This window comes from Rhizobium sp. M1, from assembly GCF_002531805.1.
In the GTDB taxonomy this organism is placed as follows: domain Bacteria; phylum Pseudomonadota; class Alphaproteobacteria; order Rhizobiales; family Rhizobiaceae; genus Rhizobium; species Rhizobium etli_C.
Genome location: NZ_NWSW01000020.1, coordinates 1 through 110162 on the forward strand (window position 1 = coordinate 1; position 110162 = coordinate 110162).

The 110162-nt window shown below is 63.1% G+C and carries 117 protein-coding genes and 3 pseudogenes (1 of these 120 running past the window's edge); 65 read left to right on the top strand and 55 right to left on the bottom strand.

Annotated elements, in window-relative coordinates:
• Positions 1 to 142 precede the first annotated feature (142 nt).
• The 3 genes from CO655_RS20025 to CO655_RS20040 all read right to left on the bottom strand — a co-directional run bounded on the left by CO655_RS20025 (position 143) and on the right by CO655_RS20040 (position 4432).
• Positions 143 to 1738 (bottom strand): ABC-F family ATP-binding cassette domain-containing protein, encoded by a 1596-nt coding sequence (locus tag CO655_RS20025; RefSeq protein ID WP_097666126.1) that lies wholly within the window; start codon positions 1736 to 1738, stop codon positions 143 to 145.
• Positions 1739 to 1921: 183 nt separating this feature from the next.
• Complete coding sequence (locus CO655_RS20035; RefSeq protein WP_097666129.1) at positions 1922 to 2692, bottom strand: NYN domain-containing protein; 771 nt, start codon at positions 2690 to 2692, stop codon at positions 1922 to 1924.
• Between the two features lie 183 nt (positions 2693 to 2875).
• Positions 2876 to 4432: a helicase HerA-like C-terminal domain-containing protein gene (locus tag CO655_RS20040; protein ID WP_097666131.1), complete on the bottom strand. Its 1557-nt coding sequence runs from the start codon at positions 4430 to 4432 to the stop codon at positions 2876 to 2878.
• 212 nt (positions 4433 to 4644) lie between these two features.
• Here CO655_RS20040 and CO655_RS20045 point away from each other — a divergent pair, with 212 nt between their 5' ends.
• Entirely contained in the window at positions 4645 to 5037 is a 393-nt protein-coding gene (locus CO655_RS20045; protein WP_097582829.1) for a hypothetical protein, read from the top strand.
• 66 nt (positions 5038 to 5103) lie between these two features.
• Here CO655_RS20045 and CO655_RS20050 read toward each other — a convergent pair whose 3' ends face one another.
• The gene (locus tag CO655_RS20050) at positions 5104 to 5370 is read right to left on the bottom strand and encodes a type II toxin-antitoxin system ParD family antitoxin (RefSeq protein ID WP_097666133.1); all 267 of its coding nucleotides are present in this window, start codon (positions 5368 to 5370) and stop codon (positions 5104 to 5106) included.
• Between the two features lie 155 nt (positions 5371 to 5525).
• Between CO655_RS20050 and CO655_RS20055 the strand changes: the two genes are divergently transcribed.
• Entirely contained in the window at positions 5526 to 5981 is a 456-nt protein-coding gene (locus CO655_RS20055; RefSeq protein WP_097666135.1) for an NUDIX domain-containing protein, read from the top strand.
• A 198-nt stretch (positions 5982 to 6179) separates the two neighbouring features.
• Positions 6180 to 6497: a hypothetical protein gene (locus tag CO655_RS20060; protein ID WP_097666137.1), complete on the top strand. Its 318-nt coding sequence runs from the start codon at positions 6180 to 6182 to the stop codon at positions 6495 to 6497.
• Between the two features lie 12 nt (positions 6498 to 6509).
• Here the strand turns inward: CO655_RS20060 and zwf are convergent, their stop codons facing one another.
• The 5 genes from zwf to CO655_RS20085 all read right to left on the bottom strand — a co-directional run bounded on the left by zwf (position 6510) and on the right by CO655_RS20085 (position 12685).
• Complete coding sequence (gene zwf / locus CO655_RS20065; RefSeq protein WP_010031227.1) at positions 6510 to 8027, bottom strand: glucose-6-phosphate dehydrogenase; 1518 nt, start codon at positions 8025 to 8027, stop codon at positions 6510 to 6512.
• A 278-nt stretch (positions 8028 to 8305) separates the two neighbouring features.
• Entirely contained in the window at positions 8306 to 9076 is a 771-nt protein-coding gene (gene tam / locus CO655_RS20070; protein ID WP_097666139.1) for a trans-aconitate 2-methyltransferase, read from the bottom strand.
• Positions 9077 to 9162: 86 nt separating this feature from the next.
• Entirely contained in the window at positions 9163 to 10437 is a 1275-nt protein-coding gene (locus CO655_RS20075) for a hemolysin family protein (protein ID WP_097666141.1), read from the bottom strand.
• A 166-nt stretch (positions 10438 to 10603) separates the two neighbouring features.
• Entirely contained in the window at positions 10604 to 11071 is a 468-nt protein-coding gene (locus tag CO655_RS20080; RefSeq protein ID WP_097666143.1) for a cupin domain-containing protein, read from the bottom strand.
• Between the two features lie 570 nt (positions 11072 to 11641).
• A complete protein-coding gene (locus CO655_RS20085; RefSeq protein WP_097666145.1) occupies positions 11642 to 12685 on the bottom strand; it encodes a zinc-dependent alcohol dehydrogenase family protein in 1044 nt (347 codons plus the stop codon).
• Between the two features lie 248 nt (positions 12686 to 12933).
• Between CO655_RS20085 and CO655_RS20090 the strand changes: the two genes are divergently transcribed.
• A complete protein-coding gene (locus CO655_RS20090) occupies positions 12934 to 13821 on the top strand; it encodes a branched-chain amino acid aminotransferase (RefSeq protein WP_097608523.1) in 888 nt (295 codons plus the stop codon).
• A 296-nt stretch (positions 13822 to 14117) separates the two neighbouring features.
• Here the strand turns inward: CO655_RS20090 and CO655_RS20095 are convergent, their stop codons facing one another.
• The gene (locus tag CO655_RS20095) at positions 14118 to 15020 is read right to left on the bottom strand and encodes a LysR family transcriptional regulator (RefSeq protein WP_097666147.1); all 903 of its coding nucleotides are present in this window, start codon (positions 15018 to 15020) and stop codon (positions 14118 to 14120) included.
• Between the two features lie 137 nt (positions 15021 to 15157).
• On the opposite strand from CO655_RS20095, the gene CO655_RS20100 reads away from it, so the two are divergent.
• The 4 genes from CO655_RS20100 (at position 15158) to nadE (ending at position 20383) form a co-directional block, all read left to right on the top strand.
• Positions 15158 to 16354, top strand: a complete 1197-nt coding sequence (locus CO655_RS20100) for an HlyD family secretion protein (protein WP_097608542.1) — start codon at positions 15158 to 15160, stop codon at positions 16352 to 16354.
• Between the two features lie 72 nt (positions 16355 to 16426).
• On the top strand, positions 16427 to 18046 hold the full coding sequence (locus tag CO655_RS20105; RefSeq protein WP_097666149.1) for an MDR family MFS transporter: 1620 nt from the start codon (positions 16427 to 16429) through the stop codon (positions 18044 to 18046).
• 22 nt (positions 18047 to 18068) lie between these two features.
• On the top strand, positions 18069 to 19274 hold the full coding sequence (locus tag CO655_RS20110; protein WP_097666150.1) for an adenylate/guanylate cyclase domain-containing protein: 1206 nt from the start codon (positions 18069 to 18071) through the stop codon (positions 19272 to 19274).
• A gap of 275 nt (positions 19275 to 19549) precedes the next feature.
• Positions 19550 to 20383, top strand: a complete 834-nt coding sequence (gene nadE, locus CO655_RS20115; RefSeq protein WP_097666152.1) for an ammonia-dependent NAD(+) synthetase — start codon at positions 19550 to 19552, stop codon at positions 20381 to 20383.
• Between the two features lie 7 nt (positions 20384 to 20390).
• Here nadE and CO655_RS20120 read toward each other — a convergent pair whose 3' ends face one another.
• Positions 20391 to 21074, bottom strand: coding sequence for a glutathione binding-like protein (locus CO655_RS20120; RefSeq protein ID WP_097666154.1), 684 nt, complete (start codon positions 21072 to 21074; stop codon positions 20391 to 20393).
• Positions 21075 to 21191: 117 nt separating this feature from the next.
• Here CO655_RS20120 and CO655_RS20125 point away from each other — a divergent pair, with 117 nt between their 5' ends.
• Positions 21192 to 21809, top strand: a complete 618-nt coding sequence (locus tag CO655_RS20125) for a TetR/AcrR family transcriptional regulator (RefSeq protein WP_097608517.1) — start codon at positions 21192 to 21194, stop codon at positions 21807 to 21809.
• On the opposite strand, the gene CO655_RS20130 is transcribed toward CO655_RS20125, so the two are convergent.
• Positions 21771 to 23045: a multidrug efflux MFS transporter gene (locus CO655_RS20130; RefSeq protein WP_097666156.1), complete on the bottom strand. Its 1275-nt coding sequence runs from the start codon at positions 23043 to 23045 to the stop codon at positions 21771 to 21773. The genes CO655_RS20125 and CO655_RS20130 overlap by 39 nt on opposite strands.
• A gap of 117 nt (positions 23046 to 23162) precedes the next feature.
• Between CO655_RS20130 and CO655_RS20135 the strand changes: the two genes are divergently transcribed.
• Complete coding sequence (locus tag CO655_RS20135; RefSeq protein ID WP_097666158.1) at positions 23163 to 23504, top strand: nuclear transport factor 2 family protein; 342 nt, start codon at positions 23163 to 23165, stop codon at positions 23502 to 23504.
• A gap of 15 nt (positions 23505 to 23519) precedes the next feature.
• Here the strand turns inward: CO655_RS20135 and CO655_RS20140 are convergent, their stop codons facing one another.
• From CO655_RS20140 to CO655_RS20150, 3 genes are all read right to left on the bottom strand, one after another.
• Positions 23520 to 24251, bottom strand: coding sequence for a sulfite exporter TauE/SafE family protein (locus CO655_RS20140; RefSeq protein WP_097608514.1), 732 nt, complete (start codon positions 24249 to 24251; stop codon positions 23520 to 23522).
• A 57-nt stretch (positions 24252 to 24308) separates the two neighbouring features.
• On the bottom strand, positions 24309 to 24962 hold the full coding sequence (locus CO655_RS20145; RefSeq protein WP_097608513.1) for a class I SAM-dependent methyltransferase: 654 nt from the start codon (positions 24960 to 24962) through the stop codon (positions 24309 to 24311).
• A 196-nt stretch (positions 24963 to 25158) separates the two neighbouring features.
• Positions 25159 to 25485, bottom strand: a complete 327-nt coding sequence (locus CO655_RS20150; RefSeq protein ID WP_097666160.1) for a hypothetical protein — start codon at positions 25483 to 25485, stop codon at positions 25159 to 25161.
• A 213-nt stretch (positions 25486 to 25698) separates the two neighbouring features.
• Here CO655_RS20150 and CO655_RS20155 point away from each other — a divergent pair, with 213 nt between their 5' ends.
• Both CO655_RS20155 and CO655_RS20160 read left to right on the top strand, forming a co-directional pair.
• A complete protein-coding gene (locus CO655_RS20155; protein WP_003569477.1) occupies positions 25699 to 26301 on the top strand; it encodes a superoxide dismutase in 603 nt (200 codons plus the stop codon).
• A gap of 129 nt (positions 26302 to 26430) precedes the next feature.
• The gene (locus CO655_RS20160; RefSeq protein WP_097666162.1) at positions 26431 to 27276 is read left to right on the top strand and encodes a metallophosphoesterase; all 846 of its coding nucleotides are present in this window, start codon (positions 26431 to 26433) and stop codon (positions 27274 to 27276) included.
• A gap of 404 nt (positions 27277 to 27680) precedes the next feature.
• On the opposite strand, the gene CO655_RS20165 is transcribed toward CO655_RS20160, so the two are convergent.
• On the bottom strand, positions 27681 to 28373 hold the full coding sequence (locus CO655_RS20165; RefSeq protein ID WP_097608510.1) for a YafY family protein: 693 nt from the start codon (positions 28371 to 28373) through the stop codon (positions 27681 to 27683).
• A 130-nt stretch (positions 28374 to 28503) separates the two neighbouring features.
• Here CO655_RS20165 and CO655_RS20170 point away from each other — a divergent pair, with 130 nt between their 5' ends.
• Complete coding sequence (locus CO655_RS20170) at positions 28504 to 29139, top strand: LysE family translocator (RefSeq protein WP_097608509.1); 636 nt, start codon at positions 28504 to 28506, stop codon at positions 29137 to 29139.
• 92 nt (positions 29140 to 29231) lie between these two features.
• On the opposite strand, the gene CO655_RS20175 is transcribed toward CO655_RS20170, so the two are convergent.
• The 6 genes from CO655_RS20175 to CO655_RS20200 form a co-directional block, all read right to left on the bottom strand.
• Entirely contained in the window at positions 29232 to 29519 is a 288-nt protein-coding gene (locus CO655_RS20175) for a MurR/RpiR family transcriptional regulator (RefSeq protein WP_097608508.1), read from the bottom strand.
• Positions 29520 to 29622: 103 nt separating this feature from the next.
• A complete protein-coding gene (locus CO655_RS20180; protein WP_097666164.1) occupies positions 29623 to 30582 on the bottom strand; it encodes a sugar phosphate isomerase/epimerase in 960 nt (319 codons plus the stop codon).
• Positions 30579 to 31583, bottom strand: a complete 1005-nt coding sequence (locus CO655_RS20185) for a Gfo/Idh/MocA family oxidoreductase (protein WP_097666166.1) — start codon at positions 31581 to 31583, stop codon at positions 30579 to 30581. The genes CO655_RS20180 and CO655_RS20185 overlap by 4 nt, the downstream gene beginning before the upstream one ends.
• A 110-nt stretch (positions 31584 to 31693) precedes the next feature.
• Positions 31694 to 32617, bottom strand: coding sequence for a sugar ABC transporter substrate-binding protein (locus CO655_RS20190; RefSeq protein ID WP_097666168.1), 924 nt, complete (start codon positions 32615 to 32617; stop codon positions 31694 to 31696).
• 100 nt (positions 32618 to 32717) lie between these two features.
• Positions 32718 to 33728, bottom strand: coding sequence for an ABC transporter permease (locus CO655_RS20195; protein ID WP_097608504.1), 1011 nt, complete (start codon positions 33726 to 33728; stop codon positions 32718 to 32720).
• Positions 33728 to 35302, bottom strand: coding sequence for a sugar ABC transporter ATP-binding protein (locus CO655_RS20200; RefSeq protein WP_097666170.1), 1575 nt, complete (start codon positions 35300 to 35302; stop codon positions 33728 to 33730). Before CO655_RS20200 ends, CO655_RS20195 begins: the two co-directional genes overlap by 1 nt.
• A gap of 160 nt (positions 35303 to 35462) precedes the next feature.
• Here CO655_RS20200 and CO655_RS20205 point away from each other — a divergent pair, with 160 nt between their 5' ends.
• Positions 35463 to 36497, top strand: coding sequence for a LacI family DNA-binding transcriptional regulator (locus tag CO655_RS20205; RefSeq protein ID WP_097666172.1), 1035 nt, complete (start codon positions 35463 to 35465; stop codon positions 36495 to 36497).
• 84 nt (positions 36498 to 36581) lie between these two features.
• On the opposite strand, the gene CO655_RS20210 is transcribed toward CO655_RS20205, so the two are convergent.
• From CO655_RS20210 to CO655_RS20220, 3 genes are all read right to left on the bottom strand, one after another.
• Positions 36582 to 37487, bottom strand: a complete 906-nt coding sequence (locus tag CO655_RS20210) for an MBL fold metallo-hydrolase (protein ID WP_097666174.1) — start codon at positions 37485 to 37487, stop codon at positions 36582 to 36584.
• A 123-nt stretch (positions 37488 to 37610) separates the two neighbouring features.
• Complete coding sequence (locus CO655_RS20215) at positions 37611 to 38219, bottom strand: NAD(P)-dependent oxidoreductase (RefSeq protein ID WP_097608500.1); 609 nt, start codon at positions 38217 to 38219, stop codon at positions 37611 to 37613.
• A 28-nt stretch (positions 38220 to 38247) separates the two neighbouring features.
• Positions 38248 to 38916 (bottom strand): DsbA family protein, encoded by a 669-nt coding sequence (locus CO655_RS20220; RefSeq protein WP_097666176.1) that lies wholly within the window; start codon positions 38914 to 38916, stop codon positions 38248 to 38250.
• A 96-nt stretch (positions 38917 to 39012) separates the two neighbouring features.
• On the opposite strand from CO655_RS20220, the gene CO655_RS20225 reads away from it, so the two are divergent.
• From CO655_RS20225 to CO655_RS20235, 3 genes are all read left to right on the top strand, one after another.
• The gene (locus CO655_RS20225) at positions 39013 to 39894 is read left to right on the top strand and encodes a LysR family transcriptional regulator (protein WP_097608498.1); all 882 of its coding nucleotides are present in this window, start codon (positions 39013 to 39015) and stop codon (positions 39892 to 39894) included.
• 171 nt (positions 39895 to 40065) lie between these two features.
• Positions 40066 to 40506 (top strand): cytochrome c, encoded by a 441-nt coding sequence (locus CO655_RS20230; protein ID WP_010034533.1) that lies wholly within the window; start codon positions 40066 to 40068, stop codon positions 40504 to 40506.
• A 113-nt stretch (positions 40507 to 40619) separates the two neighbouring features.
• Complete coding sequence (locus CO655_RS20235; protein ID WP_097666178.1) at positions 40620 to 41534, top strand: cytochrome c; 915 nt, start codon at positions 40620 to 40622, stop codon at positions 41532 to 41534.
• 25 nt (positions 41535 to 41559) lie between these two features.
• On the opposite strand, the gene CO655_RS20240 is transcribed toward CO655_RS20235, so the two are convergent.
• Both CO655_RS20240 and CO655_RS20245 read right to left on the bottom strand, forming a co-directional pair.
• Positions 41560 to 42189, bottom strand: coding sequence for a glutathione S-transferase (locus tag CO655_RS20240; RefSeq protein WP_097666180.1), 630 nt, complete (start codon positions 42187 to 42189; stop codon positions 41560 to 41562).
• A 167-nt stretch (positions 42190 to 42356) separates the two neighbouring features.
• A complete protein-coding gene (locus tag CO655_RS20245; protein WP_097666182.1) occupies positions 42357 to 42851 on the bottom strand; it encodes a GNAT family N-acetyltransferase in 495 nt (164 codons plus the stop codon).
• A gap of 281 nt (positions 42852 to 43132) precedes the next feature.
• Between CO655_RS20245 and dmeR the strand changes: the two genes are divergently transcribed.
• The 3 genes from dmeR (at position 43133) to bla (ending at position 45425) form a co-directional block, all read left to right on the top strand.
• Entirely contained in the window at positions 43133 to 43405 is a 273-nt protein-coding gene (gene dmeR / locus CO655_RS20250; RefSeq protein ID WP_097608495.1) for a Ni(II)/Co(II)-sensing transcriptional repressor DmeR, read from the top strand.
• Positions 43406 to 43427: 22 nt separating this feature from the next.
• On the top strand, positions 43428 to 44426 hold the full coding sequence (dmeF, locus tag CO655_RS20255; RefSeq protein ID WP_097666184.1) for a CDF family Co(II)/Ni(II) efflux transporter DmeF: 999 nt from the start codon (positions 43428 to 43430) through the stop codon (positions 44424 to 44426).
• 108 nt (positions 44427 to 44534) lie between these two features.
• Complete coding sequence (gene bla, locus CO655_RS20260; protein ID WP_097666186.1) at positions 44535 to 45425, top strand: class A beta-lactamase; 891 nt, start codon at positions 44535 to 44537, stop codon at positions 45423 to 45425.
• Between the two features lie 199 nt (positions 45426 to 45624).
• Here bla and CO655_RS20265 read toward each other — a convergent pair whose 3' ends face one another.
• A complete protein-coding gene (locus CO655_RS20265) occupies positions 45625 to 47964 on the bottom strand; it encodes a glucose/quinate/shikimate family membrane-bound PQQ-dependent dehydrogenase (protein ID WP_097666188.1) in 2340 nt (779 codons plus the stop codon).
• 140 nt (positions 47965 to 48104) lie between these two features.
• The gene (locus tag CO655_RS20270) at positions 48105 to 49607 is read right to left on the bottom strand and encodes a protein adenylyltransferase SelO (protein ID WP_097666283.1); all 1503 of its coding nucleotides are present in this window, start codon (positions 49605 to 49607) and stop codon (positions 48105 to 48107) included.
• Between the two features lie 237 nt (positions 49608 to 49844).
• Here CO655_RS20270 and CO655_RS20275 point away from each other — a divergent pair, with 237 nt between their 5' ends.
• Positions 49845 to 51296 carry an MFS transporter gene (locus CO655_RS20275; protein WP_097666190.1) on the top strand — a complete coding sequence of 484 codons (1452 nt, stop codon included), beginning with the start codon at positions 49845 to 49847 and terminating at the stop codon, positions 51294 to 51296.
• An 88-nt stretch (positions 51297 to 51384) separates the two neighbouring features.
• Here CO655_RS20275 and CO655_RS20280 read toward each other — a convergent pair whose 3' ends face one another.
• Positions 51385 to 52332 (bottom strand): homocysteine S-methyltransferase family protein, encoded by a 948-nt coding sequence (locus tag CO655_RS20280; RefSeq protein ID WP_097666192.1) that lies wholly within the window; start codon positions 52330 to 52332, stop codon positions 51385 to 51387.
• Positions 52333 to 52552: 220 nt separating this feature from the next.
• On the opposite strand from CO655_RS20280, the gene CO655_RS20285 reads away from it, so the two are divergent.
• On the top strand, positions 52553 to 53182 hold the full coding sequence (locus tag CO655_RS20285; protein WP_097608488.1) for a TetR/AcrR family transcriptional regulator: 630 nt from the start codon (positions 52553 to 52555) through the stop codon (positions 53180 to 53182).
• 6 nt (positions 53183 to 53188) lie between these two features.
• Here CO655_RS20285 and CO655_RS20290 read toward each other — a convergent pair whose 3' ends face one another.
• Both CO655_RS20290 and CO655_RS20295 read right to left on the bottom strand, forming a co-directional pair.
• Entirely contained in the window at positions 53189 to 53707 is a 519-nt protein-coding gene (locus tag CO655_RS20290) for a DUF1697 domain-containing protein (protein ID WP_097666194.1), read from the bottom strand.
• Positions 53708 to 53825: 118 nt separating this feature from the next.
• Complete coding sequence (locus CO655_RS20295; protein WP_097608486.1) at positions 53826 to 55934, bottom strand: S9 family peptidase; 2109 nt, start codon at positions 55932 to 55934, stop codon at positions 53826 to 53828.
• Between the two features lie 241 nt (positions 55935 to 56175).
• Here CO655_RS20295 and CO655_RS20300 point away from each other — a divergent pair, with 241 nt between their 5' ends.
• Together CO655_RS20300 and CO655_RS20305 are read left to right on the top strand one after the other, a co-directional pair.
• Entirely contained in the window at positions 56176 to 56565 is a 390-nt protein-coding gene (locus CO655_RS20300; RefSeq protein ID WP_097608485.1) for a DUF930 domain-containing protein, read from the top strand.
• A 91-nt stretch (positions 56566 to 56656) separates the two neighbouring features.
• Positions 56657 to 57442 (top strand): polysaccharide deacetylase family protein, encoded by a 786-nt coding sequence (locus tag CO655_RS20305; RefSeq protein ID WP_097666196.1) that lies wholly within the window; start codon positions 56657 to 56659, stop codon positions 57440 to 57442.
• Positions 57443 to 57482: 40 nt separating this feature from the next.
• Here CO655_RS20305 and CO655_RS20310 read toward each other — a convergent pair whose 3' ends face one another.
• Together CO655_RS20310 and CO655_RS20315 are read right to left on the bottom strand one after the other, a co-directional pair.
• Entirely contained in the window at positions 57483 to 58781 is a 1299-nt protein-coding gene (locus CO655_RS20310; protein WP_097666198.1) for an FAD-dependent oxidoreductase, read from the bottom strand.
• An 18-nt stretch (positions 58782 to 58799) separates the two neighbouring features.
• A complete protein-coding gene (locus CO655_RS20315) occupies positions 58800 to 59966 on the bottom strand; it encodes an AI-2E family transporter (RefSeq protein WP_097608482.1) in 1167 nt (388 codons plus the stop codon).
• Between the two features lie 218 nt (positions 59967 to 60184).
• On the opposite strand from CO655_RS20315, the gene CO655_RS20320 reads away from it, so the two are divergent.
• The gene (locus CO655_RS20320) at positions 60185 to 60568 is read left to right on the top strand and encodes a hypothetical protein (RefSeq protein ID WP_097666200.1); all 384 of its coding nucleotides are present in this window, start codon (positions 60185 to 60187) and stop codon (positions 60566 to 60568) included.
• 25 nt (positions 60569 to 60593) lie between these two features.
• Here CO655_RS20320 and CO655_RS20325 read toward each other — a convergent pair whose 3' ends face one another.
• Positions 60594 to 61454: a VOC family protein gene (locus tag CO655_RS20325; RefSeq protein ID WP_097608541.1), complete on the bottom strand. Its 861-nt coding sequence runs from the start codon at positions 61452 to 61454 to the stop codon at positions 60594 to 60596.
• 307 nt (positions 61455 to 61761) lie between these two features.
• Here CO655_RS20325 and CO655_RS20330 point away from each other — a divergent pair, with 307 nt between their 5' ends.
• The 4 genes from CO655_RS20330 (at position 61762) to CO655_RS20345 (ending at position 64495) form a co-directional block, all read left to right on the top strand.
• Positions 61762 to 62181, top strand: a complete 420-nt coding sequence (locus CO655_RS20330; RefSeq protein WP_097666202.1) for a universal stress protein — start codon at positions 61762 to 61764, stop codon at positions 62179 to 62181.
• Positions 62182 to 62337: 156 nt separating this feature from the next.
• Positions 62338 to 63006 (top strand): hemolysin III family protein, encoded by a 669-nt coding sequence (locus CO655_RS20335; protein ID WP_097666204.1) that lies wholly within the window; start codon positions 62338 to 62340, stop codon positions 63004 to 63006.
• 111 nt (positions 63007 to 63117) lie between these two features.
• Positions 63118 to 63633, top strand: a complete 516-nt coding sequence (locus CO655_RS20340) for a GNAT family N-acetyltransferase (RefSeq protein ID WP_097666206.1) — start codon at positions 63118 to 63120, stop codon at positions 63631 to 63633.
• A gap of 160 nt (positions 63634 to 63793) precedes the next feature.
• On the top strand, positions 63794 to 64495 hold the full coding sequence (locus CO655_RS20345) for a pentapeptide repeat-containing protein (protein WP_097608478.1): 702 nt from the start codon (positions 63794 to 63796) through the stop codon (positions 64493 to 64495).
• Between the two features lie 78 nt (positions 64496 to 64573).
• Here the strand turns inward: CO655_RS20345 and CO655_RS20350 are convergent, their stop codons facing one another.
• Positions 64574 to 64795 carry a hypothetical protein gene (locus CO655_RS20350; RefSeq protein ID WP_097608477.1) on the bottom strand — a complete coding sequence of 74 codons (222 nt, stop codon included), beginning with the start codon at positions 64793 to 64795 and terminating at the stop codon, positions 64574 to 64576.
• A gap of 215 nt (positions 64796 to 65010) precedes the next feature.
• Here CO655_RS20350 and CO655_RS20355 point away from each other — a divergent pair, with 215 nt between their 5' ends.
• Entirely contained in the window at positions 65011 to 65484 is a 474-nt protein-coding gene (locus tag CO655_RS20355; RefSeq protein ID WP_097666208.1) for an Hsp20 family protein, read from the top strand.
• Positions 65485 to 65574: 90 nt separating this feature from the next.
• Positions 65575 to 66084, top strand: coding sequence for an Hsp20/alpha crystallin family protein (locus CO655_RS20360; RefSeq protein WP_010030372.1), 510 nt, complete (start codon positions 65575 to 65577; stop codon positions 66082 to 66084).
• Positions 66085 to 66230: 146 nt separating this feature from the next.
• Here the strand turns inward: CO655_RS20360 and CO655_RS20365 are convergent.
• Together CO655_RS20365 and msrB are read right to left on the bottom strand one after the other, a co-directional pair.
• Positions 66231 to 66522 (bottom strand): annotated as a pseudogene (locus tag CO655_RS20365) (DUF982 domain-containing protein); the annotation flags it as partial.
• 309 nt (positions 66523 to 66831) lie between these two features.
• The gene (gene msrB, locus CO655_RS20370) at positions 66832 to 67245 is read right to left on the bottom strand and encodes a peptide-methionine (R)-S-oxide reductase MsrB (protein ID WP_010030811.1); all 414 of its coding nucleotides are present in this window, start codon (positions 67243 to 67245) and stop codon (positions 66832 to 66834) included.
• Between the two features lie 189 nt (positions 67246 to 67434).
• Here msrB and CO655_RS20375 point away from each other — a divergent pair, with 189 nt between their 5' ends.
• From CO655_RS20375 to CO655_RS20415, 9 genes are all read left to right on the top strand, one after another.
• A complete protein-coding gene (locus tag CO655_RS20375; RefSeq protein ID WP_097666285.1) occupies positions 67435 to 67650 on the top strand; it encodes a hypothetical protein in 216 nt (71 codons plus the stop codon).
• 127 nt (positions 67651 to 67777) lie between these two features.
• Positions 67778 to 70144 (top strand): putative monovalent cation/H+ antiporter subunit A, encoded by a 2367-nt coding sequence (locus tag CO655_RS20380; protein WP_097666212.1) that lies wholly within the window; start codon positions 67778 to 67780, stop codon positions 70142 to 70144.
• A 4-nt stretch (positions 70145 to 70148) separates the two neighbouring features.
• Positions 70149 to 70568: a Na+/H+ antiporter subunit B gene (locus CO655_RS20385; protein WP_097666214.1), complete on the top strand. Its 420-nt coding sequence runs from the start codon at positions 70149 to 70151 to the stop codon at positions 70566 to 70568.
• On the top strand, positions 70568 to 70945 hold the full coding sequence (locus CO655_RS20390; protein WP_097608471.1) for a Na+/H+ antiporter subunit C: 378 nt from the start codon (positions 70568 to 70570) through the stop codon (positions 70943 to 70945). The genes CO655_RS20385 and CO655_RS20390 overlap by 1 nt, the downstream gene beginning before the upstream one ends.
• A gap of 64 nt (positions 70946 to 71009) precedes the next feature.
• A complete protein-coding gene (locus CO655_RS20395; protein ID WP_097666216.1) occupies positions 71010 to 72563 on the top strand; it encodes a Na+/H+ antiporter subunit D in 1554 nt (517 codons plus the stop codon).
• Positions 72560 to 73033, top strand: a complete 474-nt coding sequence (locus CO655_RS20400; RefSeq protein ID WP_097666218.1) for a Na+/H+ antiporter subunit E — start codon at positions 72560 to 72562, stop codon at positions 73031 to 73033. Before CO655_RS20395 ends, CO655_RS20400 begins: the two co-directional genes overlap by 4 nt.
• Positions 73030 to 73383: a cation:proton antiporter gene (locus CO655_RS20405; protein ID WP_097666220.1), complete on the top strand. Its 354-nt coding sequence runs from the start codon at positions 73030 to 73032 to the stop codon at positions 73381 to 73383. The genes CO655_RS20400 and CO655_RS20405 overlap by 4 nt, the downstream gene beginning before the upstream one ends.
• Positions 73380 to 73712 (top strand): monovalent cation/H(+) antiporter subunit G, encoded by a 333-nt coding sequence (gene mnhG, locus CO655_RS20410; RefSeq protein ID WP_097608467.1) that lies wholly within the window; start codon positions 73380 to 73382, stop codon positions 73710 to 73712. Before CO655_RS20405 ends, mnhG begins: the two co-directional genes overlap by 4 nt.
• 441 nt (positions 73713 to 74153) lie before the next feature.
• A complete protein-coding gene (locus CO655_RS20415) occupies positions 74154 to 74585 on the top strand; it encodes a MucR family transcriptional regulator (protein ID WP_010060045.1) in 432 nt (143 codons plus the stop codon).
• 368 nt (positions 74586 to 74953) lie between these two features.
• On the opposite strand, the gene CO655_RS20420 is transcribed toward CO655_RS20415, so the two are convergent.
• Both CO655_RS20420 and CO655_RS20425 read right to left on the bottom strand, forming a co-directional pair.
• Complete coding sequence (locus CO655_RS20420; RefSeq protein ID WP_097666222.1) at positions 74954 to 75376, bottom strand: SufE family protein; 423 nt, start codon at positions 75374 to 75376, stop codon at positions 74954 to 74956.
• Positions 75377 to 75799: 423 nt separating this feature from the next.
• Positions 75800 to 76294, bottom strand: coding sequence for a DUF5330 domain-containing protein (locus CO655_RS20425; protein ID WP_097608465.1), 495 nt, complete (start codon positions 76292 to 76294; stop codon positions 75800 to 75802).
• A 453-nt stretch (positions 76295 to 76747) separates the two neighbouring features.
• Between CO655_RS20425 and CO655_RS20430 the strand changes: the two genes are divergently transcribed.
• From CO655_RS20430 to CO655_RS20445, 4 genes are all read left to right on the top strand, one after another.
• Entirely contained in the window at positions 76748 to 78289 is a 1542-nt protein-coding gene (locus tag CO655_RS20430) for a HAMP domain-containing sensor histidine kinase (protein WP_097666224.1), read from the top strand.
• Positions 78261 to 79217: a peptidoglycan-binding domain-containing protein gene (locus CO655_RS20435; RefSeq protein ID WP_097666226.1), complete on the top strand. Its 957-nt coding sequence runs from the start codon at positions 78261 to 78263 to the stop codon at positions 79215 to 79217. Before CO655_RS20430 ends, CO655_RS20435 begins: the two co-directional genes overlap by 29 nt.
• Positions 79218 to 79350: 133 nt before the next feature.
• Positions 79351 to 80799, top strand: a complete 1449-nt coding sequence (locus CO655_RS20440) for a methyl-accepting chemotaxis protein (protein WP_097666228.1) — start codon at positions 79351 to 79353, stop codon at positions 80797 to 80799.
• 60 nt (positions 80800 to 80859) lie between these two features.
• On the top strand, positions 80860 to 81210 hold the full coding sequence (locus CO655_RS20445; RefSeq protein WP_010033104.1) for a DUF1491 family protein: 351 nt from the start codon (positions 80860 to 80862) through the stop codon (positions 81208 to 81210).
• On the opposite strand, the gene CO655_RS20450 is transcribed toward CO655_RS20445, so the two are convergent.
• Positions 81202 to 82248, bottom strand: coding sequence for a DUF2336 domain-containing protein (locus CO655_RS20450; protein ID WP_176539279.1), 1047 nt, complete (start codon positions 82246 to 82248; stop codon positions 81202 to 81204). The two genes, CO655_RS20445 and CO655_RS20450, sit on opposite strands and share 9 nt — an antisense overlap.
• A gap of 171 nt (positions 82249 to 82419) precedes the next feature.
• Complete coding sequence (locus CO655_RS20455; protein ID WP_097666232.1) at positions 82420 to 82668, bottom strand: hypothetical protein; 249 nt, start codon at positions 82666 to 82668, stop codon at positions 82420 to 82422.
• A 564-nt stretch (positions 82669 to 83232) separates the two neighbouring features.
• Here CO655_RS20455 and CO655_RS33900 point away from each other — a divergent pair.
• Complete coding sequence (locus CO655_RS33900; protein ID WP_176539278.1) at positions 83233 to 83400, top strand: hypothetical protein; 168 nt, start codon at positions 83233 to 83235, stop codon at positions 83398 to 83400.
• A gap of 13 nt (positions 83401 to 83413) precedes the next feature.
• Here CO655_RS33900 and CO655_RS20460 read toward each other — a convergent pair whose 3' ends face one another.
• The 3 genes from CO655_RS20460 to CO655_RS20475 form a co-directional block, all read right to left on the bottom strand.
• A complete protein-coding gene (locus CO655_RS20460) occupies positions 83414 to 83962 on the bottom strand; it encodes a DUF1254 domain-containing protein (RefSeq protein WP_097608459.1) in 549 nt (182 codons plus the stop codon).
• Positions 83955 to 84542 (bottom strand): DUF1214 domain-containing protein, encoded by a 588-nt coding sequence (locus CO655_RS20465; RefSeq protein ID WP_064706643.1) that lies wholly within the window; start codon positions 84540 to 84542, stop codon positions 83955 to 83957. Before CO655_RS20465 ends, CO655_RS20460 begins: the two co-directional genes overlap by 8 nt.
• A 339-nt stretch (positions 84543 to 84881) precedes the next feature.
• A complete protein-coding gene (locus CO655_RS20475) occupies positions 84882 to 87065 on the bottom strand; it encodes a transglycosylase domain-containing protein (protein WP_097666234.1) in 2184 nt (727 codons plus the stop codon).
• Positions 87066 to 87301: 236 nt separating this feature from the next.
• On the opposite strand from CO655_RS20475, the gene CO655_RS20480 reads away from it, so the two are divergent.
• The 4 genes from CO655_RS20480 to CO655_RS20495 all read left to right on the top strand — a co-directional run bounded on the left by CO655_RS20480 (position 87302) and on the right by CO655_RS20495 (position 89985).
• On the top strand, positions 87302 to 87778 hold the full coding sequence (locus CO655_RS20480) for a YcgN family cysteine cluster protein (RefSeq protein WP_097608457.1): 477 nt from the start codon (positions 87302 to 87304) through the stop codon (positions 87776 to 87778).
• Between the two features lie 226 nt (positions 87779 to 88004).
• On the top strand, positions 88005 to 88988 hold the full coding sequence (locus CO655_RS20485) for a TerC family protein (RefSeq protein ID WP_097608456.1): 984 nt from the start codon (positions 88005 to 88007) through the stop codon (positions 88986 to 88988).
• Between the two features lie 42 nt (positions 88989 to 89030).
• Complete coding sequence (locus tag CO655_RS20490) at positions 89031 to 89333, top strand: hypothetical protein (RefSeq protein ID WP_097608455.1); 303 nt, start codon at positions 89031 to 89033, stop codon at positions 89331 to 89333.
• Between the two features lie 25 nt (positions 89334 to 89358).
• The gene (locus CO655_RS20495) at positions 89359 to 89985 is read left to right on the top strand and encodes an exopolysaccharide biosynthesis protein (protein ID WP_097608539.1); all 627 of its coding nucleotides are present in this window, start codon (positions 89359 to 89361) and stop codon (positions 89983 to 89985) included.
• Here CO655_RS20495 and CO655_RS20500 read toward each other — a convergent pair.
• A complete protein-coding gene (locus CO655_RS20500) occupies positions 89972 to 90550 on the bottom strand; it encodes a TetR family transcriptional regulator (RefSeq protein ID WP_097608538.1) in 579 nt (192 codons plus the stop codon). The two genes, CO655_RS20495 and CO655_RS20500, sit on opposite strands and share 14 nt — an antisense overlap.
• Positions 90551 to 90638: 88 nt before the next feature.
• Between CO655_RS20500 and CO655_RS20505 the strand changes: the two genes are divergently transcribed.
• On the top strand, positions 90639 to 91553 hold the full coding sequence (locus CO655_RS20505) for an SDR family oxidoreductase (protein WP_097608454.1): 915 nt from the start codon (positions 90639 to 90641) through the stop codon (positions 91551 to 91553).
• A gap of 9 nt (positions 91554 to 91562) precedes the next feature.
• Here CO655_RS20505 and CO655_RS20510 read toward each other — a convergent pair whose 3' ends face one another.
• The 6 genes and pseudogenes from CO655_RS20510 to CO655_RS20530 form a co-directional block, all read right to left on the bottom strand.
• Positions 91563 to 92615 carry a fatty acid desaturase gene (locus CO655_RS20510; RefSeq protein ID WP_170965061.1) on the bottom strand — a complete coding sequence of 351 codons (1053 nt, stop codon included), beginning with the start codon at positions 92613 to 92615 and terminating at the stop codon, positions 91563 to 91565.
• A 291-nt stretch (positions 92616 to 92906) separates the two neighbouring features.
• Complete coding sequence (locus tag CO655_RS33905) at positions 92907 to 93053, bottom strand: hypothetical protein (protein WP_170965057.1); 147 nt, start codon at positions 93051 to 93053, stop codon at positions 92907 to 92909.
• Positions 93054 to 93091: 38 nt separating this feature from the next.
• Positions 93092 to 93490: a hypothetical protein gene (locus CO655_RS20515; RefSeq protein WP_097608452.1), complete on the bottom strand. Its 399-nt coding sequence runs from the start codon at positions 93488 to 93490 to the stop codon at positions 93092 to 93094.
• Between the two features lie 95 nt (positions 93491 to 93585).
• Positions 93586 to 94338 (bottom strand): annotated as a pseudogene (locus tag CO655_RS20520) (MFS transporter); the annotation flags it as partial.
• 33 nt (positions 94339 to 94371) lie between these two features.
• Positions 94372 to 94752, bottom strand: a complete 381-nt coding sequence (locus CO655_RS20525) for a VOC family protein (protein WP_097608451.1) — start codon at positions 94750 to 94752, stop codon at positions 94372 to 94374.
• A gap of 137 nt (positions 94753 to 94889) precedes the next feature.
• The gene (locus CO655_RS20530) at positions 94890 to 95795 is read right to left on the bottom strand and encodes a S1C family serine protease (RefSeq protein WP_097608450.1); all 906 of its coding nucleotides are present in this window, start codon (positions 95793 to 95795) and stop codon (positions 94890 to 94892) included.
• A 221-nt stretch (positions 95796 to 96016) separates the two neighbouring features.
• Between CO655_RS20530 and CO655_RS20535 the strand changes: the two genes are divergently transcribed.
• Complete coding sequence (locus CO655_RS20535; RefSeq protein WP_097666236.1) at positions 96017 to 97420, top strand: PLP-dependent aminotransferase family protein; 1404 nt, start codon at positions 96017 to 96019, stop codon at positions 97418 to 97420.
• Positions 97421 to 97613: 193 nt separating this feature from the next.
• Positions 97614 to 97982 carry a DUF983 domain-containing protein gene (locus CO655_RS20540; RefSeq protein WP_097608448.1) on the top strand — a complete coding sequence of 123 codons (369 nt, stop codon included), beginning with the start codon at positions 97614 to 97616 and terminating at the stop codon, positions 97980 to 97982.
• Positions 97983 to 97985: 3 nt separating this feature from the next.
• Here the strand turns inward: CO655_RS20540 and CO655_RS20545 are convergent, their stop codons facing one another.
• Entirely contained in the window at positions 97986 to 98879 is an 894-nt protein-coding gene (locus CO655_RS20545) for a LysR family transcriptional regulator (protein ID WP_097608447.1), read from the bottom strand.
• 152 nt (positions 98880 to 99031) lie between these two features.
• On the opposite strand from CO655_RS20545, the gene CO655_RS20550 reads away from it, so the two are divergent.
• From CO655_RS20550 to CO655_RS20565, 4 genes are all read left to right on the top strand, one after another.
• Entirely contained in the window at positions 99032 to 99643 is a 612-nt protein-coding gene (locus CO655_RS20550; RefSeq protein ID WP_097608446.1) for a glutathione S-transferase, read from the top strand.
• 43 nt (positions 99644 to 99686) lie between these two features.
• Positions 99687 to 100619 (top strand): pyridoxamine 5'-phosphate oxidase family protein, encoded by a 933-nt coding sequence (locus CO655_RS20555; RefSeq protein ID WP_097608537.1) that lies wholly within the window; start codon positions 99687 to 99689, stop codon positions 100617 to 100619.
• Positions 100620 to 100697: 78 nt separating this feature from the next.
• Complete coding sequence (locus CO655_RS20560) at positions 100698 to 101159, top strand: nuclear transport factor 2 family protein (protein WP_097666238.1); 462 nt, start codon at positions 100698 to 100700, stop codon at positions 101157 to 101159.
• A 20-nt stretch (positions 101160 to 101179) separates the two neighbouring features.
• Complete coding sequence (locus CO655_RS20565) at positions 101180 to 101740, top strand: TetR/AcrR family transcriptional regulator (protein WP_097608444.1); 561 nt, start codon at positions 101180 to 101182, stop codon at positions 101738 to 101740.
• Positions 101741 to 101778: 38 nt separating this feature from the next.
• On the opposite strand, the gene CO655_RS34680 is transcribed toward CO655_RS20565, so the two are convergent.
• Positions 101779 to 101910: a hypothetical protein gene (locus CO655_RS34680; protein WP_275593071.1), complete on the bottom strand. Its 132-nt coding sequence runs from the start codon at positions 101908 to 101910 to the stop codon at positions 101779 to 101781.
• Between the two features lie 156 nt (positions 101911 to 102066).
• Here CO655_RS34680 and CO655_RS20570 point away from each other — a divergent pair.
• Positions 102067 to 102752: pseudogene (locus tag CO655_RS20570) on the top strand (hypothetical protein).
• A gap of 20 nt (positions 102753 to 102772) precedes the next feature.
• On the top strand, positions 102773 to 103078 hold the full coding sequence (locus tag CO655_RS20575) for a Dabb family protein (RefSeq protein WP_010028887.1): 306 nt from the start codon (positions 102773 to 102775) through the stop codon (positions 103076 to 103078).
• A 205-nt stretch (positions 103079 to 103283) separates the two neighbouring features.
• On the opposite strand, the gene CO655_RS20580 is transcribed toward CO655_RS20575, so the two are convergent.
• Entirely contained in the window at positions 103284 to 104504 is a 1221-nt protein-coding gene (locus CO655_RS20580) for an MFS transporter (protein WP_097666240.1), read from the bottom strand.
• Between the two features lie 338 nt (positions 104505 to 104842).
• Between CO655_RS20580 and CO655_RS20585 the strand changes: the two genes are divergently transcribed.
• The 7 genes from CO655_RS20585 to CO655_RS20615 form a co-directional block, all read left to right on the top strand.
• A complete protein-coding gene (locus CO655_RS20585) occupies positions 104843 to 105091 on the top strand; it encodes a hypothetical protein (protein WP_010029158.1) in 249 nt (82 codons plus the stop codon).
• Positions 105092 to 105145: 54 nt separating this feature from the next.
• Positions 105146 to 105817, top strand: a complete 672-nt coding sequence (locus CO655_RS20590; protein ID WP_097608442.1) for a response regulator transcription factor — start codon at positions 105146 to 105148, stop codon at positions 105815 to 105817.
• Positions 105807 to 107210 carry a HAMP domain-containing sensor histidine kinase gene (locus CO655_RS20595; protein WP_097608441.1) on the top strand — a complete coding sequence of 468 codons (1404 nt, stop codon included), beginning with the start codon at positions 105807 to 105809 and terminating at the stop codon, positions 107208 to 107210. The genes CO655_RS20590 and CO655_RS20595 overlap by 11 nt, the downstream gene beginning before the upstream one ends.
• A gap of 118 nt (positions 107211 to 107328) precedes the next feature.
• A complete protein-coding gene (locus CO655_RS20600) occupies positions 107329 to 107754 on the top strand; it encodes a hypothetical protein (protein WP_097608440.1) in 426 nt (141 codons plus the stop codon).
• A gap of 201 nt (positions 107755 to 107955) precedes the next feature.
• Entirely contained in the window at positions 107956 to 109086 is a 1131-nt protein-coding gene (gene ccmI, locus CO655_RS20605; protein WP_097666242.1) for a c-type cytochrome biogenesis protein CcmI, read from the top strand.
• Entirely contained in the window at positions 109083 to 109565 is a 483-nt protein-coding gene (gene ccmE, locus CO655_RS20610; protein WP_097666244.1) for a cytochrome c maturation protein CcmE, read from the top strand. The genes ccmI and ccmE overlap by 4 nt, the downstream gene beginning before the upstream one ends.
• Positions 109562 to 110162 carry the start of a heme lyase CcmF/NrfE family subunit gene (locus tag CO655_RS20615; RefSeq protein WP_097666246.1) on the top strand. It continues 1394 nt past the right edge of the window, so 601 of the gene's 1995 nt are visible here — the first part of the coding sequence; the start codon lies at positions 109562 to 109564; its stop codon lies off the right edge, out of view. The genes ccmE and CO655_RS20615 overlap by 4 nt, the downstream gene beginning before the upstream one ends.

Genomic DNA, 110162 nt, shown 5'->3' on the forward strand with positions numbered 1-110162 from the left:
CTGAGGTGCCCCGCAGGGGCCTCGAAGGGCGAGGCGGGTGCGTTGACGCCGATGGCTGCAAGGAGCAGCGTTGGAGCGTGTCCTTCGAGGCTCCGGCCTTTGGCCTACGCGCCTCAGGATGAGGGAGGTTTGAGGGTGCCACCTAACTCACTGCATCACCGCCAGCCAGTTCCAGCCGCCGCTCTATCCCGATGCTCTCAAGAAACCTTTCGTCATGGCTGACGACCAGCAGAGCCCCGTCATAGGCGCTGAGCCCGGCCTCGACCGCCGATATCGAGTCGATGTCGAGGTGGTTGGTCGGCTCGTCGAGGATCAGGAGCGGCGGCGGCGCGGCGCCGAGCGTGCAGGCAAGGCCGGCGCGCAGCAATTGCCCGCCGCTCAGCGTCGAGACCGTCTGCAGCGCCGCATCGGCCCGGAACATGAAGCGGGCAAGCGCGGCGCGGCAGGTGTTTTCATCGGAAAGCGGATTGATCCGGCGAAAATTATCGCGGATCGAGGCCGACGGATCGAGAAGGCTGACCTTCTGATCGAGCATTGCAAAGCCGGTCATCACGGCGACCGTGCCGGCCCAGGGTTTCAACGCACCGGTTACAAGCGCCAGCAGCGTCGTCTTGCCTGAACCGTTGCGGCCGGTGAGGGCGATCCGTTCCGGCCCCGTCACATCGAAGGAGAGATCGCGGATGACGGGATCTCCCGGCCGATAGCCCACCGTCACGGCCTCCATCTTCAGCACGACCTTGCTGGCGGGCAGCCCGGTCGGCGGCAGGTTGACCGACAGGGGCTGGAGGATCTCGATCTTCTCGCGCGCCGCCTTTGCCTCGTCCAGCGCCTCAGTGCGCCGGCGTTCGGCGAGCCGGGCATTGTCGCCGCCGGTCGTCTCGCTTCTCTCCTTCATGCCGCCGAGCAGGATGCGGGGAATGCCGCCCTTGGCCGCCTTCTTCCGCCCGGCGCTGTCCCGGTGCGCCTGGCGCTCCACCGTCGCCTGCGTCTTCCTTGCGACCTCGGCCATGCGTTTTTCGGCCTCGGCGAGGTCATGTTCGGCTGCGGCAAGCTCCAGTGCCTTGCGCTCGCGATAATGGCTCCAGCTGCCGCCATAGCGGGTGGCGCCGAGCGAGGTCAGTTCGACGATCTGATCGACGCTTTCGAGCAGTTCCCGGTCGTGGCTGACGATGATCGCGCCGGCCCGCCAGCCTGACATCAGCGCGATCACCGCCGCGCGGCCGTCGCGATCGAGATTATTGGTGGGTTCGTCGAGCAGCAGGAAATCCGGCTCGGTGAATACAAGCGCGGCAAGCCCGGCCCGCGTGCGCTGGCCGCCGGAGAGTGCGGCAAGCGGCGTCTGCGGTTCTGCGTCGAGCCCGGTGCGGCCGAGCGCTGCGGCGATGCGCGCCTCGAGCATCCAGTCGGCCGAGGCAAGCTCGTCGGCCGTTGCCTCGCCGGCTTCGGCACGGTGGAGAACCGCAAGCGCCTCGGTGACACCGAACAGGTCGGCGATAGTCTCCTCGGGCGCGATCTGCACGTTCTGGCGCAGAATGCCGAGGCTGCCGCTGACCGAGATCGTCCCGGCCTGCGGCCGGATCTCACCGGAGACGAGCTTCAGCAACGTCGTCTTGCCGACGCCGTTGCGGCCGACGAGACCGGTGCGCTCCGGCCCGAAGCTCAGGTCAAGATCGGAAAAAAGCGGCCGCCCGTCAGGTGCGGACCACGAAATCTGGGAGAGGGTGATGGATGCAGGCATGGATCTGGATGTCCCCGTTGGCAAGGCGAACTGGCGTTGCGATCGGGTTGAAATCCATTGCGGCACACATCCTGTTGAAATGATCGATGGCGGGTAATTTAGCGGCATTGTGGAGCGAATGCCACCCCGGACCACTCCGACCGGCCGGCAAGCTCATCATCTCTTGCATTTTGTATCGCCGGCTTATGCCTTCTTGAGGCGAACTAGGATTATTTTCGGATTATCTGGTGCTCGCTCGACATCAGCGATGCCGGAAGACCTCACGAGATCGCTTAGCCTGGGGAAGCCGTAGTTGCGTGCATCAAAGTCGGGTGCCTGCTTGGCCAGATGCCCTCCCACTTGAGCCAGATTAGCTCTGCCGTCTTCATCAGCGGTTGCGATAATCGCTTTGGTCAACATGTCTCGTGCCGCTCTATTTAAAGTCGCCTTTTTAGGCGTCGCCTTCGCAGCTGCAGGCTTAACCTGGACTGGGGCTTGGGCGGGGAGCGCTGCTTCTTCGACCTCCGCAGCCTGAGCATTAAGCACGTCGAAATAGACGAACTTATCGCAGGCAGTGATGAACGGGCGAGGAGTCTTCCGCTCCCCGAACCCATAGACGGTAACACCTTGTTCCCGGATTCTCGCCGCCAGCCGCGCAAAATCGCTGTCACTTGAAATAATGCAGAAGCCCGAGAAACGACCCGTATACAACAAATCCATGGCGTCGATGATCATTGCGCCATCTGTCGCGTTCTTTCCGGTGGTGTAGGCGAATTGTTGAATTGGCTGGATGGAATGTTCGAGCAGGCATTCCTTCCAGCCCCTTAGGTTGGGACCGGTCCAGTCACCGTAGATGCGTTTGACGCTGGCGGTTCCATAGTTGGCAATCTCAGCCATAAGACCGACAACGATTTTTGGCGAAGCGTTGTCGCCATCGATCAGCAACGCCAACTTTCCGGAATTTTCTGTTGCCATGTGTCCCTCCACGATGCCGCAAAACTATACGTTGTGCAGCCTATTGCAACTGCGTGCGATCAGGATGCTGAAGGCATCAAAAGGGGGGGGCGGCTTTGTTGATCAGCTGGGCGTTCACCGGCTCTGCCGGTGCCAGCAATTGCACCTTTGTCTGGCTCTCTTCTCAGCGAGAAGAGAGCGAAGCTACCGCTTCAAGCTCCCCAGGATCCCGCGCACCAGCGCCCGTCCGACCTGGGTCGCCACCGTGCGGGCCACACTTTTCATCGCCGCTTCCACCACGGTTTCGCGCTGGTAGCCGGACGACCGGCCGCGGGATTGGCCGCGGTCCTTGTTGTCGTCGCCGCCGAAGCCCGGCAGGCTCCAGCCGGAGGTGCTGCCCGGCTGCTGTTCGGCCGCTTCTTCCTGCGCCCGCTTGGCGGCCTCGGCATCAGCCGCCTTCCTGGCGCGGGCGGCCAGCATCTCGAAGGCGGATTCGCGGTCGAGATCCTCGTCATAGACGCCGAGGACCGGGCTCTTGTCCATCACCTGCTGGCGCTCGCCGTCGGTCAGCGGACCGACGCGGCCGGAGGGCGGGCGGATCAGCGTGCGCTCGACGATCGATGGCGCGCCCTTGGCCTCCAGCGTCGAGACCAGCGCCTCGCCGGTGCCGAGATTGGTGATGACGGTGGCGCAGTCGAAGGCCGGGTTGGCGCGGAAGGTTTCGGCCGCCGTCTTCACCGCCTTCTGCTCGCGGGGCGAATAGGCGCGCAACGCGTGCTGGGCGCGGTTGCCGAGCTGGGCGAGCACGGTTTCCGGCACGTCGAGCGGGTTCTGCGTCACGAAATAGACGCCGACACCCTTGGAGCGGATCAGCCGCACCACCTGCTCGACGCGTTCGACCAGCACTTTCGGCGCGTCGTTGAAGAGCAGATGCGCCTCGTCGAAGAAGAAGACCAGCTTCGGCTTGTCGGGGTCGCCGACCTCCGGCAGTTCCTCGAACAGCTCCGACAGCAGCCAGAGCAGGAAGGTGGCGTAAAGGCGCGGGTTCATCATCAGCTTGTCGGCGGCAAGCACGGAGATCTGGCCATAGCCGCTATTGCTGGTGCGCATGATGTCGGTGATCTTCAGCGCCGGCTCGCCGAAGAAATGCTCCGCACCCTGCTGTTCGAGAACGAGCAGCGCCCGTTGGATCGAGCCGACCGAGGCCTTGGAGATCAGCCCGTACTGGTTGGAAAGCGCGCTGGCGTTCTCGCCCATATAGTTGAGCAGCGAGGTGAAGTCCTTGAGGTCGAGCAGCGGCAGCCCGGCCTCGTCGGCGATCTTGAAGGCGATGTTGATGACGCCTTCCTGCGGTTCGGAAGCGTCCATCAGCCGGGCGAGCAGCAGCGGCCCCATCTCGGCGACGGTAGTGCGCACCCTGTGACCCTTCTGGCCGAACAGATCCCAGAAGATCACCGGAAACAGGTCGAATTCATAATCGGCAAAGCCGATCTGCTCGGCCCGCTTGGTGAGGAAATCCTTGGGCTCGCCCCTGGCGGCGATGCCGGAAAGATCGCCCTTGATGTCGGCCGCAAACACCGGCACGCCGGCCCGCGAAAAACCTTCGGCCAGCACCTGCAGCGTCACCGTCTTGCCGGTGCCGGTGGCGCCGGTGACCAAGCCGTGGCGGTTGCCGAATTTCAGGTCGAGATATTCCGGCTTGTTGATGCTGTCGTCGGGATTGCGGCTCGCGCCGATGAAAATCTTGCCGTCCTCGATCATCCGCAACTCTCCCTTCGGCGCCGCCGCCATTTGTTGAGAAGGCTTGGGCTTGCGCCGCCTTCATCGAACCATCGTTTCCCTGTTATAAGCAGGCGGAAGGATGCGGACAACTGTTTGCATGGAAAGCAAAACCGCCGTTTGAAAGCGCAGCTTGAGTTGCGATCGAACTTCGAATAACGTTGACGTTAACGTCAAAATAACAGGAGGCTGACATGAATGAAATTGTAACCCAGATCGCCGATCGCGTGGGTATTGCGCCGGATCTGGCCGAAAAGGCGCTCGGCATGATGCTCGGCTTCCTGCAGCGCGAGGCGGCCGACGGCCCTGTCGCGCGGATGATCGAAGCGATCCCCGGCGGCGCTGATCTCGTCGCCCAGTTCAACGGCGCCGGTGCCGGCGGTGGCGGCCTGCTCGGCGGGCTGATGAGCTCGCTCGGCGGCGGCGGCATCATGGGCCTCGGCCAGCAGCTGATGAGCGAGGGCCTCGGCATGGGCGAGATCACTTCGCTCGCCAAGGAAACCATCGCCATCGCCAAGCAATATGCCGGCGAAGAGGTCGTCGACGAGGTCGTCGCCTCCGTCCCCGGCCTCAGCCAGTTCGTCTGAGACGAGAGAGCGGCAGGAGCCCCGCCCGGTGGCGGGGTTCGTCCGGCTGCGGTTTCCAGGCCATCCCTACTTGGCTTTTGCCGCATCATTTCGGCGCTTGGTATTAAAGCGAGCGCGGACGGCCCCGGCCGGAATTCCAAGCCCCGGATTGTCCATCAACTCGTCGTAGCGCGCCGGGATTTCCTCATTGAGCCAGCGCTCGCGGGCCGCTTCATGATCCTCTAACAGCCGCAGGCCCGCCCGCACGACCTCGCTGGCATTGTTGTAGCGGCCGGATTCCAGTTGCACCAGGACAAACTCCTCATAATGGCTTCCAAGCGCAACGTTGGGCATGGCTTTCCTTTCGCTATCGTCAAAATGATGAAGTCACGTCGCGATGGCAATAGATGTCAATCTTTGGCCAGGCGCGGCGTGGTGGCTTCTGCTCGCCCTTGCAATGCAGCCTCTTCCGGCTAGTTAAGGATTTCCGTCAAAAAAAGGAGAGCCGCATGACTGTCTGGCGTCCGCCGCAGCAGATCAGGGTGAAGGTGATCGGCCTTGCCTGGAGGCAAGATCGGCTGCTCGCCGCGGAAGTGGAGGATGACGGCGGCCGCATCAAGGGCATTCGCCCGCTCGGCGGCTCGATCGAATTCGGTGAGACGCGCGAACAGGCCCTGCAGCGCGAATTCCGGGAGGAGCTCGAAACGGCGATCCGCATCGTCGGCCCCTGGCATCTGCTCGAAAACATCTTCGAGCATCATGGCGCGACCGGTCACGAATATATCTTCGCCGCCGATATCGAACTCGCCGATGCATCGCTCTATGCGCGTGACGAAATCCGCTATGCCGAGCTCGACGAGACGGCGGCGACGGCGCGCTGGTTCGGCCGCGACACGGTGCGCGATGCCGGCATCGATCTCTATCCGACAGGGCTGGAGAAAATGCTGTCACGCTGGCGCGATTGAGCCTTAATGCATGTCGCCCGGAGGTGTGCAGCGGTTCCGGGACAGCGACCTGCATAAAAACAAAGAGCTTTAGAAAGCGTTTCCACGCGGCCGATAGTCTGCTCGCCAAACTTTGATCGCCGGCGCTCGTTCCATAGGGAACAAGCAAAGCCGGCTCGCTGTTTCTGTCGCATCGCCGACACCAGAAGGAACAGCATCATGCGCAGGTTTATTGCAGCAACGTCGATCGCTCTCCTCAGCCTCTCCGCGCCGGTCCTCGCCCAGTCGAACATGGGCATGGATGCCAGCGGCCGGATCGACGGCACGCCGCCGCTCGGCACGTCGCCGGGCGCCGAGACACAAAGGGGACTGGTCATCCCGCTCGATTCGATCGAAACCGGCAGCATCGACAACGGCGCCCCGAGCGGCCGCGTCGACTGGGCGCGTTGCCCGCCGCCCAAGGCCCGCGGCGCGCTGGCCACCGAAGGCGGCAATAGCGGCGCCTCCGTCAGCCCCGCATGCCGTGAAGGTCGATAAAGGGGAAGGGCGCTATTTGCCGTTCTTCGCCTGGCTGTGCAGGATGACGCCGAGTTCATGCCATTTGCGTCCGTCGCGCTCGATGAGGCGGTCGGCGCAGGCCGGCCCCATGCTGCCCGGGGCGTAGGTCTCGGGCATGCTCTCATCCTTTGCCCAGATGTCGAGGAAGGGCTGTACCGCCGCCCAGCCGGCCTCGATGCCGTCGGCGCGCTGGAACAGCGTCTGGTCGCCGATGAAGAGGTCGTAGAGCAGCGATTCATAGCCTGTGGTCTTGCCGATATCGAACTTGTCGGCGTAGCGGAAGTCGAGGGAAACAGGGGTGGTATCGACCGAAAGCCCCGGCGACTTGATCGAGATCTCCATGCTCATGCCTTCGTTCGGCTGCACCTGGATCACCAGCCGGTTCGGCGGCAGGCGGCGATTGACCTCGGTCTCGCGGAACTGCGCGAAGGGCACCGGCTGGAAGGTGATGACGATCTCGGTGTCGCGCGCCGTCAGCGCCTTGCCGGTTCTTAAGTAGAAGGGTACGCCCGCCCAGCGCCAGGTATCGGCATAGAGCTTCAGCGCCACATAGGTCTCGGTCCGGCTGTCCGGCAAGACGTCATTCGTGTCGCGATAGGCAGGAAGCTCGGCGCCGTTCAGCGGCCCGGCCGTATAGGCGCCGCGCACGCCATGCGTTTTTGCCTCCTCGGGCGTATAGATGCGCAGCGCCTTCAGCACCTTGCTTTTCTCGTTGCGGATCGCTTCGGCGTCGAAGCTGTTCGGCGGCTCCATGGCGATCATCGCCAGCAGCTGGAAAAGATGGTTCGGCACCATGTCGCGCAGCGCGCCTGTGGCATCGTAGAATTTGCCGCGGCTGCCGACATCGACGATCTCGGCGGCGGTGATCTGCACATGATCGATGTAGCGGCTGTTCCACAGCGACTCGATGATCATATTGGCAAATCGCGCCGTCATCAGGTTCTGCACCGTCTCCTTGCCGAGGAAATGGTCGAGCCGATAGACTTGGCTTTCCTCGATCTGGGCGAGGATCTGGGCATTGAGCGCCCGTGCCGAGGCAAGGTCGGTGCCGAACGGCTTCTCGATGGCGACACGGCGGAAGGTGCCGTCCTTTTCGTCGGTCAGGCCATGGGCGGCAAGCTTCTCGACGATCGAGCCGAAGAAGGATGGCGGCACGGCAAGATAGAAGGCGGCATTGGCATCCGGCCCCAGCCGCTTGCCGATCTCGAGGAAAATATCGTCTTTGGTGAAATCACCCGATGTGTAGCTTATGCGCCGGCGCAGGCTCTCCCAGGCTTCGTCCTTGACCGTCTGCTCCTCGCCGTTGAGGTGGTTGAGGAATGCGTCGAGCCGGCCGCGCAGGAATTCGTCGTCGCCCGGCTCGATGCCGATGCCCAAAATATTGAGATCCTCGCCGACGAGGCGCTGGCGCGTCAGGTTGATGATCGCCGGCACCAGCAGCCGGCGCGTCAGATCGCCGGTGGCGCCGAAGATGACGAGGGTGACCGGCGGGGTAGGGGCAGCGTCCATAGGTGTCATCTCCCTGAGATTGTCCGGCCGACTATAATGCCCGCCGGTTTTGCCGCAACATATGAGGGTGAGGGATAACAGGCATTTGACAGCATATGGGGGCTGCCCCTCATCCGGCTGCCGCCACCTTCTCCCCGCTCGCGGGGAGAAGGGGATATGCCGCGACCTCTCGGTCCCTCTCCAACGTCTCTCATGGCACGTCCCCTCTCCCCGTTTACGGGGAGAGGGTTAGGGTGAGGGGCAATCCTGGGTCCGAACGAGGCATCGCCGACAGCCGGCTACCCCTTCACCGCCACCATAAAAATCCTCGGAAACCGCAGCAGCACCCGCCCATCCGACATCTTCGGATAGGCCCTTTCAATGCGTTCCAGATAATCCACCAGAAATGCCTCGCGATGCTCGTCACCGGCCTGCGCGAGATAAGGCATCAGCCCGGTGCCTTTCACCCATTCGACGATTGCCACCGCATCCGCCATCGGGTGGTTGTAGATGGTGTGCCAGATATCGACGCGCGAAGCCTTGGCGATCAGCCTGGAATAATAAGCGGAGGGCGGAGCCAAAGCCTGGCGGCGCACGCTCTTTTCCTCGAAGGCGGCCTTCCACGGGCCGGCATGGGCGCTCTCCTCCATCGCCAGATGCGAGGGTTCGCCGAGATTGTCGGGCATCTGCACGGCCAGCACGCCGCCCGTGGAAAGCCCGTCCATCAGCCGGTCGAAAATGTCGAGATGATCGGGCAGCCATTGGAAGACGGCATTGGCAAAGAGCAGGTCGGCGGGCTCGGTCGGCTGCCAGCTGCCGAGATCGGCCTCGACGAAGGTAGTGCCGGCAAGCCGCTTGCGGGCCGCCTCCAGCATATTGACGTCGCTGTCGAGGCCGGAGACGCCTTCGGCGCCATAGCGCTCGATGATGAGTTCGGTCGAATTGCCCGGCCCGCAGCCGAGGTCGACGGCGCGGCCGATGCTCCGCAGCGGCACCTGCGCCAGGAGATCACGCGCCGGTCGCGTGCGCTCGTCCTCGAATTTCACATATTGGCTGGCGGACCATGCCATGGCGTACCTCCTGATGTCAGGCCACATTTCCCGTGGCGGATGCCGATCTTGTCGATGGGGCTCGACGATCTCAAAGGCGCCGGCTTTCACGCCGCAGACACAAGTATCTTGTCCACGCGCCTGCCGTCGAGATCGATGACTTCAAAGCGCCATCCGTCTCGCGTGAAGCTCTCACCCAGTTCCGGCAGATGTTTCAGTTCTTCCAGCACCAGGCCGGCCACGGTCTGATATTCGAGATCGTCATCGAGCTTAAGATTGAGGAATTCGGCGAATTCGTCGATCGGCGTCCAGCCGGACACCAGGTAGGAGCCGTCGTCGCGGCGCGCGATGGCCTGTTCGTCGACCGGCCCCTCCTGCAGAGCGCCCATGATCGCTTCCAGAATGTCGCCCGACGAAACAATTCCCTCGAAATGGCCGTATTCGTCAAAAACCAGCACCATGTGCACCGGCGATTTCCGGATCGCCTCGATCACATGAATGGCGGTTGAAAGGTCTGAAACCACAGGAACGTCCTGCGTCAGGGCCTTGATATCGACGCTGCCGTGTTCGGACATCGAATCGTAGAAATCCTTGACCGGAAGAATGCCGATCACCTCGTCCGAACTGCCTTTTCGAACGGGCAGCCGCGACCGTTTCGTCCGGTGCAGCTGCGCGCGAATTTCGTCAAGGCTGTCGTCGATATCGATGATTTCGACGTCGCGCCGGGGCGTCATCAGCGCTCGGGCGGTGCGATCCGCCAGCCGCATGACGCCTGAAATCATCGCCGACTCTTCGCTTTCGATCACGCCGGCCGACTGCGCCTCGGCCAGAACTGTTTTGATCTCCTCGTCGGAGACGTTATCGCCGCTTTTTCCTGTCTGGCCCAGCAGCTTGAGAACCAGGTTTCCGGAGGCGTTCAGAAGCCACACGAGGGGCAGGGCGATTTTTGAAAGCACCGCCATGGCGGGTGCGACCTTCGCCGCGACTGCTTCGGGTTCCCGCAACGCGATCTGCTTCGGAACAAGTTCGCCGACGATGAGGGAAAGATAGGTGATGGCGACGACGACCGAACCGACGCCGACAGCGTCGGCAGCCGCCGACGACATGCCCTGTGCTTCCAGCCATCCGGACAGACGGCCGCCGAGCGTGGCCCCTGAGAAGGCGCCTGAGAGAACGCCGACCAGAGTGATGCCGATCTGAACCGTGGAGAGAAAGCGGCCGGGGTGTTCGGCAAGTTTGATGGCCTGGGCCGCACCCTTGCTGCCATTGTCGGAGAGAACCTTCAGGCGGGCTGTTCGAGAAGACACGACAGCCAGCTCAGACATGGCGAGCACACCATTGAGAATGGTGAGAAACGCCACAATTCCAATTTCCAGAAACACAGGGACCCTATTCGTTATTGATCAGGCGACGCGGCGAGGCGTTCGACGAAAGGCTATATATACGCATCGCCGATCGTCTTCCATCGTCGTGTTAAGGTCGATGTCGGTTCCCTCAGTCTCTGGAAATGCCTGAGACGGCAAGCGCGATCCAGGCCGGAAGGTCTCGTCACGCCGCCAGGATCGTAATCCCATAGGCATTGGCGGCCGCCGTCATGCGGGCGATGGTTTCCGCCGAAGGGCTGGTCTGCGGTGGCTCGCTTGCGCCCTCCGCTTCGATGAATTCGGCCATGTCGCGATCGACGACGGCGGAAAAGACCGCCGGAACGCTTCCGCGGTTGGCATAGCCGTGCACCATGAAGGGCGCGATGGTGACGATGTCGCCGGCGCCGGCCTCGATCTCTTCAGGGCCGTTGTCGGTCACCCGCCAGATCGTCAGGCGTCCCTCGAGGATGCGGAACACCTCAGGGCTTGCATGCGCATGTCTAGGCGTCCGGCTGCCGGGCGGCACGGTGACGTCGAAGATGTTGAGCCAGGTTCCGCGGATGCGGACCTGTCTTTCGATCCGGTCGCCGAGGACGAAAAAGCGTCCTGCCTCCTTGCTGGCAGGCATTGTCACACATGAGTTGGACATCATGTCTCTTTCTTCTTCTTGGTTTTTGTTTGCGGGGGCAGCCGTTAAAGCTTGCCGCCGCTTTTGACAACAGCCCTGTCGTCGTGGCTGGCGACGATCTCCGTCGGCAAGCCGGTGACGGCGATATCGGTGCGGCCGGCCATTTTCGCAAGGCCCGCCGGCTGCGACAAATATGCGGAGGCCAGCAGTCCCGGCCGCCCGCGCCTGTAATACCGGCGACACAGAAGAGGCGCATAGAACGCGGCGGCTGTTCCGGCCTCGATTGGGGTGGCGGAATAAGGTCTGTTGCAAAGGTCGCAGTTTGGCTCCCTCTTCTCCCCAGCGGGGGTCCGAAGGACGGGTTGAGACCCGCGGCTCAACCCAGGTAAAGGTGGCCCGCAGGGTCGGATGAGGGGGCGGCACGGCACACCATTCATGATTGCCCTTCGCTTGCGCTCAGCGCATTCGCGGCTTCGCCGTCCACCCCCTCATCCGCCTGCCGGCACCTTCTCCCCGCTGGGGAGAAGAGACGTGTGGCGGTTGGACGAAGTTTTTCTTTCCTCTGCTTGCCACAGACGAGAGGCCGGACTTCCCTCACGAAAACCGCGTAATCACGCTGATTCCCGTCCCCTCCGCCTTGTCGAGCACCATCAGCGCCGGCACGGCCTCCGTAAGGCTGATGCGCCGTCCGATCAGCTTCTGCGGCGCGATCTTGCCGGCCGCCAGCATCGACAGCATGGCGTCGTAGCGCCAGGCCTGCATGCCGTGGCTGCCGTAGATCTCCAGCTCGTTGCTGATCACTTGAGCCATCGGGATTTGCGGTGTCGCGTGCTCGGCGAGCATCAGCCCCACCTGCACGTGCCGGCCGCGGCGGCGCAGGTTCTTGATCGAGTTGAAGCAGGTGACGGGATGGCCGAGCGCGTCGATCGAGACATGCGCGCCGCCCTTGGTGATCTCGCGCACCGCCTCGGCCACATCGGCAACGCTTGAGGCATTGACCGTCGCCACCGCGCCGCACTCTCTGGCGAAGGCGAGTTTCTCCTCCGATATGTCGATGCCGATCGCATTGGCGCCGAGGGCGGTGGCGATCATGATCGCCGACAGGCCGACGCCCCCGCAGCCATGCACGGCGATCCATTCGCCGGGTCCGGTGCGCGCATGGTCGGCGACGGCGCGAAACGAGGTGGCGAAGCGGCAGCCGAGGCTTGCCGCCGTCGCATCGTCGATCGTATCGGGCAGGTGCACCAGATTGGTGTCGGCATAATCGATCGCCACATATTCGGCAAAGGAGCCCCAATGGGTGAAGCCCGGCTGGAACTGGTTCGGGCAGATCTGCTGGTTGCCGGAATGGCATTCACTGCAATGGCCGCAGCCGGAAACGAAGGGCACGGTCACCCGGTCGCCCACCTTGAAGCGCATCACGCCGCGGCCGGTGGCGACGACTTTTCCGGCAAGTTCGTGCCCCGGCACATGCGGCAGGCGGATATCGGGATCGTGCCCCATCCAGCCGTGCCAGTCGCTGCGGCAGAGCCCGCTGGCGCCGACCGCTATGACGACGCCGTCTTCGGTCGGCGCCGGATCGGGCAGGGTGCGGATTTCGGGCGCCTGCTCGAAGGCTTCGTAATACATGGCTTTCATCGGCGTCCTCCTTCATGTCTGTCCGCTCGAGCGTCCATGATGCCATGTGGCAGGCACCCGTTCCAACAGAGATTCCATCATTTTTGCTGATGCACCCATCGCCGACGCCACGGCTGTCGCGCACGAATATTGCGGCCGGACGCTGTCCCCCGGCATTTTCTTGCTTCCGTATTTCCGGCCGGGATTTGTCCTTGACCCGGCTTGCCGCCGGGGCTTTTGCTTTCCCGGATTCTGAAGGGAGAGCAGCAATGGCCGTCGATACATCACCGCGTTCCACCACCTGGACTCACGTCGATGGGGAATGGCTTCCCGGCAATCCGCCGCTGATCGGGCCGACCTCGCATGCCATGTGGCTCGGCTCCACGGTCTTCGACGGCGCCCGCTGGTTCGACGGCATCGCCCCGGATCTCGATCTGCACTGCCAGCGCGTCAACCGCTCGGCGCTTGCCATGGGCCTGAAGCCGGTGAAGTCGGCCGAGGAGATCGCCGCGCTCGCTTGGGAAGGCGTTGGCAAATTCGACGGCGCGACGGCGATCTACATCAAGCCGATGTATTGGGGCGAACACGGTTCGCCCGGCAGCATCGTCTCCGTCGACGCGGCATCGACCCGCTTCGCGCTCTGCCTGTTCGAGGCGCCGATGGGCGGCCATGCCGGCACCAGCCTCACCGTTTCGCCCTATCGCCGTCCGTCGCCGGAAACGGCGATGACCGAGGCGAAGACCGGCTCGCTCTATCCCAATAGCGGCCGCATGATCGCCGAAGCCCGCAGCCGCGGCTTCGACAATGCGCTGGTGCGCGACCTCAACGGCAATGTCGTCGAGACCGCTTCTTCGAATGTGTTCATGGTCCGCGACGGCGTGGTGATGACGCCGGCCGCCAACCGCACCTTCCTCGCCGGCATCACCCGCGCCCGCGTCATCGGCCTGCTCCGCAAGGCCGGTTTCGACGTCGTGGAAGCAACCCTCTCCGTCGAGGATTTCCTCGCCGCCGACGAAATCTTCACCACCGGCAACTATTCCAAAGTCGTCGGCGTCACCCGCCTCGACGACCGCGATTTCCAGGAGGGCCCCGTCACCCGCAAGGCGCTGGAGCTCTACATGGACTGGGCCCACGGAAGAAGCGAGAGCGAGGAGTGAGCAGCGGTTCGGCGCAGCCGAAGCAATCGATCCAGTGAATCGATTGCAGCTGCGAACGCCCGGAGCGCAAGCGCAGGGCTGCAGCGATCCTGTCGGCAGAATCGAGATCCGCATCCACCCCTTTGCCCTGCCGGGCATCTCCCCCACAAGGGGGGAGATCGGCAAGAAGCGATGCCTCGCCCTAAGTTCACGATTCATGTGACGGCCAGTTGTTTGGGGAAGCCGTCGCGCCCAGCCAATCTCCCCCCTTGTGGGGGAGATGCCCGGCAGGGCAGAGGGGGTGCCATCCGCATCCCTCACGTCATCCACTTCCGATGCTCCGCAAATCTCTCCGCCAAGAGATCGATGAATAGCCGCACTTTCGTCGGCAGGTGGCTGCGGTTGGGATAGACGGCGTTGATGTTGAATTCCACCGGCCGGTAGTCCGGCATGATCTTCATCAGCCGCCCTTCGGCGATGTCGTCGAACACCACGAAGCTCGGGGCCAGGAAGATGCCGTTGCCGTTCAGCGTCAGGAAACGCAGCATCTCCGCGCTGTTGGAGACGACGTTGCCGCCGATCTTGACGCTCTCCTTGTTGCCGTCGCCATCCTCGAAGCGCCATTCGTCGCCATAGGGGTAATAGGCATATTGCAGGCAATTGTGATCGGCGACCTCGGCCGGCGTCTTCGGCATCGGGTGGCTCTCGAAATAGCCCGGCGAGCAGACGAGCATATGGCGCCAGGGCGTCAGCTTGCGGGCGATGAGCGAGGAGTCCGGCGGCGGTAGGGTGCGCATCACCAGGTCGTAGCCATCCTCGATCATGTCGACCATCCCTTCGCCGACGCTGAAATCGAGCGCGATCGACGGATAAAGCTCCATGAATTCGCTGACCACGGGCAGCAGGAAACGCACGATGGCGCTGCTGGTATAGACCTTCAGCGTGCCGCGCGGCGTCGTGCTCAACGCGCCGGCCGTCCTGTCCGCCTCATCGAGCTCGGCGAGGATCTGCGACGAGCGCTCATAATAATATTTGCCGGTTTCGGTGAGGCTGACCTTGCGCGTCGTGCGGTTGAGCAGCCTGACACCGAGCCGCTCCTCCAGCGATTGCACATGATTGCCGACCATGGTGACGGACATGTTGAGCCGGCGCGCGGCGGCGGAAAACCCGCCGCATTCCACCACCCGGCCAAAGACTGCAAGGCTTGTCAGCCGATCCATATTGCCCTCGGATTATCCGCTGAGAGTTGATGATCCTTCCCGATATAAGCAGATTATCAAAATGAATGGCAGAGCGCATTTTCCTCCGCATCGAACAGGGCCTCGCGGAAACGGGGCGGCAGACGAAGGAAGAGACGATGGTCGAACTACCCCGCAAGCAGGATTTCGAAAGTGCCGGTGAGGCCGAGCGGATTTTGGCCGAGGCGCCGGCCGCCGAGGCGCCTGCGATGCCCGCTGCCGAAACCCCGGCTGTCGCAGCGCCTGAAAAGACCGGCCGCAGCATTGTCAAGCGCGCCGTCATTGCCGCCGCACTGCTTGCCGGCGTCGCTTTCGCGGGTGATTACGGCTACCGCTACTGGACCGTCGGCCGCTTCATCGAAACCACCGACGACGCCTATGTGAAGGCCGATTACACCACCGTCGCCCCGAAGGTCGCCGGCTATGTCAGGCAGGTGCTGGTCAACGACAATGACGTGGTCAAATCAGGCCAGGTGCTGGCCCGCATCGACGACCGCGACTTCCAGGCTGCACTCTCGCAGGCGAGAGCCGATCTGAAGGCGGCCGAGGCCGCCATCGCCAATATCGATGCCCAGATCGCCCTGCAGCAGTCGGTCATCGGGCAGGCCAGGGCGACGATCGACGCCTCGCAGGCCTCGCTCGATTTTGCCGTCTCCGACGCCGCCCGCTCGGCCCGCCTCATCACCAGCGGAGCCGGCACCCAGTCGCGCGCCGAACAGACCCAGTCGGCCCGCGACCAGGCGGCTGCCGCCGTCGAGCGTGACCGGGCGGCCCTCGTTGCGGCTGAGAACAAGGTGCCGGTGCTCCGGAGCCAGCGCGAACAGGCGGTTGCCGAGCGCGACCGGGCGGCCGCGGCCACGCACCAGGCCGAACTCAACCTGTCCTATACCGACATCGTCGCCGCCGTCGACGGCACGGTCGGCGCCCGCTCGATCCGCGTCGGCCAGTATGTCACCTCGGGCACCCAGCTGATGGCCGTCGTGCCGCTGCACGCGGTCTATATCGTTGCCAATTTCAAGGAAACGCAGCTGACCTATGTCCGTCCCGGCCAGTCGGTCGAGATCAAGATCGACAGTTTTCCCGATATGTCGATCAAGGGTCATGTCGACAGCGTTTCGCCGGCAAGCGGTCTCGAATTCTCGCTGCTGCCGCCGGATAACGCCACCGGCAACTTCACCAAGATCGTCCAGCGCATCCCCGTCAAGATCGTCATCGACGACGAGGCTCTGAGCGGACTGCTGCGCTCGGGCATGTCGGTCGAGCCCGAAGTCGATACCAAGGCTGCCCAGAGCGAGGCTTCCCGGGCCGCCGGATAATCCTTGTCCTCCCGAAATATCGCCGAACCCCATCATCGGAAAGTTTCCGCAACAGCCGGAAGGAGACAGGTCATGGCCACTCTTCAGACCGCCGCAAACGGCAATTCGCTTGCGCGCCCCGCCGCTGCAGGGCCCGCCACACCTGCCGCCATGAGCCCGCTTCGCATGTGGTCGGCCGTCGTCGGCTCGACGCTCGGCGCCTTCATGGCGGTCCTCAACATCCAGATCGTCAATGCCTCGCTTGCCGATATTCAGGGCGCCATCGGCGCCGGCACCGATGACGGCGGCTGGATCTCGACCTCCTATCTGATCGCCGAGATCGTCGTCATCCCCTTGAGCGCCTGGCTGGCGCGGGTCTTCTCGCTGCGCAACTATCTGCTGGTCAACGCCATCCTCTTCCTGATCTTCTCCGTCGCCTGCGCCTTCGCGGCCAACCTGCAGCAGATGATCATCCTGCGCGCCATCCAGGGGTTTGCCGGCGGCGTGCTGATCCCGATGGCCTTCACCATCATCATCACGCTGCTGCCCAAGGCCAAGCAGCCGATCGGCCTGGCGCTCTTTGCCCTGTCGGCCACCTTCGCGCCGGCCATCGGCCCGACGATCGGCGGTTATCTCACCGAAAACTGGGGCTGGGAACATATCTTCTACGTCAATCTGGTGCCGGGTGCGCTGATGGTCGGCCTGCTCTGGGTCTCGCTCGATCGGGCGCCGATGAACCTGAAGCTGCTGTCCAAGGGCGACTGGCCGGGGATCATCACCATGGCGATCGGGCTGGCGGCCCTGCAGACCGTGCTGGAAGAGGGCAACAAGGAAGACTGGTTCGGCTCCGATTTCATCCTGCGCCTATCGGTCGTCGCCGCCGTCTCGCTGAGCCTGTTCATCGTCATCGAGCTGAGAACGGCCCAGCCGCTGTTGAACCTGCGCCTGCTGCTGCGCCGCAATTTCGGTTTCGGCATCGTCGCCAACTTCCTGCTCGGCATTGCGCTTTACGGTTCGGTCTTCGTGCTGCCGATCTATCTCACCCGAATCCAGGGCTATAATTCCGAGCAGATCGGCATGGTTCTCGCCTGGACCGGCATTCCGCAGCTGCTGCTGATCCCGCTGGTGCCGCGCCTGATGAAGCGGTTCGACGTCCGCCTGCTGATCGTTATCGGCTTTGCCCTCTTCGCCGCCTCCAATTTCATGAACGTGCACATGACCGGCGATTATGCGAGCGACCAGCTTTTCTGGCCGAACATCGTCCGTGCCGTCGGCCAGGCGCTCGTCTTCACGCCGCTTTCGGCGATCGCCACATCAGGCATCGAGAAGGAGAATGCCGGTTCGGCCTCGGCGCTCTTCAACATGATGCGCAATCTCGGCGGCGCGGTCGGCATCGCCTCGCTGCAGACCTTCCTGTCGAAGCGCGAACAGTTCCACTCGAACATCCTGACCCATTCGGTCTCGGTCTTCGAGGAGGCCACCCGCGATCGCATCGCCAGGCTGACCGGCTACTTCATGAGCCACGGCGTCAGCGATCAGGCGCTCGCCAGCCACAAGGCCGTCGTCGCCATCGCGCTCAATATACGCAAGCAGGCCAATATCATGGCCTTCAGCGACACCTTCTTCCTGCTTGGGGTCGCCCTGGTCGTCGCCCTGCTGGCAAGCCTGCTGCTGAAAAAGCCCGGTCAGCTCGCCGGCGGCGGCGCCCACTAACCCGTCTCCTGAGGAGAACACCATGACGACAGCAATCCATGCTCCCGATCTCGACCGGTTTCAGCCAAAGGCCACTGGTCATGCCGTCAGCACAGGCGCGCTGCTCTCGATCATCGAGTGGCTTTCCGGCGACGAATGCCACGCGCTCGATGAAGCCGGCCTCGTCTCCGGCCTCGGCCGCCGGCTTCAGGCGCTCGGCCTGCCGGTCGATCGGCTGACTCTGCATCTGATGACGCTGCATCCGGAGTTTATCGGCCGCACCATTGCCTGGGCACCGGGCGAGCCGGTCGAGATCCATGACCGTGAACATGGCGCGCGGGTCGCTATATCAAACACGCCGCTGCGCAAGGTCATGGAAACCCGGGAGCCGCTGATCGTCGATACCGGCGAAAGCGTCCATGGCCGCTGGCAGCATATCGATGTCTTTGCCGATCGCAGCCTGATGCAGCTTGTTATCGCGCCGCTCTGCAATGTCGACGGCCCGGTCAGCGCCGCCGTCTTCGGCACCAGGCGGCCGGGCGGTTTCACCGCCTCGGAGCGCCAGGTGATCGAGCGCATCCTGCCGGCGCTGCGCAACACCAGCGAGCTGCGCATTCTTCGCCAGGTCGAGCTCAGCCTGCTCGATACCTATATCGGTCCGCTGACGGCAAGCCGGATTCTGGCCGGCTGCATCCGCCAGGGCGAGATCGAATCGATGGAGGCAGCCCTGCTGCTCTGCGATCTCAGGGGCTTTACCGAGCTGTCGAACCGGCTGCCCGGCAGCACCGTGCTCGGCTTGCTCAACGCCTATTTCGACAGGATCGTGCCGGCCATCACCCGCGAGGGCGGCGAACTGCTGAAATTCATGGGCGACGCCGTGCTCGCCTTCTTCCCCGGCTATGACGCGGCCCATTCCTGCGGCGCCGCTCTTGCCGCGGCCCGCGCCATGCTCGATGAGATCGACCATTTCCAATATCAAGGCATCGGCGTGAAGGCCGGCATCGCCCTGCATTACGGCGAAGTCAGCTACGGCAATATCGGTTCCGGCCGCCGCCTCGACTTCACCCTGATCGGCCGCGACGTCAACCTGGTCAGCCGCATCCAGACCGCCTGCGGCGAGTTGGGAGAGGCTTTGCTGATGTCGGCGCCGTTCCGCCGGGACGCCGGGGCAGGGGATGTGGTGTCGGTCGGAGCGCATGGGTTGAAGGGATTTGCCGAGCCGGTGGAGCTGTTTACGATTGTGAGGTAGGTGTGCGGTGGCCCCCTCATCCGCCCTACGGGCACCTTCTCCCCGAGGGGAGAAGAGGGATTCGAGACGTTGCGGCATATCTCTTCTCCCCTCGGGGAGAAGGTGCCGGCAGGCGGATGAGGGGGCCGGCGACACCGGTCCATCCGTCTTGACCTATTCGAGCCTCGCCGCCCACTTGCACGGAACGCATAGCAGGTCTGCCCGAAACGGCTTCGTCTTCCCCCATCTTTTCGCCATAGTGGCGCCGGAATTCCGTAAGCGGGGAGGAAGAGCTTATGACGGTGCTGTTCGACGAACAAGGCGAGATCATCCGCGAGCTGGGCGTTGCCGCCGATATCGACCCCGAGCGGGAGATCGAACGGCGAACCGCTTTCCTCAAGGATTATCTCGTCGGTTCGGGCATGCGCGGCTACGTCCTCGGCATCAGCGGCGGCGTCGATTCGCTGACGGCGGCTTTGCTAGCTCAGAAGGCCGTGCGCGAATTGCGTGACGGCGGCCATGCGGCCGAATTCATCGCCGTACGCCTTCCCTATGGCGTCCAGGCGGATGAGGCCGATGCGGAGAGGGCGCTTACAACGATCGACCCCGACCGCTCGATGGTGGTCAACATCAAGGCCGCGGCGGATGCGATGCTGGCCGCCGCGCAAAAGGGCGGCCTTGCCTTCGCCGATGCCGGCCGGCAGGATTTCATTCTCGGCAACATCAAGGCCCGCCAACGGATGATCGCCCAGTTCGCTTTGGCCGGCGCGCTCGGCGGCCTCGTCATCGGCACTGATCATGCGGCCGAAGCGGTCATGGGCTTCTTCACCAAATTCGGCGATGGTGCCGCCGATATCCTGCCGCTTGCCGGCCTCAACAAACGCCGCGTCCGACTCTTGGCGAAGCGGCTCGGCGCCCCCGACGAGCTGATCTTCAAGGTGCCGACCGCCGATCTGGAGGACCAGCGGCCGCTGCGCCCCGATGAGGAGGCCTATGGCGTCAGTTATGACGAGATCGACGATTTTCTCGAAGGCCGGCCGGTCGGCGAGATCGCCCGGCGCCGCATTCTCGCCGCCTATCGCGCCACCGCCCATAAGCGCGCGCTGCCGGTAGCCGTCAACGCGCTCTGAGGAGCGTTTAAGGCTGCACCGGCACGCCCGTCCAGTCCGACGAGGCGAGATAGACATTCGGCGCAAAATAGACGCCGTCGGCATCGAAGGCCTCGAGATCTTCGGCCCGCAATGCTTCGCGCACCTTCGGGCGTGCCGCCACACGGGCCATGAAGCCGTGCAACGCCGGCCATTGCTTGAGATTGATGCCCGTCCAGGGCGACCAGTTCAGGCAGACGAAGAGATAGACGTCCGCCACCGTGAAGGCCTCGCCGGTCAGATAGGGTCCGGCAAAACGGCCGCTCAGCCAGGAAAGCCGCTTTGCAACCTGGGCGCGGATCTGCGCATGCACGCTGGCATAGGCCGGGTCGAACAGCAGTACCATCGGCTTGTGCAGTTCGGCGGATATGAAATTCAGATAGGATTGCACCTCGTTGCGTCTGAGGTTGCCGACTTCGGGCAGCATGGCGGCGCCCTCCGGCACGCTGTCGGCGAGGAACTGCGCGATTGCCGGTCCCTCGGTCAGCACCTTGCCGTCGTCGAGCATCAGCGCCGGCACATAGCCGTTGCCGTTGATGGCGAGATAGTCCTTGCCGTCGCTCGTCCGGTGGGTTCCCCGGTCGACCTCGACGAGCTCGATATCAAGCCCCAGCTCCCGGAAGACGATATGCGGCGAAAGCGAGCAGGCAGCGGCGTTCATATAGAGTTTCATGGCGATTTCCTCTCTCATGCAGGCGGTCGGCGCCCGCCTGTTCGATATCATTGAACATCTGTACTGTTTCGCATAAAATAACTTTCGTCAAGAATTTAATGCGAAGCGGTACAAAATATGAAGGATGAGAAGAAGCGCGGCCGCCCGAGGGCCTTCGACGCCAAGGCAACGCTCGCCAAGGCGCGGGACGTCTTCTGGGACAGAGGCTTTGCCGCCGCCTCGCTCGACAATCTGAGTGCGGCGACCAACCTCAACCGCCCGAGCCTCTACGGCGCCTTCGGCGACAAGGAGGATCTCTATCTCGATACTCTGGAGGGTTATCGGCAGGACGGCATGGATGCGCTGGTCCAGGCGCTCGACCCGTCGCTGCCGCTGCGCGACAATCTCGCCCGCGTCTATGAAGGCGCGCTGGCGGTCTATCTGCACGGTGAAACGGCCGCGCGCGGCTGTCTGCTGATCGGCACGGCAACGGTCGAGGCGGTCGAGCGTGAACGGGTCCGCGAGGTGCTTGGCCGCAGCCTCAGCGATTTCGACGGCGAGATCGAAAAGCGCATGCGCCTTGCCGTCGAACGCGGCGAGCTTCCCGAGAGCGCTGATCCGCAGATGCTGGCAAGGCTCGCCTCCGCCGTCATGCATTCGCTCGCCGTGCGCGCCCGCGCCGGCGACAGCCGCGAGACGCTGGAGGCAATCGCCCGCTCAGGCGTCGAGCTGATCTGCGGCAGCGCGCGCAGCTGATCCCGATCCGGCCTCGATCATTCTGGGCCGCACCATCCAGGCATAGGCCGCACCGGCGACAAGCAGCACCGCGGTGCCGAGGAAGACCGCGCGCATGCCGATATGGCCGCCGACGAAGCCGCCGAGAACGGGGCCGGCCACCTGGCCGACATATTGCGAGGAGATCGACAGCCCGAGGATGCTCCCGGCCGCGCTATCGGGCACGCTGTGGCGGATGACGGCAGCGATGCAGGGCAGCAGCCCGCCGAGGGCGGCGCCCATCAGGAAGCGCAGGACGATCAGTTGCCAGGAACTGGTGACGAAGGCCTGCGGGATCAGCAGCAGCCCGGCGACGGCGAGCGCCCCTGCAATGACCGGCCAGTGGCCGATCCTGTCGGCAAGCCTGCCGAGCCAGGAGGCCGAGAGAATGCTGCCGAGCGCAGCCGCCGACATCACGAGGCCTGAGATCATCGTCACCTCAGTTGCATCAGGCACGATCTGCGCGACATAGACGGTGATGATCGGCTCGATCGACATATTGGCGAACATCAACAGCAGGCCGGTCGCCAGCATGGCGATGACTGGCCGCTTGTCGCTGATGGATTTCCAGCCGCCGCTCGCCTTGGCCGCCTGTTTGCGGGCCGGCGACTTCTCCTCCTTGATCAGCAGGATGGTGGCGAGAAAGGCGAGGAAGATCATGGCTCCGGCGGCCAGAAACGTGCCGCGAATGCCGATGACGGGCGGCAGCGCCCCGCCGATCAGCGGTCCGACGAGATTGCCGGCCATGATGCCGGAAGACAGCACGCCGAGCGCCCAGGCCGAGCGGTCCTTCGGCGTCTGCGTCGCCACCAGCACCATCGAGCCGGAGGCATAGCCGCCGGCCAGGCCGACGAAGAGGCGCAGCGCCACCAGCTGCCAGACATTGCCGGCCATGCCCATCAGCGAGATCGCCACCGTCATGCCGAGGCTCGCGCGCACCAGCATCAGCTTGCGGCCATAAATGTCGCCGAGCCGACCCCAGAGCGGTGCGACGAGGGCGGCGGCCAGGAAGGTGGCGCCATAGGCGATACCCGACCATTGCACGATCGCCGCATGGTCGGCCACACCGAGTTCCTCGACATAGAGCGGCAGGAAAGGCAAGAGCAGCGTCATCGCCACGATTGTCGTGAAGGAGCCGATCAGCGAGACGGCGAGGTTGCGCTTCCAGTGGATCGAGCCCGTTCCAGCGCTGGCCGCGTCCCATTGCGTATCGGTCATTCCGTGCCTCGGCATCGATCCTGCTGCGCATTTGCGCCGCAATCTGGATCATCTCAGGTAAAAGTGCTAGAAGATAACTGATTGCGTGATGCAATCGGTTAATCGGAGGACATTGCCATGAACGAGATGCGCACGCGGCAGCAGACCGTCCGTGATCTCTACGCCGCCTATCTCGAAGACCGCAAGGATAAAGTCGGCGCCATGCTGACGGAGGATTTTACCTTCTCCAGCCCGCGTGACGACCATATCGACCGGGCGACCTATTTCGAGCGCTGCTGGCCGAAGGAGCCGTTCTTCCGCGCTATCCACATCGAATTCCTCGCGGTCGACGGCGACGAGGCGGTTGTTCGCTACCGTGCCGAAAAACTCGACGGCGGCAGCTTCGGCAATATGGAAAGCCTGCGCTTCCGTGGCGACAAAATCGCCTCCGTGGAGGTCTATTTCGGCCGCAATCTCTAGGCCCGGCAGTGCCGTTTACAGGATCCGTATCGCCGACGTCGCGATGATGATCATCGAGACCGCCACCATCAGCGCCCGCACCGGCAGCCGCTTGACGAGGATGGCCCCGAACGGGGCGGCGATGACGCCGCCGATGATTAGGCCGATCGCCGAATTGAGCTCCGACCAGCCGAGCGTCAGGATGAAGGTCAGTGAAATCGTCAGCGTCACTGCGAATTCGGTGAAATTGGTCGAGCCGATCACCCGTTTGAGATCATGGCCGCGCCCGACGAGCGTGCTGGTGACAACAGGTCCCCATCCGCCGCCGCCGATCGCATCGAGCATGCCGCCGCAAAACCCGACGGGCGGCACGGCCCAGTCGCGCACCTCGCGCCTGCCCGGCGGCCGAAAGGCTTTGTAGAGAATCAACAGGCCGATCGCGATCAGATAGGCCGACACGAAGGGCTCGATCACCTTGCCGTCGACATTGGCAAGCAGATAGGCGCCGATCGCGCCGCCGATCATGCCGGCCGGAGCCAGCCGCGCCACCAGCCGCCAGTCAATATTGCGGTGATAGGCATGCGACAGGCCGGATGCTGCCGTCGTGAACATTTCGGTCACATGCGTCATGGCGCTGGCATTGGCCGCCGGCACCCCGAAAGCCAGCAGGCTCGTGGTCGACAGCACGCCGAAGGCCATGCCGAGCGCGCCGTCGACGATCTGTGCGCAGAAGCCGACGGCGATGAAAAAGAAGATATCCGATGTCATGCAGTCCCCTCTGGCGAACGGTAGCATCAGAATCCACGATGCGGGAATTTTTTTTGTTCAGGCGGAAAGTCCGCGCTGCTTCAGCCGGACGATCTTGAAAAAACCATTCGGAAAGACCGGCAGAATATCGGCCGCGGAAAAATCACCGCGACGCTCGGCCCAGGCGACGATGCGATGGATGCGGAAGGCGGAGGACCAGCCGATGTGACGCACCAGCGGCGCCACCGCCGCTTCGATTGCGCCCTGCAGGCCGGCGCCGTCGCCGAGCTTGCTCGCCAGGATGATCTCGCCGCCCGGCCTGAGCACCCGGGCGCATTCGTCCAGCGCCCGCTCGGGCTCGGGAATGAGCGTGATGACGAAGGGCAGGCAGACCACGTCGAAAGACTGGTCGGCAAAGGCAAGCGCATGCGCATCCATCACCTCGAGCGCCTGGACATGCTGCAGCTTTTCGCGCCGTACCTTTTCGCGCGCCCGGGCGATCATATGTTCGGAAATGTCGATGCCGGTCACCCGGCAGCGGCTGGGATAGTGCCCGAGCGTCAGGCCGGTGCCGACGCCGATTTCCAGAATATCGGTGCCGGCCGCAGCGGCAAGGGCGGCAAGCTTGCGATGGCCGTCGCGCAGGATGCCGCGGTAGACGCGGTCATAGACCGGTGCCCAGCGCTGATAGATTTTCTGCTGATCTTCCGCCCGGTTGCGAAGTTCCGACATGCCTAAGCCTCCCTGCGCACAACCCCAAGATCGGAATCAATTTTTGAAAAGGATCATGCATTTATCACAAACATAGAGCGCCTCGGCGCCTCTCACAGACGCGCGGCGCTCTAAAAACCCGGAACGTCAACTCCTAAGGGTGGGCTTGGGTTCCGCTCGGAATGCAACTGGAGTCGCAAACCGTGACGGCGGCCGGCTATTTGGGCGGCGCCAGCCCAAGCTTCTTGGCATCCATCGCGCTGCCGATCTCGACCGACTTCTCCTGCTTGTCATAGACGCAGATCTGGGCGACGAGCCCCTTGGCGCCTTTCGGCTTTCCCGTCACCAAAGCGAGCCCGTAATGGGCGGTGCCGAAAGGATCGACACTGACGGCAGGCTTCTCCAGCGCGACCGCCGCCTTCCTGCATTTGGCCTCCACATCGGCCGCGAACTGCTGCCAGGCCTCGTCGGAGGAGGCATGGGCCGCGCCTGCGAGACAAGCAAGCGCGGCTGCGGCCGAAAGCTGGATTATATTCCTGTTCATATCGGATCTCCCTTGTTGTGCATTGCGCTCGAAGCGGTTTTCCGGGCGGGTATGTCAGGCGATTTGCGCGTGCGATTCCAGCTCTGAAACTGAGGCAAATTTTCCTCCGGCCGGTCGTTTTTTGATATTTCGCCGGTTGCCTCTCCCCCGTTCCCCTCCTATGTTCCGCCTCACCTGCCGATGACGCAATCTATTGCCAAGAGGAGATCTGACATGGCTTTCGAATTGCCTGAACTTCCCTATGATTACGAAGCCCTTGCCCCCTTCATGTCGAAGGAAACGCTGGAATTTCACCACGACAAGCACCATAAGGCCTATGTCGACAACGGCAACAAGCTCGCCGCCGAAGCCGGCCTTTCGGATCTGTCGCTCGAAGACGTCGTGAAGAAGTCCTTCGGCACCAATGCCGGCCTCTTCAACAACGCCGCGCAGCACTACAACCACATCCATTTCTGGAAGTGGATGAAGAAGGGCGGCGGCGGCAACAAGCTGCCGGGCAAGCTCGAAGCGGCTTTCGCCTCCGATCTCGGCGGCTACGACAAGTTCAAGGCCGATTTCGCCAATGCCGGCGCCACCCAGTTCGGCTCCGGCTGGGCCTGGGTTTCCGTCAAGAACGGCAAGCTCGAAATCTCCAAGACCCCGAACGGCGAAAACCCGCTCGTCCACGGCGCCACCCCGATCCTCGGCGTCGACGTCTGGGAACACTCCTATTACATCGACTATCGCAACGCCCGCCCGAAATACCTCGAAGCCTTCGTCGATAGCCTGATCAACTGGGACTACGTCCTGGAACGCTACGAAGAAGCCACGAAGTAAGCGGCCCGGGCTCGCCGCCATCCGCGGCGATCTCTAGATTTCGCACCCGGCGTTCTCCGAACGTCGGGTGTTTGTTTTCACGACGCGAGCCGTCACATCCCTGTCACTGGCCGATTCTAATCACGCCCGATGTCCTCGTCCGCTCTTCCCCTGTTCCGCTTCGGCATAATCGCCGATCCGCAATATGCGGCCATCCCCCCGCATGCGGCCATGGACCGCTACTACGCCAACAGCCTCGCCAAGGTCGCCGAGGCGATCGAGGTCTTCAACGGCGAAGATTTGAGCTTCGTGATGACGCTCGGCGATGTCATCGACCGCAGCTTTTCAAGCTTCGACGATATCCTGCCGGTCTATGAAAAGCTCAGGCACGAGGCGCTCTTCCTGCTCGGCAACCACGATTTCTCGGTCTCCGCGGGGCATCTCTCGGCAGTCGCCACCCGTCTCGGCATGCCGTCGCCCTATTACAGCTTCTCCCGTCATGGCTGGCGCTTCATCGTGCTCGACGGCAACGAGGTCAGCACCTTCGCGCCGCCGGAAGGCCATCCGCATCGCGCGCTCGCCGCGCAAATGCTGGCCGAGCTTGAGGAGAACGGCGCCAGCAATGCGCATCGCTGGAATGCCGCGCTGAGCGACGCGCAGTTCGCCTGGCTGGCCGATGAAATCGCCAAAGCGGGCGAGGCCGGCGAAAAGGTGATCGTCATGAATCACTATCCCGTGCATCCGCCGAGTGCGCACGGCATGTGGGACAGCGAGCGCATCGTCGCGCTGCTCGCCGCGCAGGGCAACGTCGTCGCCTACCTCAACGGCCACGACCACGTCGGCAATTACGGCAAGGCCGGCGCCTGCCACTTCGTCAATTTCAAGGGCGTGGTCGACACCGAGAGCGAAAACGCCTTCGCGATTGTCGAGGTCTATACAGACCGCATCGAAATCCGCGGATTCGGTCGGGAAGAGAGCCGGACGCTGGTTTTTTAGGCTGCGACAGGTTGCCGACGAAGTCAGCCGCCACCTCGTTATGCTCGGGCTTGTTCTACGGATCCCCACTTGCGGGAAAGGGGCGCGCGTCTCGCAAGAGGGCGCGAGGAACGGAGAGGTCGCGGCATGTCCTCTTCTCCCCTCGGGGCGAAGGTGCCGGCAGGCGGATGAGGGGGCCACACGGCACATCCTTCACGTAAAATCTATTCCGCCACGCCGACGGTAACGCCGTTCCCCGCGCCCTTGAGACGATGTCAGCGCGGTCGAAATCCGCATGGGCGTTGTTGGAAAGACCGGCTTCGCCGGCCCCCTCATCCGCCCTACGGGCATCTTCTCCCCGCTGGGGAGAAGAGGGAGTCGAGACGTTGCGATGTTCTCCGGATAGCTGTGCTGCAAACCACGTATCACCCCGCCACAGCCTTCTCCGCCCATCCACTCGTCCAAAGCTCCCGCAGCCTGTCGCCGTCGCCTTTGAAGAAATCGTCACTCGCCGCGCAGCGCTCCACCCGGTCGCTGCGGAAATTGCGGATCGCCTGGCGCAACTCGCACCAGGCGACGATATTGGCGGTCTGCGAATAATAGATCAGCGCGATTGGCTGGATCGTCCGCTCGCTTCCGCGGCCGAGTTCGTCGCGGTAGGCGAGCATCAGCTTGCGTTCGTCGCGGATCGCCCGGCGCACGATCGCAAGGTCGAAGCCGGCCGGCTGCGCGGTCGAGCCCCAGGCATATAGCGCCTTGGTGTCCATCGCCTGGCGCAGCGGCGCCGGCACGGCCCCGGCGATCTTCTGGTTGACCCGGCGCGCCGCCTGTTTCAGCTCCTCGTCGGCCGTGCGTTCGAGCAGCGCCAGCGACAGCACGATCGCCTCCATCTCCTCGATCGAAAACATCAGCGGCGGCAGGTCGAAGCCCGGCCGCATGATATAGCCGATGCCGCGCCCGCCCTCGATCGGCACCCGCATCGCCTGGAGGGCGGCGATATCGCGATAGATCGAGCGCACCGTCACTTCGAGCGTCTCGGCCATGACAGCCGCCGTCATCGGTTTTCTGGCGAGCCGCAGGATCTGAATGATCTCGAAAAGCCGCGAGGCCTTGCGCATTTTGCCTCTCCAATCCCTTACGCTCCTGACAATACACTGTCAGTTGGGTTTGCGTATAGAGCCGCCTATCGGATTGAAATCAATTAGGGTCTTTCAAAACGACCCATGCAGCGACAAGGCGGTAACTGACATGAATTACCATGAAAACCTCTGGCTCTTCTTCACCCTTCTCTTCGGCATCATCATCGTGCCGGGCATGGACATGCTCTTCGTGCTCGCCAATGCGCTGACCGGCGGCATCAGGCGGGGAATGGCGGCGACCGGCGGCATCATGGCCGGCGGCGCCGTGCATTCGGCCTATGGTGCGGCCGGCGTCGGTCTGCTCGTTACCATGCTGCCGCAGTTGTTCAATGTTCTGCTCTTTGCCGGCGTTGCCTATATGATCTGGATCGGCATTTCGCTGATGCGCAGCTCGATCACCGTCGAGGCGGTCGGGCCGGCGACGGCGCGCTCCGGCTGGCGCGCCTTCCGCCAGGGCGCCGTCACCTGTCTGGTCAATCCCAAGGCCTACATCTTCATGTTCGCCGTCTACCCGCAGTTCCTGAAACCCGAATATGGTCCGGTCTGGATGCAGGGCCTGATCATGGGCGCCATGACTGTTGCCACCCAGTTCGCCATTTACGGCACGCTGGCGATGACCGCCGGCCGCAGCCGCGATCTTCTCGTCGCAAATCCCGATGCGACGGCCTTTGTCGGCCGCTGCGCCGGACTGCTCCTGGTCGCGGTATCAGCGCTCAGCCTCTGGCAGGGTTGGAAAAGCGCCTGAGCCTCGAAGTCCTGCCACTTCAGTCTGATCGTCGAGCACCGCTGCCGCATCTGCCGATTGAGGCCGATGCGGCAGCGGAAGTCGCTGCATCTTCAGCGATGACTTGCGGCGGTGCTGCAGAGATGGTGTCTTATCATCGCGCGAAACTCACCGAATGTCTGGAACCCAATGTGCCGGACAAGCCGATGGACCGTTGCTGGAGAAACGCGGCACCTGCGCGCAACCGCGGCAGCACCTTCAAAGGCCGTGATGTCAGGTTTTTCCAGGATCTCCCTTGCGACCCGCTCGAGCCTGACGGGAAATACCAGCTGCCGGCTGGCGATCAGGTGCTTCAGTTCTTGCAGCGTTGAGGGAGGAGGAGAGTTCCGATCCTTTAGCATTGCACGCACTTTCAAAAGAGCCGCCTTCACGCAATCTCGGTCGAAGCCTGCACAGAGGCGGCGCCTCCCATGAGATGCGCGAAGTGGACGCGTTTCGCTCCGACTAAATCGCCTGCGGCTTGAAATCGCTGGCTGCGACCGGCATCACGCCCTGCAGCAGAGCGACGGACTTCTCCAGCCCTTCGAGGCTGTTCAGAAGCACATCCTCATGCTCTATCGAGAGCCAGCCATCGTAACCGGCCATCTTCAGCCTGTAGCAGAACTGTCGCCACCATTCTTCGCCATGGCCGAAGCCGAGCGTGATGTAGGACCAACTGCGCGCCGGGATGTCCATCAGGCTGCCATTCTCCAGAAGGCTTGTGACGGCTTGCTTCGGTTCGTTGAGGAAGGTGTCCTTGGCATGCACATGGTAGACGGCCTCGCCGAGCGCTTCTGCGGCGACAAGAGGATCGGCACCCATCCAGAAGAGGTGCGACGGGTCCAGGTTGGCACCGACGACCGGGCCAACGGCTTCGCGCAGCTTCAACAACGAGGGGACGTTATAGACGCACTGATTGCCATGCAGTTCCAGCGCGATGCGTTCCACACCGTGATCCCTGGCCAGCGCCACGATCTTGGTCCAGTACGGGAGGAGCTTCTCCTCCCACTGGTAGCGAAGGATCGCCTGCGTCTCCGGCGGCCACGAGGAAACCACCCAGTTCGGCATCGTATCGGTGGCATTCCCGGCTGGAAGTCCCGACATCGCGCAGACCGTCTTGATCCCTAGCGCACCCGCTGCGCGGATCGTATCCTCAAGGCCCTGTCCCTGGGCAAGATCGGTCGGGTGCAGGGGATTTCCGTTGGCGTTCAGGCTTATCACTTCCAGTTCGCGATCGGCGAAAGCTCCGAGGAATGATTTCTGCGCGTTCTTGTCCCGGAGGATCGTCGACAGATCGAAATGCTGCGCCGTCGACCAGCCGCAGGTATTGACCTCGACGCCGGAGACGCCCAATCTTTGAGCGTGATCCAGCATCGCCTCGAAGGGCAGGCCGCCGAGGCTGTCTGATACGAATCCAAGCTTCATGCGTAAAACTCCGGTTTGGCAATCATTTCGACGGGGATCTTGCGGCCGTCGCTCAAGGCTCTGACGCCGGCTTCGGCGACCTTTGCGGCGCAATATCCATCCCAACTGCTCGACGCGATGTGCGGGAACACTCCGGTCTCGACGAACCGAACGAAAGCGCGGTTCTGGCGGCGATAGGCTTCGGCGTAGCGGCCGCGCCAATCCGCCTCGTAGCTTGTGCTCTGTCCGAGTTCCCGGTCGACGCGGGTGTAGTTGACAGCGTTCATGGCGATGGTCGCCTTCTCGCCCACCAGTTCCGCGCGGACGTCGTATCCGTAGGCTGCGTTATTGTTGATCTCGATATTGACGAGTTGATCATCCGCCGTTTCGAGCACCATATAAACCGGTGCGACCAGCGCGTCGGACCGCTTCGGCTGGAAGGCGGAGATCGAGACGTATTCAGTGTCGAGGACGTGTCGGACGACATCGAATTCGTGCGGGGCGGAATTCGTGATCGCCATCGCTCCGGTGAAGTCCGACGCGGGCGTCGCGACATTGCGATGAAAGTTGTGCATCATCAGGGGGCGGCCAATGGCGCCATGCGCCAGAGCCCGCTTCATTTCGACATAGGATTGATCGAAGCGGCGCATGAAGCCGAGCATTATAAACTTCGATCCCGCGGCTTCTTCCGCCTGCATGATCTCCAGGCATTCGTTCGAGGACTGCGACAGCGGCTTCTCACAAAGAGCCCGTTTGCCGGCTCTTATGCAGGACAGCGTCAGGGGTGCATGCGTGAAATCGGGGCTTGCGATGACCACTGCGTCCACATCAGGACGAGCGGCGACCCGGTCGGGGTCGGAGTCGACATCGTGAGCGCTGTAGGCGTCCGCCACCTTGCGGGCGCGGTCCGCATCCATGTCGCAAACGACCTGGAGGCTCGCCCCTGGCAGATCTTCCGCGATGATTTTCGCATGATCGGCTCCCATCAGTCCTGCCCCGATGACGGCGATCCTTGTTGTCATTTCGATATTTTCCTGTCGTTAGAGAATCAGCGATTTGCGGCAAGCATTGCGCCTTCCTCGTGCGAAATGCGTGCCGGGAACCCCATCCCGGCACGCACCCTTGGGAGGGCTTACTTCTTTGCGTATTGATCAACGTTGTCCTTGGTGATCGAAGCGAACGGCACCAGCTTTTCGGCCGGAGCATCCTCCCCCTTCTTCAGGCCTTCCACGACCTCGAAGGCGGCCTTCGCCTGGCCTGCGGCGTCCTGGAAGATGGTCTGCGACATGGTGCCTGCTTTGATCGCGTTCAGAGCATCGGCCGTGCCATCGACGCCCGAAATCATCACGCCCTTGAGACGGTCAGCGCCCTGAAGTGCTTCCAGCGCGCCGAGCGCCATCTGGTCGTTGGCTGCGACGATCGCATCGAACTTCGGAAAGCTCTGGATCCAGTCCTCCGTGACCTTCATGCCTTCCGCGCGGTCGTAATTGGCCGAGAGGCTGGCGAGAGTGGCCACGTCGGAACGGCCGAGCGCATCCTCAAAGCCCGTCTTGCGCTCCTGCGTGTGCGAGAGCCCCGGCGTGCCTTCGAGGTAGAGGATCTTGGCGTCCTTCGGCAGGTGCTCCTTCATGTACTCGCCCTGAAGGCGGCCGGCGTCGATGTTCTTCGAGCCGACGAACGTGTACTTGCCGCCTGCCGATTGGATGCCGAGTGCAATGACCGGAATGCCGGCCTGGTTCGCCTTCTCGACGCCCGGTACGATGCCTTGGTAGTCGACCGGCACGACGACGATCGCGTTGACTTTCTGCGCGATGAAGTTGTCGATCTGATCGAGTTGCTTGCTGACGTCGTTGTTGGCGTCGGAGAAGTTCACTTCGACTGCAGGATCGGTTTTCGCCGCTTCGATGAAGGCGTTTTTGCGCGCCATGACGAAGACGTCCGTATCCGCCATGTTGGCGTAACCGACGACGAACTTGTCTGCGGCAAATGCGGCGCCGGTGGAAATCGCGGCAAGGGATATGGCGCACGCGAGAGCGAGTTTGGAAATGCTTTTCATAGGGTCCTCCCATAGAGTTTCAGATCATTCCGGATGCGGGAAATCCCCGCCGACAAAGAGGTGGTTCCGCAGCAGGCGCTGGCCCGCTGAAGAACGTCTGTCATGCCTTCTTTTTGCTGCGGGCAGACTTGGTCCAGACATCGAGGATCACGGCGATCGCGATGATCAGACCCTTGATGATCTGCTGCCAGTACGAGCTGACATTCATGAGATTGAGCATGTTGTTGATGACGCCGATGATCATCGAGCCGATGATCGTGCCGGTGATGGTTCCGGTGCCGCCCATCAGGCTGGTGCCGCCGACGACCACCGCGGTGATCGCATCGAACTCGTAGCCGACGCCGCCGGCCGGCTGGCCGGAATTGATGCGAGACATGAGGACGATGCCTGCGACGGCGCACAGGATGCCGTTGAAGATGAAGGCCTTCACGACGATGCTGTCCGGATTGATGCCGGAAGCGCGAGCGGCACGCTCATTACCGCCGACCGCATAGACGTATCGGCCGAACTTGGTCTTGTTGAGAAGAATCCAGGATAAGACGACAACGACCGCGAGAACGATCACGGAAATCGGTACCGGGCCGAGTGAGCCCTGGCCGATCACTTTGAAGTCGCCCAGTCCTGTCACCGGCGAACCGCCCGTGTAAAGCAGCACGGTGCCGCGTGCCACCGTCGTCATGGCCAATGTCATGATGAATGACGGGATGCGGAAGAAAGTGACGACGAAGCCGTTGATGATGCCGGTGACGATCCCGACTGCAACGCCCGCGGCGACAGCCAGAATGACGCTTCCGGTCATGGCCATCACGCTGGCCGCCAAGACGCCGCAGAGCGCCAGGACAGATCCCAGTGAGACGTCGATGTGTCCCAGAATGATAATGAAAGTAACGCCGCAGGCAAGGAGGCTCACCACGACGACCTGACGCAGGACGTTGGTGAGGTTGGCTTCTGTCAGAAATGTAGGGCTCAGGATCGAGGCAAGGACGCAGATACCGACGAAGATCAGGATTGTACCGTATTTGCGGTAGATCTGGGAAAAGCTCATGGTCCGAGAGCCTGAAATCACCTGGCCCTCTCGTTTCACGGCCGCGTCTGCGCGTTCAATACTCATCAGTGTCCTCCCGTGGCGAGGCGCATGATGTTTTCCTGCGTGGCCTCGGCTCTTGTTAGTTCGCCGGTGACCCGGCCTTCGCCCATCACCACCACGCGGTCACTCATGCCGAGGATCTCGGGCAGTTCGGATGAGATCATGACGATCGCGAGCCCCTGACGAGCGAACTCGGTCATCAGTCTGTGAATTTCGGATTTCGACCCGACGTCGATGCCTCGTGTGGGTTCGTCGAGAATGAGCAGCTTCAGATCACCCAGCAGCCACTTGGCGAGAACGATTTTCTGTTGATTGCCGCCGCTGAGATTCTCCACGATCATTGCCGTGTCGGGCGTCTTGATCTGGAGCATCTTGATCATGCGCTGGGAAGCTGTCTCTTCCTGCCGCTCGCTGATGAAAAGGCCGGAAGCGAACTTCTTGAGGTTCGCGAGCGAAATGTTCTCGCCGACGGACCGGCAAAGCACCAGACCTTCCGCCTTGCGATCTTCCGAGACCATGGCGATGCCGTCGGCAATTGCATCCTTCGGCGACGTCAGCTTTAGCGGTTTGCCGTTCAGGCGGATGACGCCCGCGTCCGCCGCGTCCAGGCCGAAGATCACCCGGGCGACCTCCGTTCGCCCGGCGCCGATCAGGCCGGAAAGGCCAACGATCTCGCCGGCACGCACCTCGAAGCTGACATTTTCGAAAACGCCGTCACGAGAGAGGTTCTCGACGGAAAGGACGACATCGCCGATCGGCACGTCCTCTTTCGGAAAGATGCTGGAGATCGTGCGGCCAACCATCTGCGAAATCAGCTTTGCCGGCTCGTATTCGCTCGCCGGGGCGGCAGCGACGAACTGGCCGTCACGCATCACCGTGATGTCGTCGGCGATCTGGAAGATCTCGTCCATCTTGTGGGTGATGTAGATGATCGCGACGCCTGCCGCTTTCAGGTCTGCGATCTGCCTGAAGAGCATCGCGACTTCCGTGTCGCTGATCGCCGACGTCGGTTCGTCCATGATCACCAGAGAGGCCTCGCGCGAAATCGCCTTGACGATCTCGATGAGTTGCATCGTCGCGATGGACAGGTCTCGCATCTTGGTTTGGGGGCTGTATTTCAGGCCCAGACGATCGAGCAGCGTCTGGGTGTCCGAATTCATGCGATCGAAATCGACGAACCGGGACAAAACACCCGTCCTGCTATAAGTGGGTTCTCGGCCGAGAAAGATGTTTTCGGCGATGGTCATGTCGAGCACCGGGCTGAGTTCCTGATGGATCATCGAGATCCCTCGGTCCAGCGCGGCTGCGGCGCTCTGATGGTCGAGCTTTTCGCCTCTGAAAAGAATCTCTCCGCCGTCGATCGCGTAGATGCCGCTTAGAATCTTCATGAGCGTCGACTTGCCCGCGCCATTCTCCCCGACGAGGACATGGACGGTGCCGGCACGAACCTTCAGGCTCATGCCATCGAGCGCGAGAACACCGGGGAAGGCCTTGGTGATTGAGCGCATTTCAAGAACGAAGCCGGCTCCGCCATCTATAGGCGTGCGATGGCCTTCGCCGCCCGAAAGCGGCGCCACCCTTTGCAAGGTCGCAGACATGAGAGTATTTCCTCCAGATGAGAGAGCTCTCCCAAGCTCTCCCGCCAAACTGGCTTTTGCTGGAAGATGAAATTGCGAAAATTCCGCAAAGTGTCAACGAACCGGTGGATTTTTCTCCCAAAAACTCTCATAAATAACATCAAGATTTGAAAGGTTCGATATGTCTCGCCCAACGATCCCCGACTTGGCAAAGGCCGCGAATGTGAGCATTTCAACGGTCGATCGCGTGCTGAACGGTCGCGATCCGGTGCGCCCGCAGACGGCGGAGCGGGTTCTGAACGCCGCCCGGCAGATCGGCTTTCACGGGGTGACGGCCATCGCTCGCCGACTCGAGCACGACAAGCCGGTGATCAAATTCGGTTTTCTTCTCAAGCAGTCTCACCGCAAGCTTTATCAAATGTGGAGCGACATTCTGGTCGCGGCGACCGAAGCATTTCCCGATGCCCATGGAAGGGCCATCGTCAGATTCATGGACGATCTTGCGCCCGATAAGGCTGCCGAGGCGATCTACGCTCTCAGTCGCGAAGCTGACGTCATCGGAATGATCACCTCCGACCACCCGCAGGTGAACCACGCCGTCGATGGTCTTGCAGCAGAGAACATTCCTGTTGTGACCATGATTTCCGATATTTCCACGGCCTCCCGCGCAGCCTATGTCGGCAACGACTGCATCAAAAAGGGCCGCACGGCCGCATGGTTCATCGCCGGGCTGAATGGCAATGGCGGCAAGGTTTCCGTCTTCGTCGGGAGTCACCGATATCTCGCCCAAGAGCTGAACGAAATGGGGTTTCGATCGTATTTCCGGGAGAGTGCGCCGGGCTTCCAGATGCTGGAGACGGTTGCCACACTTGAAGAGCCCGAAATCGCCTATGAAGCGACGCGACGCCTTCTGCAGACCGAGCCGAATTGGGTCGGACTCTACGTTGCCGGTGGCGGCATCACCGGTGTGATGCGAGCCCTGCGGGAGGATGGTGGGCCGGCAGCCAAACGCCTGGTGGTCATAGCACACGAGCTCACCAATGAAACGAGAGCCGGTCTTGCTGAGGGGCTGATCAGGGTCGTCCTGTCTCATCCGGCAAAGCTGCTGGGAGAGACCCTGGTGCGGGCAATGGTGGAAGCTCTCGATGCCGGCCGATCGCCAACCGTGTCGCAGCACATTGTCCCGTTTGAATTTTACACAGCCACCAATATTTGAAGGTCCGACGAAAATAGGAGTTAAAGCGCGTCGAACGAACCAGATTCGATACGACGCGCTTTAACCGCGAGTTCTCCGCTGTGGTCACTGACCCCAGGTCATTTCGCCCTTGGCGACTTTCGCTCCTAATTCCAGCGAAATCGGCATGGCCGCGTTGGGGTAGAGTTTCTGCATCGCTGCGATCAATGCCTTGGAGTCTGCGGCCTTGGCTGCCTCGGCGTCAAATGCGATCAGGTAATCGCGCGTGTAGCTGACGGCGGACGCATCCATCGGCCAGGTGGAGGTGCCGTGACCTGGTACGACGATCTCGGGTCTGCGGGCAAGGATGTCGTCAAGTGCTGCGCGCCAGGCCTTCCGTTCCTCGACTGTCGGAAGATCGGCGACCCAGGGATACATGCCGCCGAACACAGGGACGCCGCCGAATACGGCGCGGAGCGATGGAACCCAGATATAGCGGCCGCGATCCTTGAGCCCTGGCGCGGTGACAATTTCGAGCTTCTCGCCATCGACTGACAGCGTGTCAATGTCGCTCGCTTCCGGGAAAATGAGATCGGAGACCGACTTGGGACCGTTGTCGCCCAGAACAGGCGACCAAGCCTTGATCTTGCCTTCGGCCTTCTTCCGCATCAGTGCAACGGTGTCGTGAGCGGCGAGGATGCGGGCCTCCGGGAAGGCCTGATGGACGGGTGCAAGGCCGAAATAGTAGTCGGGATCGTTGGTGGTGACATAGATCGTGGTCAGGTTTTTGCCGCTGGCCTTGATCGCATCGGCGACGACCTTGCCGTCCGAATAGCTGAAACTCGAGTCGATGAGTACGGCCTCCGTCTTCCCGGTGACAAGGACCGGAGCGCGCAGAAAGCCCGCTTCGGTGGCCCTGAAGGCCGTCCATGATAGGGGAGACTTCTCCTGCGCGACACCGGATGTAGCGAGCGGGATCATGAGAGCCGCGGCTGCGGCGATCGTCTTGAGGGTGGTGCGTCTGTTCATCATGTTCTCTTCACGTGGTTGTGGGGCGAACCGTCCTGCCCCCAAGGCAGGAGGGTCCGGCGGCGGTCGACACCCTGACGATGTCGGCCACGCTGCAGTGGGCGATTGAGATTTGGAGGGATCGGGTTAGTAGCCGACGGTGAACCGTTGCCTGACGTGGGCCGGGGCTTCGATCTCGTCAACGAGTGCAACGGCGAAGTCCTCGAAGGAAATGCTGCTGCCGTTTTCGTTCGTCAGCAGTTCGTCCTTGCCGAGGCGGAAGCTGCCGGTCCGCTCGCCGGGGACGAATGCGGCCGAAGGCGACAGGAAGGTCCAGTCGAGGTCGTTTTCAGCCCTGAGCTTGGTGAGGTAGTCGACGCCGCCCTGCGCTTCAGATTTGTAGATATCAGGGAATTCGGGCGTGTTCACCAGGAGAACGCCCGGAGCGACTTCGAGGCTGCCCGCGCCGCCCACCACATAGTAGCGACGAACGCCGGAGGCCTTGACCGCGCCAATCAGCTTGTCCGGATCGCTGGCGGAGAAATGCACCGAGCTGATGACGGCTTCATGCCCCTCCAACACCTTTGCCAACGCTTCAGGTGCGGCGATGTCGCCAGAGGCGGCGGCGACGTTCGGCAGAGATGTGACCTTGGAGGGATCTCGGGCAATCGCGGTGACGTTATGACCGCGAGCCGACAACTCCGACAGGATGCGGGAGCCGGCCTGGCCGGAGGCTCCGATAAGAGCGATTTTCATGATGGTACTCCTGGTTGGGATTGGGGTTTCATGCGTCTGCAGAGAGCTCATCGAGCGCCGCAACGAGCCGAGCCGGACCTTGATAGAGCGCCTCGCTGTTGAGCACGTGGGCCTCGCCGTTGATGCGGGCGACGAGCTGCGGAACGCCGCGAATGCCGAGCCTGTCCATCTGGCGCTGCGCATCCTCCACCCGCTCCAGCGCGCGCTCACGAAGATCGGAGTCGTTCCGGAGCCTCTCGGCGAAGATCTCGGCAGTCAGTTCGATGCCATGCTCGGCAGCCACCTGAACGGCGACCGTCGCCACCTCCTGAACGTTGGAAGTATCGCGTCCGTCGACATAGCGGGCGATCTGGATGGCATGCAGGAAACGCGGCTCAAGCTTCGCGGCGTGCTCTCCAAGCGCGGTGAGCGCAAGCGTCGCGGGGCCTGAGTCGAAGATGCCGTTCGGTGCCAGCAGGACGTTCTGATGGTATTCCTTTGAGAAGCGCTGCCCGGTGAGAGCCTGGATCCTCTGGTCGTTGCGCCATGCGTGATCGGCGATCGACGAGATCGGCCTTCCTCCGACGAAAAGGCCGGAGGGAAGCATCCTGAGACGATCTGAAAATTGCTCGGCAAGACCCGCCAGCGTCGGAGCGCTCGCGTAACACCAGCCGCAGAAAGGGTCGAAGAAATATTGAAGTTCGATGTCGGTGGTCACTGCGATCTCCCTGTGTTCGAGAGAGATATAATGTTGCGCATATCAAAGATAAACGTCACTATGATCGACAGAATGTTGCATAAATCGAGCGAATAGATGGATCGGATCATTGCGGCGAAAGTGCTCTTGAAGACTGTCGAGCGCGGCAGCGCTTCGGCAGCAGCCGAAGAATTGGGCATGTCCCGCGCGATGGCGTCGCGCTACATCGCGGCCATGGAAGACTGGTCGGGAACGCGGCTTCTCCACCGCACGACGCGACAGCTCAGCCTGACATCGGCGGGCGAACGCGTTCTCGACATGTGTCGGGAAATCGTCCGTGTTGCCGACGCAGTGACTGAGGTCGCAAGCCCCGCAGACACTCCGCACGGTCTTCTCAGGGTGACGGCACCCAGTATCCTCGCAGAAGCGCAGCTCATTCCGCTTCTCTCAGATTTTGCCGACGCCTATCCGCGCATCAAGGTCGATTTACAGATTTCCGATCGGACGATCGACCTCGTGCAGGACCGCATCGATCTGGCGATAAGGATCGCCAATCGCCTGGACCCATCCTTGATCGCGAAACGGCTGGGACAGTGCTCGTCGCTGCTCTACGCCTCGCCGCGCTATCTCCAGGAATACGGAATTCCCTCAACACCAGCGGATCTCGACGACCACAGGTGCCTCACTTACACCCACCTTGGCGGGACGGAATGGTCGCTGAAGAATTTCGAATCTCAGATCGTCATGTCGGTGGAAGGCACCTTCCAGACCAATGACGCTGTCGCCCTGCGCCGTGCCGCTCTGTCCGGTCTCGGCATCGCAATGCTGCCGTGTTTTGCCGCCGATCAGGAGGTTAAGACAGGTCAGCTGGTTGTCGTCTTGCCGGAGTGGAAGCCAAGCACACTGGGCATCCATGCTCTTTATGTTTCGCGAAAGCACCTGCCGATGGCCGCACGAGTCCTCATCGACTTTCTGGCAACAAGGCTGGTGGATGTATAGGGCAGTCAGGTCTGGGAAGCACCGGCTCGCCATAGGTTTGTTCGCCGTTTATCACATTGTTTTTATGATCATCCGGCAAAACGTGACTGCCTTGCGCCATGGATTTTGTCATGCTGCCGGTGCAGATTGGCCATCGGCCGCCTTGGCCTTCAGAAAATTGGAGAGGAACATATGAATTGGAAAGCACTAGCTGCCGCCGCAGCGATGGCAGGAATAGCCTTCGGTTCGGTGACCGCCGCCGACGGCACCCATGACTCGCGCGTTGCCTTGATGAAGAAGATCGGCGGTTCGGCGGGCGCGCTGGCCGGCATCGCCAAGGGCGAGAAGCCCTATGACGCCGAGACGGTGAAGGCGGCATTGACGACGATCGCCACCACGTCCAAGGTCTTTCCCGACCAGTTCAAGCCGGGCACGGAGACGGGCGACGAAGCGGCGAGCCCGAAGATCTGGGAAAACATGGATGACTTCAAGGCGCGTGCCGCCAAGCTCTCCACCGATGCCGAAACCGCGCTCGCTCAGCTTCCGGCCGATCCTGCCGCCGTCGGCGCCACGATGAACACCCTCGGCGCCAATTGCGGCGGCTGTCACAAGGCCTATCGCCTCGGCAAGTGAGCGATAGGCCGTTTTGATCCGGATCTTTATATGCGATCCGCGCCGGCCTTGCCGCCGACGCGGGTCGTCTTGATATCCGCCCGAGGAAATCTCGGCGAAAGGGGAGGCGGGGCATGGTCCGCAGGTTCATCCGGTTACTGCTCTGTCTGATCGGCGTCGCCGTCCTCGGCGGTGCCGCCTTCTATCTTGTCACCGCGCCCGATCCGCTGCCGGAAAGCCATTGGGCCGGTCTCGGCGCGCCGGATCCGGCCAACGGTGAGATGGTCTTCTGGGCCGGCGGCTGCGTCAGCTGTCATTCGGCCCCCGGTTCCGAAGGCGATGCGAAACTGACGCTCTCAGGCGGCCTGGCGCTGAAGAGCCCTTTCGGCACCTTCCACGTGCCGAATATCTCACCCGATGAAAAGGCCGGCATCGGCGGCTGGACGCTCGCCCAGTTCGGCAATGCGATGAAGCGCGGCGTCGGGCCGAACGGGCAGCATCTCTATCCGTCCTTTCCCTATGCTTCCTATTCCAGGATGAGCGACAAGGACGTCAACGATCTCTTCGCCTTCCTGAAGACGCTGCCGAAGAGCGCCAACGTCACGCCCCCGCATGAGCTGCCGTTCCCCTACAATATCCGGCTGGCGCTCGGCGGCTGGAAATTCCTCTATTTCAACGATCAGCCGCGCGTCGCACTCGCCAAGGACGACGACAAGGTGAAGCGCGGGCAATATCTCGTCGAGGGCCCCGGTCATTGCGGCGAATGCCATACGCCACGCGATGCGCTCGGCGGCTTTAAGGCCGATCAGTGGCTTGCCGGTGCGCCCAATCCGGAAGGCAAGGGGCGCATACCCGACATCACGCCTGCCTCCAAGAGCATCGGCGGCTGGAGCGAGGCCGATATCGCCAGCTACCTCGAAACCGGCTTCACCCCCGATTTCGATAGCGTCGGCGGCTCGATGGTCGATGTGCAGCAGAATATCGCCCGCCTGCCGGCGGCCGACCGCGAAGCTATCGCCGCCTATCTGAAGGCCGTGCCGGGGCGCTAGAACCTGCGCAGCGACCTCGATCCTGTTATAGGGAAGTGGGACCAGGCATGAGATCATAGGGGTGGCGCCAGCCGGGCATGCTGCTGATACGATCCTTCCAGGCTGCGATAGCCGGAAAAGCGCTGTGATCGATTCCGGTATCCTCCGGCATGAAGACGTAGCCCGCCAAGGAGAGATCTGCGATCGTCAGCCGGTCGCCGACCATGAAGGCCCGGTGGGCCAGGTGTTCGTCAACAATCGCATAGGCAGCTTTAGCCCTCAGCCTCAAGAACTCGACGACCGGCGTCTCGCCGCTCTTCTGGAGGCCATAGATGAACCGCAGCGTCGCGTAATAGCTGGTGAATTTATGATTGTCGAAGAGGATCCAGCGCATGATGTCGCGTCGTTCTTCGGCCGTCTGCGCCCCAAAATGCCCTGTCACCTCTGACAGGTAGTCCAGGATAACCCCCGATTGGCTGATCTTCGTTTGCCCATGCTCGAGCACCGGCGCTTCGCCCTGTTCGTTGATCGTCTTTCGCCATTCTTCAGTACGCGTTTCGCCGCCCAGATAATCAACGAAAATGCTTTCCCATTCGATGCCGGCAAGCGCCAAGAACAGTGCGACCTTGTAAGAGTTCCCGGAGAGAGCGAAGCAATGAAGTTTGAAATCAGCCATGAATGCTCCTAACGCGATTCGATAAAGTATCCGCAGTACTGAAGCGGGCACGTCCGACTCGATCCGAACCCCACCCTGCGTCTGAATAGATGCGCGCCGCTCTAGCTGGCAAGCTTAACTCGCTCCCGCCCACCGAGCCAGGAATCTAGACCTTCGATCCGGCCACCCTAAGCGATCGACTGCATGTAGCGCATGCCGGTGACCGGCCGCGGGGTGAAATCAAGCTGTTCGTAGAAGCGGTGCGCCAGCACGTTGCCGGTCGCGGCGCTGACGGAGAGGTAGCCGCAGCCGGCATTGCGTGCGGTTTCGCGGGCCCGGTCGACCAGCAGCTGGCCGGTGCCGTGGCCGCGATGGCCGTCGCGCACGAAAAGATGGTGCAGGTCCATGCCGCGTTTTCCCTCCTGCGCCCTGTAGAGCGGCACGAGGATGGCGTAACCGATCAGCCCTTCGCCGGTCTCGGCAACGAGTGCATGGATCCAGGGCAGGGGGCCGAACAGATCGCGCTCGAGCTGCTCCGGCGTTGTAACAGACGCGTCGCCGTGATGGGCGGCAAGCAGGGCGATCATCGCGTTGAGCTCGGGCAGGTCGCGCGGCTTGGCGGCGCGGATCGTCACCACCGATGGGCGCATCAGTGAAATTTCGCTGTCTTCGATTTCGGTCATGGTCTTCGCGTCCTTTGATAGTCTGCCGTCAGGACGCTGCCGATACAACAAAGCCGCCTGACGGCGGCTTGTTGACAATATGATCTGTCCAGCCGCCCTTTACAGGTACAGCCAAAAATACGAGCGGCTCTGGTGCGCGTTTTTGATCATGGAGCATCCATCGCCGCAAACGCGGCATTTGTCAATGGCGCTGCAGCATGACGCTCACGCGTGGCACGGCCATTGATATCGGCCGGCATATGCTGATAGTATACCCCCCTATATTAATTCGTGAGTCCGTCATGTCCCACACCTCCCTGCAGAAAAAGAAGCTCGTCGCCCGCATCAGCCGTCTGAAGGGACAGATGGAAGCAGTCGAGCGGGCGCTCGAGGCCGAACGCCCCTGCGGCGAAATCCTGCAGCTGCTCGCCTCGATCCGCGGCGCCCTGACCGGACTGACCGGCGAGGTGCTGGACGATCACCTGCGCGAGCATGTGCTGAATGCCGCCGATGACGCGGCAAGGGCCGAGGCGGTCGAGGAAATATCGGAAGTGCTGAGAACGTATCTCCGCTGAGCGCTTGTAGAAGGAGCCTGGAATGACTGCCGGGATTGGGAAAACCCAAATGAACAGCCTCGAACATGATCATGTTTTCCTCGGCGCCGATCATGCGGTGAACGAGCGGCGCGTCTGGCTGGTGATCGCGCTGACGGCGGTGATGATGGTGGCGGAGATAACGGCCGGCACCGCCTATGGCTCCATGGCGCTGGTGGCCGATGGCTGGCATATGTCGACCCATGCCAGCGCTCTTCTGATCTCGGCGCTCGCCTATCTCTTCGCCCGCCGGCAGGCACGCAATCCGCGCTTCACCTTCGGCACCGGCAAGCTCGGTGATCTCGCCGGTTTTGCCAGCGCCATCATCCTTGCGCTGATCGCCCTGCTGATGGCCTGGGAAAGCTGGCTGCGCCTTGCAAATCCGGTGCCGATCGGCTTTGCCCAGGCGATCGCCGTGGCGGTGGTCGGTCTTGCCGTCAACCTCGCCAGCGCCTGGCTGCTTGCCGGCGGCGGCCACCATGCACACGGCCATCACGCGCATTATCATCACCACCATGGCCATCACGATCATGGCGATCACACCCACGATCACCACGCTCACGATAGTCACGCAAAGCACGGCGACAACAATATCCGCGCCGCCTATCTGCATGTCATCGCCGACGCGCTGACCTCCGTGCTTGCCATCGTGGCGCTGACGCTCGGCAGCCTCTATGGCTGGCTCTGGCTCGATCCGATCATGGGCATCGTCGGCGGCCTGGTCATCGCCAACTGGTCCTGGAGCCTGATGAAATCCTCGGGCGGCGTCCTTCTCGACGTCGTCCCGCACGGCGAGACGCTGCCGGTTGACATTCGCGAGGCGATCGAGACGGAGGAAGACCGGATCACGGATCTGCATGTCTGGCAGGTCGGCCCCGGCCATCACGCCGCCATCGTCGCCGTCCTCACCTCCGCGCCGCGCGATCCTGCCTTCTACAAGGCCCGGCTTTCGGCGCTCTCGGAATTGTCGCATGTGACAGTCGAGGTGACGCGCGCCGCATGATTCCGGTGCGGGCAACTTCGGCGCCGCGGGACGACTTCGTCGCCGCGATGACGAGATGCCGCCGCAATCGCGCCTTAGCTCTGTCCTCCTCACCGCCGGAGGATTTTCATGGATCTCAGTCTTACCCGCCGCATGCTGATAGGCTCGGCTTTGTGCCTGCCTGCGCTCACGCTTCCCGTCAGCGCCGAGGAGCAGAGCGAAGAGGGCGACGACAATGTCGAGCGCCGCCTGGCCGAGCTGGAAAAACGCACCGGCGGGCGCCTCGGCGTCTCGGTGCTCGACACCCAGACCAGCATCTCCTTCGGCTATCGCGGCAGCGAAGCCTTTCCGATGTGCAGCACTTTCAAGGCGCTGGCCGCCGGCTTCGTGCTGGCCCGCGTCGACAAGGGCGACGAGAGCCTCGATCGGCGGGTGACCTACGGCAAGGACAAGCTTGTCGACTATTCGCCGATCAGCGAAAAACACGCCGGCGCCGACGGCATGACGATCGCCGAACTCTGCGATGCGGCGGTGACGGTCAGCGACAATACCGCCGGCAACCTGCTGCTCGAAAGCTTCGGCGGGCCTGCGGGGCTGACCGATTGGCTGCGCTCGATCGGCGACGGCACGACGCGTCTCGACCGCACCGAACCGACGCTGAACGAGGGCCGGAAGGGCGATCCGCGCGACACGACGACCCCGGCTGCGATGCTCGACACGCTCGGCAATCTGACCCTCGGCTCGGTGCTGACGGAAGCCTCCTGCAACAGGCTGATCGCCTGGCTGGTCGCCAGCACGACCGGCAAGGAGCGGCTGAGGGCCGGCCTGCCGGCCGATTGGAAGGTCGGCGACAAGACCGGCACCGGCCCGAACGGCTCCCTCGGCGACATCGCCGTCATCTGGCCCCCGGACCGCGGCCCGATCGTCGCTGCAGTCTATATCGCCGAGGCGACCGTGCCGGCGAAGGAGCTCAATCCGGTCTTTGCCGAGGTTGGGCGGATGATTGTGGAGATGGTGTGAGTGGTGAAGATGCGACAGCTGCCCGGTGTGCAAGTGAAAACCCCTCCCCACAAGGGGGAGGGACTAACCCGGAGCACCGCCTCGCCCTTCCCGAAACGTCAGATACCTGGAAAGCGGGTGCGGCAAGTTAAGCCCCTCCCCCTTGTGGGGAGGGGTTGGGGAGGGGTTTTCCTTCCGCAACGAGGGCGCAACCTCCCCATCACGGCAGCGTATAGGCAATCACATAATCGCCCGGCTTGGTGCCGACCGAGCCGTGGCCGCCGGCGACCATGACGACATATTGTTTGTTGTCTCCAGTCGTATAGGTCATCGGCGTCGCCTGGCCGCCGGCCGGAAGCCGTGCCCGCCAGAGTTCCCGGCCGCTCGTCACGTCATAGGCGCGCAGGTAGTTGTCGACTGCGGCCCCGAGGAAGGCGACGCCGCCCTTGGTCAGCATCGGCCCGCCGATGCCGGGCACGCCGACCTTGAAGGGCAGGGGCAGCGGCGTCATGTCGTGCACGGTGCCGTTCTTGTGCATATAGGCGATCTTGCCGGTGCGCAGGTCGACGCCGGCGACATAGCCCCATGGCGGCGCCTGGCAGGGGATCTGCAGCGGTCCGAGGAAGGGCCCCATGAACACGCCGTAGGGCGCCCCGTCATTGCGGTTGAGCCCCTGTTCGCTGCCCTTCTCGTCCTGGCCGCGCGGCGGAATGTCGGCGGCCGGCACCAGGCGTGAGGTGAAGGCGAGATAGGTCGGCATGCCGAACATGATCTGCCGCTCGGGATCGACCGCGACGCTGCCCCAGTTGAACGTGCCGAAATTGCCGGGATAGACGATCGTCCCTGCGAGCGAGGGCGGGGTGTAACGGCCCTCGTAGCGGTAGCGGTGGAAATCGATGCGGCAGACGAGCTGGTCGAACAGCGACACGCCCCACATGTCCTTTTCCTTCAGCGGCTCGGGCGAGAAGGTGAGGTCGGAGATCGGCTGCGTGGGCGAGGTATGATCGCCGGAGATCGCTCCATCAGGCGCCGGGATCTCCTTGATGGGGATGATCGGCTCGCCGCTGCGCCTATCGAGCACATAGAGGTCGCCCTGCTTGGTCGGGCCGACCAGGGCGGGAACGACGCTGCCGTCTTCTTTCGTCAGGTCGATCAGCGCCGGCTGGGCCGGCACGTCCATATCCCAGAGATCGTGATGGACGGTCTGGCGCACCCAGCGCAGCTGGCCGGTGGCGATATCGAGCGCGACGATCGAGGAGGAGAATTTCTCGACATTGTCGCTGCGGTTGATGCCGAGCTGATCGGGCACCTGATTGCCGAGCGGGATGTAGACCATGCCGAGCGCCTCGTCGACGCTGAAGACCGACCAGCTGTTCGGCGAATTGGTCGTGTAGGTCTGGCCGGCGGCGATTGGCGTCGTCACATCGGGATTGCCGGAATCCCAGTTCCACACCAGCGCGCCGGTCTTGATGTCGAAGGCGCGGATGACGCCGGACTGCGCCTCGGTCGAATAATTGTCGTTGACCGCCCCGCCGATGATGATCTTGCCGGCCACCGCGACCGGCGGCGAGGTGGAATAATAATAGCCGGCCGGGTTGAAGCGCATGCCGGTTTCGAGATGCAGCACGCCCTGATCGGCAAAGCCGGTGCAGACCTTGCCGTCCGCCGCGTCGAGCGCGATCAGCCGGGCATCGGAGGTCGGCAGGTAGACGCGCTCGGCGCAGGGCTGGCCGGCGGCGACATCGGGGTCGGCATAATAGGTGACGCCGCGGCAGGTCTGATGCTGCCGGTTGGGGTTCATGCCGGAATTGGAGTCATATTTCCATTTCTCCTTGCCGGTCTTGGCGTCGAGCGCGATCGCCCAGTTATGCGGCGTGCACAGATAGAGCGTGTCCTTCACCTTGAGCGGCGTCACCTGATAGGTCGTCTCGCTGATGTCGTCCGGCCGCTTGACGTCGCCGGTCTGGTATCGCCACGCCTCCTTGAGGGTGGAGACGTTGTCGACGGTGATCTGGTCGAGCGGTGAATAACGCTGGCCGAAGGGCGTGCGGCCGTACTGATGCCATTCTCCATCCGGCACGCTGCCGCCGAAAGCGGGGCTGGCGGCGACCTGATCTTTCGGCAGATCGCCGGCAAGATCGTGCGGATCAGTGGTCATCGAATAGAGGGCGACGAGGATGGCGAGAACGACCGGCACGGCAAGCGGCCAGGGATTGGCGCCATAGGTGATGCCGGTCGGGCTGCGAAAGCCGAGCGGCCGGCGGATCCAGGGCGTCAGCAGCCAGAGCCCGAGCAGGATGATCAGGCCGCCGCGCGGCCCGAGCTGCCACCAGTCGAAGCCGACCTCCCAGACCGCCCAGGCGAGTGCGGCGATGACGAGCGCCGCATAGACCCAGAGCGCCACCGCCTTGCGCATCAGAAGCAGCCCGGCGGTGATCAGGAACATCAGCCCGGCGAACAGATAGAAGACGCTGCCGCCGAGCGTGACGAGCCAGAGCCCGCCGCCGCCGAGCGCAAGGCCGATGATGATGAAGAGGATGGAGGTGAGGACGATCGCCATAAGGCTGTCTCCCGCTGAGGTTCGCCGGGTGAAGAAGGGCGGAAAAGCCCCGCCGATCAGCCAGATAGCGCGAGGGACATGCCTTTCAACGGCTGCATTTGCCGCAGGCGGATGTCACGGTACGGTTGTATTGGAGCCGCTCACGTCCCGCAGAAGGTCGCAAGCACCCGCTCATGCGGCTTCGGCGGCTCGCTATAGCCGGCAAGATCCGGCTGGTCGTTATAGGGCCTGGCGAGCACCGTCAGCAGCGCCTCGAACAGCGAGAAATCGCCGTTTTCGACCGCCGCCTCGATCGCCTGTTCGACGCGGTGATTGCGCGGAATGAAGGCCGGATTGACGCCGCGCATGGCGGTGGCGCGCTCGCTGGCTGTCTGCGGATCGCGCGACAACCGCTCGCGCCATCGCGTGAGCCAGGGACGGCCGGCCTCCGCCTCGCGGAAACTTGCGGCAAAGGCGGGCTCTGCCGCCTCGTCGCCGGCAAGGCCCGACAGTCGGCGGAAGGTCAGGGTGAAATCGGCGCCCTGCGCCTGCATCAGCGATAGCAGCGCCTGCACCAGATCGAGATCACCTTCCTCTTCGCCGGCAAGGCCGATCTTTTTCCGCATACCGGCCAGCCAATGCGCCTGGAACCGCTCGCCGTAAGCCCGGATCACCACATTCGCCTTATCGACTGCGCCGTCGAGCTCGGCGTCGATCAGCGGCAGCAGCGTTTCGCCGAGCCGCGCGAGGTTCCATTGGCCGATGGCCGGCTGGTTGGCATAGGCATAACGGCCGTGCTGGTCGATCGACGAGAAGACGGTCGCCGGATCATAGGCATCCATGAAGGCGCAGGGGCCGAAATCGATCGTCTCGCCGGAGATCGTCATATTGTCGGTGTTCATCACGCCATGGATGAAGCCGACATGCAGCCAGCGGGCGATTAGCGCCGCCTGGCGCTCGGAGACTGACTCGAACAGCGCGAGATAGGGATTGTCGGCTTCTTTCAGCGCGGGATAATGCCGGTCGATGACATAATCGGCAAGCGCCCGCACACCGTCTGTGTCGCCGCGCGCGGCAAAAAACTGGAAGGTGCCGACCCTGATGTGGCTGGCCGCGACCCGGGTGAAGACGGCGCCCGGCAGCACCTCTTCCCGGTAGACCGGCTCGCCCGTCGTCACCGCCGCCAGCGCCCGTGTCGCCGGAATGCCGAGCGCAAACATCGCCTCGCTGATGAGATATTCGCGCAGCACCGGCCCGAGGGCTGCCCGCCCGTCGCCGCGCCGCGAGAAAGGCGTCGGCCCGGCGCCCTTCAGCTGGATATCGAAACGCCTGCCGCTGCGGTCGATCACCTCGCCGAGCAGGATCGCCCGGCCGTCGCCGAGCTGCGGCGAGAAGCCGCCGAACTGGTGGCCGGCATAGGCCATCGCCAGCGGTTGTGCCCCTTCGGGAACGAGATTGCCGGAAAAGATCGCCGCGCCGTCGCGCCGCAGCGCCTCGACGTCGAGCCCGAGCTCGGCGGCCAGCGGCTCGTTGAGCTTGATCAGCCAGGGCTCCGCCACCGCGGTCGGCATCTGCGCCGCAAAGAAGCGCTGCGGCAGGCCGGCATAGCTGTTGTCGAAGGCGAAGGCCGCACCGGGCCGGTTTTTCTCGAGGGCGGAGGTCATAATCGATAGGTAGGGCCGGGCGGCCCGTGGCGCAAGCTCTTCACGAAGCATGAGGCCGATGCAAGCAAACGTGATCTGCTTTACCCGCTCGTCAAAGCTGCTGTGCCATAAAGGACATAGCGCCGCCATGATTGCAGGCGTATAGCAGATCGTCTCCCCTTGGCATTACGCCATGTCATCCCCCGCGGCCTTGCTGCCTCCTGTGCTCCGCCGCGCCACCGCGAGTGATCCCGGACGATGTCGGATCAGATTTACCAGGCGCCGATGGTTCGGCGCGCCGCGCCCAATTTCCGGGTGATCGCGATGATCGTCGCGAGTGCGATGCTGATGGAAAATATCGATGCGACCGTGCTGGCGACGGCGCTGCCGACCATGGCGCGCGATTTCGCCGTCAGCGCCCCGGCCATGTCGATCGCGCTCACTTCCTATCTCCTCAGCCTGGCGATCTTCATTCCGGCCAGCGGCCGCATGGCCGACAGTTTCGGCTCCCGCACCGTCTTCCGCGCGGCAATCGCCGTCTTCGTGATCGGCTCCATCCTTTGTGCGCTGGCGCCGACGCTGTCGTTCCTGGTGCTGGCGCGACTGCTGCAGGGCCTCGGCGGCGCGATGATGATGCCGGTCGGGCGCCTGGTGCTGATGCGCAGCGTCGCCCGCAAGGATATGGTCAGCGCCATGTCCTGGCTGCTGGTACCGGCGCTGATCGGCCCGATCGTCGGCCCGCCGCTCGGCGGCTTCTTCGTCACCTATCTCGACTGGCGCTGGATCTTCTACATCAACGTGCCGATCGGCATCATCGGCATGATCTTCGTCTCGATCTATATCGACGAGGTGAAGGGCAAGGCGAGCGGCCCGTTCGATACGATCGGCTTCGTGCTCTCCGGCCTCTCGCTCGGCTCGCTGCTTTTCGGCTTCGAAATGTCGAGCCACGAAGGCGAGGGCGCCTTCTCGCTCTTCCTGATCGCCGTCGGCCTCATCTTCGGCATCGCCTATCTCAGGCATGCCCGCAGGCATCCGTCGCCGATCATGGATTTTTCGCTGATGAAGGTGCCGAGCTTCGGCACCTCGGTCATATCAGGTTCGTTGACGCGCATCACCCAGGGCGCACAGCCCTTCCTGCTGCCGCTGCTCTTCCAGATCGGCTTCGGCCTGTCGGCCGCCGCCGCCGGCCAGATCGTCATTGCCACCGCACTTGGCGCGCTCGCCATGAAGCCGATGGCGAAGTTCGTCTTCAGCCGGCTCGGTTTCCGCCGCAGCCTTGTCCTCAACGGCATCCTCGGCACGGTCGGCTACGGCCTCTGCGCCGCCTTCCGGCCGGATTGGCCGATGCCGCTCATCTTCATCGTGCTGATACTCAGCGCCTTCTTCCTGTCGTTCCAGTTCACCGCCTACAACACCATCGCCTATGACGAGATCGACAGGGAGCGGATGAGCTCGGCCACCAGCTTCTACACCACCTTCCAGCAGCTGATGCTGTCGCTCGGCATCTGCATCGGCGCCTTGGCGCTGCACGGTTCCATGGCCTTCAACGACGTCGAAACGCCGACGCTCGGCGATTTCTCCACCGCCTTCATCGTCGTCACGCTCATCTCGATCACCGCCACCGTCTGGAACCTGCGCTTCTCGCCGACGGCCGGCGAAGAGATCAGCGGCTATAAGGCGAAGCGGACGAAAGGCGCCGTCGGGGACTGACGCCTTCAGCCTTCTTGACGCCGATCGGCAATGAACTGGTCTCGCTGGCACGGCACGCCGTAGCCGGATACAGGCCCCCCTGCCGCTGTCATGCCACCTGCGGCAGGCATGCCTCGCAGATCGCCGCGACGTGGCGGTGGTCGGTGCCGCAGCAGCCGCCGAGCACGCGCACCGCAGGCATGCGGCCGATGAGCTTGCGGTAGCGGCGGCCGAGATCTTCGGGATCGCCCGCATCCAGCGTCTCGCTATTGTCCAGCTGCTCGTGGCTCATGGTCGAGGCGTTGGCACGGATGCCGGAAATGCGTTTCACCCAGGCGCTGTCGGGATCGAGCGCGCCTTCGAAATGCGAGGGATGGGCGCAGTTGATCATGTAATAGGCCGGCGCCCCGCCGGTCGCCGCATCCGTCGTCTCGATGGCCTCCTGAAGGCTGCGGCCCGTCACCAGCCGGCCATCCGTCTCTAGCGTGAAGGAGATGGCGCAGGGCATGCCGAGCGACTGTGCGGCCCGCGCCACGCCGATCGCCTCGTCAATATTGGTCAGCGTGAAGGCGGTCACCATATCGGCCTCGGTGCCGGCGAAAGCCGCGATCTGGAAGGTGTGGTAGTCTTCCGCCTCGGCCGCATCCATGCTGCCCGCCTTGTAGCCGTCGCCGCGCGGGCCGATCGCGCCGCTGATGACGATCGGCTGCTCCGGCCGCTCATAGGCGCTGCGTAAGCCAACGAGCAGGTCGACGGCTTCCTCGTTGGCCGCCTTCAGGGCTTCAGCGGTATAACCGAGCTTCTGCCCCCAGTCCGGATTGGCCCGCCATGTCGCGGTGTCGAGCACGAAGCCGGTGCCGTGCCGCCGGGCGATATCGAGATAACGGCGATAGTAATTCCATATTCGCTGCCGCCCGTCTTCGGAAGCCAGCAATATGAAAGCGGCGAAATGCGGAAGCGCGATGCCTTCCTGGAAGATCATCGTCGTTTCCATGCCGCCATCGGTAATGAAGGTGCCGCCTGTGAGTTGCGGCAGACCGTTTCTGTACTTAGCCATTGTTGAAGCCTCTCCCTCGCAGCACCCGAAACGGCTGCCGTCGATGAATGATGTTCTGGCGCTTAATCGGCTGCCAAACTAGGCGACTTGCGGTATACTGCCGGCGGTTTTGGTTTTTGCCGGTTGATATCAATCGCTTGGCGTAACCGAAGCTGCCGGGGACGCAGGCAGGTTCTGAACGTGCGGCGATCAAAACTGTACCGCCGGTACAGGAGGGGATATGCGAAAGGGCGAGGAAACCAGGACCCGCATCCTCGATGTGGCCGAAGCGGCTGTCCTGCAGAAGGGTTTCGGCGGCACCTCCATCGAGGAGCTGATCGCCGAGACGGGCATCACCAAGAGCGGCTTCTTCTATCATTTCAGGGACAAGAACGAGCTCGCCAAGGCGCTGCTCAACCGCTACATCGAAAATGACGAGCGCATCTACGACGAGATCTTCAGCCGTGCGCGCGATCTGACCGACGATCCGCTGCAATCCTTCCTGCTTGGCCTCAAGCTGCTGTCCGAACTGCTCTCCGATCTGCCGAACGGCCATCCCGGCTGCCTTGTGGCGACCGTGTGCTATTACGAGCGGCTGTTCGACCGGGAGATACAGGAGACCAACCGCAATGCGGTGCTTGCCTGGCGGCGCCGTTTCAGCCGCATGCTCCGCGACATCATGGAGATCTATCCGCCGCGCGAGCCCGTCAATGTCGACCAGCTCGCCGACATGGTGTCCTCCGTCCTGGAAGGCGGCATCGTTCTGTCGAAGACGCTGAAAGAGCCGAACACGCTGGCCGAACAGGTGCTGATGCTCCGCACCTTCGTGAAGATGCTCTTCCTGCCGGTGGCGGAAATGCCGAGGGCCTAGCTGCCTTCAGCCTTCCATCGCCGCAGCCATATCGGCAAGCTTGCGCACGGTGTTGAGATTGCGCGAGGTTCCCGGCTTCAGCGCCGGCAGCTTCAGTTTCGAGCGGCCGGAACCATTGGGATAATGCACATAGATTTCCCGGGTCGCGAGTTTTGCCTCCTCGCCGTCGGGCGCCACCATCTTCTCCAGCGCATCGGCGGGCGGCTTTTCGGGGAGGAAATAGACCAGCAGGAAGTTCGGCTTGGCGTCGGGGAAGGGGGCGTTGGCGGCGATCGCCTCGAGCTCCTTGCGGCTGCGCACCATTACGCCCGGCCGCTTGCCCATCTTCTTGCCGAGCGCCGCGTCGAGCTTTTCCTCGACGGCCGTTTCGGATTCATCCGAGCGGAAGAGTACATTGCCGCTCTGGATGTAGGTCTTCACATCCTTGAAGCCGAGCTCTTCGCAGATTGCCTTGAGTTCAGCCATCGGCAGGGCGCCGGTGCCGCCGACGTTTACGGCGCGGAGGAGGGCGATGTGGATGGGCATTTCGGTGTCTCCCTAGGCCTGTTGTGCCGCGGTCGCCCCCCTCTGCCCTGCCGGGCCCGGGGCGAGCCGCGGGCCCGGCAGGGCAGAGGGGGGCTGACACGGCACCCCCCTAAAGATTTCACATCTTCCCCGCCACCTTGATCGCAAACGCATACTCAAACGCAATCTCCTCCAGCCGCTGGAAGCGTCCGGAGGCGCCGCCGTGGCCGGCGTCCATGTTGGTCTTGAGCAGGATCGGCGCCGCGCCGGTCGTCTCCTCACGCAGCTTCGCCACCCATTTGGCCGGCTCCCAATAGGTGACGCGCGGGTCGGTCAGGCCGCCGAGCGCCAGGATCGGCGGGTAGGCTTTGGCGCCGACATTGTCATAGGGCGAATAGGCGGCGATCTGCTCGTATTCTTCCTTGCTGTCGATCGGGTTGCCCCATTCCGGCCATTCCGGCGGCGTCAGCGGCAGCGTATCGTCGAGCATGGTGTTGAGCACGTCGACGAAGGGAACGGCGGCGATGATGCCGGAAAATTTCTCCGGCGCCATGTTGGCGACGGCGCCCATCAGCATGCCGCCGGCCGAGCCGCCCTCGGCTATGATCTTCGCGTAAGAGGTGAACTTCTGTTGATTCAGATAGTCGGCCGCAGCGATGAAGTCTTTGAAGCTGTTGGTCTTCTTATCCATCTTGCCGTCTTCGTACCAGGCAAAGCCCTTGTCCTTGCCGCCGCGGATATGGGCGATGGCATAGACGAAGCCGCGGTCGGCGAGGGACAGGCAATTGGTGTTGAAGCCGGCCGGAATGGTGATGCCGTAGGCGCCGTAGCCGTAGAGCAGGCAGGGGGCCGTGCCGTCGAGCGGCGTGTCCTTGCGATAGAGCAGGGTGACCGGCACCGTCTCGCCGTCCCATGCCGGGGCGAAGACGCGGCGGGTGACGTAGTCGTCGGGATTGTGGCCCGACGGCACCTCCTGCGTCTTCAACAGCGTGCGCTCGCGCGTCACCATGTTGTAATCATAGAGCTGCGACGGCGTCGTCATCGAGGAATAGGAGAAGCGGATGACATCCGTGTCGTATTCCGCAGCACCCGAAAGCCCCAGCGAATAGGCTTCCTCGGCAAAGGCGATCGCATGTTCCTCGCCGGTCGCCCGATCGCGGATCATGATCTGCGGCAGCCCGTCCTTGCGCTCCAGCCACAGCAGATGGCGGGCATAGGCCATGTGGCTGATAACAAGCGTGCCGGGCTTATGCGGCACGACCTCGCGCCAGTTTTCCTTGCCCGGTCTATCAACCGGCGCTTCCATGATCTTGAAATCCTTGGCGCCGCCGTCATTCGTCAGGATGTAGAAGATGTCGCCGCCCTCGGTCAGCGAATATTCGATGCCTTCCTCGCGCGCCGCCACCAGCTTCGGCTCGGCCGTGAGATCCTTGGTCGACAGCAGCCGGTATTCACTGGTCTCGTGGTCGTGGATGTCGATATAGATGAAGTCATCAAGCAGCGAGCCGCCGACGCCCATGAAGAAGCCGGCATCGGCTTCCTCGTAGACCAGCCGGTCTTCCGACTGCGGCCGGCCGACAATATGGTGGAACACCTTCGAGGGCCGGTGGTTCTCGTCGAGCGCCGAATAGAAGAAGCTCTTGCCATCAGGTGCCCAGACGCCGCCGCCACCGGTATTCTCGATCACATCGTCGAGATCCTGGCCGGTCGAGAGGTCGCGCACCTTCAGCGTGAAGAACTCCGAGCCCTTGTCGTCATAGCCCCAGATGCCGCGGCCGTGGTCGGTGGAATGGTCGAGGCCGGCGAGGCGGAAATAGGCCTTGCCTGATGCTTCCTTGTCGCCGTCGAGCAGCACCGTGCGGATCGTCTCGTCGGCGACGCTGCCATTGCGAGGAATGCGAAAATAGCGCGGCTGTTCGCCGCCGGTCACGTAGGACGTGCCGTAGGCATAGGCGCCGTCTTTGACCGGCACCGAGCTGTCGTCTTCCTTGATGCGGCCGCGCATTTCGGAAAACAGCGCCTTCTGCAGCGGCTTGGTGTCCTCCATCGCCGCATTCATATAGGCGTTCTCGGCTTCGAGATGCCGGCGGATCTCGGGATCGAGGATCGAGGGATCCTTGAACATCGCCTGCCAGTTGTCGGCGCGCAGCCAGGCATAATCGTCCGTGCGGGTAATGCCGTGGCGCGTATCGGAGACGGGCTTCTTCGGTGCGGCGGGCGGTGTCGGCAGGTTCTTGAAAACGGACAAGGAATTGGCTCCGGTGGGAATGTCGGGTTGGCAAGAGATAGAGGCGCACCGGTTCCGGATCAAGCGCCAAGGGGCGAGGTGACCTTCCACAGGCATGGCGGCGGCTCGGTCCGCCCTGCCTTGATGTCACCACAATATTTAAGAATGTCCGCTATCGCAGATCGAAATTTACACGTGCCAAGCCCGCGGCAAGCTGCCGGTGGCAGGGTGAAGACTGGACAACAGCAAGGGATTTTCTTCAATGCCGAAACACCTGCTCCTGTTTGTATCCCTCGTCGGCCTTGCTGCCCCCGCCTTTGCCGTCGATCCCGCCATCAAGAAGCAGCTGGAAAAACTCGATCCCTCGACCCGTCTGGAGCAGAGCTGTGACACCGAGGCGATGAGCCGCATCAACCAGGACAGCACCGGCTTCAAGCCCGACAAGGTGATCGCCTACACCTTCAAGGACCCGATTCCCGGCGACAATTCGCTGCAGGCGCCGGGCGCGGTCTTCCGCAGCAAGGGCGACTGGTACCATCTCTCCTACACCTGCATCACCGGTCCGCAGCATATCAACGTGCGCCAGCTCGATTACCAGATCGGCGACAAGGTGCCCCGCGAGAAGTGGGAAAAATATTATCTCTACGATTGATCGCCTGTCCCGTTGGCTGCGCTGACCGGCCGCATGGCGGTGGACCAATGCCGTCGCTAAATTCGACCGATCGAAGCGTAGAAGTCCTTCCGTGAACCGCATCTTGCTTGCTTCGGCGTTTCTTCTGGCCGGCCTCTCCACGCTGTGCGCGGCCGAAACGCCGCCGCTGTCGGCCGCCGCCCCGGTCGTGAAGAGCCCGGCGGTCAAGCTCGTCGAGCCGCATCTGCATATCGCCCGCTCCAATATATCAGGCCATGCCCGCATTGCGCTGACCTTCGATGCCTGCATGGGCCAGGCGGATGAGCGCATCCTGTCGACCCTGGTGCGCGAGCGCATTCCGGCGACGATCTTCGTCACCGCCCGCTGGCTGAAGCGCAACCCCGCCGCGCTCGCCGTCTTCCTGCAGAACCCCGACCTGTTCGAACTCGAAAATCATGGCGAGAACCACATTCCGGCCGTCGACACGCCGACGCTGGTCTATGGCATAGCCTCCGCCGGCTCGCCGCAGGCCGTCCGACAGGAAGTCGAAGGCGGCGCTGCCGCCATGCTCGCCTCCGGCATTCCCGCACCGCACTGGTTCCGCGGCTCGACCGCCAAATATGACCTTTCCGCCATCGGCGAAATCCGCGCCCTCGGCTATCGCATCGCCGGCTATTCGGTGAACGGCGACGGCGGCTCGCTGCTCGGCGCCACAATCACCGAAAAGCGCATCGCCTCGGCCAAAGACGGCGATGTCGTCATCTCCCACATCAACCAGCCGACCCATGCGGCCGGCGAGGGGGTGGCGAAGGCGCTGGTCGATCTGAAGATGAAGGGCACGGAGTTTGTTCGGCTGCAGGATGTCGAGGATATGGGCGACGATCAGACGACGGAGTAGTTCCGCAGGGGCTGACACGGCACGACAGTCAATGCGAAGGCTACCTCAGCTCACTCCCAACCCGCAGCCCATCTTCCCCAAACCGCCGCAGCCCCGGTCCATCCCGATCGAGCGCGAAATCCTCGAACCAGTCGCGATGCATGCCGGCAATCATCGCGCCGATCATCTGGGCGGCGAGGTAGGAAAAGGTGATGCCGTTGCCGCCGTAACCATAGGCGGCAAGCACATGCGGCATGCCGGGCACCGGCCCGATCAGCGGCAGGCCGTCGGCCGTTTCGCCGAAGGTTCCGCCCCAGGCATGGGCGATGCGGGTATCGGCTCTCGGCCAGAGCCGCTTCATCTTCTCCTGGATGGCGCGAATCTTGGACGGCAGCTGGCGATTCCGCACCGCGGGGTCGGTCGTGCCATCGTCCTCGCCGCCGGCGACGATGCGGTTGTCGGCGGTCGTGCGCATGTAGAGATAGGGGTGGCTGTCCTCCCAGATCAACGCCCTGTCGCGCCAGAACGTCGCGGGATCCTGCGGCACGGTGGCGAATGCCCAGCTCGAGCTTGTCCGGTGCAGCTTCGGCATGTCGAGGCCCGGCATCGAATAGCCGGTCGCCAGCACCACATGCCGCGCTTCGATGACATGGGGGCCGTCGGTCTCGACCGTCACGTGGTCGCCTTCGCTGTGCAGCGCGCTCACCGAAGCGCTGACCAGCTGCGCGCCGTGCCGCATGGCCATCGCGATCAGCGCCCAGGTCAAGAGCAGCGGATCGGCCTCCGCCGAGCCCGGCGAATAGATCGCCCCATCCCGATCGAGCTCGAACTGGGTGAAGAGATCGGGATGTTCGAGATAGACGCCGGGAAGGCCGGCCCGGCGCCGCAGCTGGCGCTCTTCCAGCAGGTCGCGGGCGCCTTCCTGGTTGGCGGCGAGATAAAGCGTGTTGCGCGGCCGGAAGCCGCAGGCGATCGCGTTGGCGGCGATCAGCTTGGCAAGGCCTGCGACGGCAGCGGCGCTGCGGCGATAGATGCCGGCGGCGCGCTCGAAGCCGTACCAGGTCTCCAGCTCGCTGAGCGTGCTGTCGATCTCCCATTGCAGCATTGCGGTGCTGGCGGCGGTACTGCCGAAACCCGGCTCCTCCCGGTCGATGATGACAACGGAGAAGCCGCGCGCCGCAAGGTGCTCTGCGACCAGCGCGCCGGTGATGCCGCCGCCGATCACCGCGACATCGGCGGAAAAGCTCTCACTGATCGCTTGCCATGCGGGCCGTATGCCGGTTCGTCCCCAGAGCGAACGGCCGCTGACCATCTGCTCATGGTCGGCTTCGTCGAGATCGAGATCGAGATCGGATGCCACGGATGTCTCCTCGCTTGATCACTTCGGCAATTGCGGCTGCGGTCTTTCTTCGATCAGCAATTCCTCGATAACCGTCATCACGATCAGCGACAGCGGCAGCGCCAGCATCGCGCCGACCGCGCCCCACATCCAGGTCCAGAACAGGATGGCCAGGAAGACGATGAAGGGGTTGATTTCCAGCCGCCGTCCCATCACCGCCGGGAAGATCAGGTTCTCCATCACGAGGTGCACGGTGAAAAAGGCGGCGGCCGGCATCAGGCCGACGATGAAGCCGTCATAGGTGATGATGCCGGCGATGGCGACGGACAGCGTCATCAGCGTGATGCCGAGATAGGGAATGAAGCTCGACAGGAAGGCGAAGAAGCCCCACAGCACCGGTGCCGACAATCCGCTCGCATAGGCGATGACCGTCATGACGACGCCGAGCCCGACATAGATCAGCGAGGCGGTGGCGAAATAGAAGCCGAGCACCTGCTCGACGGCATTGATGACGCGGATCGCCGCCAGCCGCTGCGGGCGGGTGCGGAAGGTCATGATGATCGTCTTGCGCAGATTGACCCGGCTGGCGAGGAAGAGCAGCAGTGCGGCGAAGAAGATCAGCCCCTGCACCAGCGCCGGCGTCAGGCTCGTGGTCACCAGATGCAGGACGTTGCCGGTGTTTTCGAGCAGCGCGCCGATCGACATCGGCCCGCTTTCGAATGTCGCCGGCGTGATGTGCAGCCATTCGATGCGCTCGAGGTAGGGCATGATGCGGTTGATCGTCCGCTCGACGAAGGCCGGCGCTTCGTTGGCAAGCATCGTCAGCGGACCGACAAGCGAATTGGCCAGCAGAGCGATCACCAGGGCGACGCCGCTCGACAGAAGGAAAGCGTTGGCGAGCCGCGGCACGCCCATCTTGCCGAGCTTTTCGGCGGCGAGGCCGAGGATCATGCCGACGACGACGGCAAGGGTGATGGGAATGAGGATCAGCGACATCATGTAGACGGCGGCAAGGCCGAGTATGGCGAAGATGCCGATGATCGCCCACGCCATGCTGATATCAAGCCCGTCCTTTTCAAGCCGATGCACCGGCGGGGAAGGCAATTCCTCCGCCGTCTCCCGCAATGATTTCGCCCAGGCGCTGGTATGGCGTTCGCCGATAGCGATTTTCCTTGCTTGTTTGCGGATGCCGTTGGCGATGCCCATGCGGTGAGGTCCCCGAAGCCCCATTGCTTCGCCACGAAAACGCGCTGATGCGGTTCCGGTTCCGCTGGAGGTCATGCGACGTCGAAAGATGGCCCCTCGGCTTGCCGCAGGGGCGATCGGCAGAAGCCCTCCGCCCTCATCGACGAGCGCGTGGTTTTGATCCGGCCGCCGGAACAACCTCCCAGTCGCGGACGTTCGATCTCTGAAGGAGATAGCTCATGACTGCAGATCGCGATCAGACCAAGGTCACCGAGAGCTTTTCGACCAATCCCCCTTATGCGGACGAGACGAAGCTCAAAGCCGCCGATCGCAGGCGGTGGTGGGGTTGGACCGTCCTCGTGGCGGGTGCGGCGGTCCTCATCATTGCGGGCGTAAGCGTGGCGATCTGGCCCGACCCCACCAATAACGATCCGACGGCGACAGCATCGACGAGGCCGGATCCGATCAATGCGCAGCCGGCCGGGCCCGGAACCTTCAACGATGACCCGGCCTCCGGCCCTTCACGGCCGCCCGAAGAGACGGACCGCGACCCGACGCCGAGCGGAAGCGGTAGCGGTCCGACCGGGGTGACGACGCCATCCGGAACCGAAAAGGTTCAATAGATGGAGTTCAGGCCGCCGATGTAGATCAGGCCGAGAGTGTCAGGCCGATGCCCCAGGGATCCCTGAGGAAGACGCCGCCATCGCGCTTCTCGCTGTCGATCTCCAGCCCGTCGAGCTTCGAGACCGCCGCATCGAGAGTCGCCTTGTCGTTGAAACGGATCTTGTAGTCCGAAAGCCCGGTCATATTGTCGGCGCGCGGGGCCGCGCCCCGGCTGTTCCAGATATTGGCGGCGAGATGGTGATGATAGCCGCCGGTGGCAAAGAAGCTTGCGCCGGGATAACGGGCCATCAGCGTGAGGCCGAGCACGTCGCGGTAGAAGGCGTCGGCCTGCGGGATATCGCCGACCTGCAGATGCAGATGGCCGATCGCCGCACCCTCAGCCATGCCGTCCCAGCGATCCTCGGGCGCGCTGTCGTAAAGCGCCTGCAGGTCGAGGCGCAGCGTCGCCATCTCCACCATGCCGTCCTGATGGAACTTCCATCCTTCGTGCGCCCGGTCGGCATAGATTTCGATGCCGTTTCCTTCCGGGTCGGAAAGATAGATCGCCTCGCTGACGAGATGGTCGGAAGCACCGTCGAGCACGACATTGTTATGCGCCGCATGGCGCAGCCAGCGCGCCAGTTCGGTGCGGTCGGGCATCAGGAAGGCGGTGTGGAACAGCCCGGCGGCGTTGCGCGGCGCGATGGCGGCATTCCCGGCGGTCGTCAGCGTCAGCAGCGGCAGAGCGCCGACCCCGAGAACTTCGCCGCTTGGCGTCTTTTCGATGACTTTCAGACCGAGCATCGACTGATAGAAGCCGGACACAAGACCGAGGTCTTTAACGACGAGATGCGATTGGTCGATATAGGCAGGCCGCGTCAGCGCATAGGATGTTTCGGTCGTCATGGATAATTCTCCTGCCTGTGAAATCGAAGGCGCACCGGCGGTGGCGGCAACCATGCCGCCCGTGGCAAGCTCGAGAAACTGTCGCCGGTTCATGTGCCTGATATCCTCTCGGCTGCCGTACTTGATTCCTATATGGCCCATCGCCATTGTTCACAGAAGCCTCGTTTTGAGGATGAAGCGTTGAGCAAGCGTTGACAATCGCTTGCGCTGATTTGTTTCGCTGACGTGTCCCGCCGACTTGATCACGATCAATACGTCCATATCTTCTTAAGAAGAAGCTTATGCATCTCAGTCATGGAGGGAAGCCATGTACAGGAAGATCATCGTGGCGATTGCGCTCGGCGGCCTCGGCAGGGGAGAAGATATCCTCCGCAAGGCCGGATCGCTGCTCGACGAGGGCGGCGAGATCATCGCGCTCAACGTCGTCGAGGATGTGCCGACCTATGTCGCGATCGAACTGCCGGCCAATATGCTGGAGGACGCCATGAAGGACGGCCGCGACAGGCTGCAGGCGCTGGTCACCGCAACCGGAGTCGCGGCAGCCGTCGAAATCCGCAACGGCCCGCCGGCCAAGGCCATCATTGCGGCCGCCGAAAGCCATCGCGCCGACCTCATCATCCTCGCCTCGCATGTGCCGGATTTTTCCAACTACTTCATCGGCGCCACGGCCGACCGTGTCGTGCGCCATGCCAAGTGCTCAGTGCTGGTCGAACGGCACAAGATCTGAGCGCGCGTTTTCCCTTTTCTCCGCTGGCCGATCTTAAAGCGCGGCAGGCGCCGCGTGACCTGTCACGAAGATTTACCGCGCCCGCGATGTGCCGCTGTTGCGCCGCCATCCGTTCGGTGCGACCATCGAGGCCGGGGACGAAATGGATTGGCGCGCATGGCTGAGTTCAACGGCATTCGCTGGGCTTACGACAGGTATGAACTGATCGCCGATGGCATCGTCCACGGCGTCGGCCTCGTGTTGGCGCTGATCGGCGCCACGGTGCTGATCTTCTACGCCACCGTCTGGAGCTCCTACGGCGCGCTCGCCGCCGCCTGGATCTATGGCGTCGGACTGGTGCTGACGCTTGCGATTTCCTTTTCCTACAATGTGTGGCCGGTCTCGCGCACCAAATGGTTCCTGCGCCGCTTCGATCATTCGGCGATCTTCGTCCTGATCGCCGCCACCTATACGCCGTTCCTCGAACGCGGCGCCGACGATCCGCTGCTCTTGTTCATGCTGGTGGCGATCTGGCTGTTCGCCGCCGTCGGCGTCGTCCTGAAATGCGTCTTTCCCGGCCGTTACGACCGTCTCGCCATCCTGCTTTACCTCGCCATGGGCTGGAGCGGCGTGCTGGTGGCCGGGCCTGTCGCCGCGCGCATCCCCTCCGCCTCGATGCTGCTGATCGTCATCGGCGGCGTCCTCTATTCGCTCGGCGTCATCTTTCATGTCTGGGAGAAGCTGCGCTTCCAGAACGCCATCTGGCACGGTTTCGTCGTCACCGCCGCCGCCGTGCACTATTCGGCCGTCTTCACCTGTTTCAGCCTGCCGGTGCAGGGTTTCTGAGCGGCGGCCTCAGCGCAGCCATCCCGCAAGCGGCGTCTCCACCATCTGCCGTTTACATCCTTTGCACCGCGGCGTATGCCACCCCCGACAGCCAATCGAACCGGACCAACCATGACAGACGCCGTCCTCCTTCGCGACGCCACCGAAGCCGATCTTCCCGCCATCCGCGAGATCTACAATCATGCCGTCGAGCACACGACGGCGATCTGGAACGAGACGCTCGTCGATCTCGAAAACCGGCGGGAATGGTTGAACGCGCGCAAGGGGCGCGGCTTTCCCGTCATCGTCGCCGAGATGTCGGGCAAGGTCGCAGGCTACGCCTCCTATGGCGACTGGCGCGCCTTCGAGGGCTACCGCCATACGGTCGAACATTCCGTCTATGTCGACAAGGATTGCCGCGGCGCCGGTATCGGCGAGGCCTTGATGCGGGCGCTGATCGCGCGCGCCGCTGCCGCCGATATCCACGTGATGATCGCCGGCATCGAGGCTGAGAACGCCGCCTCGATCCGGCTGCACGAGAAGCTCGGCTTCCGCATCGCCGGCAGATTTTCCGAGGTCGGCACCAAGTTCGGCCGCTGGCTGGATCTCACCTGCATGGAGCTTCGTCTGCCCGGCAAGCCGGATTGACCGGCATGCCTGGGCACGGATGAGCGCTTCGGACGGAGTGAAACGGCAAATCATTGCCAGCGCGCTCGCCATCTTTTTATTGTATTCTGAGCTGTGTAGAAATGAGAGGCCGCCTGCTTCGCGAGAGGCGGCGTGAAGCGTCATGGAGATCAACAGTTCAATGGTAATGCATAGATCGCCGCTCGGCCTCCTTGCCTTGCTTCTTCTCGCCTCCGCTCCGATCTCCACGCGTGCCGCCGATTGCGGCAGCACGGCCTCACCGAAGCTCGACTGGCAGGAATGCTCGAAGAAGAACCTGATGCTGCAGGGCAGTGATCTCGAAGGCGCCAATCTCTTCAGCACTGATTTCTCGCTGACCGATCTCAGTGGCGGGAATTTCAAATCCGCCAATCTGGAGAAGGCGACTTTGGTGCGCGCCTCGCTCGAGGGTTCACATGCCGAAGGGGCCAACTTCGCCAAGGTCGAGGCCTATCGCGCCAGCTTCGCCAATATTGCCGCCGAAGGCGCGTCCTTTGCCGGCGCCGAGCTGCAGCGCGCCAATTTCGGCGGCGCCCGGCTCTCCGGTGCGAGCTTCGAAAAGGCCGAACTCGGCCGCGCCGATTTCGACAAGGCGGTGCTGACGGGGGTTAAATTCTCCTTCGCCAATCTCTCCCGCGCCGATCTCTCCAACGCCACCTTCGAAGGCCCGGCAACATTCGAGCGCGCCTTCATGTTCCTGACCCGCATCGAAGGTCTCGACCTGTCGGCCGCCGCCGGGCTCGAACAGACGCAGATCGACCTCGCCTGCGGCGACGCCTCGACCAAGCTCCCCTCCGGCCTCTCTACGCCGGCAACCTGGCCATGCCCGGCCGAGCACGAGTAGCCGGGCGAAACCTTGCGCCTATGGCAACTACGCCCGGCTGGTTTAGGGATGTCGGGTATCGGAACGAGCGGCGAGTTTCTAATCCTGTTCGTCTTCATCCGACCTTAGCAGATCGACAAGCGCAGCAACCCTGCCTGTCGGCAGATGCCGGCCTTCACCCATCAACGCTTCGTCGTTGTTGGCCCATGCAAATGCCTCGGCAAGTTCGGCCTGCGTCGCACCTGTTGCGATGACCTCGGCCACTAGCATTTTGTCGGCGGGCCCCAGGACGGCGACGACATCGTCTGAAGTCATTGTCATAGCCATTGCTCCTCGCTCAAGCTTCGCCCAGATATGGTGGCGTGCTCGAAAAAATCAATTTTTTTCGTTGGGCGGTTCTGTCCTCTTGAAACGTTAAGCTACTGAATTATATCAGCATTGTTGGCCGCCGAATAGCGGCCGACGCCAGGTCCAGGAGACGCCGGTCGCTCTGGGCGTCTCCTTGTATCCATGTTGCTTGTAAGGAGGATATGGCTATGAGGACAAACCTCGATTTCTCTCCCCTGTTCCGGTCGAGCATCGGCTTCGAGCGGATGTTGAACGCGCTCGAGGCTGCAAGCCGTGCCGAAACAGTCGACAACTGGCCGCCTTACGACATCGTCAAAGCCGGCGAGGATGATTACCGCATCGCTATGGCGGTAGCGGGCTTCTCGCGGGACGAGCTGGCGATCACTCAAGAGCAGAACATGCTCATTGTCGCAGGGCAGAAAACCAACGGCGAAGATGTTCAATACCTGCATCGCGGCATTGCCGCACGGTTCCAGCGTCGGTTCGAACTTGCCGATCACGTGAAGGTCGTGGATGCCGGCCTCGTCGACGGTCTGCTGACCATCGCTCTCAAACGCGAAATTCCTGAAGAGATGAAGCCACGCCAGATCGGAATCGAAACGGGTCAGGCAATGCCGAAGGCGCGGCCGAAGGAGATCGAGGCCGGGAAGCACGCGGCTTAAGCTTCGCCGGCCGCAGGCAAACATGGCGCCGGGAATGGCCTGGCGCCAAACGAAGAGCTTGCCCAGGAACCACCAGAAAGGAGTAAAACCATGAGTGTCCGTGATTTGATTCCCTGGGGTCGCAACAACGGCAACCAGGGTCCGAGTCTCCTTCGCGACGACGACCGCGATCCCTTCCTGTCGCTCCATCGCGAGGTCAATCGGCTGTTCGACGATGTTTTCCGCGGCTTCGGCTCCGGGCTGCCGTCACTGCGTGGCGTCAGCGGGTTCGGTGCCGGCTGGCCGAGTGTCGAAATCTCCGATACCGACAAGGAAATCAAGGTGACGGCCGAAGTACCCGGCCTTGAGGAAAAGGACATCGAAGTCCTGCTCAATGACGGCGTTCTGACGCTAAAAGGTGAAAAGCGTTCGGAGACTGAAGACAAGGAGAAGCAGTTCTCGGAGCGCTACTACGGCCGCTTCGAGCGGCGCATCCCGCTCGGCACCGAGGTCAAGGAAGACCAGGTCGAGGCCACCTTCAAGAACGGCATCCTGACCGTCCGCTTGCCTAAGACCGAAAAGGCTCAGTCACAGGTCAAGCGCATCGCCATCAGGAGCTGATCCAAACAAGTATGGCGGCCGCCACCCGGCCGCCTCCGATCGATCTTGGCTTGCGGACCCGCTTGGCTGAACTTTGCGACGGCGGGTCCGACGAGGTCAACGAGCCCTTTGTCTCTTGCGAGGCAATTCCCCGACGGGCGCTCACGTAGGTGCGGCCCCTTGTTCCGCTGCTGCGGCGAAGCCGTGACGGCCGGTCTGCTGTGCCAGGAGATCATGTTTCTCTGCGAACGCGACGAACAGTCCACGAGCAGTTTCCGCGTCGATTTCGCCACGGAGGGCGGCAGCACAGGCCTTCAGCGCAACCGAATGGGCCGCGTCTCGGGATATGGCCGGCCATTCGTCAAGATGCCGGTATGCCTCCATGACCGTTCGGAGCTCCGCAGGAAATCCAAGGCCAACAAAAATAGTGACAGGCTGTTTGAACACATCGGGTCTCATCATTCTCTCCTTTCCTACCGCGATGTTGGACGAGCAATCTGCGTCAAGCGCCTCCGAGCTGCGATCTGCGACGAGGCTTTGCGGCCTCCAAACCGGGCGCTCGGCTGGCGCCAGATTAGTTGGTTTTTGACGATTTCCGATTCAATAGGACGAAGGAAAATTTGGTCCGTTCTGCGAGCTGGAGCGACGCCACCTCAATCCTCTCTGTCAAGGGCGCAACGACGGCGTCTGCAAACCTCGGTCCAGTCGCGCGTCGCCTCAAGCTGACGATGTACTTCCCTTGCTTGCCATACGAAGGATCGGTGCGGCCTATTTCCCCGGCTCGAACACCATGGCGTGGCCGTTGATGCAGTAGCGCAGGCCGGTCGGTGGCGGGCCGTCGGGGAAGACGTGGCCGAGATGGGCGTCGCAGCTGCCGCAGCGGATTTCGGTGCGCACCATGCCGTAGGTCGTGTCGCGATGTTCGGTCACCGCATCGGGCGACACGGCTTCGAAATAGCTCGGCCAGCCGCAGCCGGCATCGAATTTCGTGTCGGAGCGGAAGAGCGGCGCGTTGCAGCCGACGCAGCGGTAAAGCCCTGTCTCGAAGGAATCCCAGTAGGGGCCGGTGAAGGCGCGCTCGGTGCCGTGCTGGCGGGTGATGCGGTATTGCTCCGGCGTCAGCTGCTCTTTCCATTCGGCATCGGTTTTATGGATCTTGGCGGTGGTTGCAGTTTCGGACATGACGTGCTCCTTTCGCCGAGGCGCGGCTCCTTCTTGCGAGAAAATGTGGTGCGCCGTCCTTGCTTCATCAAGCCTCCGGCGCCTTGCCGCCACAATCGCGGCATACGGCAATTCAGGGAAGACGCTTGCTTTTACATCTATTAAGGGTTTTCCGTTAGGGTTAATGTTACGTGCATTGAGGAAACATTGGTGTTTGAAGCGGCAATCGTCCTGCTCTACGGTCTCGTGACCGCGGCCGCCATAGCGGTCACGATGCTGGAAGGCTGGGCCAATCGTGACGGCTTGACGCTCCATCGTCTCGCCGGCCTTATCGCGTGCCTGCTGTGGCCGCTGACGCTTGTGCTCTTCATCCTGCACGGCTGCGTCCTCCGGCTGCTGACACGTCTTTCCCGCTCCGCCGCCTGACCGCTTCGAACTTTCCGCGCGGCATTGGCCGGCGACCGAAAACGCTTGAGACGCCCTCCCGTTTCGCCTAAGTCAGAAGACGAGCCGATTTGCGTCGGCGTTCCGTCTGGCCGGTAGAGGAGGAGACATGGCCGATGTCACGGCTCTGACATTTCTGGCCCTGTGTCTGCCGCTCGCCGGCGCTCTTGCCGCTCCCTTCGTCATCCGCATCCTCGGCGCAAACGGGGCCTGGCTGCTGGCGACCGCTCCGCTGTTTGCCTTCCTGCATTTTCTGCGCCTGCTTCCGCAGGTCGCGCGCGGTCAGGCCGTCGCCGGCGGTTATGCCTGGGTGCCGAGCTACAACCTCTCCTTTTCCTGGTTCCTCGACGGCCTGTCGCTGGCTTTCGCGCTGCTGATCACCGGCATCGGCACGCTGATCGTGCTCTATGCCGGCGCCTATCTCAGGGGACATAGGGATCAGGGCCGCTTCTTCTCCTTCATCTTTCTCTTCATGGGCGCGATGCTCGGGATCGTCGTGTCCGACAGCTTCCTGATGTTCTTCATCTTCTGGGAACTGACGTCGATCACCTCCTTCCTGCTGATCGGCTTCGATCACGAGCGCGAGGCGGCCCGTCGCGCCGCCCTGCAGGCGCTTGTCGTCACCGGCGGGGGAGGGCTCTGCCTGCTCGCCGGCCTGCTCATTCTCTGGAACATGTCGGGCGTCACGCAGATGTCGCAGCTGATCGGGTCGGGTGATATGCTGCGCGAAAGCCCGCTCTATCTCGCGGCCCTCATTCTGGTGCTCGGCGGCGCCTTCACCAAGTCGGCGCAGTTTCCCTTTCATTTCTGGCTGCCGAACGCCATGGAGGCGCCGACGCCGGTGTCGGCCTACCTGCACTCGGCCACCATGGTGAAGGCCGGCGTCTATCTGCTGATGCGGCTCAATCCGGTCATGGGTGCAACGCCCGCCTGGGAAATCCTTCTGCCCTTCTTCGGCGGCCTGACGCTGGTGGTCGGCACCGCGCTTGCCATCCGCCAGACCGACCTGAAGCTCAAGCTCGCCTATACCACCGTCTCCTCGCTCGGCCTGCTCGTCATGCTGATCGGCTTCGGCTCCGACCACGCGGTGGCGGCGGCGGCGCTCTATCTGGTGGCGCATTCCCTGTTCAAGGGGGCGCTCTTCATGGTCGCCGGCATCATCGATCACGAGACCGGCACGCGTGACATCACCCGGCTCGGCGGCCTCAGGCGGGCGATGCCGCTGACATGGATCATCGCCCTTGCCGCGGCCTTCTCCATGGCCGGCCTGCCGCCCTTTTTCGGCTTTCTCGCCAAGGAGGAGATCTATACGGCGCTCGTCGGCGGCGACATCCGCGCCATCACCTTCACGGCGATCGCCGTCTTCGGCAACGCGCTGATGTTCGCCGTCGCCTTTGCCGTGGCGCTGAAACCCTTCCTCGGCCGGCCGGCGCAGACGCCGAAAGCCGCGCATGAGGCGCCCGTCCTGCTCTGGCTCGGCCCGGCCGTTCTCGCCGTCCTCGGCCTGCTGTCGGCGATTTTCGCGAGCTTCAGCCATGCCGCTCTGTCCTCGCCGATCGCAGCCGCGATCCGCGGGACCCCGGTTGAGATTTCCATTTCGCTGGCGCCGCATATCGGCCTGCCCTTGGCCCTTTCGCTGCTGACCGTGCTGCTCGGCATCGGCGTCTACTGGCAGCTCGATCGGACACGTTTCTGGATGGCGGTTTTTCTGCGCGCGGCCGGGCGCGGGCCGGACCATGGTTTCGACCTCGCCATGGTGGGCCTTGTCCGTTTCGCCGGCCGCCTCATCCGCTTTGTCCAGCCGGGGCGGCTGGAGATCTATGTCGCCTGCACCTTCCTCTGCCTCGCCGCCATCCTCATCATTCCCCCGATCCTCTATGGCGAACTGCCGCATCTTCCCGCCTGGCCGGCAGATGTCAGGCTGTATGAATGGGCGGTGTTCCTGATCGCCGCCTTCGGCCTTGCCGCCGTGCTCGTCGCCCGCGACCGGCTGACGGCGATCGTCTCGCTCGGCATCCAGGGCTTCGCCGTCGCCGTCATCTTCCTGCTGTTCGGCGCGCCGGACCTGTCCTTCACCCAATTCATGGTCGAAACGCTTTCGGTGGTCATCCTCGCCCTGGTCATGACCAGGCTTCGGCTCTCTCCGGACGATCGGCGCTCGCCCGGCCGCAGGCTCCTGCACGGTGTGCTGGCGCTTGCCTGCGGTCTCGGTTTTTCGCTTTTGCTGCTGCGGGCGACGCAGCTGCCGTTCAACGACGCGCTGACACTATTCTTCAACGCCTATTCCAAATCGATCGCCCACGGCGCCAATGTCGTCAACGTCATCATCGTCGATTTCCGCGGCACCGACACGCTCGGCGAAATCGCTGTTGTCGCCGTGACCGGCCTTGCCATCCTGGCGCTGATCCGCATCCGCGCCGGCAGCGAGCGCAAGCTTGCCGCCAATGATCCGGATGCGGTCGGAGCAGGAGAGTGATGACGTGAACACCCTGATCTTCCGCACTGTCGCCCCGTTCCTCACCGCGCTGATGCTGCTTTTTTCCGTCTTTGTGCTGCTGCGCGGCCATAATGAGCCGGGCGGCGGCTTCATCGGTGGGCTGATCGCCGCCTCGGGCCTGGCGATCTACGGCATTGCCCGCGGCGTCGCCGCCGTTCGCCGCGCCCTGTTCTTCCATCCGCTGTCGGTTGCCGGCTGCGGCCTCTTACTGTCGACCGCGGCTGGTCTTCTCTCCATCCTCTTCGGCGTTCCCTTCATGACCGGCCTCTGGATCTACCCGATCCTTCTCGGCCTCGAAGTGCCGCTGTCGAGCGTCATGCTCTTCGACGTCGGCGTCTATCTCGTCGTGCTCGGCGCCATCACCTCGATAGCGCTGGCATTGGAAGAAAAGGAGGTGGAGTGATGGAGCCGCTTCTTGCGATCCTCGTCGGCCTGTTCTTTGCCGCCGCCATCTATCTGATGCTGTCGAGATTCTCGATCAGCATCATGCTCGGCATCGCCATCCTCGGCAATGCGGTCAACCTGCTGCTCTTTACATCAGGCCGGCTGACACGTGAGGTGCCGCCGATCATCCCGGCGGGTCTCGACGCCTTGCCCGCCGGCGCCGCCAACCCGCTGCCGCAGGCGCTCATCCTGACGGCGATCGTCATCTCTTTCTCCTTCCTCGCCTTCCTGCTGGTGCTGACCTACCGCGCCTATCAGGATCTCGGCACCGACGACACCAGCGAGATGCGCGCCGCCGAGCCCGACGACCGGCCGCTGCCGCCATTGGGGTATTGATGCGAATGTCGGTGCGGATGCTCACCCCCCTCTGCCCTGCCGGGCATCCCGGAGGCCACATCTGATGGCCGCTCCCACCGCTACCGTCGATCTCGCCGCCGCCCTGGTCACCGCCCCGGTGCCCATCGGTCATTGGCTCGCCATCCTGCCGGTCGCCCATTGCATCACGCTCGGCGCCGTGTTGCTGATGGTGCGCGCCTATCCCCGCCTGCAGGCCTGGCTGGCCATTTCGGGCCTTGCGGGCCTGGCGCTGATGGATGCGGCGCTGCTTGCCAAGGTCGCGGCCGAAGGGCCGCTGACCATGGTCATGGGGCGCTGGCTGCCGCCATTCGGCATCGCCTTCACCGTCGATCTCTTCGGTGCGCTGATGGCCTTCGCCGCAGCCCTTGCCGGGCTCGCCGGCGGCATCTATGCGCTGGCCGATATCGGCGAAAGCGGCCGCCGATACGGTTTCTTTCCGCTGCTCATGCTGCTGATGGCCGGTGTCACCGGCGCCTTTCTCACCGGCGACGTCTTCAATCTCTATGTCTGGTTCGAGGTGCTGCTGATCTCGTCCTTCGGGCTGATCATCCTCGGCTCGGAACGGCAGCAGATCGACGGCGCACTGAAATATGCGGTGCTCAATCTGATCGCCACGACCCTGTTCCTGGTCGGCGTCGGCATTCTCTATGCTGTCTTCGGCACGCTCAACATGGCCGATATCGCCGGGAAGGCGAGGGACATCGGCGGCACGGCGCCGCTGATGTCGCTGGCAAGCCTCTTCCTGCTTGCCTTTGCCATGAAGGCGGCCGCCTTCCCGGTCAATTTCTGGCTGCCCGCCGCCTATCATACCCCGCGCATCACCGTCTCGGCGCTGTTTGCCGGCCTGCTGACCAAGGTCGGCATCTACGCGCTGGTTCGGGTGATGGTCATGCTGCTGCCGGCCGAACGCGCCGAACTCAGCCTTGTGATCGCGCTCGCGGCCGCCGCGACCATTCTCGTCGGCGCGCTCGGCGCTCTGGCCGAAAACGACATCCGCAGGCTGTTCGGCCATGTCGTCATATCGGGCATCGGCAACATGCTTGCCGGCGTCGCGCTCGGCAATCCCGGCGGCATCGGCGGCGCGGTCTTCTACGCGCTCCATTCCATGGTGCTGATGACGGCGCTTTATCTTGCCGCCGGCGAGATCGCCCGGCGCGGCGGTGGTTTTTGCCTGTCGGATCTCGGCGGGCTCTATCGGCAAAGCGGCGGCTTCACCGCGCTGTCGCTCGTGCTCTTCCTTGCCGCCTGTGGCCTTCCGCCCTTTTCCGGCTTCTGGCCGAAGGTCATGCTCGTCAAGGCCGCGCTCGATAGCGGTGCCTGGTGGCTGGCGGCGGCAATCCTCGCCGGCGGTTTCCTGACGACGATCGCCTTCGGTCGCCTCTTCCTCCTTGCCTATTGGCGCCCCGCGCCGATGGCGCTCGCGTCGTCGAAACCCTCCTGGCGCACTGGCCTGCCGCTCGCCGCGCTGACCGCGCTCACCATCGGCTTCGGCATCCTGCCGGAACGGCTGCTGGCGCTGTCGCAAGCGGCCGCCGCTGGCCTTGCCGATCCCCAGGCCTACCTCCATTCGGTCTTCCCGCAAGGAGGTCAGCGGTGATCGCCTTCGTCTTCAACCTGCTCCTCGCCATCGCCTGGGTCACTGTTACCGGCAGCGCCTCGCTGCATAATTTCGTCTTCGGCTTCCTGCTGGCGGCCCTGGCGCTGGCCGTCATCCGCGAACCTTTCGGCAGCAGGGGATATCTGCGTCGCACCCGCCTGGTGCTGTCGCTCATCGCCCTCTTCCTCAAGGAATTGTCGCTGTCGGCCTGGAAGGTCACGCTCACCGTTCTCTCACCGGATATGAAACTGAAGCCGGGCATCTTCGCCTTTCCTCTGACGGTGACCAGCGATTTCGAGATCACCCTGCTCGCAAATCTCATCACGCTGACACCAGGCACGCTTTCCGTTGATGTCTCGTCGGATCGCCGCACGCTCTATGTCCACGCGCTCGATTGCTCCGATCCGGAGGCGACAAAACGCGGCATTGCCAGTGGTTTCGAACGCAAGATCATGGAGGCCTTCCGGTGATCACGCCTGCCGCCATCGTCGCCGTCGCATCCGCGACCGCCCTCGTCATCCTCGGCCTGGCGCTGCTTTTGACCGTCTGGCGCGTCGTTGCCGGCCCGACATTGCCGGATCGCATCCTCGCCCTCGACATGCTGACCGGCATCGCCATCGGCTTCATCGCCGTCATCGCGGTCAAAACAGGGTTTTCCCTCTATATCGATATCGCCATCTCGCTCGGCCTCGTCGGCTTCCTGGCAACCGTCGCCTTCGCCCGCTTCGTGCTGTCGCGCGGCAACATCCAATCGCCGCCATCTGCGTCCGCAGCCAAGGGCGGCGCAAAGACGCGCCGGGCGGGGAGGAAGGGACGATGATGGCCTATCTCGTCGCAGCCGTCACCGCGCTGCTGCTGGTTGCCGGTGCGCTCTTTGCCCTTGCGGCGGCCATCGGCCTGGTCCGGCTGCCCGATCTCTATACGCGCATGCACTCGGCCTCGAAGGCCGGCACCGTCGGCTCCGGCCTGCTGCTCTTTGCCGCCGGCCTCTATTCGCAGGACCCGGCGGTTATCGCCCGCGCCCTTGCCGGTTTCGTCTTCTTCCTGTTGACGGCGCCGGTTTCCGCCCATCTGCTGGCCAGGGCAGCCCATCGTTCGGGACACGATCTCGGCGCCATCTCGGTCCGCGATGATATGCGCGAACGCTGAGGGGTTGCTATTGCCATCTTAACCTGTTTTACGTCTGACTTATGCACAGGAAGCTGTGAGTAAAGCTTGGGCTAAAGTCCTATAATTCTTCGTCGGCCATTTTTTCTCAAGAAAAACGACAAATAATAATTGGCCTTTCGGCCAAACGATGGTATTTGAAAATGCAAGTAGAATTCTGATTGTGAATTACAATCGTACTGCTTCCAAGTCCCTCAGTTTTGATTTTTCAATGTCTAAACTGGGGCCATCGCCTGGAGCATGACGTAGTGGTTTTTGGTCAGGCAGTATAAGAACAGGTCTCGAACTTCGGAATCTAGGGGTGGATTTCACGTTTTTCGAAACAGAAGATTGCTTCCTGTGCTTTTGCTGTTCGCTTCTACGAGGCGGGTCTTTGGCGTGACAGTCAAAGATCGTTTGAGCATGCTAACAGGAGAAAACAATATGACGGATATGGCGACCGGCAATGGGCCGGAGCTGCTTGTGGAACTGACGGCCGACATCGTGGCGGCTTATGTCAGCAACCATGTTGTCCCGGTCAGCGACCTGGCGAATCTGATTTCCGACGTGCATTCGGCACTGAGCAACACGTCCGTACCGCAGCCCGCTGCGGCCGTTGTCGAAAAGCAGAAGCCTGCAGTCTCTGTCCGCAAGTCCGTACAGGACGAGCAGATTACGTGTTTGGAATGCGGCGGCAACTTCAAGTCCCTCAAGCGTCACCTGATGACGCATCACTCTCTCTCGCCGGAAGAATACCGCGAGAAGTGGGACCTGCCGACCGACTACCCGATGGTAGCGCCCGCCTATGCCGAAGCGCGTTCGCGCCTGGCAAAGGAGATGGGCCTGGGTCAGCGCCGCAAGCGCGGCCGCGGCTGAGCTTTTTCGAAAGCAATCAACGACAAAAGCCGGGTCTTGCGCCCGGCTTTTCTGTCTGTAACGCGACTGTGATTCCAAAAAACGTGAGCCGCTTTCGGGCGACATTCTGTTCCGACTCATTAATTGACAACGGGAATCAAACTTTAGTCCGGGGAGATCCGAAATCATCCTGTTCCAGGCGAGGAAAATAATCTTCCAGACTATTTCGCGCCGATCGGAAATGACGCAGGTGAAGACGGGATATCACGAGGAGCCCCATCTTATGCTTCCGGGGTGAGGCGTAGAATGTATTCCTATACTATAAGGAAGTGTTAATATACTAAATTACACGGCGCTGCCACGTGCGTTCGGGGAGAATCGAATCACGTTCAAGCCGCGGCGCGGACGTTCGCCTCTTCCCGGATTCTCCTCACCATCGAGCGCAACCCGTTCGAGCGCTGCGACGACAGGTTCTCCACCAGTCCGATCTTCGAGAAGATTTCGAAGGCATCGAGCGCGGCGATCTCCGATGCCGGCTTGCCGGAATAGGTGGCAAGCACGATGGCGACGAGACCGCGCACGATATGGGCATCGGAATCGCCCTCGAAGCTCATGATCGGGTTGTCCGGATCGCCCGACGTGTGCGTCACCAGCCACACCTGGCTGGCGCAGCCCATCACCTTGTTCTCGGAGGTGCGCTTTTCCTCGGCCAGCTCGGGCAGCGCCTTGCCGAGTTCGATGACATAGCGGTAGCGGTCTTCCCAATCGTCCAGGAAGGTAAAGTCGTCGATGATCTGGTCGAGGGATGCCATAAAACGCCTTTCACCATTGGCATGCCGGGCAAAACTGCACGGCAATTTTGCCTCCGGACATGCTCTACTACTGCATATAGGTGAAAGACCGGCAGATTTGAACAGTTAAAGCGCGTCGTGGCCCCTCGGATTTGCCCGTGCTTCAGTTTTTTTCTGTTTGCGCATGTCGCCCAAGACCCCGCCCGCATATTTATGCGTGACACGTTCTGAAAAGAAACGCCGTGAGGGATGGGCATCCTCACGGCGCAGCAAGATGCTGAATTAAACAGGGCAGGCACGTCAGGCATGGGGCATTTCCGCGTCATGCGGACCACCGATGCAAGCTCAGGCAATTCCGGCTGCGAAGCTGTCTCTGTCCGGAATTGCGTCAAACAAGAACGAAGAATTCGAAATGCGTTTCGGGCGGGCGCCCGCGCACTATCGTCAGATCGCCGGTTTCGGCGTCGGCAGCGGGATCGCGCCGGTTACCACCGTCTCGGGGGCCGTTTCATCGTCGACCGGCGGGCGGTAGGGCATCGGCTGGTTGAGTGCAGCCTTTGCCTCGCGCACCTTCTCCTGGACGGAAGGGGCGGCGAGGGAGGGCAGGGCGGGTGCTGCCCGCTGTGCCGTTTCGGCAAGCTTTGCAGTCGTTGCCGGCTCGTCGCTGAACTGGCTGTCGAGCAGTTCATAAGCAACGTGAGCACCCTCGCGGGCCCGGTAGCCGAGCGCCGTCAGCGTCTCGGCGCCCTTGGCGCAGACCTCGGGTTTTTCCGAGCACATGCCGGTCAGATAGTCATAGGCGCCGCTCGCCGCCGTAAAGGCGTCGGAAAGCTGCAATTGCGGGCCGCTGGCGAGCTTGTCGGAACCCTCCGTGCTGAAGACGGAAAGAAGCACGAGCACAAGGCCAAACCAGAAGGATCCTTTGATCAGAAACCACATTGTCGTTGCCCATCCTGTTTTCCCGTCCGGTTCTTTTCGCCGAATCAGGCCGGTTGTCCGGTGTGCTTTCACCCTATCGATAAGTTGCGAATGCCGCTTTTCGAAACTCGCGCGCATTTGCGGCAAATTTAATTCAAATTTTAGCGAAGCGGATTTGAGCTGCATTTAAGTCGAATGCGAGCGATCGCCGTTAAGCATCAGGGCAGCACCTGCTTGCAATTGCAGGGCTTTTGGCCGCTCGCCTTGCCACAGGAGTTAACGTCGTGCTGAAATATGAAGGAATTCCGTTGCTTACCGGCTATTAACCACAAAAAGCAAAGGGGCTCTCGGATGCTTCAAAACGGGATTTTCTGCGCTTTCTGGCTGTGAACAGCGCTTTTGCCTTATCCTTTCCTTAAGTCGCGGGGGCCTATTGTCCGGATCGACAAACAGCCTTTTTCGGGCGGGTATTGCGTGCGAATATTGAGTGACATTGGCAGCTGGGTGACGGCGCTCGTAGACCGGGCGGCGACAAGCTGGCTCTCCCGGACGGGCGGCGGCGAAGCCGTGCGCCAGCGCGAACTTGCGATTCTGCGCCGCCTGGTGCTGCTGTCCTCGGCCGCTCTCGTCGCCGCGCCCGTCGGTCTTTCGGCCGTCACCAGCCCCGCCGTCGCCTTGCCGGCCGGTGTCGCCATGGTCTGCGCCGCCTTCCTCTTTTCCGCCGTCGGCAGCATCGCGCTTGCCCGCCAGGGCTCGTCGGCCGGCATCGCCACGCAGTCGGCCGAGGACTTCTTCCTTGCCGTCACGCCCGGCCTCGTCCTGTTTCTCGATCCGCACGGCAGCGTCGCCACCATCGGCGGCCGCGACCGCCGCGATTTCCTCGCCTGGATGCGCGATCCCAAGGGCAGGGGCTTCCTGGAGCAGGTGCATGTCTCCGATCGCATCCTGTTCCTGCAGGCGCTCGATGGCCTGCGGCGCGGCGAGGATGCCGCAAGCGTCGATCTGCGCCTCGACCGGCCCTCGGTTTCGCGCGATCAGCGCCAGTTCGCTTATCTCAGAATGGATATGACTGCCCGGCGCGATGCCGATGGTGAGCTGGCCGCCGTCATCGCCCAGCTGCGCGACGTCTCCGTCGAGCAGCAGCTGCGGGCCGAGGCGCAGAGCCGCGCGGCCGACGCCGAATCGGCAAACGATGCCAAATCGCGGTTCCTCGCCGCCGTCAGCCATGAGCTGCGCACGCCGCTCAACGCCATTCTCGGTTTTTCCGACATTCTGATCGGCGAATATTTCGGCAAGTTCGAAAACGACCGCCAGCGGGAATATGTCGGCCTCGTCCGCGAATCCGGCGCGCATCTGCTGTCTGTCGTCAACACCATGCTCGACATGAGCAAGATCGAAGCCGGCCGCTACGAGCTGATCCTCGAAGCCTTCGATATATCGGCCTCCGTCAGATCCTGCGAATCGATGCTGGCCTTGCAGGCCAAGAGCAAGGGCGTCACCCTGACGAGCCGGATCCAGCGCGGCCTCGGCGAGATCGTCGCCGATCAGCGCGCCATCCAGCAGATCCTCATCAATCTCGTCGGTAATGCGGTGAAGTTCACCGAGGCCGGCGGCGTCGTCTCCGTCGATGCGGCGGCGCGCGACGGCATCCTGAAGCTGACGGTCAGCGATACCGGCATCGGCATTGCCGCCGACAAGCTGGCAATGCTCGGCCAGCCCTTTGTCCAGATCCAGAACGATTACACCCGCCGCTTCGAAGGCACCGGCCTCGGCCTTTCGCTGGTCAAGGGGCTGGTGGCGCTGCATGGCGGAAATTTTGCTATCGCCAGCCAGCCGGGCGAGGGTACGATCATCACCATCGAGATCGCGGTGGACGGTTCGGGCGCCCGGCGGGCCGAAGATGCCGGCCATGGCGCGACCGTCGAGTTTCCGCCGCGGCTGAAGGACGCGGTCAAGTCAGGGGTAGAATTGGAAGAGGGGCTTTTCGATGGCCACGCGCAAGCGAAAATCGCCTAGGGGAAAAAACCGACGGCAGCAGCCGGGCCTTGTCGTGTCAGGTGCAGCCGCTCTCGGTGGCCTCGGCCTGCAGGGCGCATCTGCGCTGGGCGGTCTCGGCCTGCAGGGCGCATCGGCGCTCGGCGGCGTCATCGGCCGCAATCCGTCGGTTGCCGGCGGCACGATCGCCTTCTTCGTCATCTTCTCCTTCGTCGCGGCCAATGCGCTCTGGTATCAGCCCGGCCTGCATCCGCATCCGATTTTCCGCACCCGCGATCCGCATTCTTCAAACGTGCTCGGCGCTCGCCGCCCGGCCGAAGAGCAGCAGGGCGACGTCACCACCTTCCGGATCGAACGGCCTGAGGATGCCGCCGCCACCACCAGCGCGACGCCGGCGCCGGCCGCACCGGCTCAGCAGCCGAGCGAGCTGGTCATGGGGATCCAGCAGCAGCTGGTGCGCCGCGGCCTCTATAACGGTGTCCCTGACGGCATCATCGGCCCCCGCACCAGCGCCGCCATCCTGTTCTTCCAGGAGACCGTCGGCATGGCCCAGACCGGGGAAGCGACACCGGAAGTGCTGGCGGCGCTGAAAACCGACGCTGCCGGCCCTTCGACCGTGCCGGTGGAAAAACCGCGTGAGGATGTGAGCTCGAAGGCGGCGGCGGAAGACCCGGTGGCCGCCGCGATCCGCAGCGCCGAAAAGACGGTCAAGACGGCGCCATCAGCCGCAAAGCAGCTTCCTTCCAGCGAACTCACCACTGTCGACCTGGTGCTGAAGATCCAGAAGGGTCTGTCCAACATGGCCTATGCCAATGTCGGCGTCGACGGTGTTGCCGGCGAGCAGACCCGCGCTGCCATCCGCCATTTCCAGAAGCACTACAACCTGCCTGAAAACGGCGAGCCGAACGAGGCGGTGCTGAAGAAACTCAAGGAAATCGGCGCGATCTGAAGCATGGCGCGCCGCCTGTAGCCGCAAGCTTTGCTCGAAGGACCTACAACCTAAGTCTAAGACGCTGTCGCTATTTGCAACTTATTAACCATGTTGATCGAAGCTTTGCCGATTGAGGCGGGGGACGTCGGTCATGCATGCGCTGAAGGCGATAGACGATCTGGCCGGAGAACCGGCAGTCGAAGCGGAAGGCCCGGATCGCACCGCCTTGCGCCACATCCTGCAGCGTCTTGCAGAGGAGGCCTCGACGCTCGGCATCGATCTCGTCGATATTGCCGGCGCCATTCAGGACATGGCGGCGATGTCGGCCCGCCATGCCTCCGCCTTCGATCATGTCACCAGCACTGCGCTTTCGATTGCCGAAACCAACCGTTCGGTCGCCCTGTCGCTGCGCGAGACCGACCGCACTGCGGCCGAAGCCCGCCAGATGCTGAAGGAATCGGCCGACCGCCTGTCCGGCTCCGTCGCCGAGATCGGCCACATGGTTCAATCCTCCAACGTCATCGGTGCCGAAATCGCCGGCTTTTCGAAGTCGCTGGCCGATGTCGACAAGATCGCCGACGAGATCAGCACCATTGCCCGCCAGACCAACCTCCTGGCGCTGAATGCCGCGATCGAGGCAGCGCGCGCCGGCGATGCGGGCAAGGGTTTTGCCGTTGTCGCCGCCGAGGTCCGGGCGCTTTCGCTGCAGACCTCGAAGGCGACCGGCTCGATCCAGGACACGCTGGACGAATTGCGGGTGAAGATCGACCGGCTGTCGGTGGTCGGCGGCGATGCGCGTGAGAGTGCCGCCGGTGTGCGCGACAAGTCGGAGGCGATGCGCGGCGCCTTCGAAAGCATGGAGCATGTCATCACCCGCATCCTCGACAGTTCGACCGTCATGGCCAACACCACCGAGGCCGTCGACCAGCAATGCGCCGGTTTCGTCGAAAAGCTCAGTGAGATGTCGGGCGAGGTCGCCGGTTCGAATATCAGGCTGCAGCAGGCGGCGAAACGCGTCGACAGCGTCGTCGGTCTCTCCGAAACCCTGGTCCAGCTGACGGCGAGCGCCGGTGTCAAGACCGCCGACAGCCGCTGGATCGAGGAGGCGCAATCGGTGGCAAGGCAGATATCAGGCGCATTCGAACGGGCCGTCGCCGAGGGCCAGATCGGCCTCGACGCGCTCTTCGACCGACGCTACCGGCCGATACCGGGTACCGACCCGGCGCAGATGATGGCCGCCTTCACCGAGCTCACCGACCGGCTGCTGCCGTCGATCCAGGAACCCGTGGTTGCCCTGGACGAGCGCGTCGCCTTCTGTGCGGCAGTCGACGAAAACGGCTACCTGCCGACCCATAACCGGAAATTCTCGCAGCCGCAGCGGCCGGGCGACGCCGTCTGGAACACCGCCAATTGCCGCAATCGCCGCATCTTCGCCGATCGTGTCGGCCTTGCCGCCGGCCGCAGCACCGCGCCTTTCCTCGTTCAGACCTATCGGCGCGACATGGGCGGCGGCAATTTCGTGATGATGAAGGATATTTCCGCGCCGATCATCGTGCGCGGCCGCCATTGGGGCGGATTGCGGCTGGCGGTCAAGGTCTGACGCATCGTCATCATTTGACTGCGGATTGCCGATGCCGGCGCGCCGGTCTATACCGCGCCGATGAGATTACGCGCCGACATCTTCGTTTCATCCCTGCTGCGCCGCGTCTTCGCCAGCGGCGATTTCGCCGCCGTCGAGAAGAAGGGGGCCGAGGAGGCCGGTGCGATCTTCATCCGCCAGCACTTCCGCGATGGCCTGGAAACGCTCTATGCGCCGGCGCCGCAGACCGCCTTCGGCGAAGACGAGATCCGCGATCGCCTGTTCGAAATCCGTCTTGCGCGCAGTGAGCCGGAAGCGGTGCGGGCGATGCTGGAGCGCGAACGCCGCTTCGATCCCGATCTGTGGATCGTCGAGCTGGAGGCGGAGGAACTGGGCGACATGATCCCGCTCGCGCGGGATGGCTCAGCGTGACCGTCGTCCGAGCACGCGCATGTCGCGCTGCACCGGCGCCTGGCGGCCGAAGCGGTGGCTCTCCGTTTCCGCAAGCGCAGGTGTCGCGGCCGCCTCCGGCTTGTAGGTGTAGCGGTCGGCGCGCCGCCAGGCCTCTACCCTCTCGTGGCATTCTTCCGGATCGAGCGCATCGAGCACCATCCAGGCGCGCGTGACATTGTGCTGCTGTTCGGCCAGGTGCGGATAGAACCGCTCCAGCACGAAGACGGCGTCGAGAAAACCCATGCCGAGGCTTGTCAACGTCGTGGCGAGCTGCTGGCCCGATAGGTCGAGCATGATGCGTTCGGCAAGCCAGCGGCTGGCGGAAAGCGCATCGGCGAGCGCGGTTGCGAAATGGTTTGCCTCGCGCGAGCGGGCAAAGCGCACCAGCAGCGCCTCCTGAATGTCGGTCAGCGTGCGCAGGCCGAGCCGGTCTTCGTCCTTGCGGCCGAGATGGCCGGCAAGGTCGAGAATGCGCTCGCGCAGCGCCTCTTCATTGGCGATACGCTGTTCCTCCAGCGCTTCGGCTTCGCTCTCCGCCGAGGCCGGCGACAGCGGGACGGCCTCCGATTCTGTGATCGCTACTGCGGGGGCCGCGTGTCGCGGCTGGGTCTGGCGCAACGCCACCAGCGCGTCGATGACCTTCGGCGACAGCGAGTCGCGGCTGACGATCGCCTTGACATGAGCTGCGCCCTGCATGCGGGCAATGGTGATCAGCGTGTCGTCGGCAATGGCCTTGGAGGCGGCAAGAAAGGGTGCGGCGATCTCGATCGGCTGATTGCCGATGAACAGCGCCACGGCTGCCGGCATCGTCGGGCATTGGGAAAGGGCGGCGACCGCCTGGCGCTTGGCCTCGTCGGAGGAGGCCTGGAACAGCGGTGTGAAAAGCTCGGCGAATTGGCGCAGTTCGGATCGCGTCGGATGAGACAGGCTCTCGAAACTGCTGACAGTCGCCATTAACACCACGTCCTTTTTCCTGACGGCCAACGGGCCCTCGAGGTCTCGAAACCGGTCACGCACATGCACACCCTGAAAACGCAGAACCAAGGGAAACCGTGGGCCGATAGCGCTGGCGGGACGCCTGTCGGACCGCACGGATATGAACAAATCCTACACCGGTACGGTTAATGCATGCTGAAGATTTTATTAAAATGCAACAGAAATATACACGTGTGGCGTGTTGCCTGATCCTTAGCCGGCAACAAAAATCCCCTTGCTTTTGACGGGCCGATGCTTCGGTGTCCCGATCGCTGTTTTGACCGCCGCGACAGTTAGCCTGCTGTCGTCGTGCGCGGCGTGCAGCAGCTTTTGCGCGGCTGTCTTCATCGGTCCGGCGCAGATCGTGCTTGGTGCCGCAGGCGTCGTCTTCAGGCCCTCGCTGCTGATATGCCGGCGAGCGCCGCAGCCATCGGAAGCCGCGATGTCGGGGTCGTCGGACAAGAAAGGGGAATCAACGGCAAGGCCTGTTGCTCTCCGCTACCGGTCGAGCCTTGAAAGATTCGTGGTCGGCGATGACCGCAAAACGCGCTCCGATTGATGGCGGATCGACCCCGATCCGGGCTGCGACGCAACGAATGTCGGCCTGCCGCATATTTGCAACACCTGCAGCGCTGCCGGCCCGCGGGTCGCCGCTGCATTGTCAACTATATGAATTGTCTCTAATTTTGCTCTTTGGCGGGTGTCCGGACCCGCGCGCAGGCGGGATGAAACCAAATCGGCGCTTCGCGCGTTGAAGAGGAAGTCACGGGAACTGTGTTTGGCAACCGTCGAATATTAGTAAACTGTTAACTGTCATGTGTCTCAATTCGGACAGGAACGACGCGATTTGAGTGTTTGGATCGTTGAAACTCCGCATCACGGTATTTCAGTCAGGTGCCGTGGGAAAGGCGCGAATGCCCTCGGTTCGGTCATGCCGGCACCGCAGGACGCGCCGGCCCGCAGATTGGCGGGCAGGGTGAAATCCATCGCAAGTTCATCCGTCTCGGGCAGTGCATGGAGACGAGAATGGCAATAGTAGTCGCATTGGCGGATCGGCGACCGCGGGCGCCGCGTCCTCAGGACAAGGAACCCCGCGAAGCCAAGATCCTCTGGTTCACCGGTGTCCGCTACGAGCGGCTGGCCGATAGCCCCAGACATGGCCCGGCGCCTGCGCCGCGCGCCAGCAAGAAGTAACGTCCGTTCAACCTCAGCGGGCGCTGAACTGTTCGCAGCCGGCTTCTGTCAGGAAGTTCCGCGCCGCCTCATCGAAACTCGCCTGCGGCGCCAGCGTCCGCAGCACGGCGTAACCGTCCGGCCGCGCCATTTCCACCAGGATCGCCTGTTCCAACTCCGGCGGCAGGTTCTTGCGCAGGTCCGTCAGCTGAATGGGACCGCCCGCCAGCACATCGAGCGCGCCGCCGACCGAGGTCCGGTCATTCATGCTGAACACCTCGTTGGAGGCGCTGTCGTAGATGGCGATCGACCAGAAGGGCACATTGCCCTTGGCGGTGAAATGCACCGGGCCATCCTCGACGTCGAAGGAGCAGACGGCGGTGCGCACGAAGGGATCGCCATTGGCAAGCCCCGCCTCGTCATGCTGGTCGTTCAGCAGGTAGAAATTGTTGAGGTCACCTTCCGCCTCGACGCGGGTCGCCGCGTCCCTGCCGGTGAAATGCGGCAGCGAAAGGATGATGACGAGGTGCAGAAGCGCTGCGCCGAAAAGGCCGGTCAGGATGGCGAAAACGATCCTAAGCATTGCCGCATCCGGTCTTGGTGAGCTTGGGCATGGCGAGGTCGATCACGCCGGAACTGCCGGCCGTCGGCGTATCGAACAGGGTCAGCACCAGCCGGAAGGTGCCGGCCTGCGGCAGGGCCAGCCAATTGCCCGGCTGGGCGACGGCGGAGATCTCGATCGCGAAGCTGCTGTCGGGCTGGCGCAGCACCGTCCAGGAGTTCAGTGCCGCGGGAAGTCCGGTCTTCACCGCCGCCGGATTGCCGCCATTGTCGGCGGTAAAAAGCGTCCACAGCCGGGCGGGCGGGGTCTGCCCGCTGATGCGGTAGCGGCAGCCGGCATTCAGCCGCGCCCCTTCGTCGTCGACGCTCGCCGTGAAGGTCAGCCCCTCGGCGCTGCCATAAAGCAGCTTGCCGGCACGCGCCCGGTGCGATTTGGCATAAGGATCGGCATCGACCGTCTGCAACGCCGGAAAAGCCTCCCAGGCGCCAAGCTTGATCGCCCCGAAACCCTGCGTCGCATCCAGCGCATACAGCGAAATCATGATCCCGCCGCCAAAGGCGACGATCAGCGTGATCAGGATGAAAAGGGGGAATCGAAACACGTTATGACCTTGGAAACCGGGATGAAAGGGTTACCACTGATTCTGGCAGGGTGGAATGCCGGGCGGCGACATGGGCGCTGGTCAATCCCCGGTTATATCAGCGAAGCCGTCATGCCAGGTGCGGCAATAAGGCTGTCCGGTTGGCCTGTTCAAGACCCCTCCCCAACCCCGCCCCACAAGGGGGAGGGGCTTAACCTGCCGCACCCCGTTTCCATATTTGCGACGTTTCGAGTGGAACGAGGCGGGCGCTCCGGGTTAGTCCCTCCCCCTTGTGGGGAGGGGTTGGGGAGGGGTCTTGAACAGGCGGATAGGGCAGCCATCGGCGATCTCCGCTGCCGACTACTCCGCGCTCGCCACCTTCTGCGGCGTGAGCGGGGCGGCGTCCTTCAGCTTTTTGCCGAGGTCTTTCAGGATATTCGTCGATTGCACCGAGAGCATGCGCGGCCGGATGAGCTGCGGCAATCCGTCCTGCGGCTTGGCGGCGGCGGTCTTGGCGACATCCTTCTGCGAGGGCGGGGGATTTTCGACGCCGGGGATGGCCCGCAGCGTCACGCCCTGATGGGCGTAGTCCATGGCGCGCTTGAAGGTCATTGCCGGCAGCGAGCCGCCGGTCATCTCGTTGGTCGAGGTGTAGTCGTCATTGCCGAACCAGACGGCGCAGGTGTAGTTGCCGGTGAAACCGACGAACCAGGCGTCGCGATAGGCCTGGGTCGTGCCGGTCTTGCCGGCGGTCAAAACGCCGTTGTCGAGAGCCGCCTTGCGCGCGGTTCCGACATAGGGCACGCGCGACAGCATCTGGTTCATATAGGCATCGGCCTGTTCCGACAGCACGCGTTTGGGCGCCGGCTCGTCACGGTCGAAGTCGTAGAGCACATCGCCCTCGTAATCGAGGATCTGGCTGATGCCGTGGCGGCGCGACTGGTATCCGCCGGCCGGGAAGGTGGCATAGGCTGTCGCCTGGTCGAGCACGGTCACTTCGGAGGTGCCGATCGGGATGGTGACGTCGTCGCGGATCGGCGTTTCGACACCGAGATTTTTCGCCATCGCCCGGATCGGCTGGATGCCGAGCTTCTCCTTGGCGAGCCGCACCGGCACGGTGTTGATCGACTGGGCGATCGCGGTCTCGAGCGTGATGCGGCCGACATAGCGGTTGGCGTAATTGTGCGGGCTCCAGTTGCCCCAGTAGATCGGCGCGTCGACGATCGTCGTCTGCGGCGTCATCCCGCTCTCCATCGCCAAGGCATAGGTATAGACCTTGAAGGAGGAGCCCGGCTGGCGCAGCGCCCTGGTGGCGCGGTTGAACTGGCTTTCGCCGTAATCCCGCCCGCCGACCATGGCGCGCACGGCGCCGCCATTCTCGATCATCACCAGGGCGCCCTGCTTGGCGTGGTAGGCCTCGCCATATTCGCGCAGCGACGTTTCGACCGAATCTTCGGCCGCCTTCTGGATGCCCATGTCGATCGTCGTGCGCACGATCAGCGAATGCTGGTGGAAGCGCGGCGAAAGCCGCTGCACCTCGTCGAAAGCCCAGTCGAGGAAGAAGTCCGGCGATTCCACCTCGTTGCGGTCGACGACGGTGGCCGGGCTGCGCCGGGCGGCGATCACCTGGCCCTCGGTCATCAGCCCGCTCTGCACGAGGTTGGTCAGCACCTCGTTGGCGCGGGCGCGGGCGGCCGGCAGGTTGACATGCGGCGCATATTTGGCCGGCGCCTTGAACAGGCCGGCCAGCATGGCGGATTCGGCGAGGTTCACGTCGGTGATGTTCTTGCCGAAATAGAATTGCGCCGCTGCCGCCGCGCCGAAGGTGCCGCCGCCCATATAGGCGCGGTCGAGATAGGTGGAGAGGATTTCCTTCTTGGAAAGGTTGGCCTCGAGCCAGAGCGCCAGGAAGGCTTCGGTGACCTTGCGGTCGATCGAACGCTCGTTGGAGAGGAAGAGGTTCTTGGCGAGCTGCTGGGTCAGCGTCGAGCCGCCCTGCACGACTTCGCCGGCCTGGGCGTTGGTGACCATGGCGCGGAAGAGACCGATGGCGTCGATGCCGAAATGGTCGAAGAAGCGCCGGTCTTCGGTGGCGAGCACCGATTTGATCAGCGAGTCCGGCAGTTCGTCGATCGGCACGGAATTCTGATGGATGACGCCGCGATGGCCGATGACGTTGCCGTAGCGGTCGGTGAAGGTGACGGCGAAATCGCCGCGGTTGCGCCAGTCCTCCTTGGTCGCTTCGAAGGCCGGCTGGGCAAGCACCAGCATCAGCACCGCGCCGACCGTGCCGAGGGTCAGACCTTCGCCGGCCAGTTCGAAGACCACGCGCTTCCAGCCGCGCACGCGGAAACGGCGAAAGAAGATGGTGGTGTCTTCCCAGATCTCGGCGGCGCGGAAGCCGGCGTTCCAGACGGTCGAATCGATCCATGAATCGATGCGCAGCAGAATGTGACGGCTCTTTGCCGGCCGCCTGCCGGCGTCCGCTGTCTGTTTTTCTGCCCCTTTTTCAGGCCCTTTTTCAGGGTTGTCCGGATCCTGCACGTCCTGTATTCCCGCCTGATCGCGCTTGCTTCATGTCCGGCCGCCGGAAAGCGACGAAAGCGCGAGGCCCGATGGGCCCGAAAAGCTCTCCGATACCAGGAGAAAATTCTCCGGCACCAGGAGAAAGTTCTCCGGTACCAGGAGCATGCTGAAGAATTGATTGATTTTGTGGCGGATAACAAGAGAGTAGAGCGGCGGTCACGCGAATTTGCGGCCGCTGTTGCAAGAAACGAACGATGAACGATCTGCCCTTCTGGAAGAGCAAGACGCTGGCCGAAATGACCGCCGCCGAATGGGAAAGCCTTTGCGACGGCTGCGGCCTCTGTTGTCTCAACAAGATCGAGGAATGGGATAGCGGCGATATCTATTTCACCTCGGTCAGCTGCAAGCTGCTCGACAGGCAGAGCTGTCGCTGCTCGAGCTATGAGAACCGCTGGGATTTCGTGCCGGACTGCGTGCAGCTGACCAAGGAGAACGTGCCCGACATCGCCTGGCTGCCGCCGACCTGCGGCTACCGGCTGATCAACGAGGGCCGCGATCTCTACTGGTGGCATCCGCTCGTCTCCGGTGACCCCGAAACGGTACATGCCGCCGGCATTTCCGCCCGCGGCCGCACGATCAGCGAAACCGAGATCGATATCGAGGATCTCGAGGATTACGTCGTCGACTGGCCGCTGACCGTCGGCGAGGCGAAGGACGAGGAAGAGGCGTAAGCGGCTGGCCTGCCCGGCTTTCGCTTGCAGTGTGATGATCCATGCGCACGGCCGCCTTGTCTCCGACGCGACATATAAAATTGACGCCGGCCGCTGCTTGATTATTGAAAAGTGAGACCCCACTTGCGGTGCGACCCGCTGGTCCGGGCCCCTCTGGCGAGAGCTTCGGCACTCTTGCGATGTCGGACCTCTTCTCCGACAACCAGTGCCGACCAGGGGATTATCCTTGAATCTGTCTTTTTTGCTCGTCGAGTGGCTGGGAACGCCGCTCTGGATGTGGTCGAGTTTTTTCGCCCTCGTCATCGCCATTCTGTCGTTCGACCTCGGTATTCTTCATAAGCAGAACAAGGAAATCGGCGTCGGCGAAAGCGTCAGGCTTTCCGCCCTCTATATCGCGCTCGGCCTCGCCTTCGGTGGTTGGGTATGGTGGTATCTCGGCTCCGAGGCCGGCCTTGCCTATCTGACGGGCTTCGTCGTCGAAAAGACGCTGGCCCTCGACAACGTCTTTGTCATCGCCCTGATCTTCTCCTTCTTTGCCGTGCCGCGCCTCTACCAGCACCGCGTGCTCTTCTGGGGTATTCTCGGCGTCATCGTGCTGCGCGCCATCATGATCGGCGTCGGCGCCACGCTGGTCGCCGAATTCGCCTGGCTTCTCTATATCTTCGCCGCGTTCCTGATCGTCACCGGCATCAAGATGCTGTTCGTCAAGGAGGCCGAGCCTGATGTCTCTAAGAACGTCCTCGTCCGCTTCATGCGCAGCCGTTTCAACGTCACCGAGGAGCATCACGGCGAACGGTTCTTCGTCAGAAAGGCAAACCCCAGGACGGGAGCGATGACCTGGTTCATCACGCCGCTCTTCATGGCGCTCGTGATGGTCGAAGTGGCCGACGTCATCTTCGCCGTGGATTCGGTCCCCGCGATCTTCGCGATCACCACCGATCCGTTCCTTGTCTATACCTCGAACATCTTCGCGATCCTCGGCCTTCGCGCCCTCTATTTCGCGCTGGCGGCGATGATTCATCGCTTCCGCTATCTGAAGCCCGCGCTTGCCATCGTGCTGATCTTCATTGGCTCGAAGATCTTCGTCGCCGATCTGCTGGGCCTGGAAAAATTCCCGGCTGCGCTCTCGCTGAGCATCACTTTCGCGATCATCGCCGCCGGCGTGGTCTGGAGCCTCCTCAAAACGCGGGATCCGCAGCAGCCCGCCTGAGCGGGCTCTGCGAGCAATACGTAAACAAAGGAAGGAACACATATGATTTCGGATTTCATCGGCTGGATTTTTGCCCTCCTCGTCGTCGGTCCGCTGCAGGCCGAGATACAGCAACAGGCTGAGCGCGCCCGGCTTCCCGTGGAGATCGTCCGCCAGTCCCAGGACTGCCTGACATCTCAGGGACCGCGGCTCGTCGAGCGCGCCGCCGGCGACTACGTCTGGGCGGCGGCCACAGTCGTCAGCATAGCGATCGGCCATACCGCGCCGGCGGAACTTCTCGACGGCAGCGATCCGCAATGCGCAGCCCTCGCCAGCGCCCTGAAGGGAGACGGCGAGGGTGCGTGACGGCAACCAGCTGAAAATGGACCGTGTGATTGATCAAGACGGAAAGAAACAACCGCCGCGCGGTGTGGCCACGACGCGGCTTCGCGAGATGTTGGAAATCGCCCGGGTAAAGGGCGGCCTCTCCGTCGGCGAGGCTCTGGAGGCGATGGGCCAGACGAGCATCGCCTTCACCATCCTGTTCCTGGCAATCCCGGCGCTGACCCCAATCCCCGGGCCGTTCGGAATGGTCTTCGGCACCGCGCTCGCGCTGGTCTCCCTCCAGATTGTCGCGGGTGGCCGGAAGATCTGGTTGCCCGCCATCCTCAGGGATCGCCGGGTTTCGCCCGCAGCGCTTGATCTTATCGTCGGTCACGCGGTTCCGGTGATCGCCCGGGTGGAAAAGCTCGTGCGCGCCGGCCGGCTGCAGGTTCTCACCGGTCCGACAGTGCAGGCACTTCTTGGCGTTCCTGTCTTCCTGCTTGCTGTGGTGATCGCGCTGCCGATCCCCTTCGGCAATATCCTGCCGGTGGTCTCGCTGGTCGTGCTGGCCGTCGCCCTGATGGAGCGGGATGGTCTCGTCACCTTGATCGGACTGCTGCTCACATCGGCGACGATCGTCACCACCGCCACCTTGGTTTATTTTATCAAGGCGATGATCTTCACGGCCGCTTAGCCGAATGGACAGGGACCGCCGCGAGGAACCGCCGCAGCTCCGTCTCCACATATTCATCCACCCGCCCTTCTGCGCCAAAGCCCCACCAGGTGAGCGAGCCCTGCCATTGCGACAGCATCAGCCGGGCGATGGTCTCCGGCGCGCTCGCCGATCCGAAACAGCGTGCGATCGCTGCCGTCAGCGCTTTGCCCCAGGCGGCCCCTCGGGCCTGCAGCACTGGGTCGCGGAAGTCCTCGCGCAGCAGCAGCAGTCCCTCGCCATAGGCGGCGGCATTGTCGCCGTAATCCTGCGACAGGCCGACAAGCAGCGCGACCGCGCCGTCAGACGTTTTCGGCACGCTTTCGGCAAGCCTTGCCGTCTCCGCATCCAGCCTGTCCCATGCATAGAGCAGCGCCGCACGCAGCATCGCGGCCTTCGTCGCAAAACGCTGCACCAGCGTCGAGCCGGAAAGGCCGCTCGCCTTTGCCACTGCCGCAAAGGTCGCGGCATCCGGCCCTTTAGTCTGGATCAGCGCCAGCACCATGGCGAGAAGCTGCTCATCCGACAGTGTGCGGCGACGCGGCATAAAATTCCCTCTTGCATTCAGCTTATTTATGAACGAGCATTCGTTTATATACAAGGCGTTTTTCGGTTCTAACGCGGAGGATGGCGAAATGACAGCGGACTTGCGGGAGAAAGTGGCTTTGGTGGCCGGTGCGACGCGCGGCGCCGGCCGCGGTATTGCGGTTGAACTCGGCGCTGCCGGCGCAACGGTTTATGTGACAGGGCGCACGACGCGCGCCCATCAATCCGAATATGCCAGGCCGGAGACGATCGAGGAGACGGCCGAGCTGGTGACGGCGGCGGGCGGCAGGGGCATTGCCGTGCAGGTGGATCATCTGGTCGCCCATGAAGTCGAGGCGCTGGTCGCACGCATCCGGGCGGAAACCGGAAGGCTCGATATTCTCGTCAACGACATCTGGGGCTGCGAGAAGCTGTTCGAATGGGACAAGCCCGTCTGGGAGCATTCGCTGGACAAGGGGTTGCGCATGCTGCGGCTCGGCATCGAGACACATCTGATCACCGCCCACTACGCGCTGGCGCTGATGATCGAACGGCCGGGCGGGCTCTTGGTCGAGGTGACCGACGGCACGGCGGAATACAACGCCGCGCATTACCGGCTGTCGCCCTTTTACGACCTCGTCAAGACAAGCGTCATCCGCATGGCCTGGGCGCACGCCCAGGATCTGGCGAAACACGGCGCCACCGCCCTCTCGATCACCCCCGGCTGGCTGCGCTCCGAAATGATGCTGGACGCCTATGGTGTCAGCGAGGCGAATTGGCGCGACGCGACGAAGGTCCAGCCGCATTTCGCCATTTCCGAAACGCCGCGCTTCGTCGGCCGCGCCGTGGCGGCCATCGCCGTCGATCCCGATCGCGCCCGCTGGAACGGTCAGTCGCTGTCGAGCGGCGGCCTGGCCAAGGTCTATGGCTTCGATGACATCGACGGGTCGCGGCCGGATTGCTGGCGCTACATCGTGGAAGTGCAGGAGCCGGGTAAGCCGGCGGATGTCACCGGCTATCGCTGAGGCAGCCCGTTAGCTTGCGGCTCTGAGCCGCGCCACGTCACGAAACGACACCAGCCGCCTCGTCTGTTCGTCCCAGAGCACCAGCTTGACGCAGCGCAGGCTTTCCATGAGCGTGATGCGGCCGATATCGGCCAGCTCGGGATGGTCCCTCAGCACCTCCGGCAGCCGATAATAAGGCACCCGGCTCGCCAGATGATGCACATGGTGTATGCCGATATTGCCGGTGATCCAGCGCAGCACCGGCGGCAGGTCGTAATGCGAGGCACCGTGCAGCGCCGCATGCTGGAACTGCCAGTCAGGTTTCTTCGACCAGTGCGTTTCCTCGAACTGGTGCTGGACATAGAACAGCCAGACGCCAGCGGCTCCCGCTAGAAGCACGATCGGCAGGTGCACCAGGAGGAAGGGAACGATCCCGCCCGCCCAGATCAATAAGGCGGCGGCCAGAGCGATGGCAAGGTTGGTCGCCATGGTCGAGATCCAGGGCAGGGGGCCGGAGCGCATCATGCCGAAGGGCAGGCGCTGCTTGAAGATGAACAGCCATGCCGGCCCGATCCCGAACATGACGGCTGGGTGCCGGTAGAGCCGGTAGGCAAGCCGCCCCCGGCGGGACCGCGCGTTATATTCGGCGATCGTCAGTGTCTCAATGTCGCCAACGCCGCGCTCGTCGAGGTTTCCGGCCGAGGCGTGATGTTCCGCATGTGCCCGACGCCAGTAGTCGTAAGGCGTCAGCGTCAATATGCCGATCGTGCGCCCGACCCAGTCGTCGAGGCGGCGGCGGGCGAAAAATGAGCCGTGGCCGCAATCATGCTGGATCATGAACAGCCTGAGCAGGAAAGCGGCTGCCGGGATGACAAGGATCAGGCCCGGCAAAAAGCCGTAACGAACGGACGCCCATGCGGCGGCCCAGAACAGCGCAAAGGGAATAGCTGTGACGGCCAGTTCAAAGGCACTGCGTGTGGCCCTCGGCTGGCGATATCCTGCAAGGATCTTCAACCAGGCTTTTTCGGCGAAAAGTGCTGTCGGTGCCGCAGGGTTCTGCGGATTTTCACAAGGCTCGTCCAAGGTGGCAAGCCGGATTTCCTCGCTCTCGAAGCGGTGCGCGCGTTCGATCACGAAATATCGCCGCAAAAGGCTGCGACGCTCGACGGATCGCCGAGGCGGTTGATTATTTGAAGAGGAGTCATGCTCTGTGGCACCTTCCGGCTTTTCGAAAACACGATCATCGCTGATCGCGCGTCCCGGCAGGACGCGCTGCCGCTTTTAGCCACACATCACCCATTACGCAAATCGATCCCGACTTGCGTTTGTCATGGAGGCGGCGAGGGGCGATTCACCCGAAGGCTCGATGCGAGCTTATTTCTTCGGCGCGCTGCTTCCGTGCGGAGCGGCCTGGGTCGCGGCCTTCATCTGGCCGGCGAATGTGCGTGCCATCTTCGGCGCCAGCTTGTCCTTCTTCGGTTTGCGAGCCTCGCGATTGCTTCTCAGCTGACCTTTTGCCATCGATCGATCTCCTGTTCAGACGAATGCAAAGCGCGTTTTCAGCTTCGCGCGTCGGGTTTGAGGTTTGTCTTACGCCTGTCGCTGGGCAATCCCTGGATCGCATAACGGTCGTATACCGGAGTGACTGGTTTCGGCGGCGTCTTCAGCTTGCCGAAGTAGTGTTCGAGTGCCTGCGAAAGCATGGCGGGCGACGTTACGCCCTCCTGAAACAGCTTGATCAGCAGCATCGCTGCGACATTGCAGCCCCCGCCGTCGTCGGGCGCGATCCTGGCCTCGTAGCCCGCATTGTCGAGTACGGACTGAAGCATGTCGAGATCGGACGAGGTCAGGTATGGCTTTTTGGAAGTGGAAGACATCGGTCCTCCTTTCGTCGGGGCGAAGGTATGAAAACCCTCAGTCGGCAGCGCCCGGACAATGGCTGCCGACGGCGAAACCATGCGCCTTTCGCCGAGGCAAGGCAATGGGATTCTCGCTATGAATATTCGTTTTTGCTTATGAAAAGCCCGCACCGATAAGGGTGCGGGCGCAACGGTCATTCCGCCGCCTGATAGGCGGGCCTCCGGACGGCTGATGTCCTCGGACCTGCGGCTGCAAGCAGGGTGATGGCGATCGCAAGCAGCGCCACGAAGGCGACGCCGGCGACATACGGGTCCCAGCCGAAATTCGGCGCGGCGCCGAACACCGCCGAAGCGGCCGCAAGCACGATGCCGCCGCCGATCTGGAAGGAGGCGAAGAGCAGGCCGGAGGCGGGCCCCGATTTGTCGTCCTCGACATCGGAAAGCGCTGCGACCTGCACCGAAGGGTAGGTCATGGCATAACCGAGGCCGAGCGGGACCTGCGAGACCAGCACGAGCAGGATCGGATCGACATGTCCGAGTGCCGTCACCCAAAAAATGTAGCTGAAGGCCTGCAGCCCGACGCCTGCCGCCATCAGGCCGGTGGCGCCGCGGTTTTGCGCCAGGTTCGCAAAGCGTGGCGCCAGGAACATCACGAAGACGCCGCCGAGGGCAAAGGAGAAGCCTGTCGTGAAGGCCGACCAGCCGATGACGTTCTGATAATAGAGCGTCGCCAGGAACTGGAAGCCGACATAGGCGCCCTGGAAGAGGGCGGCGATCGCATTGGCGTGCCGCAGCCGCGCCCGGCGGAACATGCCGAGCGGCACCATCGGATCGGCATGGCGTGCTTCAACCGCGAGGAAGAGCAGGATCAGCACCAGCGACGCCGAGAGCGAACCCCAGGTCGGCAGGGCCTGCCAGCCGGCAGCCGCGGCATTGGTGATGCCGAAGTTCGTTCGGAATTGCTCGAAATTCGGAGCCCGTTATATCTCACCCTTATGGAAATAGGCTTCGAGCCGGTAGCCGTCGGGATCGATGACGAAGGCGGCGTAATAGAAGCGGCCGTAATCCGGCCGGATACCCGGTTCGCCATTGTCGGTGCCGCCGGAAGCGATAGCCGCCGCGTGAAAGGCGTCGACAGCGGCCTCGTTCGGAGCGACGAAGCAGAAATGCAGCCCGGATTGCATGTCGGCGACAACGGGATGCTCCGCCTGTATCACCCAGAGGCCGACCTCATCAGGGCCGTAGCCGATCACGCCATCGGAATTGGACAGGCGCTCATAGCCGAGCGGCGCCAGCGCCGCGTCGTAGAAACGGCGGGCTCTGTCGAGGTCTTTGACGCCGATGGAGACATGATCGAACATGGGCTGCAAACTCCGTTCATCTCAAGATCAATGCAACACCAGCATCTTTATCAATGCAACACCAGCATTGTTAAATGGCCACCAAACGAAAGTGAATCCGTTCGGACGTCCGGCAGCGTTCAAGGGGCCGATGCGGCTCACTGCAGCTGCGGTTTTTTCAGAAAGCTGTTGCGGTCGGCGGATTTGACGCGCAGCCAGGCTTCGCGGCCGTTGCGCAGGATCCGCATCGGAATCTCGGCGCCGGCCGGGCCACTGCTCCAGAGCTTGCGGTAGAAATCGGCCAGGCCATCGACCTCTTCGTCGCGGATCTCGGAGATGATATCGCCCTGACGCAGGCCGGCCTCGGCGGCCGGTCCGCCTTCGGCCACGCTCATCACCACCACGCCGCTATTGCTCTCGGCGGAGAATGCGCCGAGCCAGGGCCGTGGCGGCTTGTTGACCTGACCGCGGTTTAAGAGGTCGTCGAGGATCGGCGGCAAAAGATCGATCGGCACGACCATATTGATATCGGCGATCTCGCCATCCTGGCTCATCTGCAGGCGAAGCGAACCGATGCCGAGAAGCTTGCCGTCGGCGCCGATCAGCGCAGCCCCGCCCCATGCCGGATGGGCCGGTGCGGTAAAAATCGCCTCATCCAGCAGATATTCCCAGTAGCCGGCGAATTCCTGCCGGGCGACGATGTTTGCCTGGACGAACTCGCCGATCCCATCGGCAAGCACGACGGGATCGCCGGGCCTGGCGGCGGCCGCATCGCCGATATCCACCGCCGGGGCGTTCAGAACGCCGAGCGCCTGCACCAGGCCGAAGCCGCTTTCCTGATCATAGGCAAGGGGATGGGCGGGAACCACCCGGCCGTCCTGGGTCGTCAGCCAGACTTCCTCGGCCTCGGTGATGAGATAACCGATGGTCAGCACCAGCCCGTTGTCGCGAATGACGACGCCGCTGCCCTCCCGGACGGTGCCCAGCGTCTCCGCCGTGAAGGCATCTTCCGGAATGGAGGAACGGACGGCCACGACTGACCGCAGGATCGGATCGATATTCATGCTTTTATCCCGAGGGCGCCGCCGCGCGAGACCGAAAGCCGGCGCGCCTCCTTAATAGGTAAGAAGATGAAGGGGTGGCGGCAAGGCTGGCGCGACGGGAATTTCCGCACCCGCATGCCGCGACCGTGGAGGGGATACCGGGAATATCCGGGGGTGACAGCGTCTCTGCGCAACAATATACAGTCAATCCTACCAGGAATCAGACGGGCACGGATCATGACATGAAGGACTGGCATCCCGATCTCAGCCGCAGCAGCAGCCCGCGTTACATGGCGATTGCCGATCTGATCGAAATGGATCTGCGCAGCGGCCATCTGGCGGTTGGAGACCGGCTGCCGCCGCAGCGCGACCTCGCCAAGCGCCTGAATGTCGATTTCACCACCGTGGCCAGAGGTTATGTCGAGGCGCAGAAGCGCGGGCTTGTCGAGTCGCATGTCGGCCGGGGCACCTTCGTCACCGGCCGCGCGGGCAAGGCGCGGCAGGACTTCGCGCCTGACGCCGTACCCGATCCGCGCCGCGCATCGATCGTCGATTTCTCGATGAACATGCCGCCGGAACCGGATGATCCGGAACTGATCGCCGGCATGCGCGAGGGCATGTCGGCGGTGGCCGCAAGTCTCGTTCAGCTTCTGCGTTACCAGGGCTTCGGCGGCTCCGGCATGGATAAGGACGCCGCCGCCGCCTGGCTCGGACGCCGCGGGCTCACGCCGTCGCAGGAGCGGATCTTCGTCACGCCGGGCGCCCATCCGGCCCTGCTGGCGATCTTCGGCCTGCTGGCAAAGCCGGGCGAGACCGTGCTGTCGGAAATCATCACCTATCCCGGCATGCGCTCGATCGCCGCCCAGCTGCGGCTCAATCTCGCCGGCCTGCCGATGGACGAGGACGGTGTCCTGCCGGAGGCCCTTGCGAAGGCCTGCGAGCGGTTGAAGCCGAAGGCGCTCTATCTCAATCCGACGCTGCAGAACCCGATGACGCTGACGATTTCAACCAACCGGCGCGCGGAAATCGCGGCCGTCGCCCGCAGATATCAGCTGCCGATCGTCGAGGACGATGCCTATGGCTTCATTCCTGAGCATGGTCCGGCGCCGCTGGCGGCAATGGTGCCGGATCTGACCTGGCATATTGGCGGCCTGGCGAAATGCCTCGGCGCGGGCCTGCGCCTTGCCTATGTCGTGGCGCCCGACAGCAAGGCCGTATGGCCTTTCGTCAGCGCCATGCGCGCCAACAACGTCATGGCTTCGCCTTTGACCATGGCGCTCGCCACCCGCTGGATCGAAGACGGCACGGCCGATGCGATCCTGCGCTTCGTCCGCACCGAGGCCGCCGCCCGCCAGCAGATGGTTGCCGCCATCCTGCCGGCCGGCAGCTACCGCGCCGATCCGATCAGCTTCAACATCTGGCTGCCGCTCGCCAATGGCTGGACCCGCTCCACCTTCGGCAGTCATATGCGTTCCTCCGGCATCGGCGTCGTGGCAAGCGATGCCTTCACCGTCGACGGCGCCGCCCCGGAAGCGGTGCGGGTCTGCCTCGGCGGTCCGATCACCCGGGAGAGACTGCACGGCGCACTGGAATTCATGGCCCATGCGCTGGAAGGCCCGCCGGAGATGGCGGCGTCGTTCTTCTAAGCCTGCCCTCAGGCCGCTTCGGGTATCATCCCCTTCGATGTGATGTCTGCGTTGCCCGGTCGGCAGCCGACGGGGATCTGCGGCATTCTGGCAAGTTGACTGGTGATTGAGGCGTAATGTATTTATATTGAATGCATACATCTATGTGGCATTGATTGGCATTGAGCCGTATGCCAGAGAAGACGAGGTTATCATGGATACCGACTATCCCCCACTTCCCCCGATGCAGACCGGCATCAGGGGACGCTGCCCGCGTTGCGGCCAGGGCCATATGTTCAAGGGATTCCTGACGCTGCAGCCGCAATGCGAGGTCTGCGGCCTCGATTATGCCTTCGCCGATCCGGCCGACGGCCCGGCCTTCTTCGTCATCTGCTTCGCCTGCATCCCGAGCGTGCTGCTCGGCGTCTGGCTGGAGGTGGCGTTCTCGGCGCCGATCTGGGTGCAGCTTCTGGTCACCGGCCCCTTCATGCTCGCCACCTGCATTCCGCCACTGCGGCCGCTGAAAGGCTGGCTGGTCGCCAGCCAGTATTTCTACAAGGCGGAAGAGGGCAGGCTCGCCTAAAGCCTATTTCAGCGTCGCGCGCAGGCGCGGCGTCGCGAAATCGATGAGCGCCCGCAGTTTCAGCGGCACCAGTCCCTGCGAGGGATAGACGAGCTGCACCGGCGCGGGCTGCGGTTCGAAATCTTGGAGCAGCGGCACCAGCAGGCCCGCCGCTGCGGCGCGGGCCGCCTGATAGGAGAGTACGCGGGTGATGCCGAGACCGGCGACGGCCGCATCGACGGCGGCCTCGGCGGTGTTGACCGCAAGCCGTGAGCGGATCGGCACCGCGAGGTCGCGCTTCCCCTCCGTGAAGGTCCAGCTCCGCGTCGAGGCCATGTTCTCGAAGGTGATGCAGTCATGTGCGGAAAGATCGCTCGGGTGGCGGGGTGCCGAGTGCTGCGCGAGATAATCCGGGCTGGCATAGACGGTGCGGCGGATCGCGCCGAGCCGCGTGGCGATCAGGTTGCTGTCTACAAGGGTGCCGATCCTCAGCGCGAGGTCGATATGATCCTCGACGAGGTTCGACAGCCGGTCGCCGAGCATAAGCCGCAGATTGATCTCGGGATAGGCCTTCAGGAAATCCACCACGACAGGCAGGACATGCAGCCGCCCGAAGACGATCGGCGCGGTCATCGTCAGCTCGCCCTTCGGCGCGCTGTATTCGCCGGCGGCCGTCCGTTCCGCTTCTTCCACCCGGTTAAGAATTTCCCGCGCCGCCTCCACATAGGAGCGTCCGGCCTCGGTCAATGTGATCTTCCGATTGCTTCTCTGCAGCAGCTTGGCGCCGAGATGCGCCTCGAGCTCGGAGACCTTGCGGCTGACGGTTGCCAGCGGTGAACGCAGATGCCGCGAGGCGGCCGACAGGCTGCCTTGCTCGACAACGGCAAGAAGCACGCTCATGGCATCGAGGCGGTCCATTTTATCCTTCCATCAATTGAGAACACGCCTTCCAGATTAGCATCCTACTGCAGTTCATTGGAAGGCAGTAAATTCCCTGCAGATGGTTCGAACGGCCATCGCCGGCAAGGCCGAGGCCTTGTTCCCGCCCATCAGACCTCAGAGGAACCGTCATGAAACTCTACCATCATCCGCTGTCCGGCCATTCGCACCGGGTTCACCTGTTCCTGTCACTGCTCGGCGTGCCTTACGAACTGGTCGAGGTCGACATGGCTGCCGGCGCTCACAAGGCTCCGGAGTTCCTGAAGCTCAATGCTTTTGGCCAGGTGCCCGTGCTCGACGACGATGGCGCGGTCATTTCCGATTCCGCCGCCATCCTCGTCTATCTCGCACGCAAATATGGCCGCACCGACTGGCTGCCGGAGGACATATTGACGGCGGCGCGGATCCAGAAATGGCTCTCGGTCGCCGCGGGCGAGATCGCCTACGGGCCTTGCGCCGCTCGTCTCGTCACCGTCTTCGGCGCCAAATTTCATGCCGATGAGGTGATTGCCCGGGCGCACCGTATTCTCACGCTGGTCGAGGCGGAGCTCTCCGGCCGCGCCTTCCTGCTCGGCGACAATCCTGTCATCGCCGATATCGCGCTTTACAGCTACATCGCCAATGCGCCGGAGGGCAATGTCGACACCGCGCCCTATCAGGCCGTGCGCGCCTGGCTTGCCCGCATCGAGGCGTTGCCGGGTTTCGTCGGCTTCCGCAGGACGAAGATCGGCCTGGCCGCATAAAGATCCGTCCCCGGTCGAAAATCGCGCCTGAAAGGAGGCCATGATGCTGGAGCAGTCAGGAGAGGATGCGGCATCGCCCTGGCATCAGGGTGAGCTTGCCATGCAGCGCAGCCTCGGCGTCGTCGAACGCATGGACGGGCCGGGGCGGAATTTCGTCCGCAAGGCGATGCCCGAGCAGCACCGCGCCTTCTTTCCAATGCTGCCTTTCGTCGTGCTCGGCACGGTCGATGCGAAGGGCAACGTCTGGGCGACGGTGCGGGCCGCGCAGCCGGGCTTCATGTCCTCGCCGGACCCGGAGACGCTCGAGGTCCGCCTGCCGCGCGAGCCGGCCGATCCCGCCGACGCCGGCATGGAGGATGGCGCCGCCGTCGCGATGCTCGGCATTCAGCTCGAGACCCGGCGGCGCAACCGGCTGAACGGCGTCATCCGCAGGACGGATGCCGGCGCCTTCCGCCTGCGCGTGGGCCAGAGCTTCGGCAATTGCCCGCAATACATCCAGCCGCGCGCCGCCGCCTTCGTTCGCGATCCCGCCCTGCCGGCCACGCTGCCGCCGCTGCGGTCCCATGAGCTCGACGCGCGCGCGCGGCGGATGGTCGAGAGCGCCGATACGTTCTTCGTCGCTTCCTATGTCGACCGGGGGAATGGCGAACGCCAGGTCGACGTCTCTCATCGCGGCGGCTATGCCGGCTTCGTGCATCTCGGCGCCGACGGCGCCCTGACCGTCCCCGACTTTGCCGGCAATCGATTCTTCAACACGCTCGGCAATTTCCTGGTCAATCCGAAGGCCGGGCTGGTCTTCATCGATTTCGAAACCGGCGACATGCTGCAGATGACCGGTCGGGTCGAGGTGCTGCTCGATTCGCCTGAGATCGCCGCCTTTCCCAAAGCGGAAAGGCTGTGGCGTTTCACGCCCGAAAACATTGTGCTTCGCCCGGATGCCCTGCCGCTGCGGTGGAGCCGGCGCTCCGACGTCTAAGCTCGAGCGCCGCCCGATACAGAGTTGCAATATCTGTACCGTTCGGTAAACTAAGAACCATTCAGTACAGGAGATCTCATGTCCAGCCTCGTTCCGCCTTTCACCCTGGAGACCGCCACGCAGAAAGTCCGCCTCGCCGAGGACGGTTGGAACAGCCGCGACCCCGAGCGGGTCTCGCTCGTCTACACGCCGGACAGCCGCTGGCGGAACCGCGCCGAATTCATCACCGGCCGCGCCGAGATCGTCGCTTTTCTCACGCGCAAATGGGCAAAGGAACTGGACTACCGGCTAATCAAGGAGATCTGGGCCTTTACCGATCGTCGCATTGCCGTGCGCTTTGCCTATGAATGGCACGATGACAGCGGCAACTGGTTCCGCTCCTACGGCAACGAGAACTGGGAATTCGATGCGGCCGGCTTGATGCAGCGCCGTTTTGCCTGCATCAACGATCTGCCGATCCGGGAAACGGAGCGCAAATACCACTGGCCGCTCGGCCGACGTCCGGACGATCATCCCGGTCTGACGGAGCTCGGCCTCTAGAACAGGATGATTTCAGCCCGGTGAAGACCGTTTATGAACGCGCCGACATCGTGCCGCTGCTCGCGGAAATCTTCCGCGAGCTCGGCTATGAGGGCGCCACGCTCAGCCGCATCACCGAACGCACCGGCATCGGCAAGGGCAGCCTTTATCACTTCTTCCCGGGCGGCAAGGAGGAGATGGCCGGCGCCGTGCTCGCCGATATCGATGCCTGGTTCGAAGAGGCAGTCTATCGGCCGCTGCGACATGACGATGCCCGTCAGGCGATCGCGGCGATGTGGGCCAATGTAAATGACTACTTCCGTTCCGGCCGCCGCATCTGCCTCGTCGGCGCCTTCGCGCTCGACGACACCCGCGAACAGTTTTCGGCGGCGATCGGCGACTATTTCATCCGCTGGATCGACGCGTTGCGTTCGGCTCTGATGCGGGCTGGCTGTGTCGAGGAGGAGGCGCAGACGCTGGCCGAGGAGGGCGTCTGCGGCATTCAAGGGGCACTGGTGCTGTCGCGCGCGCTTAGAGATGAAACGGTCTTCTCCCGGTCGCTGGAGACGCTGGCGAAGCGGCTTGAGGCCGAGACGCGATGAAGGCAGCCCTTACATCCGCGCCGCTCTGCCTGTATTTCTCAGCGCTGCTGTTGCGGCTGCCGGGTCGGGCGGATGTTCTCGCGTTCAAGGCGAATCTGGCGCCACTCGTTTTCCATCTGGTCGACGACGTGCTGGGGAATGGTGGTCTGGGTGTTGGCAGGCGTCTGCATCGGAAGTCTCCTCTTGTGGTGGTAAGGCTTCAGGGCGAGGAGATGCATTGCATAAGACAAAAGCCGTGTAAATCAGGGGCTTAGACACTTCAAACGATTAAGTTGATTTTAATCGATTAAGACGGTTTTAACCACGAGACTCTCGGGAAGCGCGGTATGGTTGTCCACATGGATCGGATGTTCTTTTTTGATGCGGTGCGCGAGGAGCTCTTTAAAGGAGAGCTAACTCAGCCTCAGGTAGTGGGTATCGCGGCGATTCTCGACGCCTGGGAAAGGCGGTTTGCGCAGGCCGACCGCCGATGGCTCGCCTATATCCTCGCGACCGCTTATCACGAGACCGCCTATACGATGCAGCCGGTCCGCGAGACGCTGGCTGAAAGCGATGCCCGCGCCGTCGAGATCCTGGAGGCGGCCTATGCCGCAGGCCGGCTCGCCTGGGTAAAGACGCCCTACTGGCGACCGGACGAGGATGGCCGCTGCTGGCTCGGGCGTGGCCTGGTGCAGCTTACCCATAAGCGGAATTACGAGGCGATGAGTGGTTTGACGGGCATCGATCTCGTTGCCGATCCCGACCGGGCGATGGAGATGGATGCGGCGGTGACGATCCTGATCGAAGGCATGCTGCAGGGCAGCTTTACCGGCCACAAACTTGCCGATCACCTGAACGCGACGACCGAGGACTGGGTCAATGCGCGCCGCATCGTCAACGGCACCGACCGGGCCGAGAAGCTCGCGGGCTACGCCATGGTTTTCAATGCGGCGATGCGTCCGGATGCCGCGCCGGGCAGGTCGCGCGGTTGAAGGCCAGGGGCGCACATGGTATCGCGCGGGCCGACCTCTGAAATCTGACAGGAGCTTCCGCGTGATCCGCCACATCGTCTTCTTCACCGTGCAGGAAGAACATCTGGAGGAGGTGAGGGCCGGGCTTTCGATCCTGACCGCCATTCCGCATGCGCGGCTGCTGGAAATCGGCACCAATGTGAAGACCGATCAGCTGGGTACCGAGATCGATCTCGTCGTCTATGGCGAATTCGACGATGAAGCGGCTCTTGCCGCCTATAAGGCGCATCCCGATTATCAGCGCTCGATCGAGCGTGTCCGACCGCTGCGGGAAAAGCGCATCGCCGCGGACTACGACAGCCGCACAGCGGTGAAGCGGCCGCTCTGAATCGGCAGGCCATCGGCTTCCTGTCATTGTTTCGCTGAAATTTCAAAGGGATAAGAAGAATTCCGGACTCGCGGGCGCCGGATGTTGAACGCAGCTGTGAGCCACCGGACCCAACTTTCGAAAAATCGGCGGCAAACGATTCAAAAGATTCGTCAAACGCGACCGTTCACTCGTCAGCGTAAGACGGCGTCCATTCCAGGCCTCATCAAACGGCCGGGCTCGGCTGCGCTGCCCGCGCGCCGCGCAGCAGCGCCGTCAGCATCAGCACGAAGGTCAGCGACAAGGCGGCGAGAGCGGCAGCGGCGAAAAGCGCCGGGCCGGTGCCGGCGCGGTCGAGGATGGCGGTGAAGACGACCGGGGCGATCGCATTGGCCAGGTTCTGCGGCAGCGACAGGCGGGCCGATTGCAGGCCGAATTCGCGCGGCGAAAACACTGCCAGCGGCAGAAGCGCGCGGGCGACGGCCATGACGCCGGAGCCGAAGCCGTAAAGCAGGACGAAGGTGACGAGCAGCGGCGTCGACGGACCGGCGGCCAGCATCATCAGGAAACTCATCAGCATCAGGCCGATGCCCATGGCGGCGCTGAGGACGGGGTTGCCGCGCCGGCCGAGCAGCATATCGAGGAAGCGCGCCGAGATGCCGAGCACGCCGCGGGCCGAGCCGAGCTGCAGCGCGAAGGCTGGCGTGGCGCCGGACTGGCGGAAGATCTCGAGCAGCGAGGGCGAGATGCCGAAGGTGACGAAGGTGGTAAGGGTCGTCGCCGCGGCGATCAGCAGGAAGGCCTTGCGTTGTGCCGCCTTCGACAGCGGCACCGGGGCGATGTCGGCTGTGGCGCCGTCGACATGGCTTGCGATCGGCTTCGGCAGGGCGAAAAGATGCAGCGGCAGGCAGACAAAGAATTGCAGGCCTGCGCAGATGAGGAAGGTGAGGCGCCAGCCGACGGCTTGGTTGAGCAGGCTGAGGATCGGCCAGAAGATGGCGCTCGAAAGCCCGGTGAACAGCATCAATATGGCGATGACCCGCTTGCCGTTCATCCCTTCACGCTCGACGACAGCGGTATAGGCCGGCGCCGACAGGCCGAGCGCGCCGCCGACGCCGATCACGATCCAGGCGGCGGCGTAGAGAATGACGCCGTTGGCGGCGGCAAGCAGACAGAGGCCGAGGGCAAAGGTGAGGGAAGCCGCCGAAAGCACCGGGGCGGCGCCGTAACGGCCAAGCCAGCGGCCGGTCGCCGGGCCGACGATGGCGCTGACCAACATCATGATCGTCAGACCGGCAAACGCCACCTCGTTCGCCATGCCGAGATCGGGCGCCACGATCCGGCCCATCACTCCGAGCATGTCGAAGGTCGTACCCCAGCCGATCAGCTGGGTGATGGCGAGCACGAAGACCGTCTGCGCCGAGCGGAAGCGGAGGGAGTTTGGCATTGGTGCTGAAATAGCCTGAATGCGGGAGCCGCAAGGACATAACAGTTTCGATCGGTCGGTAAAAGCTGCGATTGCAATTCCCGGCAGCCCGCCGCGCGCCGGCTTGACCCGAGCGTCCCCGCCCAGCCCGCCGTCTGTGCCTTGGCCGAAGACCTTTTATCCATGTGCAGAAGGCCGCCGAAGGCCGCTGCGGCATCGGTTTTCAGCAGCTGAAACCGGGTGTCACCAACAGTCGAGAACGGTTCTAAACACCCTGTATTACAGCGCATTCATTTGCCATTCAGGTCACGTGAGTACATAGTCGCAGCAAGTTGGAACTACCCTTGAAAGCATAACACATGGCCTTTCCTCTGAGCGTCGCAGTAGTGGCCGCCGGGCTGGTGGTATCGGCGCCCTCATCGGACGGCGCGGGCACCCTCGTCCTGCGCGTGGCAGGCGATTGCAGCGCCGCCGCAGCCCAGGTCGTCGAGCAGACGGGCGGCCAGCTCCTATCCGTGCAACCGGTGGGCGATAGTTGCATCATCACCGTTCTGGTGTCGGGCAACGGCCAACGTCCGCGCAAGGTGACGGTAAAGGTTCCGATGTAGGCGGAATCGGTCTATTCAGAACATGATCGATTTGAAGCGGACGAAGGCGGACCGATGCGCATCCTGGTAATCGAAGACGACGTCAACCTGAACCGGCAGCTGACTGACACGCTGAAAGAAGCGGGCTATGTCGTCGACCAGGCGTTCGACGGCGAGGAGGGTCATTTCCTCGGCGATACCGAACCCTATGACGCCATCATCCTCGATATCGGCCTGCCGGAGATGGACGGCGTCACCGTGCTCGAAAAATGGCGCGGCGCCGGCCGCGGCGTGCCGGTTTTGATCCTGACGGCGCGCGACCGCTGGAGCGACAAGGTCGCCGGCATCGACGCCGGCGCCGACGACTACGTCACCAAGCCTTTCCATGTCGAGGAAGTTCTGGCGCGCATTCGGGCGCTGATCCGGCGCGCTGCCGGGCATGCCTCCTCCGAGATCGTCTGCGGGCCGGTGCGGCTCGACACCAAATCCTCCAAGGCGACGGTCAACGGCACGGCGCTGAAACTGACCTCGCACGAATATCGCCTGCTCGCCTATCTCATGCATCACATGGGCGAGGTCGTCTCGCGCACCGAGCTGGTCGAGCACATGTACGATCAGGATTTCGACCGCGATTCCAACACGATTGAGGTCTTTGTCGGCCGTCTGCGCAAGAAGATGGGTGTCGACCTGATCGAAACGGTGCGCGGTCTCGGCTACCGCATCCAAGCGCCGAAACATGCGAATTAAGTCGCTCACCGCACGTGTGCTGCTGCTGACCACGGTCTGGTCGACGGTGGCGCTGGTGGTGATCGGCCTGCTGATCTCGACGCTCTATCGCAAGAGCGCCGAACGCGGCTTCCAGGATCTCTTGCGGGCGCAGCTCTATAACGTCATCAATTCGGTGACGATCGGCGATCAGGGAGCGTTGAGCGGCAGTCCGCAGCTCGGCGACCTGCGTTTTGCCCAGCCGAAGACCGGTTGGTACTGGGTGGTGGAGCCGCTCGGCACCTATACGACAGCGCCGCTGGTCTCGCCCTCGCTCGGCTCGGCGCTCATTCCGGTTCCCTCCGTCGTCGAGGCGCCCTTCGACAAGAATTACGAGCGTTATTACCAGGTGACGGACGCCTCCGGGAACCGGGTGCAGGTCGCCGAAACCGAAGTGGTGCTCGATACCGACGGGCGTGCGGCGCGCTTCCGCGTCACCGGCAATGTCGACGTCGTCGAGGACGATGTGCGCACCTTCTCCCATAGTCTTTATCTGGCGCTTGCCGGCTTCGGCGTCGGCAGCCTGATCGTCAATGCGCTGGCGATTCTCTACGGCCTGAAGCCGCTCGACAAGGCGCGCGCCGCCCTGGAGCGCATCCGCGCCGGCGAGAGCGAGCAGCTGAAGGGCGATTTCCCGCGCGAAATCCTGCCGCTCGCCAACGAGGTGAACGCGCTGATCGACAGCAACCGCCGTATCGTCGAGCGGGCGCGCATGCAGGTCGGCAATCTCGCCCATTCGCTGAAGACGCCGATCGCCGTTCTTCTCAATGAGGCGCGTGTCCTCGAAAAATCCCATGGCGAATTGGTCCGCAGCCAGGCGGAATCGATGCAGGGGCAGGTGCAGTCCTATCTCAACCGGGCCCGCATCGCCGCGCAGCGCGAATCCGTGCTCGCCCGCACCGATGCCGAGCCGGCGCTCGAACGGCTGGTGCGCGTCATGCGCCGCCTGAATGTCGACACCGAATTCGATCTCGTCGTCTCGCCGCCGCATCTGGCCGTCGCCATGGAACAGCAGGATCTCGAGGAGACGGTCGGCAATCTCCTGGAAAATGCGGCGCGATTCGCCAAGAGCAAGGTCCGGCTTTCGGCCGTTGAGGCCCGCGAGGACGTCAAGGGCGCAGAGGCGAGCGCGCGCCGTCATTGGGTGGAGCTCGCCGTCGAGGACGACGGGCCGGGATTGGAGCCCGACCAGATCCGCGAGGCGCTGAAACGCGGCCGCAGGCTCGATGAAAGCAAGCCCGGAACCGGGCTCGGCCTGTCGATCGTCACCGAGATTTCCAACGAGTACCAGGGGCGCCTCGAGCTGTCCCGTGGTGAATGGGGCGGGCTGAAGGCGAAGCTTATCCTGCCCGGCGTCACAAAGGATGTTGCATGACCAACTGCTTGATGTCACAAGGATAGTGGCAAATGTATAGCATGCTTTGCCTTAATGCTGACACGGGGACGCTGCACTTCGATCGGCTGAAATTGACCTCTGATCGTGGTTCGACGCAATGATTCTACGCTCGCAAGGCATGATCGTTTCCATTCTGCTTCTCGCCGTCGCGCTCACCGGCTGCACGACGACGAAAAGCGCTGCTTCGCGCGGCATTTTTTCCAGCAAACCCTCGGCATCGGCCGCCTTCATCACCGCGCTGCAGGGCGGCATCGTCGGCCGCAGCGGCGTCAGCTTGAGCGACAGCGACAAGCAAAGGGCGCTCGAGGCGGAATACCGGGCGCTGGAAGGGGCAGCCGCCGGCCAGCCCGTGGTCTGGAGCGGCAAGGAGGTCACCGGCAAGGTGGTGGCGGCAGCGCCCTATCAGGTCGGCTCGCAGAATTGCCGGCAATATACCCATACGCTGACGGTCGACGGCAAGGACAGCGTGGCGCGAGGCGCTGCTTGCCGCAACGACGACGGCAGCTGGTCGCCGCTCGGTTAAGGTCTGATGCATGTCGCCCGGAAGTGTGCGGCGGTTCCCGGACAACGACAGGCATAAAAACAAAGAGCGAAAGCGGGTCGGATGCATTAAATTGGATGCGACGCGCTTTAAGCCGGCTGAATTGCGGCGAATAGCCTCAAATCTTCGTCATTCCGGCTTTGGCAGTTGGAATGGGCGCGCGCTTCACGTATTTGGGCCGCTATGCTGTTCTGGATTCTCGTTGCCGTTCTGACGGCAGCCGTCGCCGTCATTCTGCTTTACCCCCTTCTGCGTGGCGCGAAGGCGGCGGAGAACAGCCGCGCCGGCGAGGCGGCGGTCTATCGCGACCAGCTGCGCGAACTCGACCGCGATCTTGCCGGCGGGCTGATCACACCGGAAGAGGCCGATTACGCCAGGGCCGAAATCGGCCGGCGGCTGATCGCCGTTGCTGCCGGTGAACCGGAGACGACGCCGAAACCCGCACGATCTCACCGTGTCAGTGAAGCCTTCGTTCTCCTGATCCTGCCGGTGCTCGGGCTCTGTCTTTATTTGACGACGGGCAGGCCGGATCTGCCCGCGCAGCCGCTGGAGGCGCGGCTGGAAAACCCCGGCAATGACGTGGCGGTGCTGATTGCCAAGGCGGAACGGCACCTGGCCGAGAATCCCGATGACGGCAAGGGCTGGGATGTGCTGGCGCCGATCTATGTCCGCACGATGCGGGTCAATGATGCTGTGGTCGCCTATCGCAACGCGATCCGGCTTCTCGGCCCGAGCCCGATCCGGCTCGACGGGCTTGCCGAGACGCTGATGGCGGTCTCCGACGGCGTGGTGACGGAGGAGGCGCGTCAGACGCTGGAACAGTCGCTGACGCTGGAACCCGACAATCCGCGTGCCCGCTTCTATGTCGCGCTCAGCATGGAGCAGGCGGGACGGACCGAAGAGGCGCGCCGAGCCTTCGAAGCGCTGGCGCAGCAATCGCCTGCCGATGCGCCCTGGTTGCCGCTGGTCAATGAACATATCGCCAAGAACGGCGGCGCGGCTGCCCAGCCTTCGGCGCCTGGCGGACCGACGTCGGAAGACGTGGCGGCGGCCGAAAACATGAGCGCCGGCGATCGCCAGCAGATGATCCGCGGCATGGTCGAAAGCCTCGACGCCAAGCTGAGCGCCGAGCCCAACAACTTCGACGGATGGATGCGGCTCGTCCGCTCCTACACCGTATTGAACGATAAGGATCGCGCAGCCGACGCCCTGAAGCGCGGGCTTGCGGCCTTTCCGCCGGCGGGTGAACAGGGCCGGCAATTGCTGGCGCTTGCCAGGGAACTTGGCATAGCCACGGAAGGAATGACGCAATGACGCGCAAGCAGAAGCGCCTTGCGGTGATCGCGGGCGGGATGGGTTTCATCCTTGCGGCGGTGCTGTTGGTGATGTTCGCCTTCAGCCAGTCGGTGGCCTATTTCTACATGCCGGCGGATCTGGCCAAGACCCCGGTGGCGCCGGAGACCCGCATCCGGCTCGGCGGGCTGGTGGGCGCCGGCAGCGTCGTGCGCGGCGCCGGCTCGACGGTGGAATTTGCCGTCACCGACGGCAGCGCCAATGCGGTCAAGGTCCAATATACCGGCATCCTTCCGGATCTGTTCCGCGAGGGCCAGGGTGTGGTCACCGAGGGCGTGTTCAGCGCCGGCGGCAACGTCTTTGTCGCCGACACCGTGCTCGCCAAGCATGACGAGACCTATATGCCGAAGGAGGTCGCCGATAAGCTGAAGGCGCAGGGCCTGTGGCAGGAGGGCCAAGGGGGACAAGGACAGGGGCAGGAGGCGAAGGCGACGCCATGATCATCGAGATCGGCCATTACGCCCTGGTGCTGGCGCTGGCGACGGCGCTGATCGTCTCGATCGTGCCTGTGATCGGCGCCCGCCGCCATGACCGGGCGATGATGGATGTCGCGACCTCCGGCTCGCTGGCGATGTTTGCGCTGACCGTCTTTGCCTTCGCCGTCTTGACCTATGCCCATGTCGTCTCCGACTTCTCGGTCGAGAATGTCTGGGAGAACTCGCATTCGCTGGTGCCGCTGATCTACAAATATTCCGGCGTCTGGGGCAATCACGAGGGATCGATGCTGCTCTGGCTGCTGATCCTGGTGTTGTTCAGCGCGCTGGTCGCCGTCTTCGGCCGCAATCTGCCGGAGACGCTGAAGGCCAATGTGCTGGCCGTCCAGGCCTGGATTTCGCTCGCCTTCACGCTGTTCATCCTTCTGACCTCCAATCCTTTCCTGCGGCTCGATCCGGCCCCGGCCGAGGGCCGCGATCTCAATCCGGTGCTGCAGGATGTCGGTCTGGCCATCCACCCGCCGCTGCTCTATCTCGGCTATGTCGGCTTTTCCGTCTGCTTCTCCTTTGCCGTTGCCGCTCTCCTGGAAGGCCGGATCGATG

What these genes read in the sequence shown, in the direction of transcription:
- CO655_RS20025 (WP_097666126.1), bottom strand. Translation starts at nt 1,738, where the DNA reads ATGCCTGCATCCATCACCCTCTCCCAGATTTCGTGGTCCGCACCTGAC.
- CO655_RS20035 (WP_097666129.1), bottom strand. Translation starts at nt 2,692, where the DNA reads ATGGCAACAGAAAATTCCGGAAAGTTGGCGTTGCTGATCGATGGCGAC.
- CO655_RS20040 (WP_097666131.1), bottom strand. Translation starts at nt 4,432, where the DNA reads ATGATCGAGGACGGCAAGATTTTCATCGGCGCGAGCCGCAATCCCGAC.
- CO655_RS20045 (WP_097582829.1), top strand. Translation starts at nt 4,645, where the DNA reads ATGAATGAAATTGTAACCCAGATCGCCGATCGCGTGGGTATTGCGCCG.
- CO655_RS20050 (WP_097666133.1), bottom strand. Translation starts at nt 5,370, where the DNA reads ATGCCCAACGTTGCGCTTGGAAGCCATTATGAGGAGTTTGTCCTGGTG.
- CO655_RS20055 (WP_097666135.1), top strand. Translation starts at nt 5,526, where the DNA reads ATGACTGTCTGGCGTCCGCCGCAGCAGATCAGGGTGAAGGTGATCGGC.
- CO655_RS20060 (WP_097666137.1), top strand. Translation starts at nt 6,180, where the DNA reads ATGCGCAGGTTTATTGCAGCAACGTCGATCGCTCTCCTCAGCCTCTCC.
- zwf (WP_010031227.1), bottom strand. Translation starts at nt 8,027, where the DNA reads ATGGACGCTGCCCCTACCCCGCCGGTCACCCTCGTCATCTTCGGCGCC.
- tam (WP_097666139.1), bottom strand. Translation starts at nt 9,076, where the DNA reads ATGGCATGGTCCGCCAGCCAATATGTGAAATTCGAGGACGAGCGCACG.
- CO655_RS20080 (WP_097666143.1), bottom strand. Translation starts at nt 11,071, where the DNA reads ATGATGTCCAACTCATGTGTGACAATGCCTGCCAGCAAGGAGGCAGGA.
- CO655_RS20085 (WP_097666145.1), bottom strand. Translation starts at nt 12,685, where the DNA reads ATGAAAGCCATGTATTACGAAGCCTTCGAGCAGGCGCCCGAAATCCGC.
- CO655_RS20090 (WP_097608523.1), top strand. Translation starts at nt 12,934, where the DNA reads ATGGCCGTCGATACATCACCGCGTTCCACCACCTGGACTCACGTCGAT.
- CO655_RS20095 (WP_097666147.1), bottom strand. Translation starts at nt 15,020, where the DNA reads ATGGATCGGCTGACAAGCCTTGCAGTCTTTGGCCGGGTGGTGGAATGC.
- CO655_RS20100 (WP_097608542.1), top strand. Translation starts at nt 15,158, where the DNA reads ATGGTCGAACTACCCCGCAAGCAGGATTTCGAAAGTGCCGGTGAGGCC.
- CO655_RS20105 (WP_097666149.1), top strand. Translation starts at nt 16,427, where the DNA reads ATGGCCACTCTTCAGACCGCCGCAAACGGCAATTCGCTTGCGCGCCCC.
- CO655_RS20110 (WP_097666150.1), top strand. Translation starts at nt 18,069, where the DNA reads ATGACGACAGCAATCCATGCTCCCGATCTCGACCGGTTTCAGCCAAAG.
- nadE (WP_097666152.1), top strand. Translation starts at nt 19,550, where the DNA reads ATGACGGTGCTGTTCGACGAACAAGGCGAGATCATCCGCGAGCTGGGC.
- CO655_RS20120 (WP_097666154.1), bottom strand. Translation starts at nt 21,074, where the DNA reads ATGAAACTCTATATGAACGCCGCTGCCTGCTCGCTTTCGCCGCATATC.
- CO655_RS20125 (WP_097608517.1), top strand. Translation starts at nt 21,192, where the DNA reads ATGAAGGATGAGAAGAAGCGCGGCCGCCCGAGGGCCTTCGACGCCAAG.
- CO655_RS20130 (WP_097666156.1), bottom strand. Translation starts at nt 23,045, where the DNA reads ATGACCGATACGCAATGGGACGCGGCCAGCGCTGGAACGGGCTCGATC.
- CO655_RS20135 (WP_097666158.1), top strand. Translation starts at nt 23,163, where the DNA reads ATGAACGAGATGCGCACGCGGCAGCAGACCGTCCGTGATCTCTACGCC.
- CO655_RS20140 (WP_097608514.1), bottom strand. Translation starts at nt 24,251, where the DNA reads ATGACATCGGATATCTTCTTTTTCATCGCCGTCGGCTTCTGCGCACAG.
- CO655_RS20145 (WP_097608513.1), bottom strand. Translation starts at nt 24,962, where the DNA reads ATGTCGGAACTTCGCAACCGGGCGGAAGATCAGCAGAAAATCTATCAG.
- CO655_RS20150 (WP_097666160.1), bottom strand. Translation starts at nt 25,485, where the DNA reads ATGAACAGGAATATAATCCAGCTTTCGGCCGCAGCCGCGCTTGCTTGT.
- CO655_RS20155 (WP_003569477.1), top strand. Translation starts at nt 25,699, where the DNA reads ATGGCTTTCGAATTGCCTGAACTTCCCTATGATTACGAAGCCCTTGCC.
- CO655_RS20160 (WP_097666162.1), top strand. Translation starts at nt 26,431, where the DNA reads ATGTCCTCGTCCGCTCTTCCCCTGTTCCGCTTCGGCATAATCGCCGAT.
- CO655_RS20165 (WP_097608510.1), bottom strand. Translation starts at nt 28,373, where the DNA reads ATGCGCAAGGCCTCGCGGCTTTTCGAGATCATTCAGATCCTGCGGCTC.
- CO655_RS20170 (WP_097608509.1), top strand. Translation starts at nt 28,504, where the DNA reads ATGAATTACCATGAAAACCTCTGGCTCTTCTTCACCCTTCTCTTCGGC.
- CO655_RS20175 (WP_097608508.1), bottom strand. Translation starts at nt 29,519, where the DNA reads ATGCTAAAGGATCGGAACTCTCCTCCTCCCTCAACGCTGCAAGAACTG.
- CO655_RS20180 (WP_097666164.1), bottom strand. Translation starts at nt 30,582, where the DNA reads ATGAAGCTTGGATTCGTATCAGACAGCCTCGGCGGCCTGCCCTTCGAG.
- CO655_RS20185 (WP_097666166.1), bottom strand. Translation starts at nt 31,583, where the DNA reads ATGACAACAAGGATCGCCGTCATCGGGGCAGGACTGATGGGAGCCGAT.
- CO655_RS20190 (WP_097666168.1), bottom strand. Translation starts at nt 32,617, where the DNA reads ATGAAAAGCATTTCCAAACTCGCTCTCGCGTGCGCCATATCCCTTGCC.
- CO655_RS20195 (WP_097608504.1), bottom strand. Translation starts at nt 33,728, where the DNA reads ATGAGTATTGAACGCGCAGACGCGGCCGTGAAACGAGAGGGCCAGGTG.
- CO655_RS20200 (WP_097666170.1), bottom strand. Translation starts at nt 35,302, where the DNA reads ATGTCTGCGACCTTGCAAAGGGTGGCGCCGCTTTCGGGCGGCGAAGGC.
- CO655_RS20205 (WP_097666172.1), top strand. Translation starts at nt 35,463, where the DNA reads ATGTCTCGCCCAACGATCCCCGACTTGGCAAAGGCCGCGAATGTGAGC.
- CO655_RS20210 (WP_097666174.1), bottom strand. Translation starts at nt 37,487, where the DNA reads ATGATGAACAGACGCACCACCCTCAAGACGATCGCCGCAGCCGCGGCT.
- CO655_RS20215 (WP_097608500.1), bottom strand. Translation starts at nt 38,219, where the DNA reads ATGAAAATCGCTCTTATCGGAGCCTCCGGCCAGGCCGGCTCCCGCATC.
- CO655_RS20225 (WP_097608498.1), top strand. Translation starts at nt 39,013, where the DNA reads ATGGATCGGATCATTGCGGCGAAAGTGCTCTTGAAGACTGTCGAGCGC.
- CO655_RS20230 (WP_010034533.1), top strand. Translation starts at nt 40,066, where the DNA reads ATGAATTGGAAAGCACTAGCTGCCGCCGCAGCGATGGCAGGAATAGCC.
- CO655_RS20235 (WP_097666178.1), top strand. Translation starts at nt 40,620, where the DNA reads ATGGTCCGCAGGTTCATCCGGTTACTGCTCTGTCTGATCGGCGTCGCC.
- CO655_RS20240 (WP_097666180.1), bottom strand. Translation starts at nt 42,189, where the DNA reads ATGGCTGATTTCAAACTTCATTGCTTCGCTCTCTCCGGGAACTCTTAC.
- CO655_RS20245 (WP_097666182.1), bottom strand. Translation starts at nt 42,851, where the DNA reads ATGACCGAAATCGAAGACAGCGAAATTTCACTGATGCGCCCATCGGTG.
- dmeR (WP_097608495.1), top strand. Translation starts at nt 43,133, where the DNA reads ATGTCCCACACCTCCCTGCAGAAAAAGAAGCTCGTCGCCCGCATCAGC.
- dmeF (WP_097666184.1), top strand. Translation starts at nt 43,428, where the DNA reads ATGACTGCCGGGATTGGGAAAACCCAAATGAACAGCCTCGAACATGAT.
- bla (WP_097666186.1), top strand. Translation starts at nt 44,535, where the DNA reads ATGGATCTCAGTCTTACCCGCCGCATGCTGATAGGCTCGGCTTTGTGC.
- CO655_RS20265 (WP_097666188.1), bottom strand. Translation starts at nt 47,964, where the DNA reads ATGGCGATCGTCCTCACCTCCATCCTCTTCATCATCATCGGCCTTGCG.
- CO655_RS20270 (WP_097666283.1), bottom strand. Translation starts at nt 49,607, where the DNA reads ATGACCTCCGCCCTCGAGAAAAACCGGCCCGGTGCGGCCTTCGCCTTC.
- CO655_RS20275 (WP_097666190.1), top strand. Translation starts at nt 49,845, where the DNA reads ATGTCGGATCAGATTTACCAGGCGCCGATGGTTCGGCGCGCCGCGCCC.
- CO655_RS20280 (WP_097666192.1), bottom strand. Translation starts at nt 52,332, where the DNA reads ATGGCTAAGTACAGAAACGGTCTGCCGCAACTCACAGGCGGCACCTTC.
- CO655_RS20285 (WP_097608488.1), top strand. Translation starts at nt 52,553, where the DNA reads ATGCGAAAGGGCGAGGAAACCAGGACCCGCATCCTCGATGTGGCCGAA.
- CO655_RS20290 (WP_097666194.1), bottom strand. Translation starts at nt 53,707, where the DNA reads ATGCCCATCCACATCGCCCTCCTCCGCGCCGTAAACGTCGGCGGCACC.
- CO655_RS20300 (WP_097608485.1), top strand. Translation starts at nt 56,176, where the DNA reads ATGCCGAAACACCTGCTCCTGTTTGTATCCCTCGTCGGCCTTGCTGCC.
- CO655_RS20315 (WP_097608482.1), bottom strand. Translation starts at nt 59,966, where the DNA reads ATGGGCATCGCCAACGGCATCCGCAAACAAGCAAGGAAAATCGCTATC.
- CO655_RS20320 (WP_097666200.1), top strand. Translation starts at nt 60,185, where the DNA reads ATGACTGCAGATCGCGATCAGACCAAGGTCACCGAGAGCTTTTCGACC.
- CO655_RS20325 (WP_097608541.1), bottom strand. Translation starts at nt 61,454, where the DNA reads ATGACGACCGAAACATCCTATGCGCTGACGCGGCCTGCCTATATCGAC.
- CO655_RS20330 (WP_097666202.1), top strand. Translation starts at nt 61,762, where the DNA reads ATGTACAGGAAGATCATCGTGGCGATTGCGCTCGGCGGCCTCGGCAGG.
- CO655_RS20335 (WP_097666204.1), top strand. Translation starts at nt 62,338, where the DNA reads ATGGCTGAGTTCAACGGCATTCGCTGGGCTTACGACAGGTATGAACTG.
- CO655_RS20340 (WP_097666206.1), top strand. Translation starts at nt 63,118, where the DNA reads ATGACAGACGCCGTCCTCCTTCGCGACGCCACCGAAGCCGATCTTCCC.
- CO655_RS20345 (WP_097608478.1), top strand. Translation starts at nt 63,794, where the DNA reads ATGGTAATGCATAGATCGCCGCTCGGCCTCCTTGCCTTGCTTCTTCTC.
- CO655_RS20350 (WP_097608477.1), bottom strand. Translation starts at nt 64,795, where the DNA reads ATGACAATGACTTCAGACGATGTCGTCGCCGTCCTGGGGCCCGCCGAC.
- CO655_RS20355 (WP_097666208.1), top strand. Translation starts at nt 65,011, where the DNA reads ATGAGGACAAACCTCGATTTCTCTCCCCTGTTCCGGTCGAGCATCGGC.
- CO655_RS20360 (WP_010030372.1), top strand. Translation starts at nt 65,575, where the DNA reads ATGAGTGTCCGTGATTTGATTCCCTGGGGTCGCAACAACGGCAACCAG.
- msrB (WP_010030811.1), bottom strand. Translation starts at nt 67,245, where the DNA reads ATGTCCGAAACTGCAACCACCGCCAAGATCCATAAAACCGATGCCGAA.
- CO655_RS20380 (WP_097666212.1), top strand. Translation starts at nt 67,778, where the DNA reads ATGGCCGATGTCACGGCTCTGACATTTCTGGCCCTGTGTCTGCCGCTC.
- CO655_RS20390 (WP_097608471.1), top strand. Translation starts at nt 70,568, where the DNA reads ATGGAGCCGCTTCTTGCGATCCTCGTCGGCCTGTTCTTTGCCGCCGCC.
- CO655_RS20395 (WP_097666216.1), top strand. Translation starts at nt 71,010, where the DNA reads ATGGCCGCTCCCACCGCTACCGTCGATCTCGCCGCCGCCCTGGTCACC.
- mnhG (WP_097608467.1), top strand. Translation starts at nt 73,380, where the DNA reads ATGATGGCCTATCTCGTCGCAGCCGTCACCGCGCTGCTGCTGGTTGCC.
- CO655_RS20415 (WP_010060045.1), top strand. Translation starts at nt 74,154, where the DNA reads ATGACGGATATGGCGACCGGCAATGGGCCGGAGCTGCTTGTGGAACTG.
- CO655_RS20420 (WP_097666222.1), bottom strand. Translation starts at nt 75,376, where the DNA reads ATGGCATCCCTCGACCAGATCATCGACGACTTTACCTTCCTGGACGAT.
- CO655_RS20425 (WP_097608465.1), bottom strand. Translation starts at nt 76,294, where the DNA reads ATGTGGTTTCTGATCAAAGGATCCTTCTGGTTTGGCCTTGTGCTCGTG.
- CO655_RS20435 (WP_097666226.1), top strand. Translation starts at nt 78,261, where the DNA reads ATGGCCACGCGCAAGCGAAAATCGCCTAGGGGAAAAAACCGACGGCAG.
- CO655_RS20440 (WP_097666228.1), top strand. Translation starts at nt 79,351, where the DNA reads ATGCATGCGCTGAAGGCGATAGACGATCTGGCCGGAGAACCGGCAGTC.
- CO655_RS20445 (WP_010033104.1), top strand. Translation starts at nt 80,860, where the DNA reads ATGAGATTACGCGCCGACATCTTCGTTTCATCCCTGCTGCGCCGCGTC.
- CO655_RS33900 (WP_176539278.1), top strand. Translation starts at nt 83,233, where the DNA reads ATGGCAATAGTAGTCGCATTGGCGGATCGGCGACCGCGGGCGCCGCGT.
- CO655_RS20460 (WP_097608459.1), bottom strand. Translation starts at nt 83,962, where the DNA reads ATGCTTAGGATCGTTTTCGCCATCCTGACCGGCCTTTTCGGCGCAGCG.
- CO655_RS20480 (WP_097608457.1), top strand. Translation starts at nt 87,302, where the DNA reads ATGAACGATCTGCCCTTCTGGAAGAGCAAGACGCTGGCCGAAATGACC.
- CO655_RS20490 (WP_097608455.1), top strand. Translation starts at nt 89,031, where the DNA reads ATGATTTCGGATTTCATCGGCTGGATTTTTGCCCTCCTCGTCGTCGGT.
- CO655_RS20500 (WP_097608538.1), bottom strand. Translation starts at nt 90,550, where the DNA reads ATGCCGCGTCGCCGCACACTGTCGGATGAGCAGCTTCTCGCCATGGTG.
- CO655_RS20505 (WP_097608454.1), top strand. Translation starts at nt 90,639, where the DNA reads ATGACAGCGGACTTGCGGGAGAAAGTGGCTTTGGTGGCCGGTGCGACG.
- CO655_RS33905 (WP_170965057.1), bottom strand. Translation starts at nt 93,053, where the DNA reads ATGGCAAAAGGTCAGCTGAGAAGCAATCGCGAGGCTCGCAAACCGAAG.
- CO655_RS20515 (WP_097608452.1), bottom strand. Translation starts at nt 93,490, where the DNA reads ATGGTTTCGCCGTCGGCAGCCATTGTCCGGGCGCTGCCGACTGAGGGT.
- CO655_RS20525 (WP_097608451.1), bottom strand. Translation starts at nt 94,752, where the DNA reads ATGTTCGATCATGTCTCCATCGGCGTCAAAGACCTCGACAGAGCCCGC.
- CO655_RS20530 (WP_097608450.1), bottom strand. Translation starts at nt 95,795, where the DNA reads ATGAATATCGATCCGATCCTGCGGTCAGTCGTGGCCGTCCGTTCCTCC.
- CO655_RS20535 (WP_097666236.1), top strand. Translation starts at nt 96,017, where the DNA reads ATGAAGGACTGGCATCCCGATCTCAGCCGCAGCAGCAGCCCGCGTTAC.
- CO655_RS20540 (WP_097608448.1), top strand. Translation starts at nt 97,614, where the DNA reads ATGGATACCGACTATCCCCCACTTCCCCCGATGCAGACCGGCATCAGG.
- CO655_RS20545 (WP_097608447.1), bottom strand. Translation starts at nt 98,879, where the DNA reads ATGGACCGCCTCGATGCCATGAGCGTGCTTCTTGCCGTTGTCGAGCAA.
- CO655_RS20550 (WP_097608446.1), top strand. Translation starts at nt 99,032, where the DNA reads ATGAAACTCTACCATCATCCGCTGTCCGGCCATTCGCACCGGGTTCAC.
- CO655_RS20555 (WP_097608537.1), top strand. Translation starts at nt 99,687, where the DNA reads ATGCTGGAGCAGTCAGGAGAGGATGCGGCATCGCCCTGGCATCAGGGT.
- CO655_RS20560 (WP_097666238.1), top strand. Translation starts at nt 100,698, where the DNA reads ATGTCCAGCCTCGTTCCGCCTTTCACCCTGGAGACCGCCACGCAGAAA.
- CO655_RS34680 (WP_275593071.1), bottom strand. Translation starts at nt 101,910, where the DNA reads ATGCAGACGCCTGCCAACACCCAGACCACCATTCCCCAGCACGTCGTC.
- CO655_RS20580 (WP_097666240.1), bottom strand. Translation starts at nt 104,504, where the DNA reads ATGCCAAACTCCCTCCGCTTCCGCTCGGCGCAGACGGTCTTCGTGCTC.
- CO655_RS20585 (WP_010029158.1), top strand. Translation starts at nt 104,843, where the DNA reads ATGGCCTTTCCTCTGAGCGTCGCAGTAGTGGCCGCCGGGCTGGTGGTA.
- CO655_RS20590 (WP_097608442.1), top strand. Translation starts at nt 105,146, where the DNA reads ATGCGCATCCTGGTAATCGAAGACGACGTCAACCTGAACCGGCAGCTG.
- CO655_RS20595 (WP_097608441.1), top strand. Translation starts at nt 105,807, where the DNA reads ATGCGAATTAAGTCGCTCACCGCACGTGTGCTGCTGCTGACCACGGTC.
- CO655_RS20600 (WP_097608440.1), top strand. Translation starts at nt 107,329, where the DNA reads ATGATTCTACGCTCGCAAGGCATGATCGTTTCCATTCTGCTTCTCGCC.
- ccmI (WP_097666242.1), top strand. Translation starts at nt 107,956, where the DNA reads ATGCTGTTCTGGATTCTCGTTGCCGTTCTGACGGCAGCCGTCGCCGTC.
- ccmE (WP_097666244.1), top strand. Translation starts at nt 109,083, where the DNA reads ATGACGCGCAAGCAGAAGCGCCTTGCGGTGATCGCGGGCGGGATGGGT.